90 protein-coding genes and 1 tRNA gene (2 of these 91 cut by a window edge) are annotated in these 115,343 nt (G+C 69.6%); 37 read left to right on the top strand and 54 right to left on the bottom strand.

The features are described from left to right. Nucleotides 1-862, top strand: the 3' portion of a protein-coding gene (locus tag N7L95_RS20880; protein WP_301257170.1) for an HlyD family type I secretion periplasmic adaptor subunit. The gene continues 527 nt to the left of window position 1, outside the view; the window shows 862 of its 1,389 coding nt (coding positions 528-1,389); its start codon lies beyond the left edge, outside the window; the stop codon is at nt 860-862. 19 nt (nt 863-881) lie between these two features. Here the strand turns inward: N7L95_RS20880 and N7L95_RS20875 are convergent, their stop codons facing one another. Next, on the bottom strand, nt 882-1,457 hold the full coding sequence (locus N7L95_RS20875) for a GAF domain-containing protein (RefSeq protein ID WP_301257169.1): 576 nt from the start codon (nt 1,455-1,457) through the stop codon (nt 882-884). A 304-nt stretch (nt 1,458-1,761) separates the two neighbouring features. Here N7L95_RS20875 and N7L95_RS20870 point away from each other — a divergent pair, with 304 nt between their 5' ends. From N7L95_RS20870 to N7L95_RS20860, 3 genes are read left to right on the top strand one after another with little or no spacing between them, the layout of a single operon-like run. Continuing rightward, entirely contained in the window at nt 1,762-2,004 is a 243-nt protein-coding gene (locus tag N7L95_RS20870) for a hypothetical protein (RefSeq protein WP_301257168.1), read from the top strand. A 16-nt stretch (nt 2,005-2,020) separates the two neighbouring features. Next, nucleotides 2,021-2,680 carry a response regulator gene (locus N7L95_RS20865; protein WP_301257167.1) on the top strand — a complete coding sequence of 220 codons (660 nt, stop codon included), beginning with the start codon at nt 2,021-2,023 and terminating at the stop codon, nt 2,678-2,680. A gap of 7 nt (nt 2,681-2,687) precedes the next feature. After that, complete coding sequence (locus N7L95_RS20860) at nt 2,688-4,046, top strand: sensor histidine kinase (RefSeq protein ID WP_301257166.1); 1,359 nt, start codon at nt 2,688-2,690, stop codon at nt 4,044-4,046. Between the two features lie 189 nt (nt 4,047-4,235). On the opposite strand, the gene N7L95_RS20855 is transcribed toward N7L95_RS20860, so the two are convergent. Continuing rightward, nucleotides 4,236-5,207: an NAD-dependent epimerase/dehydratase family protein gene (locus N7L95_RS20855; protein WP_301257165.1), complete on the bottom strand. Its 972-nt coding sequence runs from the start codon at nt 5,205-5,207 to the stop codon at nt 4,236-4,238. A 108-nt stretch (nt 5,208-5,315) separates the two neighbouring features. Here N7L95_RS20855 and N7L95_RS20850 point away from each other — a divergent pair, with 108 nt between their 5' ends. After that, the gene (locus N7L95_RS20850; protein ID WP_301257164.1) at nt 5,316-6,281 is read left to right on the top strand and encodes a LysR family transcriptional regulator; all 966 of its coding nucleotides are present in this window, start codon (nt 5,316-5,318) and stop codon (nt 6,279-6,281) included. A 73-nt stretch (nt 6,282-6,354) separates the two neighbouring features. Here N7L95_RS20850 and N7L95_RS20845 read toward each other — a convergent pair whose 3' ends face one another. The 6 genes from N7L95_RS20845 to N7L95_RS20820 form a co-directional block, all read right to left on the bottom strand. Next, nucleotides 6,355-8,337, bottom strand: a complete 1,983-nt coding sequence (locus N7L95_RS20845; protein WP_301257163.1) for a hypothetical protein — start codon at nt 8,335-8,337, stop codon at nt 6,355-6,357. Then, nucleotides 8,334-10,163, bottom strand: a complete 1,830-nt coding sequence (locus tag N7L95_RS20840) for an ATP-binding response regulator (RefSeq protein ID WP_301257162.1) — start codon at nt 10,161-10,163, stop codon at nt 8,334-8,336. The genes N7L95_RS20845 and N7L95_RS20840 overlap by 4 nt, the downstream gene beginning before the upstream one ends. Nucleotides 10,164-10,167: 4 nt before the next feature. Further along, nucleotides 10,168-11,706, bottom strand: coding sequence for a B12-binding domain-containing radical SAM protein (locus N7L95_RS20835; protein WP_301257161.1), 1,539 nt, complete (start codon nt 11,704-11,706; stop codon nt 10,168-10,170). Between the two features lie 31 nt (nt 11,707-11,737). Continuing rightward, entirely contained in the window at nt 11,738-12,475 is a 738-nt protein-coding gene (locus tag N7L95_RS20830; protein ID WP_301257160.1) for a response regulator, read from the bottom strand. A 128-nt stretch (nt 12,476-12,603) separates the two neighbouring features. Further along, nucleotides 12,604-13,059, bottom strand: a complete 456-nt coding sequence (locus tag N7L95_RS20825; protein ID WP_301257159.1) for a MaoC family dehydratase — start codon at nt 13,057-13,059, stop codon at nt 12,604-12,606. A 19-nt stretch (nt 13,060-13,078) separates the two neighbouring features. Next, on the bottom strand, nt 13,079-13,705 hold the full coding sequence (locus tag N7L95_RS20820; protein WP_301257158.1) for a nucleotide-binding protein: 627 nt from the start codon (nt 13,703-13,705) through the stop codon (nt 13,079-13,081). Between the two features lie 148 nt (nt 13,706-13,853). On the opposite strand from N7L95_RS20820, the gene kefF reads away from it, so the two are divergent. Together kefF and kefC are read left to right on the top strand one after the other, a co-directional pair. Further along, nucleotides 13,854-14,459 (top strand): glutathione-regulated potassium-efflux system oxidoreductase KefF, encoded by a 606-nt coding sequence (kefF, locus tag N7L95_RS20815; RefSeq protein ID WP_301257157.1) that lies wholly within the window; start codon nt 13,854-13,856, stop codon nt 14,457-14,459. Between the two features lie 143 nt (nt 14,460-14,602). Then, the gene (gene kefC / locus N7L95_RS20810) at nt 14,603-16,417 is read left to right on the top strand and encodes a glutathione-regulated potassium-efflux system protein KefC (protein ID WP_301257156.1); all 1,815 of its coding nucleotides are present in this window, start codon (nt 14,603-14,605) and stop codon (nt 16,415-16,417) included. Between the two features lie 15 nt (nt 16,418-16,432). On the opposite strand, the gene N7L95_RS20805 is transcribed toward kefC, so the two are convergent. Further along, on the bottom strand, nt 16,433-17,197 hold the full coding sequence (locus N7L95_RS20805) for a sulfite exporter TauE/SafE family protein (protein WP_435870034.1): 765 nt from the start codon (nt 17,195-17,197) through the stop codon (nt 16,433-16,435). A gap of 66 nt (nt 17,198-17,263) precedes the next feature. Between N7L95_RS20805 and N7L95_RS20800 the strand changes: the two genes are divergently transcribed. The 3 genes from N7L95_RS20800 to N7L95_RS20790 all read left to right on the top strand — a co-directional run bounded on the left by N7L95_RS20800 (nt 17,264) and on the right by N7L95_RS20790 (nt 19,289). Then, nucleotides 17,264-17,896, top strand: coding sequence for a trimeric intracellular cation channel family protein (locus tag N7L95_RS20800; RefSeq protein WP_301257155.1), 633 nt, complete (start codon nt 17,264-17,266; stop codon nt 17,894-17,896). A gap of 119 nt (nt 17,897-18,015) precedes the next feature. Further along, complete coding sequence (locus N7L95_RS20795) at nt 18,016-18,306, top strand: hypothetical protein (RefSeq protein WP_301257154.1); 291 nt, start codon at nt 18,016-18,018, stop codon at nt 18,304-18,306. A 551-nt stretch (nt 18,307-18,857) separates the two neighbouring features. After that, entirely contained in the window at nt 18,858-19,289 is a 432-nt protein-coding gene (locus N7L95_RS20790) for a DUF1841 family protein (RefSeq protein WP_301257153.1), read from the top strand. A 208-nt stretch (nt 19,290-19,497) separates the two neighbouring features. Here the strand turns inward: N7L95_RS20790 and N7L95_RS20785 are convergent, their stop codons facing one another. Next, nucleotides 19,498-20,166: a c-type cytochrome gene (locus N7L95_RS20785; RefSeq protein WP_301257152.1), complete on the bottom strand. Its 669-nt coding sequence runs from the start codon at nt 20,164-20,166 to the stop codon at nt 19,498-19,500. Nucleotides 20,167-20,267: 101 nt separating this feature from the next. Here N7L95_RS20785 and N7L95_RS20780 point away from each other — a divergent pair, with 101 nt between their 5' ends. Continuing rightward, entirely contained in the window at nt 20,268-21,110 is an 843-nt protein-coding gene (locus N7L95_RS20780) for an AAA family ATPase (protein WP_301257151.1), read from the top strand. Nucleotides 21,111-21,120: 10 nt separating this feature from the next. After that, nucleotides 21,121-21,717 carry a GNAT family N-acetyltransferase gene (locus tag N7L95_RS20775; RefSeq protein ID WP_301257150.1) on the top strand — a complete coding sequence of 199 codons (597 nt, stop codon included), beginning with the start codon at nt 21,121-21,123 and terminating at the stop codon, nt 21,715-21,717. A gap of 65 nt (nt 21,718-21,782) precedes the next feature. Here N7L95_RS20775 and N7L95_RS20770 read toward each other — a convergent pair whose 3' ends face one another. Then, nucleotides 21,783-22,286, bottom strand: a complete 504-nt coding sequence (locus tag N7L95_RS20770) for a hypothetical protein (RefSeq protein ID WP_301257149.1) — start codon at nt 22,284-22,286, stop codon at nt 21,783-21,785. Nucleotides 22,287-22,498: 212 nt separating this feature from the next. Here N7L95_RS20770 and N7L95_RS20765 point away from each other — a divergent pair, with 212 nt between their 5' ends. Genes N7L95_RS20765 through N7L95_RS20755 form a run of 3 tightly spaced genes read left to right on the top strand, consistent with a single transcriptional unit; the run spans nt 22,499 to nt 30,214 of the window. Further along, complete coding sequence (locus tag N7L95_RS20765; protein WP_301257148.1) at nt 22,499-23,683, top strand: vWA domain-containing protein; 1,185 nt, start codon at nt 22,499-22,501, stop codon at nt 23,681-23,683. A gap of 10 nt (nt 23,684-23,693) precedes the next feature. After that, nucleotides 23,694-25,592 carry an autotransporter assembly complex protein TamA gene (locus tag N7L95_RS20760; RefSeq protein WP_301257147.1) on the top strand — a complete coding sequence of 633 codons (1,899 nt, stop codon included), beginning with the start codon at nt 23,694-23,696 and terminating at the stop codon, nt 25,590-25,592. Beyond that, nucleotides 25,592-30,214, top strand: coding sequence for a translocation/assembly module TamB domain-containing protein (locus N7L95_RS20755; protein WP_301257146.1), 4,623 nt, complete (start codon nt 25,592-25,594; stop codon nt 30,212-30,214). Before N7L95_RS20760 ends, N7L95_RS20755 begins: the two co-directional genes overlap by 1 nt. A 271-nt stretch (nt 30,215-30,485) precedes the next feature. On the opposite strand, the gene N7L95_RS20750 is transcribed toward N7L95_RS20755, so the two are convergent. Continuing rightward, on the bottom strand, nt 30,486-31,118 hold the full coding sequence (locus N7L95_RS20750) for a GAD-like domain-containing protein (protein ID WP_301257145.1): 633 nt from the start codon (nt 31,116-31,118) through the stop codon (nt 30,486-30,488). Between the two features lie 9 nt (nt 31,119-31,127). Next, on the bottom strand, nt 31,128-32,549 hold the full coding sequence (locus tag N7L95_RS20745) for a DUF6861 domain-containing protein (protein WP_301257144.1): 1,422 nt from the start codon (nt 32,547-32,549) through the stop codon (nt 31,128-31,130). A 227-nt stretch (nt 32,550-32,776) separates the two neighbouring features. Here N7L95_RS20745 and N7L95_RS20740 point away from each other — a divergent pair. Next, nucleotides 32,777-32,851 (top strand) — tRNA-Arg (locus tag N7L95_RS20740). A 45-nt stretch (nt 32,852-32,896) separates the two neighbouring features. After that, nucleotides 32,897-34,075, top strand: a complete 1,179-nt coding sequence (locus tag N7L95_RS20735; protein ID WP_301257143.1) for a zinc-binding metallopeptidase family protein — start codon at nt 32,897-32,899, stop codon at nt 34,073-34,075. 96 nt (nt 34,076-34,171) lie between these two features. Here N7L95_RS20735 and N7L95_RS20730 read toward each other — a convergent pair whose 3' ends face one another. Together N7L95_RS20730 and N7L95_RS20725 are read right to left on the bottom strand one after the other, a co-directional pair. Then, a complete protein-coding gene (locus tag N7L95_RS20730) occupies nt 34,172-35,101 on the bottom strand; it encodes a glycine-rich domain-containing protein (RefSeq protein ID WP_301257142.1) in 930 nt (309 codons plus the stop codon). A 67-nt stretch (nt 35,102-35,168) separates the two neighbouring features. Further along, entirely contained in the window at nt 35,169-38,537 is a 3,369-nt protein-coding gene (locus N7L95_RS20725) for a bifunctional diguanylate cyclase/phosphodiesterase (protein WP_301257141.1), read from the bottom strand. Nucleotides 38,538-39,008: 471 nt separating this feature from the next. On the opposite strand from N7L95_RS20725, the gene N7L95_RS20720 reads away from it, so the two are divergent. Beyond that, entirely contained in the window at nt 39,009-39,506 is a 498-nt protein-coding gene (locus N7L95_RS20720; RefSeq protein ID WP_301257140.1) for a hypothetical protein, read from the top strand. 50 nt (nt 39,507-39,556) lie between these two features. Here the strand turns inward: N7L95_RS20720 and N7L95_RS20715 are convergent, their stop codons facing one another. Both N7L95_RS20715 and N7L95_RS20710 read right to left on the bottom strand, forming a co-directional pair. Beyond that, nucleotides 39,557-42,277, bottom strand: coding sequence for a bifunctional diguanylate cyclase/phosphodiesterase (locus N7L95_RS20715; protein WP_301257139.1), 2,721 nt, complete (start codon nt 42,275-42,277; stop codon nt 39,557-39,559). Nucleotides 42,278-42,384: 107 nt separating this feature from the next. Then, entirely contained in the window at nt 42,385-43,986 is a 1,602-nt protein-coding gene (locus N7L95_RS20710; RefSeq protein ID WP_301257138.1) for an ABC transporter permease, read from the bottom strand. Between the two features lie 127 nt (nt 43,987-44,113). Here N7L95_RS20710 and N7L95_RS20705 point away from each other — a divergent pair, with 127 nt between their 5' ends. The 6 genes from N7L95_RS20705 to N7L95_RS20680 all read left to right on the top strand — a co-directional run bounded on the left by N7L95_RS20705 (nt 44,114) and on the right by N7L95_RS20680 (nt 52,178). Continuing rightward, the gene (locus N7L95_RS20705; RefSeq protein WP_301257137.1) at nt 44,114-45,205 is read left to right on the top strand and encodes an ABC transporter ATP-binding protein; all 1,092 of its coding nucleotides are present in this window, start codon (nt 44,114-44,116) and stop codon (nt 45,203-45,205) included. A 140-nt stretch (nt 45,206-45,345) separates the two neighbouring features. Continuing rightward, complete coding sequence (locus tag N7L95_RS20700; protein WP_301257136.1) at nt 45,346-46,842, top strand: S41 family peptidase; 1,497 nt, start codon at nt 45,346-45,348, stop codon at nt 46,840-46,842. Nucleotides 46,843-47,307: 465 nt separating this feature from the next. After that, a complete protein-coding gene (locus tag N7L95_RS20695) occupies nt 47,308-48,066 on the top strand; it encodes a HesA/MoeB/ThiF family protein (protein WP_301257135.1) in 759 nt (252 codons plus the stop codon). Between the two features lie 135 nt (nt 48,067-48,201). Further along, nucleotides 48,202-49,104 carry an LOG family protein gene (locus N7L95_RS20690; RefSeq protein ID WP_301257134.1) on the top strand — a complete coding sequence of 301 codons (903 nt, stop codon included), beginning with the start codon at nt 48,202-48,204 and terminating at the stop codon, nt 49,102-49,104. A gap of 45 nt (nt 49,105-49,149) precedes the next feature. Beyond that, complete coding sequence (gene rocF, locus N7L95_RS20685) at nt 49,150-50,064, top strand: arginase (protein ID WP_301257133.1); 915 nt, start codon at nt 49,150-49,152, stop codon at nt 50,062-50,064. A 53-nt stretch (nt 50,065-50,117) separates the two neighbouring features. Continuing rightward, the gene (locus tag N7L95_RS20680) at nt 50,118-52,178 is read left to right on the top strand and encodes a TonB-dependent receptor family protein (protein ID WP_301257132.1); all 2,061 of its coding nucleotides are present in this window, start codon (nt 50,118-50,120) and stop codon (nt 52,176-52,178) included. 9 nt (nt 52,179-52,187) lie between these two features. Here the strand turns inward: N7L95_RS20680 and N7L95_RS20675 are convergent, their stop codons facing one another. Both N7L95_RS20675 and N7L95_RS20670 read right to left on the bottom strand, forming a co-directional pair. Beyond that, nucleotides 52,188-52,583: a YkvA family protein gene (locus tag N7L95_RS20675; RefSeq protein WP_301257131.1), complete on the bottom strand. Its 396-nt coding sequence runs from the start codon at nt 52,581-52,583 to the stop codon at nt 52,188-52,190. Then, the gene (locus tag N7L95_RS20670; RefSeq protein WP_301257130.1) at nt 52,580-55,045 is read right to left on the bottom strand and encodes a ligase-associated DNA damage response DEXH box helicase; all 2,466 of its coding nucleotides are present in this window, start codon (nt 55,043-55,045) and stop codon (nt 52,580-52,582) included. Before N7L95_RS20670 ends, N7L95_RS20675 begins: the two co-directional genes overlap by 4 nt. Before the next feature lie 413 nt (nt 55,046-55,458). On the opposite strand from N7L95_RS20670, the gene N7L95_RS20665 reads away from it, so the two are divergent. The 5 genes from N7L95_RS20665 (at nt 55,459) to N7L95_RS20645 (ending at nt 62,286) form a co-directional block, all read left to right on the top strand. Beyond that, the gene (locus tag N7L95_RS20665; protein ID WP_301257129.1) at nt 55,459-57,246 is read left to right on the top strand and encodes a DUF885 domain-containing protein; all 1,788 of its coding nucleotides are present in this window, start codon (nt 55,459-55,461) and stop codon (nt 57,244-57,246) included. 297 nt (nt 57,247-57,543) lie between these two features. Beyond that, nucleotides 57,544-60,288, top strand: coding sequence for a TonB-dependent receptor plug domain-containing protein (locus tag N7L95_RS20660; RefSeq protein ID WP_301257128.1), 2,745 nt, complete (start codon nt 57,544-57,546; stop codon nt 60,286-60,288). Nucleotides 60,289-60,424: 136 nt separating this feature from the next. Continuing rightward, a complete protein-coding gene (locus tag N7L95_RS20655) occupies nt 60,425-61,045 on the top strand; it encodes a MotA/TolQ/ExbB proton channel family protein (RefSeq protein WP_301257127.1) in 621 nt (206 codons plus the stop codon). A 15-nt stretch (nt 61,046-61,060) separates the two neighbouring features. Beyond that, the gene (locus N7L95_RS20650) at nt 61,061-61,474 is read left to right on the top strand and encodes an ExbD/TolR family protein (RefSeq protein ID WP_301257126.1); all 414 of its coding nucleotides are present in this window, start codon (nt 61,061-61,063) and stop codon (nt 61,472-61,474) included. Nucleotides 61,475-61,584: 110 nt separating this feature from the next. After that, nucleotides 61,585-62,286 (top strand): energy transducer TonB, encoded by a 702-nt coding sequence (locus tag N7L95_RS20645; protein WP_301257125.1) that lies wholly within the window; start codon nt 61,585-61,587, stop codon nt 62,284-62,286. Between the two features lie 49 nt (nt 62,287-62,335). Here N7L95_RS20645 and N7L95_RS20640 read toward each other — a convergent pair whose 3' ends face one another. Next, complete coding sequence (locus N7L95_RS20640) at nt 62,336-64,333, bottom strand: sensor domain-containing diguanylate cyclase (RefSeq protein WP_301257124.1); 1,998 nt, start codon at nt 64,331-64,333, stop codon at nt 62,336-62,338. A gap of 193 nt (nt 64,334-64,526) precedes the next feature. Next, nucleotides 64,527-65,357: a DUF429 domain-containing protein gene (locus N7L95_RS20635; protein WP_301257123.1), complete on the bottom strand. Its 831-nt coding sequence runs from the start codon at nt 65,355-65,357 to the stop codon at nt 64,527-64,529. A gap of 158 nt (nt 65,358-65,515) precedes the next feature. Here N7L95_RS20635 and N7L95_RS20630 point away from each other — a divergent pair, with 158 nt between their 5' ends. Further along, on the top strand, nt 65,516-66,715 hold the full coding sequence (locus tag N7L95_RS20630; protein WP_301257122.1) for a DUF748 domain-containing protein: 1,200 nt from the start codon (nt 65,516-65,518) through the stop codon (nt 66,713-66,715). A 10-nt stretch (nt 66,716-66,725) separates the two neighbouring features. Here N7L95_RS20630 and N7L95_RS20625 read toward each other — a convergent pair whose 3' ends face one another. The 3 genes from N7L95_RS20625 to folE form a co-directional block, all read right to left on the bottom strand. After that, on the bottom strand, nt 66,726-67,634 hold the full coding sequence (locus N7L95_RS20625) for a DMT family transporter (RefSeq protein WP_301257121.1): 909 nt from the start codon (nt 67,632-67,634) through the stop codon (nt 66,726-66,728). Between the two features lie 220 nt (nt 67,635-67,854). Then, complete coding sequence (locus tag N7L95_RS20620) at nt 67,855-68,271, bottom strand: BLUF domain-containing protein (protein ID WP_301257120.1); 417 nt, start codon at nt 68,269-68,271, stop codon at nt 67,855-67,857. Between the two features lie 16 nt (nt 68,272-68,287). Beyond that, the gene (gene folE / locus N7L95_RS20615; RefSeq protein WP_301257119.1) at nt 68,288-69,121 is read right to left on the bottom strand and encodes a GTP cyclohydrolase I; all 834 of its coding nucleotides are present in this window, start codon (nt 69,119-69,121) and stop codon (nt 68,288-68,290) included. A gap of 347 nt (nt 69,122-69,468) precedes the next feature. Between folE and N7L95_RS20610 the strand changes: the two genes are divergently transcribed. Continuing rightward, on the top strand, nt 69,469-71,337 hold the full coding sequence (locus N7L95_RS20610; protein WP_301257118.1) for a sensor domain-containing diguanylate cyclase: 1,869 nt from the start codon (nt 69,469-69,471) through the stop codon (nt 71,335-71,337). A gap of 45 nt (nt 71,338-71,382) precedes the next feature. Here the strand turns inward: N7L95_RS20610 and N7L95_RS20605 are convergent, their stop codons facing one another. From N7L95_RS20605 to N7L95_RS20545, 13 genes are all read right to left on the bottom strand, one after another. Then, nucleotides 71,383-73,071, bottom strand: coding sequence for an ATP-dependent DNA ligase (locus N7L95_RS20605; protein WP_301257117.1), 1,689 nt, complete (start codon nt 73,069-73,071; stop codon nt 71,383-71,385). 13 nt (nt 73,072-73,084) lie between these two features. After that, nucleotides 73,085-73,981: a metallophosphoesterase gene (locus N7L95_RS20600; RefSeq protein WP_301257116.1), complete on the bottom strand. Its 897-nt coding sequence runs from the start codon at nt 73,979-73,981 to the stop codon at nt 73,085-73,087. Between the two features lie 67 nt (nt 73,982-74,048). Continuing rightward, nucleotides 74,049-74,549 carry a hypothetical protein gene (locus tag N7L95_RS20595; RefSeq protein WP_301257115.1) on the bottom strand — a complete coding sequence of 167 codons (501 nt, stop codon included), beginning with the start codon at nt 74,547-74,549 and terminating at the stop codon, nt 74,049-74,051. Beyond that, nucleotides 74,546-75,643: a ligase-associated DNA damage response exonuclease gene (locus N7L95_RS20590; RefSeq protein ID WP_301257114.1), complete on the bottom strand. Its 1,098-nt coding sequence runs from the start codon at nt 75,641-75,643 to the stop codon at nt 74,546-74,548. Before N7L95_RS20590 ends, N7L95_RS20595 begins: the two co-directional genes overlap by 4 nt. A gap of 13 nt (nt 75,644-75,656) precedes the next feature. Then, a complete protein-coding gene (gene clsB / locus N7L95_RS20585) occupies nt 75,657-76,967 on the bottom strand; it encodes a cardiolipin synthase ClsB (RefSeq protein WP_301257113.1) in 1,311 nt (436 codons plus the stop codon). Between the two features lie 3 nt (nt 76,968-76,970). Further along, on the bottom strand, nt 76,971-77,789 hold the full coding sequence (locus N7L95_RS20580; RefSeq protein WP_301257112.1) for an endonuclease/exonuclease/phosphatase family protein: 819 nt from the start codon (nt 77,787-77,789) through the stop codon (nt 76,971-76,973). A gap of 9 nt (nt 77,790-77,798) precedes the next feature. Continuing rightward, complete coding sequence (nudB, locus tag N7L95_RS20575; RefSeq protein ID WP_301257111.1) at nt 77,799-78,293, bottom strand: dihydroneopterin triphosphate diphosphatase; 495 nt, start codon at nt 78,291-78,293, stop codon at nt 77,799-77,801. Nucleotides 78,294-78,567: 274 nt separating this feature from the next. Next, nucleotides 78,568-80,364 (bottom strand): aspartate--tRNA ligase, encoded by a 1,797-nt coding sequence (gene aspS, locus N7L95_RS20570; protein ID WP_301257110.1) that lies wholly within the window; start codon nt 80,362-80,364, stop codon nt 78,568-78,570. Between the two features lie 117 nt (nt 80,365-80,481). Further along, nucleotides 80,482-81,153, bottom strand: a complete 672-nt coding sequence (locus tag N7L95_RS20565) for a DUF502 domain-containing protein (RefSeq protein ID WP_301257109.1) — start codon at nt 81,151-81,153, stop codon at nt 80,482-80,484. 31 nt (nt 81,154-81,184) lie between these two features. Then, a complete protein-coding gene (locus N7L95_RS20560; protein WP_301257108.1) occupies nt 81,185-81,526 on the bottom strand; it encodes an FmdB family zinc ribbon protein in 342 nt (113 codons plus the stop codon). Between the two features lie 100 nt (nt 81,527-81,626). After that, a complete protein-coding gene (locus N7L95_RS20555; protein WP_301257107.1) occupies nt 81,627-83,081 on the bottom strand; it encodes a high affinity choline transporter 1 in 1,455 nt (484 codons plus the stop codon). 169 nt (nt 83,082-83,250) lie between these two features. Next, entirely contained in the window at nt 83,251-84,804 is a 1,554-nt protein-coding gene (gene ubiB / locus N7L95_RS20550) for a ubiquinone biosynthesis regulatory protein kinase UbiB (RefSeq protein WP_301257106.1), read from the bottom strand. Continuing rightward, nucleotides 84,801-85,355, bottom strand: a complete 555-nt coding sequence (locus N7L95_RS20545) for a hypothetical protein (RefSeq protein ID WP_301257105.1) — start codon at nt 85,353-85,355, stop codon at nt 84,801-84,803. Before N7L95_RS20545 ends, ubiB begins: the two co-directional genes overlap by 4 nt. 219 nt (nt 85,356-85,574) lie before the next feature. Here N7L95_RS20545 and N7L95_RS20540 point away from each other — a divergent pair, with 219 nt between their 5' ends. The 4 genes from N7L95_RS20540 to N7L95_RS20525 all read left to right on the top strand — a co-directional run bounded on the left by N7L95_RS20540 (nt 85,575) and on the right by N7L95_RS20525 (nt 90,864). After that, complete coding sequence (locus N7L95_RS20540; RefSeq protein WP_301257104.1) at nt 85,575-86,969, top strand: undecaprenyl-phosphate glucose phosphotransferase; 1,395 nt, start codon at nt 85,575-85,577, stop codon at nt 86,967-86,969. Nucleotides 86,970-87,059: 90 nt separating this feature from the next. Continuing rightward, on the top strand, nt 87,060-88,301 hold the full coding sequence (locus N7L95_RS20535; RefSeq protein ID WP_301257103.1) for a porin family protein: 1,242 nt from the start codon (nt 87,060-87,062) through the stop codon (nt 88,299-88,301). 22 nt (nt 88,302-88,323) lie between these two features. Continuing rightward, the gene (galE, locus tag N7L95_RS20530; RefSeq protein WP_301257102.1) at nt 88,324-89,355 is read left to right on the top strand and encodes a UDP-glucose 4-epimerase GalE; all 1,032 of its coding nucleotides are present in this window, start codon (nt 88,324-88,326) and stop codon (nt 89,353-89,355) included. Between the two features lie 51 nt (nt 89,356-89,406). After that, the gene (locus N7L95_RS20525) at nt 89,407-90,864 is read left to right on the top strand and encodes a mannose-1-phosphate guanylyltransferase/mannose-6-phosphate isomerase (protein ID WP_301257101.1); all 1,458 of its coding nucleotides are present in this window, start codon (nt 89,407-89,409) and stop codon (nt 90,862-90,864) included. 174 nt (nt 90,865-91,038) lie between these two features. Here N7L95_RS20525 and N7L95_RS20520 read toward each other — a convergent pair whose 3' ends face one another. From N7L95_RS20520 to N7L95_RS20505, 4 genes are all read right to left on the bottom strand, one after another. Beyond that, nucleotides 91,039-92,364 (bottom strand): UDP-glucose dehydrogenase family protein, encoded by a 1,326-nt coding sequence (locus N7L95_RS20520; RefSeq protein WP_301257100.1) that lies wholly within the window; start codon nt 92,362-92,364, stop codon nt 91,039-91,041. Between the two features lie 60 nt (nt 92,365-92,424). Continuing rightward, nucleotides 92,425-93,225: a WecB/TagA/CpsF family glycosyltransferase gene (locus tag N7L95_RS20515; protein WP_301257099.1), complete on the bottom strand. Its 801-nt coding sequence runs from the start codon at nt 93,223-93,225 to the stop codon at nt 92,425-92,427. Between the two features lie 63 nt (nt 93,226-93,288). Beyond that, entirely contained in the window at nt 93,289-94,455 is a 1,167-nt protein-coding gene (locus N7L95_RS20510; RefSeq protein WP_301257098.1) for a glycosyltransferase family 4 protein, read from the bottom strand. 130 nt (nt 94,456-94,585) lie between these two features. After that, nucleotides 94,586-95,767 (bottom strand): glycosyltransferase family 4 protein, encoded by a 1,182-nt coding sequence (locus N7L95_RS20505; protein WP_301257097.1) that lies wholly within the window; start codon nt 95,765-95,767, stop codon nt 94,586-94,588. A gap of 516 nt (nt 95,768-96,283) precedes the next feature. On the opposite strand from N7L95_RS20505, the gene N7L95_RS20500 reads away from it, so the two are divergent. Both N7L95_RS20500 and N7L95_RS20495 read left to right on the top strand, forming a co-directional pair. Further along, nucleotides 96,284-98,170, top strand: coding sequence for a glycosyl hydrolase (locus tag N7L95_RS20500; RefSeq protein WP_301257096.1), 1,887 nt, complete (start codon nt 96,284-96,286; stop codon nt 98,168-98,170). A gap of 618 nt (nt 98,171-98,788) precedes the next feature. Further along, the gene (locus tag N7L95_RS20495; protein ID WP_301257095.1) at nt 98,789-100,972 is read left to right on the top strand and encodes a glycosyl hydrolase; all 2,184 of its coding nucleotides are present in this window, start codon (nt 98,789-98,791) and stop codon (nt 100,970-100,972) included. A gap of 961 nt (nt 100,973-101,933) precedes the next feature. Here the strand turns inward: N7L95_RS20495 and N7L95_RS20490 are convergent. The 13 genes from N7L95_RS20490 to ubiE all read right to left on the bottom strand — a co-directional run. After that, the gene (locus N7L95_RS20490; protein WP_301257094.1) at nt 101,934-103,118 is read right to left on the bottom strand and encodes a hypothetical protein; all 1,185 of its coding nucleotides are present in this window, start codon (nt 103,116-103,118) and stop codon (nt 101,934-101,936) included. Beyond that, nucleotides 103,115-104,278 carry a glycosyltransferase gene (locus tag N7L95_RS20485; protein ID WP_301257093.1) on the bottom strand — a complete coding sequence of 388 codons (1,164 nt, stop codon included), beginning with the start codon at nt 104,276-104,278 and terminating at the stop codon, nt 103,115-103,117. Before N7L95_RS20485 ends, N7L95_RS20490 begins: the two co-directional genes overlap by 4 nt. Nucleotides 104,279-104,361: 83 nt before the next feature. Beyond that, nucleotides 104,362-105,867 (bottom strand): lipopolysaccharide biosynthesis protein, encoded by a 1,506-nt coding sequence (locus tag N7L95_RS20480; RefSeq protein ID WP_301257092.1) that lies wholly within the window; start codon nt 105,865-105,867, stop codon nt 104,362-104,364. Between the two features lie 45 nt (nt 105,868-105,912). After that, on the bottom strand, nt 105,913-106,887 hold the full coding sequence (locus N7L95_RS20475) for a GDP-L-fucose synthase family protein (RefSeq protein ID WP_301257091.1): 975 nt from the start codon (nt 106,885-106,887) through the stop codon (nt 105,913-105,915). A gap of 10 nt (nt 106,888-106,897) precedes the next feature. Beyond that, nucleotides 106,898-108,019: a GDP-mannose 4,6-dehydratase gene (gene gmd / locus N7L95_RS20470; RefSeq protein WP_301257090.1), complete on the bottom strand. Its 1,122-nt coding sequence runs from the start codon at nt 108,017-108,019 to the stop codon at nt 106,898-106,900. A 44-nt stretch (nt 108,020-108,063) separates the two neighbouring features. Further along, entirely contained in the window at nt 108,064-108,747 is a 684-nt protein-coding gene (epsI, locus tag N7L95_RS20465) for an exosortase-associated protein EpsI, B-type (protein WP_301257089.1), read from the bottom strand. Beyond that, nucleotides 108,744-109,619 (bottom strand): exosortase B, encoded by an 876-nt coding sequence (xrtB, locus tag N7L95_RS20460; RefSeq protein ID WP_301257088.1) that lies wholly within the window; start codon nt 109,617-109,619, stop codon nt 108,744-108,746. The genes epsI and xrtB overlap by 4 nt, the downstream gene beginning before the upstream one ends. Nucleotide 109,620: 1 nt before the next feature. Then, nucleotides 109,621-110,541, bottom strand: a complete 921-nt coding sequence (locus tag N7L95_RS20455; protein ID WP_301257087.1) for a polysaccharide biosynthesis tyrosine autokinase — start codon at nt 110,539-110,541, stop codon at nt 109,621-109,623. A gap of 3 nt (nt 110,542-110,544) precedes the next feature. Next, on the bottom strand, nt 110,545-111,966 hold the full coding sequence (gene epsF / locus N7L95_RS20450) for a chain length determinant protein EpsF (protein WP_301260202.1): 1,422 nt from the start codon (nt 111,964-111,966) through the stop codon (nt 110,545-110,547). A gap of 13 nt (nt 111,967-111,979) precedes the next feature. Beyond that, complete coding sequence (gene epsE, locus N7L95_RS20445) at nt 111,980-112,792, bottom strand: polysaccharide export protein EpsE (protein WP_301257086.1); 813 nt, start codon at nt 112,790-112,792, stop codon at nt 111,980-111,982. Continuing rightward, complete coding sequence (locus N7L95_RS20440; RefSeq protein WP_301257085.1) at nt 112,789-113,739, bottom strand: EpsD family peptidyl-prolyl cis-trans isomerase; 951 nt, start codon at nt 113,737-113,739, stop codon at nt 112,789-112,791. Before N7L95_RS20440 ends, epsE begins: the two co-directional genes overlap by 4 nt. 339 nt (nt 113,740-114,078) lie before the next feature. Further along, entirely contained in the window at nt 114,079-115,053 is a 975-nt protein-coding gene (locus N7L95_RS20435; protein WP_301257084.1) for a Tim44 domain-containing protein, read from the bottom strand. 52 nt (nt 115,054-115,105) lie between these two features. Continuing rightward, nucleotides 115,106-115,343, bottom strand: the final stretch of a protein-coding gene (gene ubiE, locus N7L95_RS20430; protein WP_301257083.1) for a bifunctional demethylmenaquinone methyltransferase/2-methoxy-6-polyprenyl-1,4-benzoquinol methylase UbiE. 494 nt of this gene lie beyond the right edge of the window; the window shows 238 of its 732 coding nt (coding positions 495-732); the start codon falls outside the window, past its right edge; its stop codon occupies nt 115,106-115,108.

Below are 115,343 nucleotides of genomic sequence, written 5' to 3'. Positions count from 1 at the left end.
TGCGCGGCGCGAGGCGCTGGATCACCAGCTGCAGTCGCTGCAGGCGCAGCAGGGCGACGCGCGGGCGCGCATCGCCGCACTGGAGGCCCAGCTCAAGGCCGCTGGCGAGGCCGCCCGGTTGGCGCGCGAGGAGCTGGCCATCAACCTGCCGCTGGCCGAGAGCGGCTTCATCCAGAAGACCCGGCTGATCGCCATGCAGCGCTACGTGGCCGACCTGGAAGGCCGCACCGAGGCCGCCCGCAGCGACCTGGCCGAGGCGCGCGGGCAGCTCGGGCGGCTTGGCCAGATGGCCGCCGAGCTGCGCGGCGCCTACCAGCAGCGCGCCGCCGACGAGCTGAAGGAGGCGGTGGCCCGCCAGCGCGAGCTCGACGACCGGCTGCGCCCGACGCAGGACCAGGTGGAGCGCCAGACCGTGCGCGCGCCGGTGGACGGCAGCGTGATGGCGCTGCGGGTGAGCGCGCCGGGCACCGCGGTGGGCCCGCGCGAGCCGCTGCTGGAGATCGTGCCGGCGCGCGAGCACCTGATCGTGGAGCTGCGCATCGAGCCGCACGACATCGAGCAGGTGCATGCCGGCGATGCCGCCGAGGTGCGGCTGTCGGCCTTCGACTTCCGCAGCACGCCGCTGCTGGCGGCCCGCGTGCTGGCGGTGGCGCCCGACGCGCAGCAGGACCCGCAGACCCGGCAGTCGTGGTACAGCGCCCAGGTGGAGGTGGCGGCCGAGGAACTGGCCCGCCATCCCCAGCTGCGCCTGCAGGCCGGCATGCCCGCCGAGGTCTTCATCACCACCCCGCCGCGCAGCCTGCTGCAGTACCTGGCCCAGCCGCTGGGCCTGTTCGCCCGCCGCGCGCTGCGCGAGCCGTGAGCGCGGCGGCTGTCGCGGCTCAGCGCTGCAGGGGCTGCAGCGTCCACTCGGCGGCGCCGGGCCGTTCGGGCTCGCGGGCCGCCAGCTCCAGCTTGCGCGCCACCAGCTGCGCACAATGGCGCAGCTGGGTCAGCTCGCGCTGCTGCAGGGCGGGATTGGGGCTGCTGCTGAAACAGCACAAGGTGCCGTAGACCGTGCCGTCCTTCAGCACGATGGGCGTGCTCAGGTGCGCGCCGATGCGCATCGGCGGCTGCGGCAGGCCGTCGACCGGTGGCAGGGCCGCCATGTCGGGGATGGCTTGCGGCAGCCGGCCTTCGACCACGAACTTGCAGAACGACTGCTCCAGCGGATCGGAGTCACCCACCTGGACCGGCGAAGCGGCCCGGCCGGCGTCGACGAAGCGAAACACCCGCCGGCCGTCGACAAACTGGGAGACGAACACCACGTCCATCGACAGACGCTCGCGCAGCAGGGACAGCACCTCGGCGACGGAGCCGTCGACCAGCGCATCGCTCGCGTCGGCCGTGGCCACGAGCAGGTCGGAGATGATCACCGACAGGTCATCGGACGAGAATTCGGAACGGTGCAGGGTCATGCCGGCCAGGTCCTCATCATTGCGAAGCCGGGGCGGCGGCCCGCAGGGCCGCAGCGTCAGGCGGTACCGCCGCGCGGCGCGGCGCGCCGTGGCGGCCCGGGCCGCTGTACAGCCACCCGGCTGACCCGGCAGGTTAGCAGCTTGCGCCCGCCCCTGCAGCCGGCGCGCGAGGCGCCCGCGCGCCGCCGGGCGGCCCGGCACGCAGGAATGGCGCTAATCTTCGCTTAAGCGAGCGGGCATAAGGTTGTCTCCAGGCCGGTCAGGGGACCGGCCACCTCACCGGAACGACGAAAGAGAGTTGCTCATGACCACCACCCTGCGCACCCTGCTGCTGGCCGCCGGCCTGGCCACCGCCGCCACCGTGTCGATGGCCGCACCTGCGGCTTCCAAGGCCCCGGCCGACGCCGCCAGCGCAACACCCACCACCAATGCCGACACCGCCTCCACCCCGGCGTCCGGCAAGCATGTGAAGAAGCACAGCGGCAAGACGCACAACAAGAAGGGCCACGCCCCTGCCGAAGCGGCCAAGGCGGCTTCGGGCTCCTGAGGCCCGTCCCGCGGCAATGCGCATCCTGCTGGTCGAGGACGACACGATGATCGGCCCGGCCGTGCGTGTCGGCCTGGCCCGCCGCGGCCTCACAGTCGATTGGGTGCGCGATGGCGCGGCCGGCCTGGCGGCCGCGCGCGCCGAGCCCTATGCCGCGATGCTGCTCGACCTGGGCCTGCCACGGCGCGACGGCATGGCGGTGCTGCGCGAGCTGCGTGCCGTCGGCCAGGCCTTGCCGGTCGTCATCGTCACCGCGCGCGATGCGGTCGAGGACCGCATCCAGGGCCTGGACGCCGGCGCCGACGACTATGTGCTCAAGCCTTTCGACGTCGACGAGCTGGCGGCCCGCCTGCGGGCCGTCATCCGCCGCCACGAGGGCCGGGCCGAGCCCCTGATGCAGGCCGGCGGCCTGTGCCTGAACCCCTCCACCCGCGAAGTGACGGTGGACGGCCGCCCACTGCAGCTGTCGGCCCGCGAATACGCGCTGCTGGAGCTGCTGTTGCGCCGCCCGGGCATGCCGCTGTCCCGCGCGCAGATCGAAGCGCGCCTGCTCGGCTGGGGCGAGGAGGTCTGCAGCAATGCGGTGGAGGTGCAGGTGCACAACCTGCGCCGCAAGGTCGGCGAAGGCCGCATCCAGAACATCCGGGGCGTCGGCTATTTCATTCCCAAGGACTGAACGCCGCATGCCGGCGCGCTCCATCGAACGCCAGCTGCGCTGGCGCCTGCTGTTCGGCAGCCTGGCGGTGAGCGGCGTGCTGTCGGTGACGGTCGCGCTGCTGGTGGCGCGCGAGGTCAGCGGCATGCTGGACTACCAGCTGGAACAGGTGGCCCGGGTGCTGGCCGACCGCGACTTCGGCCCGCCCAGCCAGGCGGCCGCGCCGCTGCCGGAAGACCCGGCCATGCACCTCGACGTGCAGGTGTGGAACCGGGACGGCCGGCTGCTGTACCGCTCCAGCCCGGCGCTGGACCTGCCGCTGGAAACGCCGCTGGGCTTCTCCGAGGCGCGCAGCGGCAGCGAGGACGACGCGGTGGAGCTGCGCCTCTTCACGCTTCGCACCGGCCGGCGCACCGTGCAGGTGGGCCACCCGCTGGAGCTCAGGCACGAGCTGGCAAGCGACGCCGGCATCAAGCTGCTGGGCCCCGCGCTGGCCGCCATGGCCGCCCTCTCGCTGCTGGTGGTGCTGACCGTGCGCCGTGCGCTGGCGCCCCTGCGGCGCTTGCGCCAGGAGCTGTCGCAGCGCGATGCGCAGGCGCTGTCGGCCATCGTGCTGCCGGACGCGCCGGCCGAGCTGCAGCTGCCGCTGCAAACCCTCAACGACCTGCTGTCCCGGCTGGAGGCCAGCTTTGCCGGCTACCGCCATTTCGCCGCAGACGCGGCCCATGAGCTGCGCACGCCGCTGGCGGCGGTGCGGCTGCAGGCCGACAACCTGGCCGGCGCCCGGACCGAGGCCGAGCGCCGACACGCGGCCGCCGAACTGCGTGGTGGCATCGACCGGGTGCAGCGCCTGGTGCAGCAGCTGCTGGAACTGGCCCGCCTGGAAGCCCGCCGTCCGGCGGCAGGGCGCACCCGGGTGGACCTGGCCGGACTGGCTCGCGACTGCCTGGTGGCCCGCGCGGTCGAGGCCTCCGCCCGCGCGATGGAGCTGTCGCTGGAAGCGGCCGGCCCGGCCGAGGTGCACGGCGATGCCGCCGCCTTGCGGATGCTGCTCGACAACCTGCTCGGCAACGCGATCAAGTACGGCCCGCCCGGCAGCCTGGTGGAGGTGGTGGTGCGGCAGGCCGACCACCGGGTGCAGCTGCTGGTGCGTGACCGTGGCCGCGGCATTCCGGCCGAGGCCCGCCAGCGCGTGCTGGAGCGCTTCTATCGTCATGAGCCGGGCGACCTGCCGGGCAGCGGCCTGGGGCTGGCCATCGTGGCCGAGGTGGCGCACAGCCATGCGGCCCGCCTGGCACTGCAGGACCGGGCCGACGGACCGGGGCTGCAGGTGGAGGTGCTGTTCCCCGCGGCAGCGGCGGCCGACCGGGGCGGCACGGCCGGCTGAAGGCCCACCGGCCCGAAGGCACTGACCAAACCGTCTCTGTCAATGAAGACCAGGCCCTGACTGGCATCGTCACTGCCAGGGACGCCGACAACGACGCCCTCGTCCGGACGGTGGTCACCCCTGCCTGCTGCGGCCCACCCCGCGAGCGGGCCGGGTGGCCCCGCGAGCGGCGGCGACATGGACCGTGCGTCAGGCCGGCGCCGTGCCGCGCTGGGGTACCTGCGCCCGCACGGAGGCGAGCGTCTGGCGCACGCCCTCGGCATACGGTGTCTTGGGCAGCGGCCCCAGCAACGCCTGCAGCGCGCGGTCGTCGAGGATCACCGGGTCGGTCACCAGGTAGTGCATCTCGACCATCTCGCGCAGGAAGGGGTTGAACAGCCCGGCCAACCGCAGCAGCGTCTTGCCCGCCACCTTCCGCTTCAGCGGCCGCCCCTGCTGCCGCTCGATCTCCTGCAGCAGCGCCAGCTGGCTGGTGGCGCCGGCCCCCGCCAGGTGCCACCAGCGGCCCCAGGCACCGGGCGCCGCTGCCAGGCGGGTCACCACCGGCCCCACGTCGGGCACGTAGACGAACTCGTGGGGCACCTCCAGCGGGCCGACGAGCCGGGCGGTGCCACCGTGCACCGCGGCCTGGAAGGCCGAGTGCAGGAAGCTCTTGTCCACGCCCGGCCCATAGAAGTCGGGCAGGCGCAGCACGCAGCTGCGGATGTCGCCCCGGGCATGAGCCGCAAGCACCCGCTCTTCCTGGGCCAGCCGCATGCGGCCCTTGAAGGTGTGCGGCTCGCGCGGGTGGTCCTCGCGCACCGGCCGGCTGCGCGGGCGGCCGTAGGGGTAGACGGTGCCGATCAGCAGGAACTGCTTCACGCAGGCCGCGACGGCGCCGTCCAGCGCCTGCTGCACCAGCCGTGGATGCAAGTCGAAGCGCCAGTAGTCCACCCCCACCATGTAGACGACGGTCTCCATGCCCTGGGCCGCCTGCCGCACCGATGCCGGGTCTTCCGGGTTCCAGGTGACGATCTCGGCTTGTGGATCGTCGCCGAAGGCGGCCTGCAGCGCCTCGCGCGAGCGGCCCACCACGCGGTAGGCGCGGCCTTCGGCACGCAGGGCGGCGGCAATGCTGCGGCCGATGGCGCCGGCGGCACCGAACAGGGCGATGGTGGACATGGCGGGCAGTCTCCTGGATGACAGTGAAGCGCTTGGACGATGTCGTCATCCTCGGGCCGGCTACTTCATTCGTCCAACGGATAGTTCATATATGACATCATCCGCCGCATGAATTTGCGGACCATCGACCTCAACCTTCTGGTGATCCTCGACGCGCTGCTGGAGGAGGCGCATGTGACGCGGGCCGCCCATCGGCTGGCGCTGTCGCAGCCGGCCACCAGCAGTGCCCTGGAGCGTTGCCGGCAGCTGTTCGACGATCCCCTGCTGCAGCGGCTCGGCGGCCGCATGCGGCTGACCGCCCGGGCCGAGGCACTGCGCGGGCCGCTGAAGGACGCGCTGGCCGGCCTGAAGGCCGCCCTCGAGGCGCCGGCCGGCCTGGCGCCGGTGTCGCGCAGCGTGCGCATTGCGATGGCCGACGTGCCGGCGGCGCTCGTGCTCGCCGGCCTGCACCGGCGGCTGCAGCGCGACATGCCCGGCCTGCAGCCGGTGCTGCTGCCCTGGATGGGCGCCGACGATGCCTTGCGCCGCTTGGGCCAGGGCCACGTCGACCTGGCGGTGTCCTCACTCCCGTCGCTGGGTGGCGAGTTCCGCCGGCTGGAGTTGTTGCGCGAGCGCTATGTGGTGGCCATGCGGCACGGCCATCCCGCGGCGCGCAGCTTCGACCTGGACCGCTGGCTGGCTCATCCGCATGTCCTCGTGTCCAGCCGTGGCGAGACCTTCGGCGCGCTGGACGACGCGCTGGTGCGCCATGGCCGCAGCCGCCGCGTCGGCATGGTGGTCGCGAGCTTCCTGGTGGTGCCGCCGCTGCTGGAAGGCAGCGACCTCATCGCGATGCTGCCGCGCCACTGCCTGCCCGCCCCGGCCGCCGCGACGCTCGCGGTGTTCGAGCCGCCAATCCCGGTGGAGGACTTCGGCGTGCATGCCGCCTGGCATGCACGCAGCGACGCCGATGCGGCGGTGCAGTGCGTGGTGCAGGCCCTGCGGGCGGAACTCGAGGCGCTGGTGCACGAGGAGGCGGACGCTGCGATGCCGCGGCCGGCCCCGCGCCGTACGGGCCGGCCCCGCAGGAACTGACACACCGCCGCCGCGGCGCGCACCCGCATGTGGCCAGCGTCGCCCGGTGCCGCTCAGCGCCGCGCGGCGTCGCTCAGGTCGGCCAGTCCAGCAGGGCGTGCAGCCGCTCGCGCATCTGCGCGACGGTGGGCTCGTGCTCGAAATACGCGGTGTGGAACACCGGCGAGGCGTCGATGGCCTCCGGCAGGCCACCCAGGGCCGAGTGCTTGGGCACGATGCCGTCGCCATCGGCCTCGAAGCCGGCCCAGTCCTCGATGACCCGGCGCCACAGGCGGTCCTGGCGCGGGCGGTCGTCCCCCGGACCCCATTCGGAACCCCAGGCCCACAGGCCTTCCGGCATGCCCTGGCCACGCGCCATGCGGGCCACGCCGGCCGGCTCGACGTCGCGGAAGCCGGGCGGGATGTCGTAGGCCAGTGCGCGCTCCAGCATCAGCAGGTCCACCATGCGCTGCTTGTCCAGCACGCCCGAGGCCGCCTCGCGGAACCAGCCGACCGCGCCAGCCACCCCGCTCCAGCGGCGGCCGATGCTGCGGAACACGCCGGTGCCCTGGTGCGGGCTGCCGGCTGTCATGCCATAGAAGCGCCATTGCGGCCAGCGCTGGCGCAGCCGCGGCAGTGCGAAGCGCGCCACGTTGCCGCCGCGCGAGTGCGCCAGCAGCACCACCGTCCCACGGGCCTGTGCGCCGATGACCTGGCGCTCCAGCAGGTCCACCAGCTGGTTGAGGTTGCGGTGGATGCGCACGAAGGTGTCGTGCTCGAAGCGCCAGACGCACAACTCGTTGAACAGGCTCATGCCGCGCCAGGGCCGGCCCACCGGCGGCACCTCCTCCAGCCACGCCTCGAAGCCGGCCCGCACCGAGCTCAGGCCGCCGTGCAGCAGCACCACATGGCGTTCGCCCTGGGCGCGCACGCTCGGCCGGTGGCACAGCGCCGGCATCGAGGCCGGTGCCAGCCAGGCGCCACGCCGCTCGATCTGGCGCAGCGCCTCGGCGGCCGGCTGCGGCCGGCCCAGGGCCTCGGCCCAGTACGCCTCGTCGTCCTGCAGCCGGCGCACGAAGGTCGGGTCGCGGTCGGCCACCGTGCGCTTCACGCCCATCCAGCGCAGGACCCGCTCGGCCTGCCGCTTGACCCAGCCCACCGTGTTGTCCTGCAGCTCCAGCGTCACCACCGGCACGGCCACCAGCAGCCCCACGCCGGGCCGCAGCGTGCGGCGGATCAGCGGTGCCTCGGCGGCGCGCGGCTCGAGCAGCCAGGCCACCTCGCCGCGGCGGATCGACAGCAGGTCTTCCGAGAAGCCGACGCCGTCACCGCGGAAGCTGCAGCACTGCCAGGGCAGCCGCTCGGACGTCGCCTCGGCGTCGGCATCGAGGTCGGCCTGTGCTTCCTCGGCCTCGCCCGGGTCGCGCGGCGTCAGGCCGCCCCAGTACAGCCGCGTTTCCACCTCCAGCTGCACCACCACGCGCCGGTGGCGCCAGGCAGGCGGAATGCGCTCCGACAGCTCGCGCACGAGATCGGCCGCCGTGTCGGCCAGGGGCACCCGCATGTTGAGCGGCGTGTCCTGCCGGCGCACGATCGGCGCCATCCACCACACCGCCGGCTGCCACACCCGCAGCCGGCGCAAGGCCGGGTCGTGGGCCAGGGTGCGGCAGTCGAATTCGTGGTCCCAGGTGTCACGGTGGTCGGTGTTGGGCAGGCCGTTGAGGTCCGCGCTGAGCCGGCTTTCCTGCTGCAGCAGGCTCTCGATGCCGGCCACGAAGGGCGCCAGCTCGGGCGAGTACCAGGCTTCGCGCAACGCCTCGAAGCGGGCCAGCACCTGGGCCGCGGTCAGGTGGCTCTCGATGGTGTCGATCAAGGGCTGGCGCCGCCGCTTGGGGAGGGGCGGCGGCGTCTCGCCACCGCCCTCGGCGGCCTGGAGCACCGCAGCCTGGGCCACCCGCGCGGCAGACGGAGGCACCGCTGCCATGCCGTTGCGGGCGTCGGGGGCGGCCAGTGCGGTGTCCTGCTCATCGTCGAGCAGCAGCTCCAGCCGCACAGCGGCAGCGCTCGACCGGCTCATTTGCTGCGCACGCCCAGCTTGAAGGCGATCATGGCGCGCAGCTTGTTCGGCACCACGGGCTTGATCAGCAGGTGGAAGTTGTGCTTGCCGGCCTCCGCCTCGAGGCCGGCAGTGCTGCTGCCGGTGACCATGATGGCCGGGAGGTCGGCACCGAAGTGCTCGCGCAACGCCAGCAGCGCGTCGATGCCGGTGCTGGTCTGGTCGATGCGGTAGTCCACGATCACCAGGTCCGGGTCCTGGCCCTGCTGGCGGGCCTGCTCGGCCCAGTGGCGGCATTCGCTGACCGAGTCGAACGCCGCGACGGTGGCGCCCCAGCCCTTGAGCAGCACCTCCAGGCCATCGCGCACGGCCGGCTCGTCCTCGACCACCACCACCAGCCGGCGGTCCAGCGTCAGGCCGAGCGGCGGCTTGCTGGCCGCCGACTCGGCCGCTCGCACCGCCTTGCCCAGCGGCACCTCGAGCGTGAAGACGGTGCCATGGCCCGGGCGTGAACGCAGCAGCAGCGGCGCGTTCATCAGGCTGGCCAGCCGGCGCACGATGGCCAGGCCCAGCCCCAGGCCCTTGCGCTGGTTGGCCGGCAGCGGCTGGTCGGGATGCACCTGGTAGAACTCCTCGAACACCCGTGCCTGCTCGGCCTCGCGGATGCCGATGCCGGAGTCCCACACCTGCAGCAGCAGGCGGTCGCCGCGCAGGCGGCAGGACACCAGCACGCCGCCATCCTCGGTGTAGCGGATGGCATTGGAGATCAGGTTGCGCAGGATGCGGTCGACCAGCACCGGGTCGGCATAGGCAAAGTGCTGCTCGCCGCGGAACTTGAGGTCCAGGCCTTTTTCGAAGGCGGTCGGCTCATAGTGCAGGCGCAGCCGGGCGAACAGGTCGCGCAGGCTGAAGTTCTGCGGACGCGACTCGACGGCGCCGGTGTCGATCTTGGTGATGTCGAGCAGCTCGCTGAACAGGCCTTCGAGCGCATCCACCGAGCTGTTGATGCTGTTGACCAGCTGGATCACTTCCTCGTCGCGGCTCTTGTTGCGCAAGGCTTCGGCGAACAGCCCCACCGCATGCAGCGGTTGGCGCAGGTCATGGCTGGCGGCGGCGAAGAACTGGGTCTTGGCGCGGTTGGCCACCTCGGCCGCCCGGCGCGCCTCGTCGGCCGCGGCCTTCTCCAGGCGCAGCTGTTCCAGCAGTTGCTCGGTGCGGGTCTTGAGCTCGATCACCCGGTCCATCGCCTGGCGGTAGTTGCGGCCCAGCACCGCCGTCATGCCCATCACCAGCAGCAACACGCCGCTGAGCTCCAGGCTGTAGAGGTTGGCTTCCTTCGCGATGGCCAGCACGGTGGGCACGAAACACAGCCCGATGAACACCATGAAGACGGTGCGCTGCTCGGCCAGCACCGGTACCGAGGCGACACAGAAGCTGTAGATCGTCAGGATCAGCCCGATCTGCTGGATGTTGCCGCCCGACCCATAGAGCAGCCAGGCGGCCGTGCCCCAGGTCGCGCCCGAGGCATAGACACCGACCACCCAGCGGCGCCGCCAGAGGCGGAAGTCGGTGTCCGGGCGGGTCTGGATGGCCGAGAAGCGCCGGGCGATCAGGAAGCGGTACAGCCATTGCGCGATGAAGCAGCCGGCCCACAGGGCCAGCGTGGTGCGCTCGGCGGTCTCGAGGTGGAGGATCACCACCACGATGGCGCCGATCAGGTTGCCGCCCAGGCTGGACGCCGAGTAGGCGTAGAGGTTGCGGACATGGTCAGGCCAGTCGCCGCCGCGGTCCACCGGCGGCGGCGCCAGGCTCTCCGCGGTCGCGGGCAGGGTCTTGGATGGAGTCATGGCATCAGACGGCGACCTTCATCGCATGCAGGTTGTCGGTGCGCACCCGCTGCTGCCGCGCAGGCAGCCAGGCATCGAGCACGCGCCCATCCTCGTCGGTGACGGGGGTGGGGCTGCAGATGTCCAGGCGCTGGGCCTCGGAGCTGAAATCATCGGCCGCGAACGGCACCCGCTCCGGCGGCAGAGGGTCGGTGCCGGCAGTGTAGGTGCGCCCCGGCGCGGGACGCACACCGGCGCTCAACATGTCGCCCACGTCGAGCGCGGCCGCCGTCCACGACCCGCGTCGCAGCAGGCGCGGCAGGTCGTCGGCCAGCTTGGCCAGGCGGTTCGACGGCGCATGCACCTGCCCCAGCGTGTCGCGGTAGGCGTCGATGAAGTCAGGCAGGCTGCTCTTTTGCGGCCGCAGCACCAGGGTGTAGGAGCTGAAGTCGTAGAGGTTGGCATGCGGCAGGAACAGCGGCCGCGGGTCCGACACCATGCGCTGGAACAGCGGCGTGCCGGGAAACGGCGTCTCGAAGGACAGGAAGCTCGGCACATGCAGCCCGCTGGCCTTCAGCCGCGCGGGCAAGGAGCGGATGTAGGCCGGGTCGTCGTGCACCGCGCTGACCATCAGGCCGGCAATCGGCAGGATGCCTTCGTCGCGCGTCTGCGCGATGGCCTGCTCGATCTTGCCGATGTTGTTCTGCGGCTTGCACATGTCGGCCAGCGCCGCCGGGTTGAAGGTCTCCAGGCCGACGAAGACCGAGCGGCAGCCGCAGTCGTACATCAGCTTGAGCAGCTCGCGGTTGGCGATCACGTTGAAGGTCAGGCAGGCGCCCCACAGCACGTCCAGCTTCTTCAAGGCGTGGCACAGCTCGCGGAACCACTTGAGGTTGCCCGCCAGGTTGTTGTCATAGAGCACCAGCATGCGCTGCTTCCAGCCGGTGATGCCGGCCAGGCGCAGCGCCTCGCGGCCGGCCACGATGTCGCGCACCACCGACGCCACCTGGCGCGGCCGGTGGCCCTGGCCGCGCTCGGTCAGCACACAGAAGTCGCAGGTGTAGGGGCAGCCACGGCTGGCCTCCACCGCGAGCGGAAAGAGCTGCTTGTGCGCCACCGGGCCGATCCGCGGCACCGGGGCGTCGTCGGGCGAGCCGTCCAGCGAACGGTACAGCGGCTGCAGCTGGCGTCGGCGGGCGTCGTTGACGATGCGCGGCACCGTGCGTTCCGGGTCACCCACCGCCACCGCGTCGAAGTAGGGCCGGCACAGCTGCGGATAGTCGCTCGCCATGCCGCCGCCCAGCACGGTCAGCGCGCCGCGGCGGCGGAAATAGTGAGAGATCTGGCGGGCGCGGTCGAAGTCGGCGTGCAGGCAGGACAGGAAGACCAGGTCGTAGGTCTTGCTCCAGTCCGGGTCTTCCCAGGTGTCGTTGATGATGTCGACATCACACCAGTCGGGCAGCAGCGCGGCGATCAGCGGGCCGATCTGCGGCTGCATCGCTCCCCGGTGATGCGCCCCGCGGCGGTGGTAATCGGTGAAGACGGCAATGATCGCGACGCGCATGGCCGGGCTCCCATCTCGATGAGGCGAGCGGTCAGTGCGGGGTGGGCGAACGCCAGGTGGAGAAGCTGCCGTATTGCTGCGTGATCTGGCTGACCGCCAGCACGGCCTGCGTCCGCGAGTTGACGCCCAGCGCGCGCAGCACCGCGGCCACATGGTCCTTGACAGTCTCGACCGAAAGGTTCAGCTCGCGGGCGATCAGCTTGTTGGGCTTGCCTTGCAGCAGCAGGGCCAGCACATCGGTCTGGCGCGGCGTCAGCCCGAGCGACGCGAGCGAGGGCTGGGTCTGGTAGTTGGCCTGGGCCGCCACGCCGCCGACCGAGGCCCGTGCCTGGCCCGGGACGCCGGGGGCGGCAGCCTCCAGGCCGCTGTCCATGCCCATGCTCATCGGCGGCACGTAGACGCTGCCGGCCATGACCAGGCGCAGCGCTTCACAGAGGGTGTCGTTGGAGGCGCGCTTCGGCACGAAGCCCATGGCGCCCATGTCGATGGCCCGGATCACGTCGCTGGTGCGGTCGGAGGCGGAGATCACGACCACCGGCAGCGCCGGGTAGGTCTGGCGCAGGTCGGCCAGCAGGTCGAAGCCGTTGGCATCGCCCAGCGCCAGGTCCAGCAGGACCAGGTCGTAGTCGCCCTGCTTCTGCGCCAGGGCCTCGCGCGCAGCGCGTGCGGTGGCGACGCCGGTGACCACGACATCGTCGCCGATGCCCTGGATCACGCTTTGCAGGGCGGACAGGATCAAAGGATGGTCATCGACCAGCAGCACTCGCATTTCTCGCCCCTTTACACCACAGGCCGTCAGTCCCGCCGTCGTGGTGGGACGGCCAAGATGCTAGCCGAGCACGCAGGGCCGACACACCCCTAATAAGGGGGAGGCGCGGCGCGCCACAATGCGTCCGTTTAGGGGTAGCGACGGGTGATGGACTCGGCCACGCAGACCGGCTTGGCGGAACCCTCGCGCTCCACGCTGACCTCGATCGTCAGCTGCGCGCCGCCGTTGTCGACGCCCTCGTAGCCCAGCAGGCGGAAGTGCGCCCTCAGCCGGCTGCCCACCGGCACCGGCGCCGGGAAGCGCACCTTGTTGAGGCCGTAGTTGACCCCCAGCCCGCTGCGGCGGATCTCGAAGCCGGTGGCGAAGAAGGCCGGCAGCAGGCTCAGTGTCAGGAAGCCATGCGCCACCGTGGTGCCAAAGGGGCCGCTGCGGGCCCGCTCGGGATCGACATGGATCCACTGGTGGTCGCCAGTGGCCTCGGCAAAACGGTCGATGCGCGACTGGTCGATGGTGATCCAGTCGCTGGTGCCGATCGACTGGCCGACCCGGGCCTCCAGGTCCTGCAGATGTTCAAAGATGGTCATGGCGTACGGCGGGGGTGTGCTAATGGGGGTCTTCTTCGAGCCAGCGGCAGATCGGCTGCCACTGCGCCAGGTCGCGCTCGACCCGGCTGGGCGCCACGTCCCATAGCGTGAGGCCGTGCGCGGCGAGCTGGATGTAGTGCTGGGTGTCGCGCAGCTGGCCCACCACCGGCTCGGCCAGCGTGGCGACATAGGCCTTCAGCTGGTCGGCCGCGATGGTGCCCTCGCGCACCCGCATGCCGACCAGGCCCACCTGCACGCGCGCGGAACGACGGTGGGCGCGAACCAGGGCCAGGAAGTCGGCCGTGGCATAGATGTCGAACAGGCTGGGCTGCAGCGGCACCAGGATGCGGTCGGCCAGCCGCATCACCGCCTCCAGCCGTTTGCCGTGCAGGCCGGCCGGCGTGTCGAGCACCACATGGGTGGTGCCCTTGGGTGGCTTGAGCCGGTCTTCGCGCTCGATGTCCCAGCCGGTGATGGCCGCCGCCTGCGGTGGACGCAAGGACAGCCAGGTGCGGGCCGACTGCTGCCGGTCCACGTCGCCCAGCATCACCCGATGGCCTTGCGCCGCCAGGTAGCCGGCCAGGTTGGTGGACAAGGTCGACTTGCCAACGCCCCCCTTGGGGTTGGCCACCACGATCACCGGCATCACGCCCTCCACGGCTGCTCGAGGCCACACGGGTCGTCCGGCCGGCCGCACGCGGCGGGCTGCCAGGACGGGTTCTAATGGTAGCGGCGGATCGCATCCCGCCAGCATCGACACAAACCGTTCCCGAGACCGTCACCTGCGCGACACCATGGCCTCCATCCAGATCCTCGCCGCCCATCCCCAGCTCCAGCATTCCCGGGTCACCCGTGCCCTGATGAACAGCGCGCACGCCCTGCCGCCCGGCCTGGTCGAGGTGCGCGACCTCTATGCGCTGTACCCTGACTACCTGATCGACATCGCCGCCGAACAGGCGGCATTGGAAGAGGCGCGGCTGGTGGTCTGGCTGCACCCGGTGCAGTGGTATGGCATGCCGGCGCTGATGAAGCTGTGGGTCGACGAGGTGCTGACCTACGACTGGGCCTATGGCGGCAGCGCCACCCGGCTGCGTGGCAAGGACCTGTGGCTGGTGGCCTCCACCGGCGGCCCGCAGGAGAGCTACCACCCGGGTGGCTACAACCGCTATTTCTTCGACGCCTTCCTGCCGCCTTACGAACAGACCGCGGCGCTGTGCGGCATGCGCTTCCTGCCGCCCCTGCTGCTGCACGGTGCCCACCGCGTGACGCCCGAGCAGCTGCAGGCCCATGTCACCGTGTTCACCGACCGCCTGCGCAGCCATCCCGACTGGCCGGAGCTGGACGAGCTGGAGCAATGCCCGCAGTGCCTGGTTCCCGCGTCGGCCCGGCCGGCGGCGTGAGGGCCGGCACCCGCCCGGCCGCCGTCCGGGCCGGCCGCACGGCGCGCGCTGCACTCCGTGCGTCCTGCCGCACCGGCCCGGCTGCCCGCCGCCTCTGACATCATTCGCCCCTGCCTCCCCAACCGCGCCTCGCCTTCCCCCCGATGGAACACACCTCCTGGCTGAGCAACTCGCTGATCTACCTGGCTGCGGCCGTCATCGCCGTGCCGCTGGCGCGTGCGCTGGGGCTGAGCGCCATCATCGGCTACCTGGCTGCTGGCATCGCCATCGGTCCCTGGGGCCTGAAGCTGGTCACCGACGCGCAGCAGATCCTGCACTTCGCCGAGTTCGGCGTGGTGCTGATGCTGTTCCTCATCGGCCTGGAGCTGGAGCCGCGCCGGCTGTGGGCCATGCGCCGGCCGATCTTCGGCTGGGGCAGCGCGCAGATGCTCGGCTGCACCGGCCTCCTCCTCGGCGCCGCGCTGCTGGCCGGCGTGCCGTGGAAGCTCGCGCTGGCCGCCTCGCTCGGGCTGGCGATGTCGTCCACCGCCATCGCGCTGGGCGCGCTGGACGAGCGCAACCTGATGTCGACCCGCTCCGGGCAGTCGGTGCTGTCCATCGCGCTGCTGCAGGACATTGCCGCCATTCCCATCCTGGCCCTGGTGCCGCTGCTGGGCAGCGGCGCGCTCTCGCATGCGGACGCGCCGGCCGGCTGGGGCGCGCTGAAGGCGGCCGGCATGGTGGCCGCCATCGTGCTGGGCGGGCGGCTGCTGTTGCGTCCGGCGTTGCGCTGGATCGCCAACAGCCGCACGCCGGAGGTCTTCACCGCCGCGGCGCTGCTGCTGGTGGTGGCGATTGCGGCGCTGATGCAGCTGGTGCAGCTGTCGATGGCGCTGGGCGCCTTCCTGGCCGGCGTGCTGCTCGCCGAAAACGAGTACCGCCGCCAGCTCGAGACCGATCTGGAGCCGTTCAAGGGCCTGCTGCTCGGGCTGTTCTTCATTGCGGTGGGCACCTCCATCGACTTCGGCGTGGTGATGCAGCAGCCGGTGCTGGTGGCGCTGCTGCTGGTGGGCTTCCTGGGGGCCAAGCTGCTGGTGATGTGGGGCATCGCACGCGCCATTCCGCTGCCACAGGGCGAGCGGCCGGTGTTCATCCTGCTGCTGGCGCAGGGTGGCGAATTCGGCTTCGTGGTGTTCCAGACGGCCAGCCAGGCGCAGCTGATGGATGCAGCGACCGCCTCGCTGCTGCTGGCGGCGGTGGCGCTGTCGATGCTGGTCACCCCGCTGCTGCTGGTCGCGGTGGACCGCTGGCTGCTGCCCCGGCTGGCCGCCGGCAAGGCGCCGCCGATGTCGGAGATCAACGAGCCGCAGGAAGCGCCGGTGATCATCGCCGGCTTCGGCCGCTACGGCCAGATCATTGGCCGCATGATGTACGCCAACGGCATCCCGGCCACCGTGCTGGAGCATGATGCCGAACAGGTGGAGACGGTGCGCCGCTTCGGCTGGCGAGTGTTCTACGGCGACGCCACCCGGCTCGACCTGCTGCGCATGGCGGGCGCCGCAAAAGCGCGGGTGCTGGTGCTGGCGATCGACGACATCGACCAGAGCCTGAAGGTGGCCGACCTGGCCCGCGAGCACTTCCCCCACCTCACCGTGGTGGCCCGCGCCCGCAACGTCACCCACTGGCACGAATTGCGCGAGCGCCAGGTGCAGCTGATCGAGCGCGAGACGCTCGACTCGGCCCTGATGAGCGGGCGCAGCGTGCTGGAAGCCATGGGCTGGCTGCCGCACCAGGCGCGCCAGCTGGCGATGCGCTTCCGGCGCCACACCGTGCAGCAGCTGGAGGAGCAGCGCCCGCACTACCGCGACCAGGCCAAGCTGGTCGCGCTGGCCAAGCTGGGCCGCCAGCAGCTGGAGGAGCTGTTCGCCCAGGAGCGGCAAGACCGTGAGCAGCGCCAGCGCGAAGGCTGGGGGCAGTAGCGGCCCGCCCCCGGCTCAGCGCAGGCTGTCCCAGAGCAGCTTCGCGCCGGTGAGGAACATGCCGAGGTAGATCCAGCGGTAGAACCATTCGGGCCGCACATGCCGCACCAGGCGCACGCCGGCCCACACACCCACCGGCGCGACCGGCAGCAGCACCAGCGCGGTGGCCATGTTGCGCAGGTCGATCAGGCCCAGCCAGGCATAGGCCGGCCACTTCGAGGCGTTGACGACCGCGAAGTAGACGGCCATGGTGGCCGAGAAGGTCACCGGCGGCAGCTTCAGCGGCAGCACGTAGGCGCTCACCGGCGGCCCGCCGGCATGCGCCACGAAGCTCGTGAAGCCGGAGGCCACGCTCAGCAGCCGGCCCAGCCAGTCGGGCGGCGGCGGTGCGTCGGCGCGCGGCGGAAAGAGCAGCCGTTGGGCCAGGAACAGCAAGGTCAGTGCGCCGACGATGCCCGCCACCGCCTGCGACGGCAGCACGCCGAACAGCAGCGTGCCGATCACCGTGCCGAGCAGGCCGGCGGGCAGCAGGCGGCGGATCAGCGCGCGGTCCCAGGCCTTGCGGTAGGCCAGCACGCCGAGCGCATCCATCACCGCCAGCAGCGGCAGCATCACGGCCGCCGCCTGGGGCACCGGCACGGCCAGGGCCATGATGGGCACCGCCAGCGAGCCGAAGCCGGCACCGAAACCGCTCTTGGACAGGCCCATCAGCAGCACCGCCGGCACCGCGGCGGCGTAGAAGGCTGGGTCGGTGATGAGGGCGGCGCTCCAGTCCATCATCGCTGGCGCACCTGGCTGGCCACTAAGATGTTCTGATGTGAATGAAAGGTCGGGAAGTCGAGGACCATGGAAGTGCTGCGCCTGGAAGGAATACGGCTGGTGATCGAGGTGGCGGCCACGCTCGCCTTTGCATTGTCGGGCCTGTTGGAGGCGGCGCGCCGGCGGCTCGACCCGGTCGGCGCCTGCGTGGTGGCCTTCCTGGCCGCCTTCGGCGGCGGCACCTTGCGCGACCTGCTGCTCGACCAGCGGCCCTTCTTCTGGGTGCGGCATCCCGAATACGTCTGGGCGGTGCTGGCGCTGGGCATCGTCGCGATGGCGGTGCTGCGCGCTCACCACCTGGCGTTGACCGAGCGCGCCATCCAGGTGCCCGATGCGCTCGGGCTCGGGCTCTTCGCCGCGGCCGGCGTCGACCTGGCGCTGGCGCTGGGCCATGTGCCGCTGATCGCGGTGCTGATGGGGGTGGTCACCGGGGTCTTCGGCGGTGTGCTGCGCGACATCGTCTGCAACGAGATCCCGACCGTCTTCAAGGACCACCGGCCCTATGCGGTGGTGGCCTTCGCCGGCGGCTGGCTGCACGTGGGCCTGCGGCAGTTGGGCCTGCCGGCCGAGCTGACCCTGGTGGCCACCGTCGTTGCCGTCGCCGGGGTGCGCGCAGTCGCAGTTGCGAGACAGTGGGAGCTACCTTCCTGGCGAGTGTAAGCACTCGCAAATAGTGCCTAGGCCAATGATCATGGGGCGTGGCTCGCTGGCTACCATGCCGGCGCTGTTCTGCTCCCTTGCCCAATCCCACATGCCGGCGAACGCCGGCCGGAGGCCCCATGACGGACAACGTACATCACCTGGAATGCTGGCACCTGAGGCAGCTGCGCAATGACCTGCAAGAGGTCCGCGACGAACTGCGCAGCCTGAAATACCGCCTCGTCTCTTTCGGCGACCAGACCATCGAGCTGCAGGCCGGCTTCCTGGTGTTGCACACCGATCTGGCCAGCCTGCGGAACGAGGTGGCGGGCACCCATACACGCATGGACATCATCGGGGACCGGCTGGAGCGGGTGGAACGCAGCCTCATGCCCGGGCCTTACGGGCGGCCGCCGCCGGGTGCCGCCTAGCGGGCCACCGAGCCAGGCCCGGCGCGCCGGTACCGTCGGCCACTGGCGGTGCCGGACGGGCGGGCGGCCCGGGGGGCCGTGTCCGGCAGGGGATGTTCACGACCCTGCGCCCGCGTGCCCGAGTCGCCACCAGGCGTCACACCCCACCCGCTTGCGCACCCACACCAGCACAGCGACACGCTGCCCCAGCCCCACCGACAGTCCGCCCGCAGCCGCCCAAGCGCCAGCCACCAGCGCCCTGCGCGATGCCTCAGCCCGGCGCGTTTTCCATGGCCGCTGTGGCCCTTGTCGGGCCGGGTCTGCGGCTGGCCCGGGCCAAGCCCCCGCCGCTCGGTGTCGCCTGGCCTGGGGTCCGGGCCGTCCGGCGCTCGGCCTGCACCTACTTGGCAGCCAACGCCCGGTGTCCCGACGCTCGGCGCGCCTTGCCCCAGCGTCAATTGCGCGTGCCGCCGAAACAGCCTGGCCGCGCAGCTGCCTTGCATGGGCCCTGCACATCGCAGCTCTGGCGGACCGGCTCGGCACGCACCCGGCGAAGGAGCGAAAATGCGGGCATGTTCGCTCCCTCCCAACATGAAGTCCGGCAGTTCTTCTGCGAGGCCTATCGCAAGCACCGCAGCGGCGAACCGCTGACGCCGCTGGAAGCCATCGCGTCCGACTGGATCGCCGAGCACCCCGAATACCATGCCGAGCTGAGCGACGTCGCCGCCGCGCAGGCCGCCAGCTACCAGGTCGAGGAGGGCCGCACCAACCCCTTCCTCCATCTGTCGATGCACCTGTCGATCAGCGAGCAGGTCGGTATCGACCAGCCGCGCGGCATCAAGCAGGCTTACGAGCTGCTGGCGCACCGGCTCGGCTCCGCCCACGAGGCCCACCACCAGGTGATGGAGTGCCTGGGCGAGATGATCTGGGCTTCGCAACGCAGCGGCCTGCCGCCTGACGGCGAAGCCTACATCGACTGCGTGCGCCGGCGCGCCACCCGCTGAGCCGGCCGCCCGCGGCCCGCCGCTTCGGCGCCTGGCCCAGCCAGAAACGGTCGCCGGCCCCTGTCGCAAGGCGGACACTGGCGGCCGCGCCCGCCCCTTAAAGTGCACGGTTGCGGCCGGACGATCGAGGACGCCGCCCGCCGTGGCCACAGCAGAAAAAAAGCCGCTGCATCGGCAGCGGCTTGTGGCTCGGCAGCGCAGCGGCGTTTCAGCGGAAACGGCTTTGCGGCACGACCTTGACGTCGCCCGGCATGGTGGCCAGGTAGTCGGACAGCGTGCGCAGTTCTTCGTTGGTGAACTGCTTGGCGATGCCGCCCATGATCGCGTTCGAACGGCCGATGTAGACGTTGTTCTCGACCTTGTACGACTTCAGTGCGACAAAGAGGTAGTCGGCATGCTGACCCGCCACCTTGGGATAGCTCGGATCGATCGGCTTGCGCAGGTCAGCGCCGTGGCAGGACACGCAATTGCCCTTCTTGAGCAGCGCATCGACCTCGGCGCTCGGTGCCTTGGCGGTGCCCTGGGCCGGACCGCCAGCTTCCTTGCCGAGCTGCTCGTAGTAGGCGGCCACGTCGGCCATGTCCTGCTCGGTCAGCGAATCGGCGATGCCCCGCATGGTGGGATGCTTGCGCTCGCCCTTCTTGTAGGCATTGAGCGAAGCGACGATGTAGCCGGCGCTCTGGCCGGCGATCATCGGCACCTTGTGCACTTCCGGGAAGCTGGACTGGTAGCCCGGGATGCTGTGGCAGCCGATGCACATGGCCACCTTCATGCCGCCGGCCTTGGCGTCGGGCGCCTTGGCCGTCTGCGCCGAAGCAGCGCCGGCGAAACCGGCCACAGCGGCCAGCACCATCATCGTGGAAAGCACTTTTTTCATGGGGGTTGCGCAGAGTTCGGGATTTCGAATCAACCCCGCATTATAGGCGGCCCCTCTTATACTGGCCGCGCCCCTCTAACCCGTTGATCCAACACATCTTCATGAAGTTTCAAGGTTCGGAGAACTACGTCGCCACGCACGACCTGATGCTGGCGGTCAACGCGGCCCTCACGCTCAAGCGGCCCCTGCTGGTCAAGGGCGAGCCGGGCACCGGCAAGACGATGCTGGCCGAGGAAGTGGCCGCCGCGCTCGGCATGCCGCTGTTGCAGTGGCACGTCAAGTCCACCACCAAGGCGCAGCAGGGACTCTACGAGTACGACGCGGTGAGCCGCCTGCGCGACAGCCAGCTGGGCGAGGAGCGGGTCAAGGACATCCACAACTACATCGTCAAGGGCGTGCTGTGGCAGGCCTTCGAGGCGGACCAGCCGGTGGCCCTGCTGATCGACGAGATCGACAAGGCCGACATCGAGTTCCCCAACGACCTGCTGCGCGAACTCGACCGCATGGAGTTCTACGTCTACGAGACGCGCCAGCTGGTGAAGGCGCGGCACCGGCCGCTGGTCTTCATCACCTCCAACAACGAGAAGGAACTGCCCGACGCCTTCCTGCGGCGCTGCTTCTTCCACTACATCCGCTTCCCCGATGCCGAGACCATGCAGCGCATCGTGCAGGTGCACTTCCCCGGCCTGAAGCAGGAACTGCTGGCCGCGGCACTGAAGAACTTCTATGACGTGCGCAACCTGCCCGGGCTGAAGAAGAAGCCGTCCACCAGCGAGCTGCTGGACTGGCTCAAGCTGCTAGTGGCCGAGGACATCCCGCTCGAAGCGCTGCAAAGCCGCGACGAGCAGGTGGCGGTGCCGCCGCTGGTCGGCGCACTGCTGAAGAACGAGCAGGACGTGACGCTGTTCGAGAAGCTGGTGTTCATGCAACGCCACAACCGCTGAGGAGCCCGGCATGAGTCTGCAACTCGAACCGGTGGTGCTCGAAGGCCGGCATGCCCGGCTGGAGCCGCTCGCCCGCGACCATGCCGCCGGCCTGGCCGAGGCGGTGCAGGACGGCGAGCTGTGGCGGCTCTGGTACACCGCCATCCCCCACCCGGAGAAGGTACCCGCCGAGATCGAGCGGCGCCTGGGCGAACAGGCGCAGGGCCGCATGCTGCCTTTCGCGGTGCGACAGGCCGGCAGCGGCCGGCTGGTGGGCATGACGACCTACCTGCACATCGAGCCGGCCCACCGCCGGCTGGAGATCGGCGCCACCTGGTACGCAGCCTCGGTCCAGCGCACCCCGCTGAACACCGAATGCAAGCGCCTGCTGCTCGGCCATGCCTTCGACACGCTGGGCTGCGTGGCGGTGGAGTTCCGCACCCATCACATGAACCACACCAGCCGCCGCGCCATCGAGCGGCTCGGCGCCAAGCTGGACGGCGTGCTGCGCAGCCACCAGACGCTGGCCGACGGCACGCTGCGCGATACCGCGGTGTACAGCATCATCGCCACCGAGTGGCCGACGGTGAAGCGGCACCTCGAGTGGCAGCTGGAGCGGCCCCACTAGGGGGCACCGCCGGCCGGGCAGCGCCGGGGGCCGCAGGCAGCCATGCCGGCGCCGCCCCTCCCCGCTCAGGCGTAGAACAGCTCCTTGGCCGAGCGCGCCTTGTAGGCCGTCTTCGCCAGTGCCCGCAGCAGCATCGCCACCGTGCCGGCCAGCGCCTCGTCCCAGGCGGCTTCGGCGCCGCTGGCGCCGACCACCAGCCCGTCCAGGCAGACGCTGCCCCACAGCGTGGTGTCGCCGCTGCGCAGCAGGTAGGGCTGCTCGGCCTGGATACGGCTGCTGTCGCGGCCGTGCTGCCAGCTGATGCGCGTCTTGGCGCGGGCGAAGGCGGCGTAGTCGGCATCCCAGTCCTCGCGCCGGCCGCCGAAAGAGGCTTCGTAGAGGATGGCCTCCTCGAAGCTCGAGTTCATCGGCGTGCGGGCCGGGTCCATGATGACGATGTGAAAGAAGCCGCCCTGGTTGATGCGGTCGTCGCGCGTGGAGGCTTCCAGGAGGGAGCGTGCGAGTTCGACGGCGTGCTGCGCCATCTCGCGGTCGATGAGGGCGCTGTCGCTGCTGCGGGAGGTGCTCATGGTCTCTCGGGTCGCCAGAAGGCGTGAAGTGGATTCGCGCAGCACACGGCAAGTGCCGTGCCCTGGTGAGTGCGCCCGGATGCAGCGGCCCGGCGCAGCGCCGGCGGCAGGGCTTGCCCGGTGCAACGGCAAGCTTTACGGCGCGGGGAGCCGCGTTGTTCACATCCACACACAGGCCAAGCCACAATAGTGGCAACATCGAGTCGTCCATCATGCTCATCGACTTCTTCTTCACCCTGCGCACCGCCCGGCTGCCCGTCTCGATCAAGGAGTACCTGACGCTGCTCGACGCCATCAAGAGCGGCGTGATCGACGACGAGGGCGGTCCCACCGTCGACAAGTTCTACTACCTGGCGCGCACCTCGCTGGTGAAGGACGAGGCCCACTTCGACAAGTTCGACCGCGCCTTCTCGGCGTACTTCAAGGGCGTGGAGTTGATGACCGACTTCGGCAAGGACATCCCGCTCGAATGGCTGCAAAAGCGTCTGGAGCTGGAGCTGTCCCCCGAAGAGAAGGCGCAGATCGAGAAGCTCGGCTGGGACGAGCTGATGAAGCGCCTGTCCGAGCTGTTCGAGCAGCAGAAGGAACGCCACGAGGGCGGCAGCCGCTTCATCGGCACCGGCGGCACCTCGCCGTTCGGCGCCTACGGCTACAACCCGCAGGGCATCCGCGTGGGCCAGGACCGCTCGCGCCACCGCAGCGCCATCAAGGTCTGGGACCAGCGGCAGTTCAAGGACTACGACGACAGCCTGGAGCTCGGCACCCGCAACATCAAGGTGGCCCTGCGGCGGCTGCGCCGCTTCGCCCGCGAGGGAGCGCACGAGGAACTGGACCTGGACGACACCATCCGCGCCACCGCCGCCAATGCCGGCTGGCTCGACCTGAAGATGGTGCCCGAGCGCCACAACAACGTGAAGGTGCTGCTGCTGATGGACGTCGGCGGCACGATGGACGAGCACGTGCACCGGGTCGAGGAGCTGTTCAGTGCGGCCAAGGCCGAGTTCAAGCACCTCGAGTTCTACTACTTCCACAACTGCGTCTACGACTACCTGTGGAAGAACAACCGCCGCCGCTACAGCGAGAAGTTCCCCACCTGGGACGTGATCCGCAAGTACAACAAGGACTACAAGCTGATCTTCGTCGGCGACGCGACGATGAGCCCCTACGAGATCCTCCAGCCCGGCGGCAGCGTCGAGTACAACAACGAAGAAGCGGGCGCCGAATGGCTGCAGCGCCTGACCCAGGCCTTCCCGAAGTTCGCCTGGATCAATCCCGAGCCCCAGGGCGTGTGGTCCTACCGTCAGTCGATCGCGGTGATCCAGCAGATCCTGAACCAGCGCATGTTCCCCCTGACCCTGCCGGGCCTGGAGGGAGCGATGCGCCTGCTGAGCAAGTAAGCCGCCCCGCATGCGATACCCAGCACGCCGGATCTGGCTGCCGCTCGCCTGTTGGCTCGCGCTGTTGTGCGCCGCCGCTTCGCGCCCGTTGCACGCCCAGCCGCTCGACGACGACGCCGACACCAGCGGCACGCCGGCGGCCGCCGCGCCCGCCTCCGCACCTGCGGCGGCAGAGGACAACGGCGGCCCGCGCCAGGGCACGGCCTACCAGCTGCGGGTGGAAGGCCCGCGCGAGCTGACCGGGCTGCTCTACCGCCATCTCGACCTCTCGCGCTTTCGCAGCGAGCGCGACATCACCGAGGTCGAGGTCGGCCGCCTGATGAGCGCCACCCCCGCGCAGGCGCGGGCGCTGCTCGAAACTGAAGGCTATTTCGCGGCCGACGTGAAGGTGGCACGCCGACCGGGCTCGGAGCCGGGGCAACCGTCGCTCATCACCGTCACGGTGGTGCCCGGGCCGCGCGCCACGGTGGACAAGCTCACGCTGGAAATCCAGGGCGCCTTCCAGGATGCGCTCGAAGCCGAGGATCCGCGCACCGTGCGCCGCGACCGCGGCCTGCGCAACCGCTGGCCGCTCAAGCCGGGCACCGTCTTCACCCAGGCCGCCTGGACGGCGGCCAAGAACAGCCTGATGACCAGCCTGCGCGGCGAAGGCTACCCGGCCGCCACCTATGCCGGCACGGTGGCCCAGGTCGACGCCGCGACGCACCGCGTGCGCATCTTCGTCGTGGCCGACAGCGGGCCGCTGTTTCGCATCGGCGAGATCAAGGTCGAAGGCATCGAGCGCACCACCGAGGAAGCGGTGCGCAACCTGGCCCCCTTCGAGATGGGGGAGGTCTTCACCGAGAAGATGCTGCTCGACTACCAGGAAAGCCTGCAGAAATCCGGCCTCTATGACGGCGTGGCGGTCGAGCTCGACCCCGACGTGACGCGGGCCGATCGCGCCCCGGTGGTGGCGCGGGTGCGCGAAAGCAAGCTCAAGTCGGCCACCGTCAGCGTCGGCTTCAGCAGCGACACCGGTCCGCGGGTGGGCCTGGACTTCACCCACCGCCGGCCGTTCGGGCAGGAATGGGTGGCTGGCGTCAAGCTGCTGCACGGCCGCGACGAGCGGGTGGCCAAGCTCGACCTGCTTTCCTACCCGAAGCCGCGTGGCTACCGCAACCTGATGTCGATCGGCACTGAATACCTGGCCGCCGGTGGCGCCACCACCGAGACCCGCCGGCTGCGCTATGGCCGCATGCAGGACACCGAGCGGGTCGATCGCCTCTACTACCTGGAATTCAACAGCACCGCCGTGGACACCGGCGAGAACCGCGGCACCGACCGCGCGCTCTGGGGCAACTACGAATGGACCCGGCGTGAGGTGAACAGCGTGCTCTTCCCGACCCGCGGCTGGATCCTCAGCGCCCATGCCGGCGGCGGCGTCTCGCACGACGCCGACAACGACCACGGCCCCTTCGGCCGCCTCTACCTGCGCGGCAGCTACTACCACCCGCTGGGCCAGCGCCGCGTGCTGCAGTTGCGCGGTGAGGCCGGCCAGGTCATGAAACGGGCCAGCCTGGGGGTGCCGGACACCCTGCTGTTCCGGGCCGGCGGCGACGACTCGGTGCGCGGCTATGGCTACCGTAGCCTGGGCCCGAAGCGGGAAGACACGGTGGTTGGCGGCCCGGTGCTGTTGACCGGTTCGGCCGAGCTGATGTGGCCGCTGTCGCAGCGGCTGCGCGACTGGTATGGCGCGGTCTTCGTCGACGCCGGCAACGCGGCGTCCGACTGGAAGGAGTGGAGCGCCGCCCGCGGCTACGGCTTCGGCGTGCGCTGGCGCAGCCCCATCGGCCCGCTGAAGGCCGACCTCGCCTACGGCGAGGCCACGCGCAAGGTGCGCCTGCATGTCAGTGTCGGAGCGACCTTCTGATGGCTGCCGATACTTCGCCCCGCCCGCCCGACGCGCCCGCAGCGACGCAGGCGCCGCCGCCGCGGCGCCACAGCCGCTCCCTGCGCCGGCTGGCGGTGGGCATCGTGCTGCTGGTGCTGTTGCTGCTGGCCACCGTGCTGGCCGCGGCCCGCTGGGTGGCCACCACCGAGTCGGGCACCCGCTGGGCGCTGGAGCAGCTGGGCCGCAGGCTGCCCGGCTTTGCCGCGCAGGAGCCACGCGGCGCCTTGCTGGGCGATTTCTCGGTGGCGCGGCTGAGCCTGCCGGCCGGCGGCAGCCGCATCGTGCTGACCCGGCTGCAGTGGCGCGGCCTGCGGCTGGAAGGGCTGCAGTTGAGCGCGCCTTATGCGCGGCTGGCCGGCGAGCAGCTGGACGCCGCGCGGCTGGAAGTGCGCCGTGCGGCCGAGCCGCCCGCGCCCCGCCCCCCCTCGCCCCCGCCAAAGGCGCTGCGCCTGCCGGTGGCGCTGCACCTGCAACGGCTGCAGATCGACCAGCTGGTGCTGGACGGCCTGCCTGAGCCCGTGACCGACCTGCGGGCCCAGGGCCTGCAACTGGGCACCGACCAGCAGATTGAAGAACTCGCCGCACGCTGGAACGGGCTGCAGGCCACCGGCCGGCTGCGCCTCGAAGGCGCGGCGCCGATGCGGCTGGAGGCGCGGCTCGACATCGCCAGCAGCGCGCCATCGCCGTCTGCAGCGGCCAGTGCGGCCGCTGCGCCTGCCTCTGCCCCTGCCGCAGCGTCGGCACCGGCCTCCCGCACACCCGCACCGACACCGAACGCCACCGAATCGCCACCGTCGTCCCCGGTCGCTGGCAAGCTGGTGCCCGAATGGGCGCGCGAAGTGAGCGTGCAGCTGGCGGCCCGTGGCCCGCTGGAGCGCTTCGCGGCAGACCTGCAGCTGCGCATGCAGGACCAGGCGCTGCGGGCGACAGCCCAGGTCACGCCTTTCCAGCCTTTGCCCCTGGACCGGCTCGACGCCAGCTTCGAGCACCTCGACCTGGCGCGCCTGCTGGCGCCGGTGATGGCCCGGGCGCCGGTCACTGCGCTGAGCGGCAAGGCCGTCGTGCAGCTCGACGGGGGCGCGGCCGGCACCCGCCCGCTGGCGATCAACCTCGAGCTGGCCAACGGGGTGCCCGGCCGCTGGGATGCCGGGCGCCTGCCGATCGCCCGCGCCCAGCTGCAGGCCCAGGGCCAAGGGCGGCAATGGACGCTCACCCGTGCCGAGCTGCAAGGCGCTGCCGAGTCCGGCGCGCCGGCCGGCCGCATCACTGCCCAGGGTGGCTGGCAGGACGGCCGCGCCGAGCTCAAGGCCCGGCTGGATGCCTTGATGCTCGACGCACTCGACGGACGGCTCGCCCCGATGCAGCTCAGCGGCCCGATCGAGCTGTCGCTGACGCTGCCCAAGGCCGCACCAGCGCAGGCGCAGGCAGCTGGCGCGGCCGCCATGGCGGCTCATCCGGCCGGCTCTGCGGCCACCGCCGTCCCGGTGGCACGCGCGCAGACCGCTGCCCCGGCGGCTGCCGCCTTCGAGTCGGCCCGCCTGCAGGCGGCGCTGACCGGGGCGTTGCACGGCCGCGCACGGGCCAGCGCGCCCCCTGCGATGGCAGCCGACGACGTGCAACTCCAGCTGCAGGCGCAGGCCACGCCGACGCGCTACCAGCTCGACACCCTGCAGGCCCGTGCCGGCCGGGCCCGGCTGCAAGCCAGCGGCGAGGCCGAGCGCCAGCGCGACAACGGCTGGGCCGTGAAGGCCGGCCTGGAACTGCAGGCCTTCAATCCCGCGCTGTGGCTGCCTGGATCGGCCGACTCCGCCTGGCGGCGCGCCCGCCATGAGCTGAACGGGCGCATGCGGCTGCAGGCCGGCCTGCCGGCCGCGCCCGCCGACACCGCGGCCTTGCTGCGCGAGCTGCAGGCCGAGCTGGACGCCGAGCTCAAGGACAGCGTGCTGGCCGGCCAGGCGCTGGTGCTGGACCTGCATGCGCAGGCCGACGGCAAGGGCCGCATCGAAGCGCGCAGCGAAGTCGAGGCCGGCGGCAATTCGGCCCGCCTGGAAGCCTTGCTGCGGGTGCCCGCCCCGGGCCGCGTGGCTGCGGCCGACGACCACCTCGACCTGCGCCTGGATGCGCCCACCCTGCAGCGACTCGCGCCCCTCGCCCAGGCACTCAACCTCGGCACCGTACAGGGCAGCGCCCGGTTGCAGGCGCAGGCCCGCGGGCCGCTGGGCGGCTGGGTGGCAAGTGCCACGGCGCCGCCCAAGGGGCCGGCGCGCAACGGCAACGGCAACGGCAACGGCAACGGCAACGGCAACGGCAACGGCAAAAACCACACGCCGGCGGCCCCTCCCGCAACGACCGCCCTGCCCGGCTTGCCGCCCATCAGCACCGAGGGCACCGTGCGTGTCGACGACCTGCAGTTCGGCAGCCTGGCGCTGCAACGCCTGCAGGGCCAGTGGAACGCCAGCACCGAGGCCGGGGCCGCGATCGACGCCCAGCTGAGCGCCGAGCAGCTGCGCCTGGCGAGCCTGCTGGTGCCCACCGCCCAGCTGAAGGCCGAGGGCCAGAGCGGGCAGCACCGGGTCATGCTGGATGCCGAGCTGCGGCCACCGGTGCGCGCCCAGGCGGTGGCGCAAGCCAACGTGGCGGCCTCGGGCGAGGCACCCCGCACGCCGGCGCCGCTGGTCTTCACCACCCGCATCGCCGGCGGCTTCACGCCGAATACCGGCATGCCCACCGGGTGGCGCGGACGCGTCGAGGAGATCGTCCTGCGGCCGACCGAATCGGCCACCGGCCCGCTGGCCGGGCCGGAGCGACTGCCGCTGCTGGTGGCGCGCGACGTCGGCATTGAATGGCAGCGCGGGCCCACCGCGCAGTGGGCGGTGCTGCAGCCGGGCCAGGCCGAGGTGCTGGGCGCCGTGCTGCGCTGGACCGAGGCACGCTGGCACGAAGGCGACGGCCGCCGAGAGCTGGCCTTGCAGGCCCAGGTCGATCCGGTCGCCATTGCGCCCCTGCTGCTGCGCGCGCAGCCCGACTTCGGCTGGGCGGGCGACCTGAAGGTGGGCGCCCGCATCTCGGTGCGCGCCGCACCGGAATTGGTGGCACAGGTCGAGATCGCGCGCACCGGCGGCGACCTGCAGATCAACGAATACGGCGTGGTGCAGGCGCTCGGCTTGAGCGAACTGCGGCTGCGCTTGGACGCTGCCCAGGGCACCTGGCATTTCACTGAGGCGGTGGCCGGCAGCAACCTGGGCCGGGTCTCCGGCGAGCAGACGGTGCGCACCGCTGCCACCGCCTGGTGGCCGGAGCCGCAAGCCGACATCGACGGCAACGTGGTGGTGCAGGTCGGGAACCTGTCCACCTGGGGAGCCTGGGTGCCGGCCGGCTGGCGGCTGGGGGGCCAGCTCAGCGGCCGGCTGGGCCTGGCGGGCCACTTCGGCTCGCCGGACCTGGTGGGCGAGTTGCGCGGGCAGCAGCTGACGGCCCGCAACACGCTGCAGGGCGTGGCCTTGCACGACGGGGTGGTGCACCTGACCTTCCAGGGCGACAGCGCCCGCATCGAGACCTTCCGCTTCGCGGCGGGCGAGGGCCATGCCGAATTGACCGGCGGCGCCCGCCTGGGCGAGCAGCCGCAGGCCGACCTGAGGCTGGTGGCCAGCCGCTTCGCGCTGCTGAGCCGGGTCGACCGGCGCGCCACCGTCAGCGGCGAGGCAAGCGTGCAATTCGATGCCGAACGCATGGCAGTGCAGGGCCGCTTCCGTGCCGACGAGGGCTCGGTGGACATCAGCCGGGCGGATGCGCCCGCGCTGTCCGAGGACGTGGTGGTGCGCCGCCCCGGGGATGCGCCAGGCGGCGAAGGCGACGAGACCGGCAACAACGCGGCCGCCGCCAAGCCGGCACCGGCGCGGGCCCTGAACCTCGACGTGGCCTTCAACCTGGGAGAGCGCTTCCGCCTGCGCGGCCGCGGCATCGAGACGCGGCTGGCCGGCGAACTTCGCTTCACCTCGCCGCGCGGCAAGCTGGCGGCGCATGGCGAGATCTCGGCCGAGGACGGCAAGTACGAGGCGTATGGGCAGGAGATGGTCATCGAGCGCGGCGTCTTCACCTTCGTCGGCGAGATCGGCAATCCGCGGCTGGACATCGTCGCCGTGCGGCCCAACCTCGATGTGCGGGTGGGCGTGACGGTGGGCGGCAATGCACTGTCGCCGCGGGTGCGCCTGTTCTCCGATCCGGCCCTGCCCCCCACCGAGACGCTGGCACTGCTGATCACCGGCAAGAGCTACGACAGCCTGGAAGGCAACCAGACCCTGCTGCTGCAACGCGCGGCGCTGGCCCTGCTGGCCGGCGAAGGCGGTGGCGACGACAGCATCATGAAGCGGCTGCCGCTGGACGAGTTGTCGGTGCGCCAGACCGAGGGCGCGGTGCCGGAGACCGTCGTGACGCTGGGCAAGCAGGTGTCCGAGCGGGTCTATGTGGGCTATGAGCGCGGGCTGAGCGCCGCCAACGGATCGTGGCAGCTGATCTACCGCATCGCACAGCGCTTCACGCTGCGGGCCCAGACCGGCGACGACTCGGCCGTGGACCTGGTGTGGCTGTTCAAGTGGAACTGAAGCCAGAGGCTGGCCGGGGCGATGCCCCGGCGGCCGCTGCCGCAGCAGCGCGCATCATGCCGGACCGCAGCAGCGCGTCTTCTGCCCCGTGAGGCAGGCCCGGGTCACCGCCGGCCGGGCACTGCCGCGTCGCGGCTCCTGACGATCGGCGGTCCGGGCCGGTGCCGGGGTCCGCGCAGCCGGGACGCCAAACCAAGGAGGCAGCGGACCCGACAGGCTTCGGGCGCCCGCTACCGAGCCTGGCCTGGGTGGCCCACCTCCCCCTACAGCCTCAGCCTTCGTCCGTGGTCAGCGTTTTCAGCTCGGCGAGTTGCGCCAGCATCACCAGGTGCTCGACCGCCTTGACCTTCTTCACATGCGCCGCATCGGCGGCCCCACCCAGGGCCAGGGCCGGAACAAAGCCATACATCTCGTCGGACCTCAGTCGTCCCCACCGCTCCTTCGCGGGCCGGAACAGGCGCTCTTTCTCACCCTGGATGTCCATGGACTTTGGCTGCAGGAACGCGAAGAACGATCGCAGGGCGAAGTCGGGGTCGGTGTCCGGCTCCTTGGCACCGTGCCGGTACAACGCGCAGGCATCGGGGGCGAGGATGGTGAGCGAGTTGCCGGTGCGCTCGCCCCAGAAGTAGAGGTGGCCGAACGCGCTGCGGGCGATCAGGTGATAGGCGTCGCGCTCCATGAAGGGCGTGTCGCCGATCCAGGCGTCCAGGGCCGGCTCGTACGCCTCGGGGTCGACGGTCCAGAAGAGGCCGTCGGCATAGCCGCACCAACCGTGTTCGTTCCAGTAGGCCAGCAACTGGTCTGGCAGCTTGCCGCGGAACGTCTCGATGCTCGATCGCGGAACGTGGCGACACTCGACGGGCGGGCCGAACTTCTCGAGGAAGTATGCGAAGTCTTCATCCATCGTTTCACCTCACGGGCATCGCTGTAGTTTGGCGTTCATTTTGACGGAGCCGCGATCGGCCTCCGGCACCGCATGGGCGGCCTGGTCCAGGGTGCCGACCCGGCTGCGCCATTGGGGCCCGATCTTGGAGTTGATCCGGCTGTCGCCCATGTCGGTCGGCGGGTCGCTGCCACCACCGCTGAAGTCCGGGTTGTGCAGGGCTGCCATGGTCTTCAGCTTCTCGGTCGCTGCGGCGATGGCCTGCTTCTCCGCGGCGGCCGGCGAGGCGCCCTCGCGGCGGTACTGCTGCCCCAGCTTTTGTATGAGGTCTTGCTCGTAGGCATCCCGCACCCGCTGCGCTGCCGCGGCATCGCGCTTGGTGAGCCCGTCCTGGAAGGCTTTGCGTGCCTCGAGGAACTCCTTGACCGTCAGGTCGTTCAGCCCGGCCTGCTGGCCGGCCAGCTGCCGGTCGAACTCGGCAATGCCGGTTTCCGAGAGCCGGTTTGCCTTGAAGCAGGGCACGTCCACCCGCTTCATGGGCCGCGGGCCCGACGGCTCTTCCCGGCCGCCCTTGCGCCCTGGCGGAGGAGGGGGTGGTGGTGAAGCACCGCCCGCGCCGCCGTCGCCTGCGCCGCCCGCCCGATGGCGAAGGTGCAGCCCGGGATGGCCCGCCAGCTGCTTCTCATTGGCCGCCAGCCAGTCGGCCACCTTGGGGCCCAGCCGCGGGCTCTCGCGCACTTCCTGCAGCAGCCGGGCCTTGTCGCCGCGGCCACGCGTCAGGTACTCCGACAGCGCCATCAGCACCGCCATGACCAGGATCACATGCCCCTGCGCGAACTGGCCTGCCGCGAAGCTGACGGCGTTGTCCTCGCCGACGAAGGCGTGGTCCCTCGACCTCATGCCGGAGCCGGGTGGCGGCCCCCAGCAGGCGCGGAAGCCGTCCTCATAGCACCGGAAGGCGTCGGGCAGCGACTCGCCGAGGTACTCGACCAGCGAGGCCAGCCCCAGGAGGCCCAGGATCCACACGCCGGCCTTCGCACCCAGCCCGGCACCGATGCCGGCACCGGGCACCGCGCCCACGCCACCGGCGAAGAAGCCGGCGACACCGCCCGCCACGCCGCCGACCACCACCGAGCCGCCGTAGTACAGCGCGACGTCCTTGCAAGACTCGATCAGGATGTCGAGGATCACCGACACTTCGAGGCCGGCCAGCCGGTGGACGATGATGCGGCGCGTCTCCTCGCCGGAGCGGTAGAGCGCGTCGGTGACGCGCTCTACCCGGCTCATCTGCCCTTCCATGAAGCGCGCTGCGCTGCTCATCTGGTCGCGCACGCTGCGGCCCCAGTCATCGAACGCGTAGCCACCGGCCGGGCCATGGCCCCTGCGGAGTTCGTCTTCCTTGTACCGCAGCTCACTCAAGACGCTGAAGCGGTCGAAGCCTTTGCCTGCCATCGCCTGGCTGCCTCCCACACGTAAGCGCCTCCCCGGCAAGGGAGGATGGCGCGCCGGCAGTATGGCCACAGCAGCCAGGGACGCTGTGACCGACTGTGAAGCGGCCGAAGGCCACCGCTGCCGGCGGAGGCGGCCCCGGAAGCGGGCCGCCAGCCCCCGCCCGGGGGCTGGCACGCTGCGGCCGCCGAGGGAAAGCAGGTATCATCCCGCTCGCAAAACCGGCCCCTCTCTCCGTAGTTCAATGGATAGAACGAGCGCCTCCTAAGCGCTAGATACAGGTTCGATTCCTGTCGGAGGGACCAGCCCTTGCTTGTCATGCGCCGACGCCGTGCCGCCAAGGTCCGCCGATGCCTGCCACCCCACCGCCTCCCCGCCTTTCGAGCCTGACCCGGCTGCGCCGCCAGCGCGAGCGCGCCGCCCGCCAGCGGGCCTACCGCTGCCGATGCGGCCGGCCGGTGTTCTTCAGCAACACCCTGTGCCTCGGCTGCCACACGCCACTCGGCTATGAGCCCGCACAGGGGCAGGTCCTGCCCTTGCAATCGCTGGCCGGCCAGCCCGGGCTGTGGGGGCTCGATGCCTCGCCGGGCGAGGCCGCACCGGCCCCGCGCCGCTATCGCCGCTGCGCCAACTTCGACACACCGGCGGGCTGCAACTGGCTGGTGCCGGTCGATGAGCCGGCGCCGCCCGGCCAGCCGCTGTGCGTCGCCTGCCGGCTCAACCGCACCATTCCCAACCTTGGCCTGGCGGGCAACGGCCTGCGCTGGGCGCGCATCGAGCAGGCCAAGCGGCGCCTGGTGTCCGCCCTGCTGGGCCTGGGGCTGCCGGTGCGCTCGCGCCTGGGGGAAGATGTGCAGCATGGCCTGGCTTTCGACTTCCTCGAAAGCCAACCGGGCGGGCCGGCCGTGATCACGGGCCATGCCGACGGCATCGTCACGCTCGACATCCGGGAGGCGGACGACGCCCATCGGGAACAGATGCGCGAGCAGCTGCACGAACCCTACCGGACCCTGCTGGGGCACCTGCGGCACGAGGTCGGTCACTACTACTGGGAGCGGCTGGTGGCGGGCACCGACTGGCATGAACCGTTCCGCAGCCTGTTCGGCGACGAGCGGCGCGACTACCCGGCCGCCCTGCGGCAGCACTACGAACAGGGTCCGCCAGCCGACTGGGCGCTGCGCCATGTCAGCGCCTACGCCAGCGCCCATCCGTGGGAAGACTGGGCCGAGACCTGGGCCCACTACCTGCACATGATGGACACCCTGGACACCTCGCTGAGCTTTGGGCTCGCCTCGGAGTCGCTGGAGGTCGAGTGGGAGCCCTTCTCTGCCGCAGCGCTCTACCGCAGCGACGAGGCGCAGGTCGAGGATTTCCTCTCCCTCATCAACGGCTGGGTCGAGCTCACCGGGGTACTCAACGAGTTGTCGCGCGCGATGGGCGAGCCGGACTTCTATCCCTTCGTGCTGGCGGCCGAGGCGGTGCGCAAGCTGCACTTCGTGCACCTGGTGGTGCATGCCAGCCGGCCTTGAGTCACCCGGCCGCCGAACGGCACGCAAAGAAAAAGGGCCGGCAAAGCCGGCCCCGCGATGCAACGACCGTTGTGGCCGGCGCTGATTCGTTCAGCGTCAATGAGCGCGCGGTTCCCGAATGCAGTAGGCCGCTGCCGCGGCGAGCACGGTCTTCGGGGCACGGATGCAATAGGCGGCGTCGGCCTTCTGCGGCTCGCGGATGCAATACGCAGCGTCGGCCTTCTGCGGCTCACGGATGCAATACGCAGCGTCGGCCTTCTGCGGCTCGCGGATGCAATACGCAGCGTCGGCCTTCTGCGGCTCACGGATGCAGTACGCAGCGTCGGCCTTCTGCGGCTCGCGGATGCAGTACGCAGCGTCGGCCTTCTGCGGCTCACGGATGCAGTACGCAGCGTCGGCCTTCTGCGGCTCACGGATGCAGTACGCGGCATCCGCCTTCTGCGGCTCGCGGATGCAGTACGCGGCATCGGCCTTCTGCGGCTCGCGGATGCAGTACGCGGCATCGGCCTTCTGCGGCTCGCGGATGCAGTACGCAGCGTCGGCCTTCTGCGGCTCGCGGATGCAGTACGCAGCGTCGGCCTTCTGCGGCTCGCGGATGCAGTACGCGGCCTCGCCCGACAAGGGCATCGCCTCGCCGAACTCGGCGGCGTACAGGTCATGCGTGTCGACAGCGGCGGTGTCCAGCGCGGTGCGGTCTTCGTCGCCGCGCATGCCGAAGTAGGGATAGTGGTGCAGGAACTCGCCGAAGATGCGCATGCAGTCGTCGGCGTACTTGCGGGTGTCGAGAATGTGGGCGTGCCAGAAGCGGTCGATGTCCTTGGTCGGCGCAATGGCCCGCTCGGGGTACTTGACCATCAGCACCAGGAAGCGCTTGTAGCCCACCGCCATGCGCTCGGCATGCTCGCGGCTCCAGCCCTCGCCTTCGTCGCAACAGGTCAGCTTGAACTTGATCGGCTCGAGGTCGAGCGCTTCAATTTCGGCGAGCACCTGCTCGAGGGGACGGCCAGCGGCGAATGCGTGTGTCATCAGTACTCCAGACAAAAGAGGGGCGGCATGCACGTCGGCCTGCCAGGACAAGTTGGAAATCGGGTGATCAGGCGGCCACGCTCGGGCCAATCAGATTGCGCAGGTCGCGGGCGAGGAAGGCGCCCATCTCGGCGGCGGAAATGGGCTTGCTCAGGTAGTAGCCCTGGATCAGGTCACAGCCGTTGCTGCGCAGAAAACCCACCTGCTCCACCGTCTCGACGCCTTCGGCCACCACCCGCATGCGCAGGCTCTGCGCCAGGCTCACGATGCCGGCCGTCAGGGCCGCAGCGTCGGTATCGCCCGGCAGGTCCTTGATGAAGGAGCGGTCGATCTTCAGCGTGCTCAGCGGGAAGCGTTGCAGGTAGGACAGCGAGGAATACCCAGTGCCGAAATCGTCGATCGCCAGCGACACGCCCATCTCCCGCACCTCTTGCAGCAGCGCCGCCGCCCGCACCGGGTTGTGCATGACGCCACTCTCGGTGATCTCCAGCTCCAGCAGCGAGGCGTCGAGGCCGGACTCCGCCAGGATCTGGGCCACTTCGCTGGGCAGCTGGGGGCTGTTGAGCTGGCGCGGCGACAGGTTCACGCTCACCTGCACCGGCGTGCCGGCATCGCGCCACACGCAGGCGTCGCGGCAGGCGGTTTCCAGCGCCCACTGGCCCAGGCCCTCGATCAGTCCGGTTTCCTCGGCCAGCGGAATGAACTGCGCCGGCGAGACCATGCCCAGCGTCGGATGGCGCCAGCGCATCAGCGCCTCGACCCCGGTCACGGTGCGGGTGTGCAGGTCCATCTTCGGCTGGTAGACCAGCGACAGCTCCTCGCGCTCCAGGGCGCGCCGCAGCGCGCTCTGCAGCTCCAGCTGCTCCTGGCCATCGGCATTCATCTGCGCCGAGTAGAAGTGGTAGGTGCTGCGGCCCTTGGACTTGGCGCGGTACATGGCGGTGTCGGCATTCATCAGCAGCGACTCCACGTCACGCCCGTCCTCGGGATACACGCTGATGCCGATGCTGGCGGTGGCTGGCAGCTCACGGCCATCCACCACGAAGGCCTCGCCGCAACGCTCCAGCAGCTTGGTCACCGGGGTGATGGCGTCGGTCGCGTCGTCCAGGTCCTCCAGCACCACCACGAACTCGTCGCCGCCGAAGCGGGCCACGGTGTCGGTCTCGCGCACCGTCTCGGTCAGCCGGCGGGCGCAGCAGCGCAGCACCGCGTCGCCAGCGCTGTGGCCCAGGCTGTCGTTGATGTACTTGAAGCGGTCCAGGTCCAGGAACAGCACCGCCAGGCGCTTGTTGTGGCGGGCCGCGCGCTTGATGGACTGCGACAGCCGCTCATGCAGCAGCGGCCGGTTGGCCAGCCCGGTCAGCGCGTCGTGCGCGGCGAGGTGGCGCAGGGCCTGCTCGGCCTCCTTGCGCTGCAGGTACTGCGCCAGCTGGCTGGCGATCGACTCGGCGAAGCTCATCACTTCGCGGTCCACCGGCAAGGGCGCGCGGCTGAAGAACTCGAGCACGGCGATCGTCTGGCGCGCCACCACCGGCACCGCCAGCGCCGTGCGCATGCCGCCACGGCGGGCGATCTGCTCGCGCTCGTGCGCGGCGAACGACACCGGCACGGCGCGCCAGGAAGCGCTGCCGCTGTCCCAGGCGGGCGCCATGCTGCTGCCTGCGACAGGGCCGCTCCAGGCGGTCATCTCGTGGGCGAAGTCGGCCAGTTCGGCCGGCTGCGCCGCATGCCAGCTCTGCAGGGCACGCAGGCGGCCGTCGCTCGACACGGTCCAGCACACCGCCATGTCCCAGCCCAGCAGCGGCGTCACGCCGCCCAGCACATAGCTGACGGCCGACTCCACTTCACCGTCGGCCGCCAGCTGGCGGGCGATGTCGTGGGCCAGCTGCAGGCGCAGCGCGGCCTTCTTGCGGGAGGTTTCGTCGCGCACCGTGCCGCGCAGGGTCAGCTTGCCGTTCTCGCTGCAGCGTTCGAAGTTGGCATGCACCCAGCGCTGCGTGCCGTCCGGCAACAGCAGCTGGTGCTCCACCTCGGCGGTGTCACCGCATTCGCTGGCCCGGTCGATGGCCTCGCGCACCTCGTCGCGCTGCTCCTGGGGCACCAGGGCCAGCAGCTGCGGCACACCGGGGGCCGGCGAGCCGGCCGTGAAGCCGTAGATGCGGCGCGCCTCGCGGGAGCATTCGATCTCTCCGCTCTGGTAGTCGAACACCCAGCTGCCCACCTTGGCCAGGCCCTGGGCCTCGGCCAGGCGCCGCTCGCTGGTGCGCAGGCTCTGGGTCATCTGCCGCGCCAGCGCCACCGCGCGGCGTTGCGATCCCATCACCGACACCAGCACGCCGGCCAGCAGCAGGCTGATGGTGATGCCACCGAACAGGATCACCGTCGGCAGCGCGCGGTCCTGTGCCGCGGCATCGTAGGCCGGCGGCGCCGACACCTCGACCATCCACACCCGCCCGCCGAGCACGAAGGACTGCACGCGGCGCAGCGTGCTCGTTGCACCGGCCGTCGCCGGCAGCTCCTTGCCGGTCAGGCCGGCCGGATGGTCGGTGTCGAACAGCAGCCGCTCGGCATCCAGCGGCATCTCGGGGGCCGACGCCAGGGCTTGGCCGGCCAGGTGGGGGCCGCCGTCGTACAGACGCAGCCGCAGCCCGCCGTGCGGCAGCTGCAGCCCGCCCAGCATGGCGGAAACGCGCACGCCGGCACCCACCGAGCCGAGATAGGCGGCGCGTCGCTGCGCCACGCTGTCCACCGGCATGCCCGAGCGATACACCGGCAGGCGCAGCGCCAGGCCGACGTGTGCATTCGGCCCGCGGCTCTGGATGGTGCGGCCGGAGGACGTCAGCATGCCGGAGTCGCGCATGCGCTCCAGCGCCGCCAAGGCGGCCGGCTGGGCGGCGATGTCGCGGCCCAGCACCTGCTCGTTGCCCTTGAGCGGTTCGACGAAGGCAAACGGCTGGTAGCCGGGGCGTTCACCCGGCGGCAGGATCAGCCCGGCACCCGGGGCACCGTCCTGGCGCAGCTGTGCCTCGAAGGCCTGGCGCTCGCCCGGCGCGACATAGGGCGCGTAGTTGAGCACCTGGAAACCGGGGAAGTGGTTGTTCAGTTCCAGCGAACGGGCATAGCGCGCGAAGCGTTCGCGGGTCACCTCGCCGGTGTCGAACAGGGCGCGCAGGCCCTGCAGCACCTCGACATACGCGGCGAAGCGCCGCTCGACCTGCACGGTGGCATTGCCGGCCTGGTTGTCGAAGCGCAGCTGCGATGCCAGCTGCGCATCCTCGCGGGCCGAACGGCTCAGCCCGATCGACAGTGCCACGCCGGCCAGCAGGACCAGAGCCGGCACGCCCAGCGACTGCAGCCCGGCCAGACGCGACGCGCGCGGCACGGCCGTGGCTGCGTAAGCGGCCGGGGTCGGGATCTCTTGCTCGGGGATGTTCACTGAACGACACCTGCTGAGCAGGCCGAGTGCGAGCGTTCGGCTCACTGTCCGAACCATCGGACGATGCCTGCGGGGACACGCCCCTGGAATGTCGGTAACTGTAAAAACCGCCGGCCTCGCGGTCTGTCAGGTTTTTTCCAACACACGTGTGAGGCGAGCGCGATGCCAGGCGTCAGCCCCGCCGCTCGGGCGCGTCGGCCGTGGCGGGCAGCGGCATTTCTTCACGGTCGAGCCGGCCCTGGCGCTCAGCTTGCGCCTTGAACGGCCGATGAAGCAGCCGTGCCACGCCCTGCCCCGCCCCGTCCCCTGCTGCCCGGGGAGGGCGCTCGCCGCCGCAGCGGCACGCTCGCCAGGACGCGATAGATGGCAATCCTGCGCAGTCCGACACACCGCGCGCGGCGCCGCCGCGTCACAAGAACGGCCGGCCCGGCTAGAGTCGGGCCTCTCTCCCTTTCTTGCCCGGTCGTCCTCGTGCAGCGCCTGCGTCGCCTATTCCTCTCCGATTCGGTGCGACCGGCCAGCAACGGCTGGATGCCGGTGGTGCTCACCCTCACGCCCGGCCGCGCCGGCCATGCCTTCATCGAGAAAGCCTGCCGCCGCTTCGAGCCGCAGGCCAGCGTGATGGCCTGCATCGGCACCGGCGACCTGCTGCTCAAGACCAGCGTCTACGCTCCCGACCTCGTGGTGGTGGACCCGCTGGCCTGCGGGCCGGAGCTGCCCGCCCTGCTCTGGCAGCTGCGCGATGCACGGCCGACGATGGCCATCCTGGCGCTGGCCTCCGATGCCGACATCGCCGCCCTGCAGCGCAACGAGCTGCCTGGCGTGGATGCAGCGCTCACACCCGCCGAGCTGGTGCACTGGCTGGCCGAAGGCCTGGCCCGGCTGCGCTGCCGGGTGCAGCTGGCTGCGCTGGCGCTCGGACCTTCCTTCGACACGACCCAGGCGGCGGAACTCGCGCCCCTGCCATGAGCCACCGCGGCTGACACAAGGCGGGTGGCAGCGTCGCGCCGCCGCGCGCTTCACTGCACCCCGGCCTGCGCCGGCTGCTGCCCGAGCAGCGCGTCGAACTGCGAAGCCGGCATCGGCTTGCCCAGCAGGTAGCCCTGCGCCTCGTTGCAGTGGTGGGCCTTCAGGAAGTCCAGCTGCAACTCGGTCTCCACCCCTTCGGCGACGATGCGCACCCCCAGGCTGTGCGCCATCGCGATGAGTGCGCGCACCAGCCGGCCGTCACTCTGCTCGTCACGCAGGCGGGCGACGAAGGAGCGGTCGATCTTGAACTTGTCCACCGGCAGCTCCTGGAGGTAGGACAGGCTGGAATAGCCGACGCCGAAGTCGTCGATCGCCACACCCACGCCCAGCGCCCGCAGGCGCTGCAGCATGAAGGCGGCACGCTGGGTGTCGCGGACCACCGCGCTTTCGGTGATTTCCAGCTCCAGCAGTTGCGCCGGCAGGCCGGTGGCCGCCAGGGCGTCGCTCACCTCCTGCACCGGGTCGCCGGCCTCCAGCTGGCGTGGCGACAGGTTGACCGCAATGCGCAACGGCCCGCCGCCCCGGTTCTGCCAGCCGAGTGCGGTCGCGCAGGCCTCGCGCAGCGCCCAGCGGCCGATGGGCACGATCAGGCCGGTTTCCTCGGCCAGCGGGATGAAGTCGTTCGGCGGCACCAGTCGCCCGCCGCGTTGCCAGCGCACCAGCGCCTCGGCGCCCACCAGCCGGCCGCTGCTGCAGTCGAACTGCGGCTGATAGTGCAGCACCAGTTCCTGGCGCTCCAGCACCCGGTGCAGGTCGGCTTCCAGCTGCAGGCGGGCGGTCGAGGCGTCGCTGCGGCCGGGCTGGAACTGCCGGAAGGTGTTGCGGCCGCTGGCCTTGGCGTCGTACATGGCGGTGTCGGCATGGCGCATCAGGCTGGCCAGGTCGGTACCGCCCGCCGGATAGGTGACGCCGCCGATGCTGGGGGTCACCCGCAGTTCCTGGTTGCCTGCCGTCAGCGGGGGCTCCAGCGCCTGCAGGATCTTGCGTGCCACACGCTCGCACTCGCCCTCGCCGGCCGGGTGCGGCAGCAGCACGACGAACTCGTCGCCGCCCATGCGCGCCACCGTGTCGGTGGCACGCACCGCGGCGCGCAGCCGCTGGGCCACCTCGCACAGCACCCGGTCGCCCACGTGGTGGCCCAGCGAGTCGTTGATGTTCTTGAAGCGGTCGAGGTCGATGAACAGCAGCGCCAGCTGCCCCTGCTCGCGCCGCGCCCGCACGATGGAAGCGCCCAGGCGGGCCTCCAGCAGCGCCCGGTTGGGCAGGCCGGTCAGCGCATCGTGGTGCGCCATGTGGCGCATCCGCTCCTCGATCTGGCGGCGCTCGGACACATCGCGCAGGATGCCCACATGCTGGTTCCCCTGGCCCAGCGCCATCTCGTTGAACACCACGTCGAGCGGGAAGCTGGAGCCGTCGCGCCGGCGGCCGGCCACCTCGCGCACCCCGGCCCCGGGCATCACCGAGAAGGGCCCGTCGATGAAGTCCGCCATCGGCCGGCCGAGGAACTGCGCCTCGTCCGTCCCGAACATGCGCTGCGCCGCCAGGTTGGCGCTGCGCACCCGGCCTTCGGCGTCGAGGGTGACGATGCCGTCCGGCGTGCTGTCGAACACCGCCCGCAGGCGCGAGGCGTTCTCCCAGGCCTCGCGCCCGAGCCGGCGCGCGATCTCGGTGGCGCGCTCGTAGCGCACGGCAAAACTCATGAGGGCCGCGAAGGAGGCCAGGCTGGCCAGCAGGCCGCCCATCAGCAGGGCCACCGGAGAGCCGGCGCGCCAGTACTCGCGATGCTGCCGCCCCAGGCTGACACGCCAGAGCCGGCCTCCGGCGGCGACCACCTGCCGGTACACATCGACCTCAGCCGGCTCGAAGCGGCCGGCGTCGGGGCGGCTGTCGGCCAGCAGCTCGGGCCGCATGGCGGGGCCGCCCTCGGGACCGATGTCTTCCAGGCGCAGCCGCAGGTCCGGCTGGGCCTGGTGCAGCACGTCGGCCATGATGTCGGTCGCCCGGAAGATGCCCGACACCTGGCCGATGTAGGCCTGCCGGCGCTGCGCCACATCGGCCAACGGGCTGCCACGACGGTAGACCGGCAGGCGCAGTGCGAAGCCCTTGGCGCCCTGCAGCAGCTGGACCGGCGCGGTGGCCTGGGGGCGCCCGCTGTCGCGGGCGCGCTCCACCACCGGCCGGTGGGCGCCGGCGCCCAGGGTGTCGAAGCCCATCGCCACCTCGTTGCCCTCGTAGGGCTCGCAATAGGCCACGCTGAGGTACTGCGGCCGATTGCCCGGCGGGTGGATGTGAAAGTCCGGATAGCCTTCCGGGCGCAGGCTGCGGTCCTGCCGCAGGCGTTGCTCGAAGGCGGCCCGGCCGGCATCGTCCATCAGCACCGAATACTGCACCGCCAGCACGCCGGGATGGCGCTGGCGCACCGCCATCGCCTGGAAATGCGCGTGAAAATCGGTCCGCGAGACCTCGGAGTGGGTGTGGAACAGGCTCTGGAAGCTGGTCAGCAGCTCGACGTACTGCCCCAGCCGCGCATCGATGCGCGCCGCGGCACGGCGGCCCTCCTGCTCCAGCAGTTCATCGGACTGCCGCTGCATCTCGCCGGCGGTGTGCAGCCAGCCGTAGCCGCTCAGCAAGGCCCCCACCGCGAGCACCAGCCAGGCCAACACCTTGTAGGTGTTGCCCCGCTTGGGCAGCGACTGCAGGAACGCCTCCATGCCTCTCCTTTCAATACCACCGGCGAGGCCGGACGCGGCTCATCCACCGGGCGCTGGCCCTTTATCGGCGCCGGCGTGCCGACATTGAGCCCGCGCCAGCAGCAGCCTCAACGGTCGCGCATCGCCCGTGACAGCAGCAGCACCGGCAGCAGGCCGACCAGCACGATCGCCAGCGACGGCAGCGCCGCCTCGCCCAGCCGCTCGTCCTTGGCCAACTGGTAGGCCACCACCGCGAGCGTGTCGCTGTTGAAGGGGCGCAGCACGTAAGTGGCCGGCAATTCCTTCATCACGTCGACAAACACCAGCAGGGCTGCCGCAAAAGCCGAGCGCCGCAGCAGCGGCAGGTGCACCGTGCGCAGCAGCCGCCAGCGGGAGCTGCCCAGCATGCGGGCCGATTCATCCAGTGTGGCAGGAATGCGCGCATAACCGGCCTCCACCGATTGCAGGGCGACGGCAGAAAAACGCACCAGGTAGGCGTACATCAAGCCGAACACCGTGCCGGTGACCAGGGCCGCCGCCCCGCTGGCCGGCCAGACCGACTGCAGCCAGCCGGCCGGCAGCAGGATGCCCACCGAGATCACCGCTCCCGGCACCGCATAGCCCAGCGAGGCCACGCGCGCGGCCAGGCGCAGCTCCGGCCGCGGCTTCAGGCGCAGCGCAAAGGCCAGCGCCAGCGCCAGCAGCGCTGCCAGCAAGGCGGCCAGGCCGGCCAGCTTGAAACTGCTCCAGGCCCAGACCGCAAAACGCGCCCACGGCACGCCGAACTCACCATGCTGCACCTCCAGCCACAGCAGCCGCAGCAGCACCAGCACCGGCAGCACAAAACCCAGCAGCACCGGCAAGGCGCACCAGGCACAGGCCAGCACGGCTTGCCGTCCGTTGAGCCGGACCGGCCGTGATTCCTGGCTCGACGAGCCGCCCGAGCGCGCCGTCGCGAAACGCAAGCGCTTCTGCGCCCGGTGCTCGAACCACAGCAGCAGCGCCACCACCGCCAGCAGCACGGTGGCCAGCTGCGCGGCGGCCACCCGGTCGTCCATCGACAGCCACGCCTTGTAGATGCCGGTGGTGAAGGTGGTGAGGCCGAAGTAGGAGCCCACTCCGTAGTCGGCCAGTGTCTCCATCAAGGCAAGAGCGACACCGGCGGCCAGTGCCGGCCGTGCCAGCGGCAGCGCCACCTGGCGCACCCGCCGGGCGGTGCCCGCGCCAAGCAGCCGGGCCGCCTCCATCAGGTGCACGCCGCGCTCGCTCAAGGCCGCACGGGTCAACAGGTAGGCATAGGGGTAGAGGCAGAAGATGAACATCGGCACCGCACCGCCCAGGCTGCGCACGTCGGGCAGCACCGCGCCCTGCGCCCCGGTCAGCTCGCGCAGCGCGCTCTGCAGCGGGCCGCTGTACTGGAGGAAATCGGTGTAGGCATATGCCATCACATAGGCCGGCATCGCCAGCGGCAGCAGCAGCGCCCAGCTGAAGAAGCGGCGGCCGGGGAAGTCGAACAAGCTGACCGCAGCAGCCGTCGTGCCGCCCACCACCGCCACGCCCGCCGCCACCCAGGCGCTCAGCACGAACGAGGTCCAGGCATAGCCCGGCAACACGGTCACCAACTGGTGCCAGAGCACTTCGTGGCTGCCGGAGTCGACGGCGCCCCAGGACGCCAGCACGCCGAGCACCGGCAGGGCGAGCAGCAAAGTCAGAACAGTGATCAGGCGCATGAGGCAGGGCAAGGCGGCCGGGCCCTGCCCCAGGGCAGGCACAGCCGCGTACTGTGAATGAGAACTGTAATCATTTGTTCTCGGGGCGGCATATCATAGGGTGCATTCCGGCCGTTTTCTCCGCTCCATGTTTCTTGAAATCGAACACGTCGTCATCCGCTACCCCGGCAGCCAGGCGACCCACCCCGCCGTCGACGATGTGTCCTTCACGCTGCAAGCCGGCGAGATTGGCGTGCTGATCGGCCCCTCGGGCTGCGGCAAGACCTCGCTGTTGCGGGCCATCGCCGGACTGGAGCGCATCCAGGGCGGCCGCGTCAGGATCGCCGGCCAGGCGCTCAGCGAGGTCGGCGGCGGCCGGCCGCTGCACCTGCCGCCCGAGCGCCGCCAGATCGGCATGGTGTTCCAGGACTACGCCCTGTTCCCGCACCTCACGGTGGCGCAGAACATTGCCTTCGGCATCCCGCACCTGGGGCGTGCGGCCCGCCAGCAACGGGTGGCCGAGATGCTCGATCTGGTCGGCCTGGGCCAGGTGGCGCAGCGCCTGCCGCACCAGCTGTCCGGCGGCCAGCAGCAGCGCATCGCCCTGGCGCGGGCGCTGGCGCCCCAGCCGCGCCTGCTGTTGCTGGACGAGCCGTTCTCCAATCTCGACGTCGACCTGCGCGAGCGGCTCGCGCAGGAGGTACGCGCCATCCTCAAGCAAGCCTCCACCACCGCGCTGCTGGTGACGCACGACCAGCTGGAGGCGTTTGCCGTCGGCGACCTGATTGGCGTGATGTACCAGGGCCGGTTGCAGCAGTGGGACGATGCCTACCAGCTCTACCACCGCCCAACCACCCGTTTCGTCGCCGACTTCATCGGCCATGGCGTCTTCACGCCGGCGCGCATCGTCGACTCGGCGCGCGGCCCGGTGGTGCGCACCCCGCTGGGCGACCTGATCGACCTGCAGGAATGCCCGCTGCCGAGCGCCTATCCCGCCGGCGAGTGCGACGTGCTGCTGCGCGCCGACGACATCGTGCACGACGACGAGAGCCCGGTGAAGGCCAGGATCGAACGCAAGGCCTTCCGCGGCTCCGAGTTCCTCTACACGCTGCGCCTGGCCAGCGGTGAGCAGGTGCTTGCACACGTGCCCTCTCACCATGACCACTCGCCGGGCGAGTGGATCGGCATCCGGCCGGAGGTCGACCATGTCGTGACATTTCCCCGGGGAATGCCGGCCTGAAGAAGCGGGCGCACGCCAACCGAGCGATCTGGCTGCAACTTTCCGGCCATTTCGACGCTCAGACCCGGTGGGCCCGGTCCTATACTGAAGCCCAATCCGAGCCCCCCTCCTGAGAACCCTTCATTGAGGATTGCGCGCACATGAGTGCCTCCCCGAATATCGCTTTGAGCAAGCATCGCGCGCCGGTCGGTGCCAAGCTGAAAATCGCCGGCTGGATCTCGCTGGGGGCGGTCGCAGGCGCGCTCGCCACGATGCAGCTACAGGCCACCGCTCGCAATACCTCGCTGGCACCGCTGCCGCTGGAAGAGCTGCAGCAGCTGGCCGCGGTGTTCGGCATGGTCAAGTCTGACTATGTCGAGCCGGTCGACGAGAAGAAGCTGATCACCGACGCGATCGGCGGCATGGTGTCCGGCCTCGACCCCCATTCGCAGTACTTCGACAAGAAGACCTTCAAGGAATTCCGCGAAGGCACGACCGGCCGCTTCGTCGGCGTCGGCATCGAGATCGGCATGGAAGACGGCCTGGTCAAGGTCGTCACGCCGATCGAAGGCTCGCCCGCCTTCCGCGCCGGCCTCAAGAGCGGCGACCTGATCACCAAGATCGACGACACGGCGGTCAAGGGCCTGTCGATCGACCAGGCCGTCAAGCGCATGCGCGGCGAGCCCAACACCAAGGTGCTGCTGACCATCTTCCGCAAGGCCGAGAGCCGCACCTTCCCGGTGAGCATCACCCGCGAGGAGATCCGGGTGCAGAGCGTGCGTGCGAAGATGATCGAGCCCGGCTATGCCTGGCTGCGCGTCAGCCAGTTCCAGGACCGCACGGTGGACGACTTCGTGCGCAAGCTCGAAGAACTCTACAAGCAGGACCCGGGCCTCAAGGGCATCGTGCTCGACCTGCGCAACGACCCGGGCGGCCTGCTCGAGGGCGCGGTGGCCATCGCCTCCACCTTCCTGCCCAAGGACGTTCCGGTGGTCTCGACCAACGGCCAGATCGCCGAGTCCAAGCAAATCTTCAAGGCCAACCCGAGCGACTATGTGCGCCGCGGCGGCGGTGACCCGCTCAAGCGGCTGCCCGAGGCGGTGAAGAACGTGCAGCTGGTGGTGCTGGTCAACGAAGGCTCGGCCTCGGCCAGCGAGATCGTGGCTGGCGCGCTGCAGGACCACAAGCGCGCCATCGTGATGGGCTCCCAGACCTTCGGCAAGGGCTCGGTGCAGACCGTGCGCCAGCTCACCGCCGACACCGCGCTGAAGCTCACCACCGCCCGCTACTACACGCCCAGCGGCCGCTCCATCCAGGCCAAGGGGATCGTGCCGGACGTGATGATCGACGAGACGGCGGAAGGCAACCTGTATTCGGCCCTGCGCATGCGCGAGGCCGACCTGCAGAAGCACCTGGTCAGCGGTACCGAGAAGGAAGAAAAGGACCCGGCCCGCGAAAAGGCGCGCGAGGAAGCCCTCAAGCGCCTGGAGGAAGAAACCGCCAAGGCCGCGAACAAGCCGCCCGCCAAGCCGCTGCCCGAGTTCGGCACCGAAGAAGACTTCCAGCTGCAGCAAGCCCTCAACCGCCTGAAAGGCAAGCCGGTGCTGGTGTCCAAGACCCAGACCGAACGCAAGCCCGAGGAAGCCAAGGCCAACTGAGCCCGCGGCGCCCGATGCTTCTTCAAACGCCCGCGCCTGCGGGCGTTTTCGTTGGTCGTCCCGCGTCTGCGGGCGTTTTGTGGGTCGTCCCACACCCGCGGGCGCCTTTTGTGTCCCCCCGTCCCCGCGGGCGCATCTGTTCGTCCCCCGGCCTTCGCAGGCGCCCTTTTCTCTCCGCGCCCGCCGGCGCTTTGGTCTGCGCCGCGCTCGCCCGCCGTTCTTGTCTTCTCGCCGCACCCGCCACGTGCTTGTTTCTCTCGCCCGCCTCGCCTGCGTTCTTGGGGCTCTCCGGCGTCCCCGCGGGCGCTCGCGCCTCGCTCTCCGCACCGGCCGCCGTGCTTGTTTTCGGCCCTGCCCGGGCAGGCGTCTGCTGGCCGGCGCCCGAGGGCCGATGCCCCTCGCTCACCGGCCCTCGGGCGCACGCTTTCCCGTGCCGCCCGGCGCGGCCTTGGGTATGCTCGCCCGATGAACGACGACCAGCTGCTGCGCTACAGCCGACACCTCCTGCTCAACGAACTCGGTGTGGAGGGACAGGACCGCCTGCTGGCCGGCCATGCCCTGGTGATCGGCGCCGGCGGCCTTGGATCGCCGGCCGCGCTCTACCTCGGCACCGCGGGTGTGGGCACCCTGACCGTGGTCGACGACGACACCGTCGACCTCACCAACCTGCAGCGCCAGATCATCCATGACATGAGCCGCATCGGCGAGCCCAAGGCGCAGTCGGCGGCGCGCAGTATCGCCGCCATCAACCCCGATGTGCGGGTGCGCCCCATCACCCGCCATGCCGACGCAGCGCTGCTGGCCGAGCGGGTGCGCGAGGCCGACGTGGTGCTCGACTGCAGCGACAACTTCGCCACCCGCCAAGCCGTGAACCGCGCCTGCGTCGAACAAGGCCGGCCGCTGGTCAGCGGGGCAGCCATCCGCTTCGACGGCCAGGTGACGGTCTACGACGTGAGGCAGCCGGACTCGCCCTGCTACGCCTGCCTGTTCCCGCCCGACCAGCAGTTCGACGAAGTGCGCTGCGCCACCATGGGGGTGTTCGCGCCGCTGGTGGGCATCGTCGGCGCGGTGCAGGCCGCCGAGGCGCTGAAGCTGCTGGCCGGCATCGGCAGCCCGATGCATGGCCGGCTGCACATGCTCGACGGCCTGGCAATGGCCTGGAACGAGATCCGCGTGCCGCGCAACCTGGCCTGCCCGGTGTGCAGCGGCCGGCCGGCGCCTTGACGCGCCACGGTCGCGTCGGCACGCACCTTGCCCGTCTGCGAGGCAGTAACGATTTGCAGAGCCAGCAGGGGCACGGCACGCCGGTCGGGTGGGTCAGCTAAGCTGGCGCACTGTGAATCACACTTGGTGTATTGCATGGAACAAAAGCGTCAGACAGCGCCCGCCCGCAACTTCCCCTCGGCACAGGAAGATGCCGCCGCCGCCACCGAGCTGCCCCGCTACGGCGGCCCCGAAAGCGCCTACCGCCTCGCCTTCAGCGACACCGATTTCCTGCTGCGCGAGGAGCTGCGCCCGGTCCGCATGCAGCTGGAGCTGCTGAAGCCGGAACTGGTGCAGCGTGAGCACGGCATCGAGGCCACCATCGTCATCTTCGGCAGCGCCCGCATTCCGCCGCGCGACGTCTCGCAGCAACTGCTGGAGGAAGCACGCCGCGGCGGTGACCCGGTGCTGATCCGGCATGCCGAGGCGCGCGTGGGCATGTCGCGCTACTACGAGGAGGCGCGCCGCTTCGCGACGCTGGCCACCGAGGCCTCGCGGCAGCTCGACCCGCCGCTGTACGTCGTCACCGGTGGCGGCCCCGGCGTGATGGAGGCCGGCAATCGTGGCGCCTTCGAAGCCGGCGGCAAGAGCATCGGGCTCAACATCGTGCTGCCGCACGAGCAGGAGCCCAACCCCTATGTGACGCCGGAGCTGTGCTTCCTGTTCCACTACTTCGGCCTGCGCAAGATGCACTTCCTGATGCGCTCGGTCGCGCTGGTGTGCTTCCCCGGTGGCTTCGGCACGATGGACGAGCTGTTCGAGGTGCTGACCCTGATGCAGACCGGCAAGTGCCGCCGCCGCCCGGTGCTGCTGTTCGGCCGAGAGTTCTGGACCCGCCTGATCAACTTCGACGTGCTGGTCGACACCGGCATGATCTCGCCCGACGACGTGGGGCTGTTCCAGTTCGTCGAGTCGGCCGACGAGGCCTGGGCGATCATCCGCAGCGCCTATGAACAGGACCACCCGCCGGCCGAGCGCGGCCATGCCGATGACGTCTGAGCCGCTTCCATTCCCTTTCCTTGCCCGATCCAGGAGCCACACACCATGCCCATTCCAGTCAGCCTGATCGGCGCGCCGACCGACGTCGGCGCCGGTGCCCGCGGCGTGTCCATGGGGCCCGAGGCCCTGCGGGTGGCGGGTCTGCAGACCATGCTGGAGTCGATGGAGTGCCCGGTCTTCGACCGCGGCAACCTCAACGGCCCGCCCAACCCGTGGCTGCCGGCCAGCGACGGCTACCGCCACCTGGCCGAGGTGGTGGCCTGGAACACGGCGGTGCATGCGGCAGTGCATGCCGAGCTCAAGCTCGGCCGCCTGCCCATCCTGCTGGGGGGTGACCACTGCCTGGGCATCGGCTCGATCAGCGCCGTGGCGCGCCACTGCCGCGAGCAGGGCAAGAAGCTGCGGGTGCTGTGGCTCGACGCGCATGCCGACTTCAACACCAGCCTGATCACGCCGAGCGGCAACATCCACGGTATGCCGGTGGCTTGCCTGTGCGGCCACGGCCCCGAGCCGCTGGTGCAGATCGGCGGGCATGTGCCGGCCATCACGCCGCAGTCGGTGCGCCAGATCGGCATCCGCAGCGTGGACGAAGGCGAGAAGCGCTTCGTCCATGAAATGGGGCTGGAGGTGTTCGACATGCGCTACATCGACGAGATGGGCATGCGCCACACCATGGAGCTGGCGCTGGCCATGATGGACAGCAACACCCACCTGCATGTGAGCTTCGATGTCGACTTCCTCGACCCCGACGTGGCGCCCGGTGTCGGCACCACCGTGCGGGGCGGCCCGACCTACCGCGAGGCCCAGCTCTGCATGGAGATGATCTATGACAGCGGCCGCCTCGGCTCGCTCGACGTGATGGAGCTGAATCCGGCGCTGGACGTGCGCAACCAGACCGCCGAGATCGCGGTGGACCTGATCGCCAGCCTGTTCGGCAAGTCCACCCTGATGCGCCGCTGACCGCCCGCGCCCACCGACCGATGCGCTGCTGCTTGCGCTGGCCGGCGGCCGCCGTGTGCGCGCTGCTGTGCGGGCGCCCGGTGCTGGCCGCGGACGCCGCCGCCGTCCAGCGGCTGGAGCCGGTGGTGGTGACCGGCTCGCGGGCGGAGACCCGCGTGTTCGATGCGCCTTACGCCATCGGCGTGATCGACGCCGAGGCGCTGCGCGCGGCCGGCCCGCGGGTGGACCTCTCCGAGGCCCTGGCGCGCGTGCCCGGCCTGGCGGCCTACAACCGCCACAACCATGCCCAGGACCTGCAGATCAGCTCGCGCGGCTTCGGCGCCCGCGCGGCCTTCGGCGTGCGCGGACTGCGGCTCTACACCGACGGCATTCCTGCCACGATGCCCGACGGCACCGGCCAGGCCACGCACTTCGACCTGCAGGGCGCCGAGCGCATCGAGGTGCTGCGCGGGCCCTTCTCGGCCCTCTATGGCGCCAGCTCCGGCGGCGTCATCGCGCTGGTGACGCGGCCGCCGCAGCGGCGCCAGGCGGTGCTGGGCCTGGACCTCGGCAGCCACGGCAGCCGGCAGGTGCATGCCCGCCTCGAGACGCCGCTGGCCAATGGCTGGAATGTGCGCGCCGGCCTCCTCGGCTGGCAAACCGACGGCCTGCGGCCGCACAGCGAGGCGCGCCGCACCCTGGCGCAGTGGCGGCTGGGCTGGCAGGGCGGGCGCGACACCCTCACCTGGCACGCCAGCGCGCTGGAACAGCCAGCCGACGACCCCCTGGGCCTGGACCGCAGCACCTACCAGCGCACGCCACAGGGCAGCCTGCCCGAAGCCACTCGCCATGACACCCGCAAGACGGTGCGCCAGCAGCAGCTCGGCCTGCACTGGGAGCGCCGCTACGACGGCACACCGCTGGAGCGCACCGAGCTGACGGCCTACCTCGGCCAGCGCCGGGTCGAGCAATGGCAGGCCATACCGCCACAGCCGCAACTGCGGCCGGGGCATGGCGGCGGCGTGGTGGGCCTGTCGCGCCGCTATCACGGGCTGGACCTGCGGGCGCACTGGCGCTGGCACGGCGTGCAGCTGGTCGCCGGCGTGGCCCGCGAGCGGCAGGGTGACACCCGGCGCGGCTGGCAGAACTTCACTGGCGGTGCCGACGCGCCCCAGCTCGGCATGCGCGGGCCGCTGCGGCGCGACGAAGCCAATGTGGCGGCCAGCACCGATGTCTATGCGCAGGGCCGCTGGCCCCTTGGCGCTGCGGTGGTCGGCACGCTGGGGCTGCGGCATGGCGAGCTGCGCCTGTCGTCCAGCGACCGCTACCTGGCCAACGGGGACGACTCCGGCGACCGCCGCTTTCGCTACACCCAGCCGGTGGCCGGCCTGCAATGGCTGGCCGCGCCTCGCCTGAGCCTGTATGCCAGCGCCGGTCGCGGCTTCGAGTCGCCGACGCTCAACGAGCTGGCCTACCGCAGCAACGGCGACGCCGGCTTCAACCAGACGCTGCGGCCGCAGCGCAGCCGCCAGCTGGAGCTCGGCGCCAAGTGGCGCAGCACGGACGCGGGCACGGCACTCGACGCGGCCGGGTTCCAGGCCGACACCGACGACGAGATTGGCGTACTCTCGAACAGCGGTGGCCGCTCGGTGTTCGGCAATGTCGGGCGCACCCGCCGCCGCGGGCTGGAGCTGGGCTGGCAGCAGCGCTGGTCGGCCCACTGGAAAACGCAGGCCGCCTTCACCGTGCTGGATGCCGCCTACCGAAGCCGGCCCGCGGCAGGCGCCGCCGGCGGCAGTCGCCGCATCGCCGGCACCACCCCACGCAGCGCCTTCATCGACCTGGCCTGGCAGCCCGCCGCCGGCCATGAACTGGCCATCGAATGGCGCGGCCAGGGCCGCATGCCGGTGGACGACGCCAACAGCGATTTCGCCGCCGGCCATGGGCTGTGGGCGCTGCGCGCGGCCTGCTCGCTGCAGGACAGCACCGGCCAGGGCCCGCAGCTGCAGCTTCGCCTGGACAACCTGGCCGACCGCCGGCACATCGGCAGCGTGATCGTCAATGAAGGCAACCGCCGCTACTTCGAACCCGGGGCGCCCAGGCGCTGGTGGCTCGGCCTCTCGTGGCGGCTCTGAGCCGGCGCCTCAGCCTCCGAAGCGCCCGGCCACCCACCACAGGAACAGGCCGAACAGCACCAGCCACAGCAGCACGATCAACCCGGCGCCCCACAGGATGCGAGGCAGCTTGCTGCGGGTGGCCTCGGCTTCGCGCAGGCGCGCTTCCCACAGGGGCCGCGGCGTCAGCTTCACCGCCAGCGCCACGCCCAGCGGCAGCAGCACCAGGTCGTCGAGCTGGCCCAGCACCGGGATGAAGTCGGGAATCAGGTCGATCGGGCTGACCGCATAGGCCAGCACGGCCACCGCCACGCACTTGGCCAGGCGCGGCGTCTCGGGATGCTGGAAGAGCTTCCACAGCGCGATCAGGTAGGTGGCCAGGCGCGCCTTGTCGGCAGTCCGCACCAGGCGCGTGAGCTTGCTCATGTCGGAACCTCGGGAACTTCGCTATCGGCGGCCGCCCGGTGCGCTTCCTTCAGCAGGCGCTCGAGCCGGTCGGCCAGCTTCTCGGTGCTCAGCTGCTCGCGGAAGCGCTCCACCATCAACGGCAGCGACAGCGGGCTGGGGTGCTCGAGCTGCACGTCTTCGATGCGCCGGGCCGCCATGGCAGTGAGGGTCTGGTTCAGGCGGCGGATGTCGAGCTCCTGGCTCAGCACTTCCTGGTCAGCCTGGCTCAGCAGCAGGTTGCCTGCATCGTACTTGCGAAACACCTCGAAGAACAGCGAGCTCGAGGCCTGCAGCTGCTTCATGCTCTTCGGCGCGCCCGGGTAGCCGGTGAAGATGAGCCCCGCCACCCGGGCGATTTCACGAAAGCGCCGCTGCGCCAGCTCCGAGGAGTTCAGGCTGGCGAGCACGTCCTCCAGCAAGGCCCCGGTGTCGAAGGCCGACTTGTCGAGCACCGCCTCGGCGTCGATCGGCAACGCGCTGAGCAACTCCAGCCCATAGTCATTGACCGAGAGGCTGAAGGTATTGGGCTGGTGGCGCGACAGCCGCCAGGCCAGCAGGCTGGCCAGGCCGATGTGCACATGCCGGCCAGCGAAGGGATAGAGATATAGGTGGTGGCCTTCGCGCGAGCGGTAGCGCTCCACCAGCAAGGTCTCGGGCGTCGGCAGGCGCGACAGCCGCTGCTGGGTTTGCAGCATGTCGCGGGCGGCCTGCAGCTCCGGGGCATCGAACTGTCCTTGCCGGGCCGCGCCGAGCAGCTCCTGCACCATGTCACCCATCTCGGTGGACAGCGGCATCTTGCTGCCGTTCCAGCGCGGCACTGCCCCACTCTTGCGCTCGGCCCGCTTCACATAGGCCACCAGGTCCTGCACCCGGATGAACTCCAGCAGGCGGCCACCGAAGAGGAAGCAGTCGCCCTTGCGCAGGCGGGCGATGAAGCTCTCTTCGATGCTGCCGATGCGGCCGCCGCTGAGGTACTTCACCTGCATCGTCGCGTCCGCCACGATGGTGCCGATGGACAGCTTGTGCCGCCGCGCAATGCCGCGGTCCGGCACACGCCAGATGCCGTCGACCTGCGCCACCCGGTGGTATTCCGGGTAGGCCGACAGGCTCTCGCCACCGCGCTCCACGAAGCGCAGCGCCCATTGCCATTCATGCGGGGCAAGGCCGGCGTAGGCGTAGGTGCTGCGCACCTCCTCGTACAGCGCCTCCGACTGGAAGCCGCCGCCCAGCGCCACCGTGACCAGGTGCTGCACCAATACGTCCAGCGGCTTGTCGGGCGAGGTGCGCTTCTCGATGCGGCCGAGCAGGGCCGCCCGCCGTGCGGCAGCCGCCTCCACCAGCTCCAGCGTGTGGGTCGGCACCAGCGTCACGCGACTCGGCCGTCCCGGCGCGTGGCCGCTGCGGCCGGCGCGCTGCAGCAGGCGCGCCACGCCCTTGGGCGAGCCGATCTGCAGCACCCGCTCCACCGGCGCGAAGTCCACCCCCAGGTCCAGCGAAGAGGTGGCCACGACGGCCTTCAGCCGCCCCTCCTTCAGCCCCAGCTCGACCCATTCGCGCACTTCCTTGTCCAGCGAACCGTGGTGCAGCGCCACCAGGCCGGCCCAGTCAGGGCGGGCCTCCAGCAACATCTGGTACCAGATCTCGGCCTGCGACCGGGTGTTGGTGAACACCAGCGTGCTGGCCGAGCGCTCGATCTCGTCGACCACCGGCTGCTGCATCTGCGCCCCTAGATGGCCTGCCCACGAGAAGCGGCCCGGCTCGTGGGGAATCAGCGTGTCGATCACCAGCGACTTGTCGATCCGCCCCCGCACCAGCACGCCCTGCTTCGAGGCGAGAAGCACCTCCATGGCCTGCTCCAGGTTACCCAAGGTTGCAGTGAGCCCCCAGGTGGACAAACCCGGATTCCAGCGCCGCAGCCGGGCGAGCGCCAGCTGCACTTGCACGCCGCGCTTGCTGGCGATCAGCTCATGCCATTCGTCCACCACCACGGTGTGCACCTGGGCCAGTTCCTCGCGCGCGTGCTCGCGCGCCAACATCAGGCTCAGCGACTCCGGGGTGGTCACCAGCGCGGTGGGCCAGCGCCGGTCCTGGCGGGCACGCTCGGCGCTCGGCGTGTCACCGGTGCGCAAGCCAACGCTCCACTGTGGAGCAATCTCGGGCAGCGGCCGCAGCAGCGCCCGCTCCGTATCGGCCGCCAGCGCCCGCATCGGTGTGATCCAGATGACCTGCAATGGCGGTTTTGCGCCAGCCGGCATCACCCTGGATCGGCCCCGCAGCAAGGCGCCCAGCCACACCGCATAGGTCTTCCCGGCCCCGGTGGTCGCATGCAGCAAGCCGCTGCGGCCAGCGGCCAGGGCTGTCCACACCTCACGCTGGAAGTCGAAGGGCTGCCAGCCCTGCGCCTGGAACCACTGCTCGGCGAGCCGGTGCTGAGAGTTCATCGTTCCATTATCGAAGTTGCGCAAGCCTCCGCTGCAACCCGGCACGAAACTTGAATTGCGTGCCGATACATGCACTCGTGTCCGGGTTTCCGGACGCACCACGGGAACCGGCTTGAACATCGATTTTCAGCGGCACGCGCCGTCCGCCTCCACGCCCCCGATCCGGCCTGCCCGGGCGCGGGGCGGTGCCCTGCCCCACACATCGTCGCCGGCCGGCCCTTCCCTGCACTCGTCGGCGTCCCGCCCGAGTCGCCCGCCTTCGCAGCCCCCCAGCCTCGTGTCACCCGCCCTTGCCGGCGGCACTTGATCCGAGGCAGCGCTTCATCCACATCCACTGCGCCGGGCCTCGCCGGCGCACCTCACCACGGAGAGCCCGTATGTCCCTTGTGCGCCGCTGTTGTCTTCTGCTTTGCATGGCTGCCATCGTCGGCGGCTGTGCCACCCGCCCAGCGCCCGGCAACAGCCCGGCGGTGCCGGCGCTGGAGCGCCTGATGCAGGAGCACTGGGAGTGGACGATGCAGATCGACCCCGAATGGGCCACCAGCGTGGGCGACCACCGCTATGACGACCGCCTGGCCGACCGCTCGCTGCCGGCGCTGCAGCGGCAGCTGGAGGGCACCCGCGACTACATCCGCCGGCTCAAGGCCGAGGTGCCCCGCGAGCAGCTCGACGATGCCCGCAAGGTGAGCTACGACGTCTTCCTGCACCACCTGGAAGACAGCGAGCAGTCGCTGGGCTTTCCGGCCACCGGCACCATGGTGCTCAGCAACAAGGCCGGCGTGCATCTGGAGTTCCCGCAACTGGTGCTGAACATGCCCTTCCGCACCGAGCAGGACTACCGCAACTACCTGGCCCGGCTGCGCGCGCTGCCCGCCGCCATCGAGCGCGACATCGGCGCCATGCGCCATGGCATGGGCATCGGCTGGGTGACCTTCCGCTCCTCGATGGAGAAGGTGCCGGCGCAGATCGACACCCTGGTCGCCGCGGATGCAGAGCACAGCCCGCTGTACCAGCCGTTCAAGGACCTGCCCAAAGAGCTCACGGCCGCACAGCGCGACGCGCTGGCCCGCGAGGCACGGCAGGTCATCGAGCAGCAGGTGCGGCCCGCCTTCGCCCGCCTGAAGGCCTTCGTGCAGCAGGACTACCTGCCGCGCAGCCCGGTGGAGGGCGGCATGTCGCACTACCCCGGCGGTCCCGAGTACTACCGCTTCATGGTGCGCTCGCAGACCACCACCGACATGGAGCCGCAGCAAATCCACGAGCTGGGCCTGTCCGAGGTGGCCCGGCTGCGCGGCGAGATGGAGAAGCTCATGCTCTCCACCGAGTTCAAGGGGACCTTCCCGCAATTCGTCGACTGGATGAACACGCAGCCGCGCTTCCTGCTGAACTCGCCCGAGGCGCTGCTGGCGCGCTACCGCGACATCGCCAAGCGGGTGGACGCCGAGCTGCCCAAGCTGTTTGCCGAGCTGCCGCGCATGCCCTATGGCATTCGCGCACAGCCTGAGCACGAAGGGCCGGAGTCGCCCGAGTACTACAGCCCCGGCACCGCGGACGGCTCGCGCGCCGGCTGGTTCAATGCCAACGTGATGGCCCTCGAGCGCCGCCCCACCTGGGAGATGGAGGCCCTGTTCCTGCACGAGGCGGTGCCCGGCCACCACCTGCAGAACGCCCGCGCGCTCGAACTCTCGCAGCTGCCCATGCTGCGCCGCGCCAACTGGTATGTGGCCTACGGCGAAGGCTGGGCGCTCTATGCCGAGACACTGGGCAGCTCGCTGGGCCTGTACACCGACCCCTATGCCCGCTTCGGCCAGCTGCGCATGGAGATCTACCGCGCCGCCCGCCTGGTGGTGGACACCGGCATCCATGCTTTCGGCTGGAGCCGCGCCAAGGCCATCTCCTGGATGACCGAGCGCACCGGCATGCGCGAGGAAGAAGTCGCCGCCGAGGTCGACCGCTATTTTGTCTGGCCGGGCCAGGCGTTGGGCTACAAGATCGGCCAGCTGCACATCGCCGGGCTGCGCAACCGCATGCAGCGCGAGCTGGGCGAGTGCTTCGACATCCGCCGCTTCCACAACGCGGTGCTTGACGAGGGCGCCTTGCCGTTGTCGGTGCTGGACCGCTGGATGGACCGCTGGCTGGCCGCCGAGCGCAGCTCCCGCGCCGGCTGCCCCAGGCCGCTGGCCACCGCCGCCGCCTCCTGAGCCGCAGGCCGTTCCGACATGCACGAGATCCAGCAGCCCCGCTGTAGTGCATGCACATCTGCTGCGTATGCACCAGACGCTGCACCGCATGCCCAGCCCGCATGCACGCGACTCGCGGCGCGCGCCGCCGGCCCGCATGCCGCCTGGATCCGTGGCTTTCGCATTTGGCGCGAGCGCATTGGCATCGCCCTTGCCTTGCGCCTCACCGGCCCGTTCCGCGGGCCATTCGGTAGCGGAAAAAAACAACCGCACCAGACCACAACCACCGGGCCACGAGCCCGTGTATCAGGAGAGCGTATGTTCAAGCGAAATCGGCTCGGCTCCGCGATCTGCGGCGCCATTGCCATGGGCGCCTTCGGTGTGGCGCCGCACGGCGCCGTCTGGGCGCAAACCGCCCCGGCCGCACCCGCGGCACAACCGGCGGCTGCTGCCACGCCCTCGGCTCCCGCTGCCCAGCTCGAGAGGGTCGAGATCACGGGCTCCGCGGTGCGGCGCATCCAGGGCGAGACGGCCCTGCCGGTGCAGGTCATCAAACGGGAGGAGATCGAGAAGACCGGGGCGACCTCGGTCAGCGAGCTGATCCAGGCGCTGCCGGCCATGCAGGGCTTCACCAATGACGGTGCGTCCGTCGGTGGCAGCGGCGCTGGCTTCAGCGGCGCCTCCATCCACGGCATCGGCGAGGACAAGACCCTGGTGCTGCTGAATGGCCGGCGCCTGGCGGGCTATGGCGGCCAGGACCTGAACGGCGAGAGCGCCGGCGTGGACCTCAACGTCATCCCGCTGGCCGCCATCGAGCGCATCGAGGTGCTCACCTACGGTGCCTCGGCCCTGTATGGCGCGGACGCGGTGGCCGGGGTGGTGAACTTCATCACCAAGAAGGACACCACCGAGGGCGTCGTGGCCCTGGGCGGCTCGGCCCCCAAGGACGGCGGCCGCGAGGCCCGCTTCAGCCTCTCCAAGGGCTTTGGCGACTACAGCAAGGACGGCTGGAACCTCCTGCTGTCCGGCAGCTATGACAAGCGCGACGAGCTCAAGTCGACCGACCGCGACTTCGCCAGCAGCGGCGTGGTGCCGTTCAAGCACAACGGCAGGCGCTACCGGCTGTTCAACGGCTCACCCGGCACCATCCCCGCCAACCTCATCTCCGGCGGCACCACCACGAACCCCTACCTGGACCGCACCGGCGCCTGCGCCACCCAGTCGGTGCAGGTCGATGGCACCTGCTACTACGACTACGTCAAGGACCTGGAGATCGTCCCGGAGCGTGAGCGCGCGGCCTTCTACGCCTCGGGGTCCAAGGCGCTGGGCACCGACAAGCGCCTGTACGCCGAAGTGCTGCTGGCGAACACCACCACCACCTCGCGCATCGCTCCGTCGCCCGGCTCCATCCGTGTGCAGCCCGGCGACTTCCCGGAAGCGCCGGCCGGCGGCATCGCCCGCTACCGCATGAAGGCGGTCGGCCAGCGCGTCGGCGAGGACCAGAGCAAGGCACGGCACTTCGTGATCGGCTCGGACGGCACGGTGGACCGCTTCGACTACGACGTGTCCTACACGCATTCGGTCAGCAAGTACGAGTCGATCATGAAGAGCGGCTACATGTCCCAGCGCGCTGCGGATGCGGCCCTCCAGCTCATCAACCCCTTCGTTCCGCTCAGCGAGGCGTCGCCGGCCGGGCTGCAGGCCCTGCGCGATGCACAGGTGCGCGGCCTCTACACCGGTGGCGAGAGCACGCTCGACTACCTGCAGGGCCGCCTGTCCACCGAGATCGGCAAGCTCGAAGGCGGCGGGCTGTCGCTGGCCGTCGGCGCCAACTACCTGCGCGACCGCATGGAGACGACCGCCAGCGACCTCGCGCAAGCGAAGAACGACGATGTCCGCTTCGGCGACTCCTCGGCCCTGGTGCCCTACGACGCGAAGCGCCATGCCTGGGGCACCTTCGCCGAGCTGCTAGCGCCGTTGACCAAGCAGCTGGAGCTGGGCGGCTCGGTGCGGTACGACCGCTATTCCGACATGGGCAACGCGACGACCGCGCAAGGCACGGTGCGCTGGCAGCCGGCGCGTGGCGTGCTGGTGCGTGCGTCGGTGGGAACCGGCTTCAAGGCCCCCACGGTGGCGCAGATCAACGCCACCCAGCAGCTGTTCGGCGTGACGGGCGGCAGCTACAGCTGCGACGACGCGCTCGCTGCCGTGGCGGCCCAGAAAGGCGCGCAGTGCCAACCCACCAAGCAGCAGTACGACGTGGTGGCGGCCGGCACGAAGGACCTGGAGCCTGAGAAGTCCAACCAGTGGACCCTGGGCATCCGCCTGGAGCCGACCTCGTCGATCAGCTTCGGCGCCGACCTGTGGAACGTGAAGGTCAAGAACCTCATCTCCTATGTCGACGAGTCGGTGGCCTTCTCCGACCCGCTCGCCTGGAGCAACAAGTTCACCGGCTACGTCGAGAAGGCGACCGGCATCAACTACCTGGCCTTCCGCAAGGACAACGACAACCTCGGCACCCGCCACGACCGCGGGATCGACCTGGACGCGCAAGGCATCGTTGGCACCCCGGCCGGCCGCCTGACGTCGCGCTTCATCGCCACTTACCTGCTGAAGAACGACTACCAGCTGCTCAAGGGCGGCAAGACCTACAGCAGCCTGGGCCGCTTCGGCGAGGACGGCAACGCGAAGGTGCGCTGGCAGGGCCGCTGGATCAACACCCTGCAGTCGGGCGACTTCTCCCACACCCTGACGCTCAACTTCCGCTCCGGCTATGTCGACCAGACCTACCTGGCGGATGACGGTGTGATCGAGGACCTGGACAACGGCAACGCCTATGTCGACATGAAGCGCAAGGTGAAGAGCTTCGTCACCTTCGACTGGCAGACCACCTGGAATATCGCCAAGCAATGGCGCCTCGTCGGCGGTATCCTGAACATTGCCGACAAGGAGCCGCCGCTGTCGATCAAGACTTCGGGCGGTGGTCACATGGTCGGCTATGACGACCGTTACTACGACGCTCGCGGACGCACCTTCTACCTCAACGCGTCCTACACGTTCTGAGTCCCCGCCGCGCCGGCCGGGGACCCGGACCCGCCGGCCGGCGCAGCCGCCCCGTTCTCGTTGACCGCGGGGCCACGAGCCCCGCATGCACTACAGGGCCTGCCAAGAGGCGGCCCGCTTTAGAAGGAGCAACACCATGATCCAAGACATCATCCAGTACTCGCGCGACTCCTGGGGCCTGCTGCCCCTGCTGGTCGTCATCTTCATCATCGGCCTGACGGTGATCATCGAGCGCTACTTCTTCTTCGCCAAGAGCATCCGCTCCGGCCTGAGCCTGGAATACGACCTGCGCCAGGTGGCCAAGGGCAATGTGGACGATGCCCGCAAGGTCGCCACCCACTACGACACCACCGTGCAGGGCGAGCTGGTGAAATCCGCGCTGCAGCACAAGGGCCAGCCAGAGGCGGTGTTCGAGCGCGACGTCGAGGAAACCATCATGTTCCAGCTGCCCAAGCTGGACCGCAACCTGTGGCTGCTCGACACCTGCGTCACGCTCGGCCCGCTGCTGGGCCTGCTGGGCACCATCGTCCACTTGGTGGAAGCCTTCGCGGTGCTGGCCCAGAGCAACGGGCAGAACGTCTCCTCGGTCACCGGCCCGATCGCGCACGCGCTGGTCGCGACTGCCGTCGGCCTGGTGGTGGCCATCGTCTGCGTGGTCTTCCTGAACTACTTCAACAAGCGCATCCGCCTGCTGATCAACCAGATGGACCTGATCAAGTCCATGCTGGTGACCCGCTTCGCGGTCATCGCCGCCTGAACCCGGGAGGCCGACATGGCACGCAACCACCGCTCCCACTACTTCGGCGGGGACGAGAAGCCGCGCATCGAGATCATCCCGATGATCGACGTGATGATGTTCCTGCTGGTCTTCTTCGTGCTCATCATGACCGAGATGATCCAGGGCGCCGGCATCAAGCTCGACCTGCCCCAGTCTTCAACCGCCCAGAACATGGAGACGGTGAAGATCACGGTCGGCGTCACGCAGGACGGCAAGCTGCTGCTCGAAGGCAAGTCCATCGAGGAGGGGATGCTGACCGCCAAGCTGCGTGAGATGCTGCAGACCAAGAAGGTCGACGTGGTCATCGCCGGCGAGAAGACCACCCGCTACCAGGACATCGTCAAGGTGATGGACCTGTGCCGCGAGACCGGCATCGTGGCGATCGGCCTGGCGACCCAGACGGGGTGAGGCATGAACCGCCCTCACACCATCCCTGCAGCCGGCCCGGCCTCGGCCGCCGCGCCGCCGCGCGCCGGCGTGCCGGCAGGCCCGGGACGTGACACCTTCGGAGGTCCGCCATGAGCAGTACCCACAAGATCCACGGCGCCCTGTGGGCGACCGAGGAGGAGGAGGACACCAAGCAGCTCCCGCTGCCGGTGGCCATCGGTGCGGCACTGGCCGCGACGGCGCTGATCGGCGTGGCGCTGGCCAACGTCGACCTGCACAAGGTCATGGCCGAGGCACAGCGCATCACCCGGGCCACCATCGTGCCCGAGGCACCGCCGCCGCCTCCCCCACCTCCGCCGCCTCCCCCTGAGCCGCCGCCCCCGCCGCAGCGCATCGTCAAGGAGGTGCCACGCCCCGCGCCCCCCGCACCACCGGCACCGGCACCACCGCCCGCGATCGCCGCGGTGGAGAACGCCGCGCCCGACGCACCGGCCATCGGCACCCTGGGCCACCAGGGCCCGGCCGAGGCGCCGGTGATGACGCCGCCGCCGGCGCCCCCGGCGCCGCCTGCCCCGCCCGCCGGCCCGCAGGACATCGGCCTGGCTTGCCCCAAGCAGGTGAAGCCCGAGATGCCCCGGCAGGCCGCGCGTGACGGTGTCAGCGGCGTCGTGAAGGCGCAGGTGCGCATCGAGCATGGCAAGGTGGTGGACGTGACCATCCTGTCGGCCACCCCGCCGCGGGTGTTCAACGGTGCCGTCATCGCCGCGCTCAAGCAGTACGAGTGCGTCAGCGACGGCACCGCGGTGCAGGAGTTCGCGTTCAAGATGGACTGACGCGACGGCCTCGCCGGCCTGCGGCCGGCCAGGCGGCGCCCGGCCGCGCTCAGGCGCAGCTGGGCGCCGCGGCCTCCGCGGGCAGGGCGGGTTCTGAGCAGCAGAAGGCGTTGCGCCCCTGCAGCTTGGCCTGGTACATCGCGGCATCGGCCTGCCGCATCCATTCGGCCGGGCTGTCCAGCGCCTCGGACACCAGCGCCCCGCCGATGCTGGGCGTGATGCGCACGCTGTGCACGCCCAGGCTCACCGGCCGGCCCAGCGCCCGCAGGATCTGATCGGCCACCCGGCGGCAATCGTCGGGGTCCTGCAGTGTCGCCAGCAGCACCACGAATTCGTCGCCGCCCAGCCGGGCCACCGTGTCACCGGCACGCACCGTGTCGCGCAGCCGCCGTGCGACCTCGCGCAGCACCGCATCGCCCATGTCGTGCCCCAGGCTGTCATTGACGGCCTTGAAGTGGTCCAGGTCGACAAACAGCAGCGCAGCCGCCCGCCCGTCGCGCCGGGCCCGTTCGAAGGCCTGCTGCAGGCGGTCCTGCAGCAGCATGCGGTTGGGCAGGCCGGTCAGGGCGTCGTGGTGGGCCAGGTGGCGGATCTGCTGCTCGACGCGGCGGCGCTGCGAGGCGTCACGCAGGATGGCCACCACCTGGCGCTCGCCGTCCAGGGCCATGTCGCTGAACGACACGTCCACCGTGATCGCCTGGGTTCCGCCGGGCAAGCCCAGCCGGGCCTCGTGCACGCCACCGACCAGGGCCGGCGTGTCCACCGGCAGGCCTTCGCCGTCCTGCAGGAACAGGCCGAGCGCCCGGCCCAGCACCTGGCCCTCGGTGGCACCGAGCAGGCGCAGGAAGGCCGGATTGACGCTGCTGACGACATGCCGGGCGTCGAGCGTGACGATGCCATCGGCGGTGCTGTCGATCACCGTCTTCAGCCGCAGGGCCGATTGCCGCGCCTCGCGCCCGAGTGCCTCCGCCAGCCGGGCCGCGCGCTGGTAGCGCGAGGCAAAGCCGGCGAGCACCGCGAAGGCGGCCAGGCTGGCCAGCGCCCCGCTGCCCAGGATGGCCAGCGGCAAGGGCAGCCAGCGGACATCGGCCGCCGGCCGCGCCAGCTGCACCGACCAGAGCCGCCCGTTGAGCGCCAGCACATGCTCCCGCACATCGGCCTCGGCCGGGTCGAAATCGGCACCCGGCGACACGTTGTCGTAGAGCAGCACCGGCCCGCCGGCGGCCTCGCCGTCGTCCTCGATGGCGCCGATGTCGGTGATGCGCACACGGTAGTGGCCCAGGGCCTGCGGCAGCACCTCGCGCATCAGGTTGCGGGCCTTGAACACGCCGGTGACCTGCCCGGCATGCAGTGCGCGCCGCCGCGTCTCGTCCTGCGGCCAGGCGGCCGCGCGGTAGACCGGCAGCCGCAGCGTCAGGCCCAGCTCGCCCTGCAGCAGGCGGCGCGGCCGTGACAGCTGCGCCTGGCCCTTGTCGCGCGCCCGCTCGGTGGCACGGCGGTCGGTGTCGGCCAGCCACAGGTCGGCACCGAACACCGCCTCGTTGCCGACCATGGGTTCGAGGTAGCTCACCGGCAGGTAGTCCGCGCGGCGGCCGGGCGGGAAGATGCGGTACTCGGGATAGCCGGCCGAGCGCAGGCTGCGGTCGGCCTGCACCCCGGCCTCGAAGGCGGCCCGCTCCTGCTCGGCAACGCGCGGTGCAAAGCTGACCGCCAGCACGCCCGGGAAGCGGGCATGCACGTCCATCGCGGCGAAATGCTCATGGAAGGCCCGTCGCGTGGCAAGGCCGTTGCCGCGGAACAGGGCCTGGAAGCTGGTCAGCAGGTCGACGTAGCGGCCGAGCCGCTCCTCGATCAGCCCGGCGCTGTGCGCCGCCAGCTCGTCGAGGGCGGTGTCCGAGGCCTGCTGCAGCTGCTCTGCCGAGCGCCACCAGCCGAAGCCGGTCGCCAGCAAGCCGAGCAGCAGCACCGCCCAGGCCAGTAACCGGTAGCCGATCCAGGCGGGCGGCAGCGGCCGGCCGGGCTGCCCTTGCGTTCCCTGCTGCTCCATGACTGTTTCGACCCTCCGTCCAGCACCATATCGGCCGGCTCGCCGGCGGCTTGAGCGCCGGCGAGCGCCGGCGTGAACAGTTGCCGCTGCCCTGCGGCTCGGTGGCCGCGCGCCGACCGTTCGTGGCCCTATGGCCGGCCGGCTGCGCACGGCAGCGCCAGCGGCGACAGGCCAGCCGCCGCGCCGGCCGGCCTCACGCGGTCAGGATCCAGCCTTCCAGCGGGTCCGCCTGCAGCGGCTTGCCCCAGTTGGGCCGCTCCGCGCCCCAGGCCGCCTGCACCATGCACAGCACGGCGTCGAGGCTGTCGCCCGAGGCGTCGGCCACCAGGGTGTCGCGCTGGGCATGGCTCAGCCTCAGGCGCAGGCCCAGGCGCGTGCGGCCCTGCTCCAGCGCGTCGAGCAGGTCCTTGCGGGCGATCAGCCGCTCGGGCGTCTGCCTGGCCCTGTCGTCGCTCTTGTAGCTGCGGCGTCCAATGAGCTCGCGTGCCAGCAGGCCGGGATACCCCTCCAGCGCGACCCGGGAAAGGTCGCCGTCCTGCAGGCCCGGCAGGTGCACGCCGGCAGTCTGCAACGCGGGCACGCCGGCATGCAGCATGAAAGCGACCGGCGGGTTCACCCACTTCATCGACGGCGAACAGCCGGCCGGCGCATCGCAGGCCCGGTGCGCGAACTTCGCGCCCACCGGCCGGGCCGCGCAAAAGGCCGCGAACGTGTCGCGGATGGCCTCCCGGCTCAGTGCGCAGTAGTGCCGCATCAAGGCCGGCCACTCGGTGGGCCAGCCCAGCTGCTCCACCAGCTCGCGTGGCAGGCCGAACGGGAAGTCGAACGCGCCCACCCAGGGCCCCGGCGCCGCCAGCCACGCCGCGAAGCCGGCTTCGTTGGTGAAGCAACGCAGCTCGCGCAGGCGCACCGCCCCGGACTGCCGCTCGCCGAGCGCCAGCGTGATGGGCTTGGCCCGGCTGGGCCGGCTGGTGAAATCGACGCCGGCCACCGTGGCCGGCGCGTCAGGCAGGAGGATGGACATCGGAAGGCAGCGCGGCGGGCCGCGGCGGTCAGGCGTAAGCTGCCATTGTCGGTCGACGCCCGGCCCTCTCGACCGGCGCCCCGGGCGCCTGCAGGCGCGCGGCATCCGGCCGCCGGCTCTTGCACAATCCTGCTCCCGCTTCGCACTTGCCTGTCGCCGTGAACACGATCTCCCCTGCACCCGATGCCCCCCCGCCCGGCCCCGCCGCGCCCGCCGGACGACGGCGCCGCCTGCTGCGCGTGGCGCTGGCCGTGCTGCTGGTGCTGGCGGTGCTGGGCGCGATCGGCTTTCGCGTCGCGGTGCAGCAGTTGAAGTCACAGGTCGAGTCCGCGCTCGGGCCGCGCAGCGAGGTCGGCAGCCTGGTCGTCGGCTGGTCCGGCGTGGAGGCGCTCGACGTGCGGGTGCGCGGCGAGCAGGCCGGCCCTGGCCGCTGGCCGGCCGAGGACGAGCTGCGTGCCCGGCGGGTGCTGGTCGTGCCCGAGCTGCGCAGCCTGTTGACCGCCGAAGTGCGCATCCGCCGCATCACGGTGGAAGACGGCTATGTCTCCATGCTGCGCACCCGTGACGGGCGACTGCGCGTGCTGCCGGCCCTGACCCGGCCGGAGCCTGCCGCCCGCAAGCCGGGCCCGGCGCGGCCGCGCAAGGTCTCGCTGCCCGCCTCCGCTGCCGAGGAGCCGGCCCCCGTCAGCAGCGGTGGCGGCCTGCCGGTGCACATTGGCGAGGTGGTGCTGAAGGACGCGGTGCTGGAGTTCTACGACGCCTCGGTGCGGCGGCAGCCGCTGAAGCTGCGGCTGGAAGGCCTGCAGGCGCAGGTCGGGCCGCTCGACCTGCCAGCACTGGACACCGCCACCCGGGTCCAGCTCGACGGGGTGCTCAAGGGCGTGCAGCGCGATGGGCGCGTCAAGATCGGTGGCGAACTCACGATGGCGACGAAGGATGCCAAGCTCAGCGCCGACTTCCGCGGTGTCGACCTGGTGGCGCTGCAGCCTTACCTGATCAAGGTGGCCGACGCCGGCGTGCGCCGCGGTGCGATGGACCTGCGCCTGGACGCCACGGTGCGCAAGCAGCACCTGCGGGCACCGGGCCAGCTCAGCCTGGTCGGGCTGGAGCTGCACAGCAGCGGCGCGCTGGCCACCTTTGCCGGCCTGCCACGCCAGGCGGTGCTGGCGGCCCTGACCAAGAAGGACCGGCTGGAGCTGAAGTTCACCCTCGAAGGCCGGCTCGACGATCCCAACTTCTCGATCAACGAGGACCTGGCCACCAAGGTCGCGGCCGGCCTCGCCGAGTCGCTCGGCGTCAGCCTGGGCGGCATGGTCGAAGGCATGGGCGACGTGATCAAGGGCATGTTCGGCCAGTAGCGGCCGGCCGTCAGCCCAGGGCCAGGGCCATCACGCCGACTGCGATGCAGGCCGCGCCGAGCAGGCGCAGCCAGCGGTCGCCCTCGCCGAGCAGGCGGCCGCCGATGAGGGCGGCGAACAGCATCGACACCTCGCGGGCCGGTGCCACATGGCTCAGCGGCGCCAGGCGCGTCGCATACAGCACCAGCACGTAGGCCATCGGGCTCAGCAGCGCCACCACCAGCGCATGGCGCCACTGCAGGCGCCAGGCTTCCCAGGTGTGGCCGCGGCGACGCAGCGCCTGCGGCAGCAGGAAGGGAATGCGCAGCAGGTTGCCGAAGTAGTCGATCAGGATGGGCGAGATCAGCAGGTGCTTGACCGCATAGCCGTCGATCACGGTGTAGCCCGCGATCAGGCAGCCGGTGGCCGCGCCGTAGAGCAGCCCCGCCTTCACGCGGGCCCGCTGGGCCGCGTCGCCCGACTGCCCCATCAGCGACTTCAGCAGCCCGGGCCCGCCGGCGATCAGGAAGACCCCCAGCGTGACGCCCAGCACCCCCGCCCCGCCGAGGCTCGACAGGTGCTCGCCCAGCACCAGCACCGCAAACACCGAGCTCAGCAGCGGCCCGGTGCCGCGCGCCACCGGGTAGACCACGGTGAGGTCAGAGGCCCGATACCCGCGCAGCAGGGTCACGAAATAGGCCAGGTGCACCACCCCGCTGGCCAGCACGAAGCCCCATTCGCGCCAGCCCCAGCCCGGCAACCCGGCCCGCCCCTCGGCCGGCCATGCCGCCCACAGCCCGACCGGCAGCCAGACCACCACGATCATGACGGCGGTCAACAGCACGAAGCGGTTGTCCCCGCCGGCCTTCTTGGCCACCAGATTCCACGCTGCATGCAGCAGCGCCGCAACGATCACGAGAGCAAAGGCAAGAGCAGACATTCGATGCCGCGCCAGCGAGCCGGCAGCGAATAGGTGGAAAACGAAACCGCAGGAACCGCACACGCCCCTTCAGGATGCCGCAGGCGAGCCAGGAACCGGGGCGCGGCGAAAGCGGGGAGCGAGCGGGCCCGGCTTGCCTTCGAGAAGCGCAGCCGAAGCCCGGTACGGCGAGCACCGCAGAAGCCAGGACGGCCCGCGCAGTCGCCGAGCACCGCGCTCCTCAGAGGATGGAGGCGGTGGCGATGAGATCGTCCAGCAAGGCCATCGAGGCCCGCCCCGACACCGCATACGGGTCCAGCACCGGCCGCTCGGAGTACTTGAGCAGGATCGACGGGTTGATCTTCGCCAGGTTGACCTGGCCCATGGTCCAGCCAGCGAAGCGCCGCTCGCTGATCTCCTCGTAGTGCAGCAGCGTCACGTCCTGGTGCCGCGGGTCGCAGACGATCTCGGCATACAGCCGGTTGACCGCCTCGCGCCCGCCCTCGAGCACCTGCATGAAGACGTCGCCGCCATAGCACAGGAGGCCGGTCAGCCCCAGGCCCGGATTGCGGCGGCGCGACTGCGCGAGGATGGCCTCCACGGCCTCGTGGTTGAGGGCCTGGGCGGCCCGGCTGGCATACAGCAAGCGGATCAGCATGGCGACAGCTCCTTCTTCACGACCTCTTGTTGGTGTTCAGCAGGGACAGAAACTCGCGGCGCAGGCTGGGGTCCTTCAGGAAGGAGCCGCGCATCACGCTGTTGATCATCTTTGAATCCATGTCCTTCACGCCGCGCCATTGCATGCAGAAATGGTCGGCCTCCATCACGATGGCCAGGCCGTCCGGCTGCATCTTCTCCTGCAGCAAGTCGGCCACCTGGGTCACCGCTTCCTCCTGGATCTGCGGGCGGCTCATGATCCATTCGGCCAGCCGGGCGTACTTGGACAGGCCGATCAGATTCGAATGCTCGTTCGGCATCACGCCGATCCACAGCCGGCCGAGGATCGGGCAGAAATGGTGCGAGCAGGCGCTGCGCACCGTCACCGGCCCGACGATCATCAGCTCGTTGAGCCGCTCGGCATTGGGGAACTCGGTGACCGGAGGGATCTTGGCGTAGCGGCCCTTGAACACCTCCTGCAGGTACATCTTCGCCACCCGGCGCGCGGTGTCCTGGGTGTTGTGGTCGCTCTCGGTGTCGATGACCAGGCTCTCCAGCACGCCGGCCATCTTCTGCTGCACTTCGTCGAGCAGCGCCTCCAGTTCACCGGGCTCGATGAAGTCGGCAATGTTGTCGTTGGCATGGAAACGCTGCTGCGCCGCCTTGATGCGCTCGCGGATGCGCACCGACACCGGCACGCCGTCCACCGTCTCGGCCGGGGCCGGCAACGGCCCGGCCGCCAGGGCGCCAGGCGAGGCGCCAGCGGCGACTGCCGCGGCTGCGTCCTCTGCTCGAAGGGAGCCGCCGGCGTCGGCAGCCAGGGTCGTGGAGACCGGGGGCGAAGCACTCATGATGAAAGGCAAGGAGACAAGACGACCATCGAAGGAAACTGCACGCGGGCCGTACCAGCGGACCGGCAGGGCGACGAACAAGGCATCGACCGCACAAGGCGGCGCGCGCCCGCCGGCCTGTGGGCCCGCGGCGCGCGATGGGCCGATGCTATCAGGGGCCGGCACGGCATGAGCGCAGGCGCCGATTGCCCTGCCGCCGCCACCGACCTCCGGGCGCTGCCCTTGCCCGAAACCGCGCCAGGCGCCACTATCGGGTTTCCTTGCAGCAGCACCGCCTCCCTCCCTTCGCCACCGCTCGGCAATCACGCGTCAAGTCCGCCAGGCTGCCCGTCGCGATACGCTGGCTGTTGTGGCTCGCCGCCGCCGTCCTGCTCGCGCTGGCAGCCACCGGCCGGGCGATGGCGGCGGACAGCGGGCCGCCCCTGGCCGGGCCGTTGCCGGCCGCCTCGGTACTCGGGCCGGCCCCGGGCTGGCCGCGCGACCTGTCGCCCCAGGTGGAGGTGCTCGAAGACCCGCACGGCCGGCTGCAACTGCCCGAGGTGCTGGCCTTGCCGCTGCAACAGTGGCGCGCGGGCGGCGCCACCCCGCTGAACCCGGGCTTCTCACGCTCGGTCTGGTGGCTGAGGGTGCGCCTGCAGCACCCGCTGCCCGCCGACACCCCGGCTCAGGCGGTGCTCGAGCTGGCGCAACCGCTGCACGACGACGTGCAGGTCTGGCTGGTGCATGCCGGCGCCCGCCAGCCGCTGCGGGCCTGGCACACCGGCGACCGCCAGCCCTTCGCCAGCCGCCCGGTGGCCCACCCGCACTGGCTGTTCCCGCTGCGGCTGGAGGCGGGCGAGATGGTCGAGGTCTACCTGCGCCTGGCCAGTGCCGACGGCCTGCACGAGGCGGCCCAGCTGCGCCTGTGGGAGCCACAGAGCCTGCTGGAATCGGCCGGCCGCGAACGCTTTGCCTACGGCCTCTACTACGGCGCGCTGCTGGCATTGCTGCTCTACAACCTCTTCCTCTACGCCTCCACCCGCACCGCGCTGCATGCCCACTATGCGGCCTACCTGGCGTCGTTTTTCGTCTGGAACTTCGCCTTCCGCGGCTTCGCCTTCCAGTACTGGTGGCCCGAGCACCCGACGCTGGCCAACCAGGTGGTACCCATCGCGGCCGGCTGCGGCTTCATTGCGCACGGCATTTTTGCCATCCACTACCTGCAGACGCGCCTGCTTGCACCGCGCCTGCACCGGGTACTGCTGGCGTTGCTGGCGCTCGATGTAGTGTGCCTGCTGCCCCCGCTGGCCGGCTTCTATGCCGCCAGCTACATGCTGCTGGTGCCGGTGGGCCTGTTCGGCGTGGCAGTGAGTGTCTGGACCGGCGCGGTGCTGTGGCGCCGCGGCTCGCGGCCAGCGCGCTACTACCTGCTGGCCTGGTTCGGGCTGGCGGTGGGCCTGGTGCTCTACATGCTGCGCATGCTGGGGGTGCTGCCGGCGAACGCCCTGACCGAGCATGGCCTGCAGGTGGGCTCGGCCCTCGAATTCGTGCTGCTGGCCTTCGGCCTGGCCGACCGCATGAACCAGCTGGAGGCCGAGAAACTGGGCGCCGAACGCGCCGCCCTGGAAGCCAAGACTGCGCTCAGCGAGCAGCTGGAGCACCAGGTGCGCGAACGCACCCAGGCCCTGGAGGCCGCCAACCAGCGGCTGGCCGAGATGGCCATCACCGACGAACTGACGGGCGCCTACAACCGCCGCCACTTCAACGAGGTGTTCGGCCCCGAGCTGCGCCGCAAGGCGCGCGGCAGCGAGGGCCTGGCCCTGGCCCTGCTCGACGTGGACCACTTCAAGGCCTACAACGACCGCTACGGCCACCCGCAGGGCGACCGCGCGCTGCAGGCCGTCAGCACGGCGGTACGGCGCCGGCTGCAGCGCGCCGGCGACCGCTTCTTCCGGCTCGGCGGCGAGGAGTTCGCCGTCATCTTCCTCGGCCGCGATGCGGCCGCCGCCCACGGCTTCGTGCTGTCGCTGTGTGCCGAGGTGGCCCGCCTGGCCCTGCCGCATGAGGGCTCGCCGCATGGCCGCGTGACGATCAGCGCCGGCCTGCTCTACCTGCCCCCCGGCAGTCCGCACCGCGATCCCCAGGCGGTCTTCGCCCGGGCCGACGCGCTGCTCTACGAAGCCAAGGAAGCCGGCCGCCACACGGTGAAGAGCGAGACCTTCGAGCCGGCCCCCTGAGCGGCCGTGCGCGCCGCGCATGCGGCGCAAGCGCTGCAACACCGTTCACAACGCCAGCAGCGCCTCCAGCGACTGCAGCGTGTCCGCCTCGTGCAGCGGCTTGTCGTCGCGGATGCGCAGCATGCGGGGAAAGCGCACCGCGATGCCGCTCTTGTGCCGGCCGCTGCGGTTGATGCCTTCGAAGCCGAGCTCGAACACCAGCGTCGGCTTCAGGCTGCGCACCGGGCCGAACTTCTCCAGCGTGGTGCGGCGGATCACCGCGTCGATGCGGCGGAACTCCTCGTCGGTCAGCCCCGAATAGGCCTTGGCGAACGGCACCAGCTGCAAGCCGCCCGCCTCCGGTGGCTCGCGCCGCTCGATGGCGTCCACCACCTGCTGCGCCTCGGCCGCATTGGCCGGCGGGCGGCTCCAGACGGCAAAGGTGTAGTCGGTGTAGAGGCTGGCGCGCCGGCCGTGCCCGCGCTGCGCGTAGATGAGCACCGCATCGACGCTCATCGGGTCGATCTTCCACTTCCACCAGGTGCCGTCGGCCTTGGTGCGGCCCACGCCATAGGCGGCCTGGCGGTGCTTGAGCATGAAGCCTTCCACACCGCGCTCGCGCGACTGCTCGCGCAGCGCCGCCAGCGCCGCCCAGTCGGCCGCCTCGACCAGCGGCGACAGCGGCAGGGACATCGCCTGCAGCAGCTCGCGGCGCTGCCATTGCGGCTGGCCGCGCACGTCCTGGCCCTGCCATTCGAGCACGTCGTAGGCGATGAAGCTGGCCGGCGCCTCGGCCAGCACCTTCTTGGTCAGCGTCTTGCGGCCGATGCGCTGCTGCAGCAGCGCGAACGGGGCCGGCCGCCCGTCCTTCCACACCACCACCTCACCGTCGAGCACGGTGCCGTCAGGCAGCTCGCAGGCCAGCGCCACCACTTCGGGAAACCGGTCGGTCACCAGCTCCTCGCCACGCGACCAGAGCCACACCTCGCCACGGCGCTTGACCAGCTGGCCGCGGATGCCGTCGTACTTCCATTCCACCAGCCAGTCCGACGGCCGGCCCAGGCGTTCCTCGAAGCGCGCCAGCGGCAGCTCCACCTGGTGCGCCAGGAAGAACGGGTAGGGCTGGCCGGCGTCGCCGCCGCCCGCCGCGTCCTCCTGCGACAGCAGCGCGGCATAGCGGGTGGCGTCCGGCCGGGCGCTGCCGTCGGCCACCATCGCGGTGAAGCCCATCATGCGCTGCGCCACCACCTTGGGGTCGAGGCCGGCATGCTCGGCCAGCGCGCGGGTCACCAGCAGCCGCGACACACCGACCCGGAAGCCGCCACCGATGAGCTTGGCCAGCAGGAAGCGGCCGGCCCAGTCCAGCTCCTGCCAGTAGCTGCGGATGCGCTCGGCCTGGACCTCGGGCGCCAGGCCGCGCAATGGCAGCAGGCGCTGCTCCACCCATTCGGCCAGCCCCACCCCGGTCAGCCCGGTGGCGGGCGGCAGCACATGGGCGATGGTTTCGGCCAAGTCGCCCACGGCCTGGTAGCTTTCCTCGAACAGCCAGTCGTCGATGCCGGCCACCTCGCAGGCAAGCGCACGCAGCTGGCGGGTGGGGATGAGTTGGCGCGGCCGGCCACCGGCCAGGAAGTACACCGCCCAGGCCGCATCCGCCGGGGCCGCCTCGCTGAAGTAGCGGCGCAGCGCCGCCACCTTGTCGAGCGTGCGGGTGCTGGCATCCAGCTCGGCATACAGGCGGGCGAAGGCTTCCATGGCGCTTGGGCGCTCAGCGCAGGTCCAGCACGTCGATGGCCGGCGGGTTGAGGAATCGCATCGGCAGCTTCACCTCGCCCAGGCCGCAGGTCACGAAGGTGGGCACCGGCGGGAAGGTGTAGAAGCCGCCGTCGAAGGGCTCATGGGTGGAGATCATGCGGCGGTACAGGCCCGGGATGCGCACCTGGCCGCAGTGGGTATGGCCGGCCAGCGCCAGCGTGGCGGCGCCCCGTGGCAGCTCCATCGCGGCGTCGGGGTTGTGCATCAGGGCCAGGCGCGGCTTGCCCGGCGGCAGCTGCGGCAGCAGGCGCGTGGCATCGTGGGCCGCGGCCCAGTCACGCACGCCGAACACCACGAACGGCCCCGCGTCGATCCAGCGGCGCTCCACCGGCTGCACACCATGCTGCAGCAGCGCCGCCCGCAGCGGCCGCGCCAGCGGCGGGCCCGGCATGCCCTCGTCGTGGTTGCCGGGCACCGAATACACCGGGTGGCGCAGTGCGGCCAGCGGCGCCAGCAGCTCCTCCACCGGACGATCGGGCTCGTAGGTGTGGTCGCCGGCGATCAGCACCGCATCCACCGGCAGCTCGTTGAGCCGCTCCACCACCCGCCGCAGGTAGCCTTCGCCCTTGAAGACGCCGAGATGGTAGTCGGCGATCAACGCCACCTTCAGGGGCACGCCCAGGTGCAGCCGGGTCTCGCGCACAGTGAGCCGCTGCGGCTCGATGAAGCGCGCGTCGATGAACAACAGCGCCAGCAGCGTCACCACCGCCGCCCTCACCCGCGGGCGCGGCTGGCGCCGCCACAGGGCCACCGCCAGTGCGCACAGCCCCAGGGCGAAGGGCAGGCTGCCCCAGTACAGCGCCAGGGCCAGGAACCAGCCAAAGGAAGCCGGCTCGTAGATCGGGAACATCCATCCTCTCCATCGTGTCGTCGTGGCTGCCGCGGCGGCACGCGCACGCGGCCGGCGGCGGCGGCCGTCATGCCGGATTGTCCCCGGGCGGCAGCAACCGCGCCTTGAGGGCCTCGAAGCCGGGGTCGCGGTCGCTGTAGGTCTGGCGGATCGCCTCGGCCTCCACCGCGCGGCAGCGCGCGATGAAGCCGTCCAGCTCCAGCCGGTGGTAGGCCGCCAGGTTGCGGTCGGTCTGCCGCACGATGGCGGCCACCAGCGCCCAGTCCACTTCCTCGCCCGCCAGCCAGAGCGAGGCCTGCGGCGGCAGGTGCGACACCAGCTCCAGCAGTGCCGCCTGGCTGTCCGGCGAAGCAATGGCAGCCACCGCCGGCCAGCGGGGCAGCAGCGGGCTGCCCTCCGCGGGCGGCTCCCACAAGGCCACCAGGAAGTGGGCCGGATAGGTCTCCACCTGCTGCTCGTGCTCGATGCGCCCGGCACTGAAGGCCGGGCGGATGGCGCCGATCCAGCAGCCGGCTGCATACCGGCTGGCCAGCCGGCGCGAGGCCTGGATGAAGGCCGAGCGGGTCATGGGGTGGCTCCTCCTGGTGAAGACTCGGGCTCGGCCGCGGTGGTGCCGGTGCCGGTGGCGTCTGCCGCGTCGGTGGCACCTGCGGCCGGCGGCGCCTCTTCCAGCACCTCGTCGCCGTATTCGGTGTGGAAGGCACCGGCTTGCAGGCCCTGGTCCTGCAGCCAGCGCACCATCACCGCTTCATAGCCGTGCGTCACGATGACACGCTCTGCCCCGGTGGCTGCGATGGCCTGCGCCAGGCCCGGCCAGTCGGCATGGTCGGACAGCACGAAGCCGCGGTCCACGCCGCGCCGGCGGCGGGCCCCGCGCAGGCGCATCCAGCCGCTGGCAAAGGCGTCGCTTGCGTCGGCGAAGCGGCGCGACCAGACGCTGCCGTGCACGCTGGGCGGCGCCAGCACCAGGGCCCGCTTGAAGTCGGCCTTGTCGCTCACCTCGCTGACCAAGCGGGTCGACGGCAGCGCCACGCCGGCCTCGCGGTACGCCCGGTTCAGCGGCTCCACCGCGCCATGCACGATGATGGGGCCGATGCCCGCGTCCACCCCGGCCAGCAGGCGCTGCGCCTTGCCGAAGCTGTAACCCATCAGCAAGCTGGGCCGGCCAGCCTCGGCATTGGCGCGCCACCAGTCGTTGATGGCGGCGAACACCTGCTGCTGCGGCTCCCAGCGGTAGATCGGCAGGCCGAAGGTCGATTCGGTGATGAAGCAGTCGCAGCGCACCGGCTCGAAGGCATCGCAGGTCGCGTCGGGCTCGACCTTGTAGTCGCCCGACACCACCCACACCCGCCCGCCGTGCGCCACCCTCACCTGCGCCGAGCCGAGCACATGGCCCGCCGGGTGCAGCGAGACCCGCACGCCACGGTGTTCCACCACTTCGCCATAGGGCAGCGCCTGCAGCGCGATGTCACCCAGCCGGGCCCGCAGCACGCCGGCCGAGGGCGCGGCCGCCAGGTAGTGCCCGTGGCCCACCCTCGCATGGTCGGCATGCGCATGCGTGATGACCGCCCGCGGCACCGGGCGCCAGGGGTCGATGTAGAAGTCGCCGGGCGGACAGTACAGGCCTTCGGGGCGCTCGACGATCAGGTCCGGCTCCGCCATGCCCGCCCTCGCCTCAGTAGCGACCGGTGGCGCCGGCCACCTTGAGGTAGACATGCGCGCCCCAGGCCACGAAGGCGCGGCGCACGCGGCTCCACCAGTTGGGCACGCCCAGCTCGGGCCGGGTGACCTGGTGGGACGCCGCGAAAGCGGCATCCAGCTCGCCGGCCAGCTCGTCCACGAAGGCGGGGTCGCGCACGATCACGTTGGCTTCCAGGTTCAGCAGCAGCGACAGCGGATCGATGTTGGAGCTGCCCACCGTGGCCCAGCTGTCGTCCACCAGCGCCACCTTGGCATGCAGGAAGGCCGGCATGTATTCATAGATCTGCACGCCGTGGGCCAGCAGCTCGTCGTACAGCACCCGCGCGGCCAGGCCGGCAATGCGGTAGTCCAGCTTGCCCTGCAGCAGCAGCCGCACCCGCACGCCCCGCTGCGCCGCCAGCCGCAAGGCGCGGCGGAAGGCGCGGCCGGGGTAGAAGTAGGGCGACACCAGGTCGATGCGCTCGCGCGCATGGCGAATGGCCTCGATGTAGGCCCGCTCGATGGTGCGGCGCTGACTCAGGTTGTCGCGCACCACGAAGGCCGCGCGCATGGGCGCCGGGTCGGCCACCGCGTGAGCATGGCGGGCCCAGCGGGTGCTTTGCAGGCGCCGCACCAGCCGGCGGGCGCGGGCCACGCGGTGCGGGCTGCGGGCCAGCTCGGCGAGTTCCTCGCGCCAGTCGCGGCCGAGGCGCGCACGGGTCCACATGGCGCGTGCCGTCTGCTCGATCGGCACCACCGTCGGGCCGCTCACCTCCACCGCGTAGTCCAGGCGCGGCGCCTCGCTCCAGCCGTGGCGCAGGTCGAACAGGTCGTCGATCACGTTGATGCCGCCGACATAGCCGGTGTGGCCGTCCACCACGCACAGCTTCTGGTGCAGCCGCCTCAGCTGCCCCGGCCGCAGCCAGCTCCACCAGCCCTTGATGGGCCGGAACACCATCACCTGCACCCCGGCCTCGCGCAGCTGCGGCAGCAGGCGCGGCAAGGTGGCATGGCTGCCGAAGCCGTCGATGATGGCGCGCACCCGCACACCGCGGCGCGCCGCCTGGCACAGGCAGTCGGCCACGCCGGCAGCCGTCGGGTCGTCATGGAAGATGTAGGTGGCAAACCACACTTCATGCCGCGCCCGGCCGATGGCTTCGCACATGGCCGGGAACAGCTCGCGGCCGCCGCGCAACAGGCGCACCTGGTTGCCGCCCAGGAAGTGGGCGCGGGTGTGCTCGTACCACGACAGCGGCCCCGGCGGCAGCACGCCACGGGCCGGCGAGCGCTGGGGCGGCGGCGCCATGCCTCAGCCCAGCTCCAGCTCGGCCACCAGCGGCAGGTGGTCCGACATGCGCGCCCAGCTGGTGCCGCGCGGCACGAAGGTGGAAACGCATTTCATGCCGCGCAGGTAGAAGCGGTCAAGCGAGAACACCGGCACCCGAGACGGGAAGGTCAGCGGCCGCTTGCCGTGCGGCGCCAGGCCGCGCACCAGGCCGCAGTCGAGCATCAGCCCGTCGAGCTTCTCGCCCCAGTCGTTGAAGTCGCCGGCCACCACCAGCGGCGCCTGCGGCGGCACATTGGCCGTGATGAAGGCGGCCAGCCGCTCGACCTGGCGCACCCGGCTGGAATGGATCAGGCCGAAGTGCGCCACGATGGCGTGCAGCTCCACCTGCTGCCAGTGCACCGGCACATGCAGCAGGCCGCGCTGCTCGAAGCGGTGGTCGGACACGTCGTGGTGCCCGATGTCGCCGATCGGCCAGCGCGACAGCAGCGCGTTGCCATGCTCGCCACCCCGGGTGTAGGCGTTGGTGCGGTAGGCCACCGCATAACCTTCGGGCGCCAGGAAGTCGGCCTGCGGCTGGCTGGGCCAGCCGAACGAGCTGCGCTGGAAGCGGCGCGCTTCCAGGTGGTGGTAGCTGCGCACCTCCTGCAGGAAGACCAGGTCCGCGTCCAGCGCCTCCACCCCGAGGCCGAGGTTGTGGATCTCCAGCCGGCGGTTCGGGCCCATGCCACGCACGCCCTTGTGGATGTTGTAGGTGGCCACCCGCAGCAGGCGGTCGTCGGCGGTGGCGCCGGTGGCATCGCCTGAAGGCAGCACGCTGGAGTTGAGCGGATTGGTGCCCATCGTCTCCCCTCACTGGCCGAGAAATCGCGGCAGCTGCAGCACTGCCTCGGCATTGGACGGCGAGAAGCAGCGGTCGGCCGCCTCGCGCCAGGGCAGCCACTCGTGCTGCAGGTGCTCGCGCGGAGCCAGGGTCACCGGAATGTCGCGCGGGACCAGCAGGCCAAACACCTGCTCGGTGTTGTGCGTCACCCCCGGCGCATAGCGGTGCCGCCAGACCGGGTAGATCTCGTAGACGTTGCGCAGGCCCCAGTCCTGCAGGTGGTGCAGCGGCACCTCGGCCGACTGTGGGCGTGGCGGCGTCGCGACCACCCGGATGCCGGTTTCCTCCTCGACCTCGCGGCGGGCGGTCAGCAGGGCGTCTTCGTCCGGCGCGTCCTTGGAACCTGTCACGCTCTGCCAGAAGCCGGGCCGGTCGGCCCGCTCCAGCAGCAGGACCTGCAGGTCGGCGGTGTGGATCACGACCAGCACCGATTCGGGAATCTTGAAGGGACGCGCAACAGACATGGAGACCTGGAGGAGGAGGCAGGCCGGTCGATTGTGTCCCATGCAGCGCCGCCGTGGCGTCAGCGCACGTCCGACGCGCCCGGCGCCGCGGCGCCCCACCGCTGGCGCGCACCGCCGGCAGCACCACCAACTCGGCACCGCCGGCCGGCCGCCGCCGCGGCGCAGGCAAAACCGGTCCTGCGGCAGGGGGAAACGCCCCTGTCCCGGGCAGCGGCGCCGGAAACAAAAAAGGGGCGGCCGCAGCCGCCCCTTCTGTCGTCCCGCAGGCGCCCACTCAGGCGGCGGCGCCGGGCTGCGTGTTGCGCAGGCGGATGTGCAGCTCGCGCAGCTGCTTCTCGTCGACCTGGCTTGGCGCATGCGTCAGCAGGCACTGCGCGCGCTGGGTCTTGGGGAAGGCGATCACGTCGCGGATCGATTCGGCCTTGGTCATCAGCGTCACCAGGCGGTCCAGGCCGAAGGCCAGGCCACCATGTGGCGGCGCGCCGTACTGCAGCGCGTCGAGCAGGAAGCCGAACTTGGCCTGCGCCTCCTCGGGCCCGATCTTCAGCGCGCTGAAGACCTTGCTCTGCACCTCGGCACGGTGGATACGCACCGAGCCACCGCCCAGTTCCCAGCCGTTGAGCACCATGTCGTAGGCCTTGGCGATGCACTGGTCGGGCGCCGTGTCCATCAGGTCCTCGTGGCCGTCCTTCGGCGCGGTGAAGGGATGGTGCACCGCGTTCCAGCGCTGCTCGTCCTCGTCGTACTCGAACATCGGGAAGTCCACCACCCACAGCGGCGCCCAGCGGTCCTCGAACAGCCCGCTCTTGCGGCCGAACTCGCTGTGGCCGATCTTCACGCGCAGCGCGCCCAGGGCGTCGTTGACGACCTTGGCCTTGTCGGCGCCGAAGAAGATCAGGTCGCCGGTCTTCGCACCGGTGCGCTCCAGCACCTGCTGCAGTGCGCGGTCGTGCAGGTTCTTCACGATCGGCGACTGCAGGCCCTCGCGGCCCTTGGCGATGTCGTTGACCTTGATCCAGGCCAGGCCCTTGGCACCGTAGATCTTGACGAACTCGGTGTAGGCGTCGATCTCGCCGCGGCTCATCTCGCCACCGCCCGGGATGCACAGCGCCGCCACCCGGCCGCCCTTCATCGTGGCGGGGGTCGAGAAGACCTTGAAGTCGACGTCGGCCATCACGTCGGTCAGCTCGGTGAACTCGAGCTTCACGCGCAGGTCCGGCTTGTCGGAGCCGTACAGGCGCATCGCGTCGGCATAGCTCATCACCGGGTATTCGCCCAGGTCCACGTCCAGCGCCGTCTTGAAGACGTGGCGGATCATGCCCTCGAAGGTGTCGCGAATCTCCTGTTCGGTGAGGAAGGAGGTCTCGATGTCGATCTGGGTGAACTCCGGCTGGCGATCGGCGCGCAGGTCCTCGTCACGGAAGCACTTGGTGATCTGGTAGTAGCGGTCGAAGCCCGCCACCATCAGCAGCTGCTTGAACAGCTGCGGCGACTGCGGCAGCGCGAAGAAGTGGCCGTCGTGCACACGGCTGGGCACCAGGTAGTCGCGCGCGCCCTCGGGCGTGCTCTTGGTCAGCATCGGCGTCTCGATGTCGACGAAGCCCTGCGCGTCGAGGAACTTGCGCACCTCCATCGCCACGCGATAGCGCAGCATGAGGTTCTTCTGCATGTAGGGCCGGCGCAGGTCCAGCACGCGGTGCGTCAGGCGCGTGGTTTCCGACAGGTTCTCGTCATCCAGCTGGAACGGCGGCGTCACGCTGGGGTTGAGCACCTCCAGCTCGTGGCACAGCACTTCCACCTTGCCGCTGGTGAGGTTGGCGTTCTCGGTGCCGGCCGGGCGCGGGCGCACCTTGCCCACCACCTTCACGCAGAACTCGTTGCGAACGCCCTCGGCCGTCTTGAAGGTCTCGGCACGGTCCGGGTCGCACACCACCTGCACGAGGCCCTCGCGGTCGCGCAGGTCGATGAAGATGACCCCGCCGTGGTCGCGGCGGCGGTGGGCCCAGCCCATCAGGGTCACGGTCTGGCCCATCAGCGCTTCGCTGACGAGACCGGCATATGTTGTTCTCATGGAATCACTCCAACAGATCGGGTTCGGGCTCGCTCGCAGCCAGGCTGCGCGGTGGCCCCTGAGGTGGCGCTGGCGGGCTGTGTCTCAAGCCCTGAGGGTCAAGCGGGAGCCGGCCGCTCAACCCGGCGGATTTCGCGGCAGCTCGACCAGCGGCTGCGCATCGCTGCCCAGGATGGCCGGCGGTGCGACGACACCCATCGAGATGGTGTACTTCAGCGCCTCGTCGACGCTCATCTTCAATTCGATCACGTCGGAGCGCGGCAGCATCAGGAAGAAGCCCGACGTGGGGTTGGGCGTGGTGGGCACGTACACGCTCAGGAACTGCCGCGGGTCGAGGTGCTCGGCCACCTCGCCGCCGGGCTGGCCGGTCACGAAGGCGATGGTCCAGCAGCCCGGGCGCGGGTACTGGATCAGCACCGCCTCGCGGAAGGCATTGCCGCTGCTGGAGAACAGCGTGTCCGACACCTGCTTCACGCTGGAGTAGATGCTCTTGACGATGGGGATCTTGGACAGGGCCCGTTCCCACTGCCTGAGCCACCACTGGCCGAAGATGTTGGCCACGAACACGCCGGTCAGCAGCATGCCGCCGGCCACCAGCACGAGGCCGAGGCCGGGCACTTCCTTCAGCCGCTCCAGCGGCGCCTGGGCGTCCTCGGGCGCAACCGCCTGCGAGGCCGACACCAGCGCGGCGAACACGCCGTCGAACAGGCCCACCACCCACAGCAGCACCCACAGGGTGATGGCCACCGGCAGCCAGACCAGCAGGCCGGTGATGAAGTATTTCTTCACTGAGTTTCCTGTCGCGGCGTTCGTGGCCGGCTCAATGGCAGGCGCACGAGGTGCCGCAGCCGCCGGAAGCGGTGCTGCTGCCCGAGGTGGACGAACTGCCACCGTCGGACGCAGGCGCTGCTGCCGGCGCCGGCGCGGACGCCGTGTCGCCGCCCGCCGCGGGCTTGGCCGCGCCGGCGGACGAGGCACCGCCCCCGCGGAAGTCGGTGACGTACCAGCCCGAGCCCTTCAGCTGGAAGCCGGCGGCGGTCACCTGTTTCTGGAACGTCGGTGCCTGGCACTGCGGGCACTGCGTCAGCAGAGGATCGGAAATCTTCTGGAGCACGTCCTGCGCATGGCCGCACGACTCACAGCGATACGCGTAGATCGGCATGGCTCTAACTCCTTGATGCGAAACCCGAAATTATATGTAAAGCGGCGGCAGGCCGGACCCGGCACGGCCGCCTTCCGTGCCCCGGCACGGGCATCGGCCCTCAGGCCGTCGGCTCGGCGCCGATCAGCCGGTGGTGCGATCCGTGGCGGTTGGTCAGCCACTGCGGTGCGAGCGAACCCACCACCATGCCGACCAGGCCCATCAGCACGCCCGCCAGCTGCGGCGGGAACTGCTCGCCGGCAGGCAACTGCCCCAGCACGATCCAGCTCGCGATGCCCAGCACGATGGACAGCATGGCCCCCTGAGTGGTGGCTCGCTTCCAGTACAGCCCGGCTGCCAGCGGCACGAAGGCGCCGACCAGCGTGACCTGGTAGGCCCCCGACACCATCTCGTAGATGGAGGTGCCCTGCGAAGTGATGGCATAGGCGCAGACCAGGCCGCTGAACACCAGCACCGACAGGCGCATCGTCAGCAGCTCCGCCTTGTCGCCACGGTGCGGCACGAACTGGCGCCAGATGTTCTCGACGAAGGTGACCGACGGCGCCAGCAGCGTCGCCGAGGCGGTCGACTTCAGCGCCGACAGCAGCGCCCCGAAGAAGAGCACCTGCATCACGAAGGGCATCTTGGTCAGCACCAGCGTGGGCAGGATCTTCTGCGGATCGTCGGCCAGCAGTCGCGCGGCCTCCTCCGGCATGATGATCAGCGCGCTGGTGACCAGGAAGATCGGCACGAAGGCGAACAGGATGTAGCACAAGCCGCCAATCACCGGGCCGCGGGTGGCGGCCTTCACGCTGTTGGCCGACATCACGCGCTGGAACACGTCCTGCTGCGGGATGGAGCCGAGCATCATCGTGATGGCGGCGGCGATGAAGGCCAGGATGTCCTGCATCGTCGGCTCGGGCCAGAAACGGAACATGTCCTTGCTCACCGCCAGGTCGATCACCTTGTCGGCGCCGCCTGCCATGTCGCCGGCGAACACCGCCAGCACCATCAGGCCGACCACCAGGATGATCATCTGGATGAAGTCCGTCACCGCGACCGACCACATGCCGCCGAACAGCGTGTATGCCAGGATGGAGACGGTGCCGATCACCATGCCCACCGGAATGCTGATGGCGCCGGCCGACAGCAGGTTGAACACCAGCCCGAGCGCCGTCACCTGCGCCGACACCCAGCCCAGGTAGCTGATGATGATGATCAGCGAGCAGATGATCTCGACGCCGCGGCCATAGCGCTCGCGGTAGTAGTCGCTGATGGTCAGCAGCGTCATGCGGTAGAGCTTCGCCGCGAAGAACAGGCCCACCAGGATCAGGCAGGTACCGGCGCCGAAGGGGTCCTCCACGATGCCGCCCAGCCCGGTCTCGACGAACTTGGCCGGGATGCCCAGCACCGTTTCGGAGCCGAACCAGGTCGCAAAGGTCGTCGTGATGATCATGAACAGCGGCAGGTGCCGCCCGGCGATCGCGAAATCCGCCGTGTTCTTCACACGCTTGGCAGCCCAGAGGCCGATGGCGATGGTGCCAAGCAGATAAGCAATGACAAGAGTGAGCAGCATGGCGGGGCCTCCGGCAGGCGCGAGCGCGGGTATTGGAATTCGACCGGGCGCGATTATCCCCATATCGCCCCCGGTGCCAAGAGGGACAAGCGCTGGCTTCCGCCAAATTCGCCCGCCCTCCCGGCGCCGCGCATGCGAGGGCCGCGCCGCCCGCCGTCGCGGTCGACGCCTAGCGCAGCGCCAGGAACTGCAGCCAGGGCGAGGTCACCAGACCCAGCAGGAAGGCGCCGCCGCCAATGGCGATGACCAGCAACAGACGGTTGGTGCGGCGCTGCTCCGCGATCAGCAGCTCCAGCTCGCGCCGCTCCAGCGACGGCTGCGCCGACAGCGACTGGTGCACCAGTCGCGGCAGCTCCGGCAACAGCTTGGCGTAGCGCGGCGCTTCGTTCTTCAGCCGCTCCCACAGGCCCCGCCAGCCGATCTGGTCGTTCATCCAGCGCTCCAGGAAGGGCTGGGCGGTGCTCCACAGGTCGAGGTCGGGATCGAGCTGGCGGCCCAGGCCCTCGATGTTCAGCAGCGTCTTCTGCAGCAGCACGAGCTGCGGCTGGATCTCGACGTTGAAGCGGCGCGAGGTCTGGAACAGCCGCAGCAGCACCTGGCCGAGCGAAATATCCTTCAACGGCCGGTCGAAGTGCGGCTCGCAGCAAGCCCGGATCGCGGCCTCCAGTTCGTCCACCCGGGTGCCCGGCGGCACCCAGCCGCTTTCGATGTGCAGCTCGGCCACCCGCTTGTAGTTGCGCCGGAAGAAGGCGATGAAGTTCTGCGCCAGGTAGTCCTTGTCGTACTCGGTCAGCGTGCCGATGATGCCGAAGTCGAGCGCGATGTAGCGCCCGAAGCTGGCCGGGTCCAGGCTCACCTGGATGTTGCCCGGGTGCATGTCGGCATGGAAGAAGCCGTCGCGGAACACCTGGGTGAAGAAGATGGTCACGCCATCGCGCGCCAGCTTCTTGATGTCCACCCCCGCCTCGCGCAGGCGCTGTACCTGGCTGATGGGCACGCCCTTCATGCGCTCCATCACGATCACCTGTTCGGTGCACAGGTCCCAGATCATCTCGGGCACCAGCACCAGGTTGAGGCCGTCCATGTTGCGCCGCAGCTGGGCCGCGTTGGCCGCCTCGCGCACCAGGTCGAGCTCGTCATGCAGGTACTTGTCGAACTCCGCCACCACCTCGCGCGGCTTCAGCCGCTTGCCGTCGGCCCACAGCCGCTCGACCCAGCCGGCCAGCGAGCGCAGCAGGTCCAGGTCTTCGTCGATGACACGCAGCATGCCCGGGCGCAACACCTTGACCGCGACCTCCCGGCCATCCTTGAGCACCGCGAAATGCACCTGCGCGATGGAGGCACTGGCCACCGGCGTCCGCTCGAAGCTGTCGAACACCGCGTCCAGCGGCCGGCCAAAGGCGCGCTCCACCATGGGCACCGCCAGCCCGGCTGGAAAGGGCGGCACGCGGTCCTGCAGGCTGGCCAGCTCGTCGGCGACGTCGGGAGGCAGCAGGTCGCGCCGTGTCGACAGCACCTGGCCAAACTTGACGAAGATCGGCCCGAGCCGCTCCAGCGCCAGGCGCAGCCGCACGCCGCGCGGCGCATCGAGCCGCCGGCCGACGGTGACCACCCGCGACAGCAGCCGGATCCACGGCTGGCGCATGCTGTTGAGCGCCATCTCGTCCACGCCGTAGCGCAGCACGGTCAGCGCGATGAACAGGAGCCGCAGCAGGCGTCTCATGAGGGCCGGCGGTCGCCCGGGGTACGCGCTTCGCCCTGGCCGCCCGGCACCAGCCGGGACAGGGCCGCCAGGCCCTGGCGGGCCACGCCGGAGACCGCCCGCACCACCTGCGCCACCTGGTGGGCCACCACCGGCCCGACGATGCGGGCCAGGTCGTCTTCATAGTCCCAGCGCAGGTGGTCCATCAGCCAGCCGATGTCGGTGGCGAGCTGCGAGTCGCCGCGGATGGCCACTGACGGCCGCTGGCCCGCCAGCACCGACTCCATCAATTGCCGGGGTTGCGACAGGTCCACCAGCAAATCGAGATCCGCTTCGGCGTCAAGTGTTGTTTCCCCGACCTCCAACAGGCCGGCTGGAGTGATACGAAACGCAAGAAGTTCCGGCCATTGAAACAGCTTCGGCGCGCCGGAAAGTCGCACCTGGAGCGTTCGGCCGGCATGGGGCGCAAGGCGCTGGGTGGCCAACGGCTCAGAGGCAAGAACGTGGTTCAGCGCGAGTGTCAGGCGGTCGACGACAGCGGGCAGCAGACGGCTTGAGAGGTGTTGCAGCATCCAACGATTGTAGGGACAGGGGCAGCGATGCTCGCCGCGAGACGGCGAAAATCTCACCCGGCTCTGCGAGAATCCCGTGTCGCTCTCGCCGGGGCCCGCCGCTGTCACTTGCGGTGGTCCGGACATTGCGAGGCGTTTGCGCGCAGCTCGGGAGGCTGCGCGTCCTTCAGGGCAGTACGTGGACTCCACGGGCTCGACACAGGGTGGACGGGCAGTTCCATGTTTGAAGACCGAACCTACACAAGAACCTTCTACAACGCGCCGCAATCCGTCACGTCCTTCGTGGCGGCATTCCTTGAGCCCGCGATCACGGTGGCCGTCTTCCTGGCCATCATGTGGTACTACAACGAGCCGGTGGACGGCGCAGCCATGACGCTGTGCCTGCTGGTCTTCGCACTGTCGTTCCCCGGCCGCAACCGCTTCAAGGACGCCAACCTGACGGCCATTGTCGACGTCGCCACGTCCTGGGTGAGCCTGCTGGCCATCCTGGCGCTGTGCGGCTATGCCACCCGCAGCCTCGACCAGTTCGAGCAGCAGGTGCTGCTGGCCTGGGCCGTGTTGACGCCGCTGGTGCAGTGGAGCGCGGTGGCCGCGGGCCGCGAGATCGTCAAGATGAACGCCCGCAAGCCGGAGGCGCGCCGCTCCGCCATCGTGGTCGGCGCCGGCCCGCTGGGAATGAAGGTGTCCAAGGCCCTCGAAGGCCATGAAGGCTTCGGCATCGACTTCATGGGCTTCTTCGATGACCGCACCGACGCCCGGGTGCACCCGGACGCCTCGGAGAAGCTCATCGGCCGGCTGTCCGAAGTGTCCGCCTACGTCACCCGGCACGGCGTGCGCGAGGTCTACATCACGCTGCCGCTGACCTCGCAGCCGCGCATCAAGGACCTGCTCGAATCGCTCCAGGAAACCACGGCCTCGCTGTTCTTCGTGCCCGACGTGTTCGGCATCAGCATCATCCAGGGCCGCCTGCAGGACGTGAACGGCGTGCCGGTGGTCGGCATCCTGGAGACGCCCTTCACCGGCACCAATGCGATGGTCAAGCGCATCAGCGACATCGTGCTGGCGCTGATCATCCTGGTGCTGATCTCGCCGATCCTGCTGGTCTGCGCGCTGGGCGTGAAGCTCAGCTCGCCAGGGCCGGTCATCTTCAAGCAGAAGCGCAACGGCCTCGACGGCGAGGAAATCACCGTCTACAAGTTCCGCTCGATGCGCACCATGGACAACGGCCCGGTCGTCAAGCAGGCCACCAAGGGCGACCCGCGCATCACCCGCTTCGGCGCCTTCATCCGCAAGACCTCGCTGGACGAGTTGCCGCAGTTCTTCAACGTGCTGCAGGGCCGCATGAGCATCGTCGGTCCGCGCCCGCACGCGGTGGCGCACAACGAGCAGTACCGCAAGATGATCAAGGCCTACATGGTGCGCCACAAGGTCAAGCCCGGCATCACGGGCTGGGCCCAGGTCAACGGCCATCGCGGCGAGACGGACACCATCGAGAAGATGGAAGCGCGCGTCGAGTACGACCTGGAGTACCTGCGCAACTGGTCGCTGGGGCTGGACCTGCTGATCATCGCGCGCACCGCGCGCCTGATGTTCTTCGACCGCCACGCCTACTGACCGACCGACGCCGTACTGCCCGGGCGGCACCTGGGGTTGTCGCCGTGCCCGCCCGCTCTCTCTCACCTCGCTTCGACACAGGAGATTTGCATGTCCCACCTGCCCGGCCGTCGTCTGCGTGCGATGCAGCTTCCCCTGGCTGCCGCCTGCGCACTCGTGGTCCACGGAGCCCCGGCCCTGGCCAACCCGTACTACCTGTATGCGACCCAGGAATTCGCGCATGACTCCAACCTGTTTCGGGAGCGGGACGGCCGTGAACGTAGCGACACCCGCTCCTCGACCGGCGTGACGGTGGGCGTGGACGAGATGATCGGCCGCCAGCGGCTCATCGGCAGCGCCCTGGTGCGCCGCAACCTCTATCGGGACCAGGACCAGCTCAACAACACCGAGTACGGCGTCAACCTGCGGGCCGACCTGGAGACCATCAACCGCCTCTCCGGTGGGCTGCGCTACAGCACCTCGCGCCGGCTGGCCAAGTTCGAGACCAGCACCGACACGGCCCGCAGCACCGAGCGCAACCTGCTGTCGCTGCAGGATTTCGGCGCCCGGGCGCAGCTGGGCATGGCGTCGCTGTGGGTGCTGGAAGGCGGCTACAGCTACCGCGACCAGGAATACTCGGCCAAGGCCTACGAATCGCTGGAGCAGAAGACGCACACCGTCAACGCCGGCGCGCGCTACCGGCCGAGCGACCTGATCAGCTTCGGCGTCGCGCTGCGCAACACGAAGGGCCGCATCCCCCACTACCGTCCCGGCGTCGAAGACGAGTACGACCGCAAGGACCTCGACTTCACCGTGCTGTGGAAGCCGAACGGCCTGAGCACGCTGGACCTGCGGCTGAGCCGCACCAAGACCGATCACGACGTGGCCAGCGCCCGTGACTTCACCGGCTTCACCGGCTCGCTGGCCTACGGCTACCAGCCCACCGGCAAGCTGCGCTTCAATGTCAACCTGGTGCGCGAAACGAACGACGAATCCAGCGCCTTCGAGATTCCCGGCCTGGAGAATTTCTCGATCCCGCTGGAAAACACCCGCCTGATCCACTCCCTGCGCCTGGGCACCAGCTACGACGCGACCGCCAAGATCCGCGTCAGCGCCGGCCTGCGCTACACCCGCCGCAACATCGAGCAGGGCACCCTGTTCGGCGGCACGCAAAAGGGCAGTGACCGCACCACCGGCGCCAACCTGGGCATCAACTACGCCTTCTCGCGCAACTGGCTGTTCGGTTGCAACCTGGGCTGGGAGAAGCGCAAGGTGGGTGACGAGGCGGACGGCATTTCCTTCCCCTTCAAGGCAGAAACGGCCAGCTGCCTGGCGCAGTTCATGCTGCAGTAATTTGTCCCCGGAGACCTTTGTCGTGCCCACCATCCTGCTCACCGGCGCCACCGGCTACATCGCTTCGCACACCTGGCTCGCGCTCCAGGACGCCGGCTTCGACGTCGTCGGTGTCGACGACTTCTCCAACAGCTCGCCGGTGGTCCTCGACCGCCTGCAGCGCCTCGGCGGCAAGGCGCCGGTGTTCCACCGGCTGGACGTCGGCGACGTCGCCGGCCTGCGCTCGGTGTTCGAGCAGCACCGCATCGACGCGGTGGTGCACTTCGCGGCCTTCAAGGCGGTCGGCGAATCGAGCCAGAAGCCGCTGGCCTACTACGGCAACAACCTCGGCGGGCTGATCAATGTCTGCAACACGATGGCCGCGCACGGCGTGAAACGCCTGGTGTTCAGCTCCTCGGCCACCGTCTACGGCAATCCCGAGCGGCTGCCGATCACCGAGGACTGCGCCCTCTCCACCACCAACCCCTACGGCGCCACCAAGCTGATGGGCGAGCAGATCCTGCGCGACCTCGGCGCCTCGGACGCCGCCTGGCAGATCGCCTGCCTGCGCTACTTCAACCCGGTGGGCGCCCATCCGAGCGGCGACATCGGCGAAGACCCACAAGGCATTCCGAACAACCTGATGCCCTATGTCGCCCAGGTGGCGGTCGGCCAGCGCCAGCGCCTGCAGGTCTTCGGCAACGACTACGACACGCCGGACGGCACCGGCGTGCGCGACTACATCCATGTGATGGACCTGGCCGAAGGCCATGTGGCCGCGCTGCGCTACCTGCTCGAGCAAGCGCGCTCACTGACCGTCAACCTCGGCACCGGCCAGGGCTACAGCGTGCTCGACGTCGTGCGCGCCTACGAACGCGCCAGCGGCCGGCCGGTGCCCTACGACATCGTCGCGCGCCGGCCCGGCGACATCGGCGCCTGCTACGCCGACCCGAGCCTGGCCGCGTCGCTGCTGGGCTGGCGAGCCCAGCGCGACCTGGATGCCATGTGCGCCGATTCCTGGCGCTGGCAGAGCAAGAACCCGCAGGGCTTCCGCACGGCAGCCCCCGGCGGCTGAGCCGTCCATCGCGGCATTCATCCGATCACCACACCCTCAGGGACACCCTTCATGAACCAGACCCTTCTTCCCGTCGTGATGGCCGGCGGTTCGGGCACCCGCCTGTGGCCCCTCAGCCGGGCGCTGTATCCCAAGCAATTCCTCGCCCTGTCTGGCGACGAGACGCTGTTCCAGCAGGCCGTGCGCCGGCTCACCAGCCTGGCCGATGCCGGCACCCAGGTGGCCGGCCCCTGCATCGTCGGCAACGAGGAACACCGCTTCCTGACGCTGGACCAGCTGCGCGAGATGAAGGTCTCGGCCTCGGCGGTGCTGCTCGAGCCCACCGGCCGCAACACCGCACCGGCCCTGACCCTCGCCGCGCTGTATGCGCGCGACGACCTGGAAGGCGCGCAAGACCCGATCCTGGTCGTGACGCCGGCTGACCAGACCGTCACCGACGCCGCCGCCTTCACTGCGGCGCTGCGCGAGGCGGTGCAAGCGGCCTCCGACGGCAGCATCGTCATCCTCGGCATCCGGCCCGACCGGCCCGAGACCGGCTTCGGCTATATCCGTACCCGCGGCGACGGCCAGGTGCAACCGGTGGCGGCCTTCGTCGAGAAACCCGATGCCGAGACCGCGCAGCGCTACATCACCGAAGGTTGCTACTACTGGAACAGCGGCATGTTCGTGCTGCGCGCCTCGGTGTGGCTGAAGGCGCTGGCACAGTTCCGTCCCGACATCGCCGAGGCGACCGATGCCGCCTGGGCCCAGCGCAAGGCCGACAACGGTTTCATCCGCCCCGGCAAGGCCGAATTCGCCGCCATCCCCAGCGAGTCGGTCGACTATGCGGTGATGGAACGCTGTCCGGCCGACCCCAAGTGCGGCTTCACCGTGAAGATGGTGCCGCTGGAAGCCGGGTGGTCCGACCTGGGCGCCTGGGAAGCGGTGTGGCAGGTCAGCGAGAAGGACGCCAACGGCAACGTCGCCCAGGGTGACGCCGTCATCGAGTCCAGCCGCAACACGCTGGTGCACGCCACCAGCCGGCTGGTCAGCGCGGTGGGCCTGGACAACGTGGTGGTCGTCGAGACGCCCGACGCGGTGCTGGTGGCCGACCGCAGCCGCAGCCAGGAAGTGAAGAAGATCGTCGCCAAGCTGGAGCAGCGCGAGCGCAGCGAAGGCACCCTGCACCGCCTGGTGCATCGCCCCTGGGGCTGGTACGACAGCATCGACGCCGGCCCGCGCTTCCAGGTCAAGCGCATCATGGTCAAGCCCAAGGCCACGCTGTCGCTGCAGATGCACCACCACCGGGCCGAGCACTGGATTGTCGTCTCCGGCACCGCCGAGGTGACCTGCGGCGAAAAGAAGATCCTGCTGACCGAGAACCAGAGCACCTACATCCCGCTGGGCGAGGTGCACCGCCTGGCCAACCCCGGCACCATCCCGCTGGAAATCATCGAGGTGCAGTCGGGCTCCTACCTGGGCGAGGACGACATCGTCCGCTTCCAGGACACCTACGGCCGCGTTTCCTGACGCAGCAGGCCGGGCAGCCGCCGCGGTTGCTGCTCGGCCCACCAATGACAAGGGGCACCCCACGGGTGCCCCTTTTTTGTCTGGCCGGAGCTCGCGAGCGGAGCCGCGCGCCCAACCCCTGGCCGCCAGCCGGTGCCACGGCTGCCGAAGCAGCTGCAGCCCGGCGGGCTCCCCTCAGGCGCGGCCGATGCCGTGGTACTCGATGCCCAGCGTTTTCATCAGTGCCGGCTCGTACAGATTGCGGCCGTCGAACACCAGCTTGTCGGTCAGCGCGGCGCGCAGCAGGTCGAAGTCCGGCGTACGGAATTCCTTCCACTCGGTGACGATGACCAGCGCGTCCGCGCCTTCCAGTGCAGCGGCACCGGAAGCGGCGAACTGCACGCCGCTCTCCTTGCCCTGCAGCGCGCGTTTCGCTTCATGGGTGGCCACCGGGTCGAAGGCCTGCACCTTGGCACCCCGGCGCACCAGCTCATCGATGATGACGAGGCTCGGCGCCTCGCGCATGTCGTCGGTGTTGGGCTTGAAGGCCAGGCCCCACAGGGCCAGCGTCTTGCCGGAAAGATCCTCGCCGTAGCGCTTGACGATCTTGTCGACCAGCACCAGCTTCTGGCGGTCGTTGACGTCCTCCACCGCTTGCAGCAGCTGCAGCGGCTGGCCGGCGTCGCTGGCGGTCTTGATCAGCGCCTTGACGTCCTTCGGGAAGCAGGAGCCGCCATAGCCGCAGCCGGCATAGAGGAAATGGAAGCCGATGCGCGGGTCGCTGCCAATGCCCTGGCGCACCAGCTCGATGTCGGCACCCAGCTTCTCCGCCACCAGCGCCAGCTCGTTCATGAAGCTGATGCGGGTCGCCAGCATGGCGTTGGCGGCGTACTTGGTGAACTCGGCGCTGCGGATGTCCATCACCATCATGCGATCGTGATTGCGCACGAAGGGAGCGTAGAGCGCCCGCATCAGCAGAATGGCGCGCTCGTCCTCGGCGCCCACCACGACCCGGTCCGGCCGCATGAAGTCGGCCACGGCCGCGCCTTCCTTCAGGAACTCGGGGTTGGAGGCCACCGCGAAGTCGAGCTTGAGGCCGCGCTTGTCCAGCTCTTCCTTGATCGCTGCCTGTACCTTGTCACCGGTGCCCACCGGCACCGTGCTCTTGTCGACCACCACCTTGAAGTCGGTCATCAGGCGGCCGATGTTGCGGGCGGCGGCGACCACGTACTTCAGGTCGGCCGAGCCATCCTCGTCCGGCGGCGTGCCCACGGCGATGAACTGGATGGTGCCGTGCGCCACCGCCTGCTCGACGTCGGTGGTGAACTCCAGCCGGCCGGCGGCGGCATTGCGCTTGACCATTTCCAGCAGGCCCGGCTCGTAGATCGGGATGCCGCCTTCCTTCAGCACGCGGATCTTCTCGGGATCCACATCCAGGCACAACACGTGGTTGCCCATCTCGGACAGGCAGGCGCCCGTCACCAAACCCACATAACCGGTACCGACGACCGTGACCTTCATGACTCAACCTCTTGTTGCTTGACTCGAACCGGCCCCGCCTGGGCGAAGCCGCATCCCTTTTTATCTGCCGCGAGCCGCGGCCCGGCCGGAAAACATCTCCGGCAGCATGCGCATCACGAAGATGCTGTTGGTGACCAGGTAGCGCTTCCACAGCCGGCGAGGCTCGCTCATCAGCCGATAGAACCATTCCAGCCCGGAGCGCTGCATCCACAACGGTGCCCGCTTGATGGTGCCGGCATGGTAGTCGAAGGCCGCCCCCACCCCGACCATCACCGCGTTCACGCGGCCACGGTGCGAGGCCATCCACTTCTCCTGCTTCGGGCAGCCGATGCCGACGAAGAGCACCGCGGTGCCGGCCGCATTGATCTGGTCGACATAGGCCTGGTCTTCCTGCGGCGTGAGCGGGCGAAACGGCGGCGACACCATGCCGCCCAGCTTGAGTGCCGGGAAGGCACGCGCGAGCGCCTGGCGCAGCTTCTCCAGCGTGGCTTCGGTGCCGCCGTAGAAGAAGACCACCTGCCCCAGGCGCTCGGCCTCGGCCAGGTACTTCCACATCAGGTCAGGGCCGTTGATGCGGTCCTGCCCGGTGAAACCGGCCCGCCGCAGCGCCCAGGCCACCGGCGCGCCGTCGGGGGTCGACATGTCGGCCTGGTCGACCACGCGGCGGAAGTCCGCGTCCTGCGTCGCGGTGACCACCGAATGCACATTGCAGATGCACACGTACTTCGATTCGCGCCGCCCGCCCCAACTCACCAGGCGGCCAACCGCCTGGTCCCAGGTCACCGCGTCGATGGGCGAGCCCAGCACGGAGCCCACGCGGCGTTGAGATACTGCCTCGTCTGTCATCTTGAGTGTGTCCACGCGAAAGTTAGCCTGTGAAGTAACAGCGGCCCCGGGCCAGGCGCCGCACCACCATCGCCGCCCTCATGGGCGGCCTGCCTGCGCGCTCCCGCGGCGCTTGGCCGGCGCGGCCAGGCAGCGGGCGATGCCGTCGCAGAAACGTTGTGCCATCTGCTCGATGGAGATCTCCGCCGCCTCACGCGCGCAGCCGGCCTGCAGCCGGGCCATCTCGGCGGGATCGCGCAGCAGGCGCACGATGGCGTGGGCATAGGCATCGACGTCGTTGGCGGTGATCAGTCCGTTGACACCATCGCGCAGGTAGGAGATCTCGGGCGAATGGGTCTTGCAGTCGGTCGTCAGCATCGGCAGGCCGGCCTGCAGGGCATCCACCACGTTCAGGCCGACCTTGCCAGGGTTGAGCATGATCGAGCCCATCTTCAGGATGGCCGCCTTCTCCAGCCCCTTGCGCAGGCCCAGCCAGTGCATCCAGCCGCCCGCCTCCGCCACCGCCTGGCGGATCATGTCGCGGCCCGGCCCTTCCCCGACCAGCACCAGCTGGAAGTCGGGCAGCTCGCGCCGCACCCGGCGGGCCGCTTCGATCAGGAAGTCGTGCCGCTTGTCGGGGATGAGCGAGGCCACCATCACGCCGACCGGCCCCGGGCCGATGCCATGCGCCTGGCGGGCCGCTGCGACCTGCTCGGCCGTCAGGCTGTCGAGCTGGCGTTGCAGCTCGGTGGTGTCGATGGCGTTGTTCAGCACCGTGATGCGCTCTTGGGGAAAGCCGGTTTCGGCCACCACCTCGGCGCTCAGCTCGGTGTAGGCGAACCACCAGTCCACCGTGCCGACGAAACGCCGCTTGAAGCGCTCGCTCATCGAATCGGGGTTGAGCGCCTGGAAGTTGCGGCCGTGGCCCCAGAACGCCCGCTTGATGGACGGGTGCAGCACCGGCAGCAGGTAGTTGAACAGCAGGTTGTTCTCCTGCGTGACCACCACCAGATCCGCGCCCTTGAGGGTGGCCGACGGGTCTTGCCAGCAGACGCGCTCGCCCAGCCAGTAGCGGCAAGGCACGTGCACGCCCCAGGGCAGCAGCCCGGCATCGTTGTTTTCGCGCTCGCCGGGCTTGGCGTCGCCATAGACCACCGTGAGGTCGATGCCCTGAGTGTCCAGCAGGGCGCGCATCTGCTCGAACAGCGGCAGGCGGTAATGCGTCATGCGCCGCTGCACCACCACCACGCGGGGGCGGCGGGTCATGCTGTGGGCTGGCTCCCGGCCGCCCGTGGCGCCGGGCAGCGGCGCGCTCGAGGTTCTGAGAAGGGCAGTGTGTTCAGGTTTCATGGAGACTGGCTTGGAAGCACGGATCGAGCGGGAAACGCCGCCTTCTTCAGGCCGCAGCCTGCACCGAAGCGCCCTGCACCGCCCGGCGCGCCTCGGCATAGATGTCCATCAGCTGCCGGTAGTTGCTGTCGGGCGTGTAGAGGCGTTCGTAGAGCGCGCGCGCCTGGCGGCCCATCTGCCGCATCTCGTCCGGGTGGCTGCGGGCCCAGGCCAGCTTGTCGGCCAGGTCGCGTGCCGAGCCGGCGTCGAACAGGAGGCCGGTCTCGCCTTCGATGACGATCTCCGCCAGCGCGCCCAGGCGGCTCGCGATCACCGGCAGCCCGCAGGCATAGGCCTCGACGATGGTGCGCGGGAAGTTCTCGTACCAGATGCTGGGCACCACCAGGTAGCTGGCCGCCTGCATCATCTGCAGGATCTCGGGCAGCGGCTTGAATCCGGCCATGCGCGGCCCGAAGGCGGCACGCACATCCGCCTCCAGCTCGCCGCCGCCGACCACCGTGACGTCGGGTTGTGTCGACAGGGCTTCCGCCTCGGTCAGCACCCGGATGCCCTTTTCCTTCGACAGGCGGCCGACGAACAGCCCGCCGCTGCGCCCTGTGTCTGCCGGCGTGGCCGGCAGGTCGACGAAGTTGGGCTTGAGCACGATGCGGTCGGCCGGCAGGCCGCCGGCCACGAACTTGTCGCGGCAGAAGCGGTTCAGGGCGATGTAGCGGGTCACCCGGTGCTGGTAGGTGCCCAGTGCCCGGTGTGTGACCAGCATGCCCGCCACCACCGCCGACTGCACCGCCGAATCGCGGTAGCAGCGGTGCACCGCCGCCCGCCACGGCACCCGGCCGACACAGTCCTCACAGACGCGGTCCTCGCGCAGGAACAAGGCCTGCGGACACATCAGGCGAAAGTTGTGCAGGGTCTGCACCACCGGGACGCCTTCGGCATCCGCCGCCCAGTACACCGCCGGGGACACCAGCGGCAGCGTGTTGTGCACATGCACGACGTCGATCTGCTGCTCGCGGATCAGGCGGCGCACGTCGGCATGACTGCGGGGCGACCACAGCGTGTCGCGCAACAGCGTCAGCTTGGAGCCGGCCCCGACTTCGTCGTTGTGGCGGCGGTATTCGACGACCTCGTGGCCGCGGCTGCGCAGCAACTCGATCTCGGATTCCACCACGCTGTCTTCACCGCCGCGCACCCGGTAGCCGTTGTGCACCACCAGGACCCGAGGGGCCACAGCGTTTCCTGCGAAAGTCGGGCTCATGCGAGCGCCCCCCGCGCAGACTGCTTCCCCGACTCCGCTGGCATGTCGCGTTTGATTTGCATGTTGTTTGCTGGTGGCCCTGAGGTACTGCTGAGACGAGCGATGCGAGACGATCCGGCCGGCTGTGGAGGACCGCGTTTCGGGGAAAACCCGTAGCATTACCCATGCCAGTGGCCGCGGTGTGTCAAACCGTTCCCTTTGCGCACCATCGCGGGCGCTGCAAACACCCGCCGCGTCCCTGGCGCGCCGGGCGGTGGCGGAATCCGACCCGCGCCATGGCCCCACTGCCGGTGCGCTCCGGGAACCGGTCGCGCATTGTCGCTGCTGTGGGGCCAGGCGCACCCCCCGGGACAGGGGTGGCCGGCCGCATGGTGGCGGCCGCGGGGTCCAGTCACATTTTTGAACGCAGTGTCATGGCGAGCCCGCATCATTCGGCGCTCTCCGAGCCGCAGGCGGCACTCCCATCCACTCTTGATCCAGGAGCTTCCCGTGTCCTTGCCATTCCCTGACTTCAGCCACCGGGGCAGCGCATCCCCTGCCGGGCCCGATTCGCCGCACCCGGGCGCCGACCGCCCGCTGCTGCGCCGCGCCGGCCTGCGCCTGCTGGCCGGCGTGCTCGGCCTGGCCGCCGCGCTGCCCAGTGCGCAGGCCGTGGTGGACCTGCCGGCCAGCTCGGCCGAGGCCGACCGCCCGGCGGCCCGTGCGCAAGCCAAGGCCATGGCGATGGACGCGCCCGCCGCCGCCCAGGCGCTCGCGCCCAAGGTGAACGCCTGGGGCAAGCGCGCGCCGAAGTATGAAATCGACACCGGCGCCAAGGCGGCAGCCACGGCCCGGGTGGCCGCCGAAGCAAGCGGCGGCTCGGCGGGTGCGATCCGCTTCCGGTTGGTCGACAAGGGCGACGGCGATGCCCATCTGATCTTCCCGTATCGATTCAAGGCCGGCACCACCTACCGCGCCACGCTGAAGATCCGCAGTGACCGCGAGGCCCAGGTGCAGGCCCTGCTCCGCCGCGACGAACCGCCCTGGGACCCGGTGGACCAGGAGAACCTGCGCGTCACGCCCCGCTGGCAGACGGTGTCGCTCGAAGGCACGGCCATGGCCAATGGCCCGGCCTCCTTGCGCATCGCGGCCCGCACGGTGGGTGCCGACCTGTGGATCGACCAGGCACGCATCGAGGAAGTGCAAGGCGGTGCGACCCTGGGGCCGCTGCCGAAAGACCCAATCCCGGCCTCGTTCTTCGGCGTGCACCTGATGCGCCTGGGCATCCACCACAACTGGCCGGCTTTCGAGCCGGCAGTGGTGCGTCTGTGGGACACCCGCACCACATGGAAAGACCTGCAGCCCGAGGAAGGCCGTTGGGATTTCTCCGGCCCCGGCTGGAAGCGGCTCGATCTCTATGTGCACCACACCCTGAAGCACAACCCGCAGGCGCGCCTGATCTACACGATGGGCCAATCGCCCCGCTGGGCGTCCACCCAGCCGGACTGGAAGAACGGCTACGGCCTTGGCCATGGCGCCCCCCCGAAGGACCTGGAGCTCTGGCGCGAGTACGTGCGCACCGTGGGCAAGCGCTATGCGGGCCGCATCCGCTACTGGGAGCTGTGGAACGAGGCCGACTTCGCCGACTTCTACAAGGGCAAGGTCGAAACCCTCGTCGAGATGGCCCGGATCGCCCGCGAAGAGCTCAAGGCGATCGATCCGCAGAACCAGATCCTCTCGCCCAGCCTGACGGTGCACCAGGGGGTGGCCTGGCTGGACCGTTTCCTGGCCTTGGGCGGTGGCCGCTCGGTGGACGTGATCGCCTTCCACTGGTACTACGACCGACATCCCGAGCAGATCGCCAGCTCGATCCAGAACGTGCGCCGCGTGATGCGCAAGCACAAGGTGGACGACAAGCCGCTGTGGAACACCGAAGGCTCGCTGGTGTGCAACCCCACTCACCAGGACTGCAAGGACTTCGAGCTGAGCGAGGCCGAGCAACGCGGCGTGAACCTGCGCGCCATGCTGACGATGTGGGCGGGCGGCGTGGAGAACTTCGACTACTACTACTGGGAAGGCCGCTTTGCGCCGGAGGCCCAGCTGAAGAGCGACTTCCGCACGCCGACCATGGCCGGCGAGGCCTTCCGCCGCTCAGTGGAGTGGTTGCGCGGCGCCCGTGTGGTCGATGCCTGGCGCACCGGCTCCGACATCTACATCTACAAGTTGCAGCGCGGCGACCGGCCCGTCGTGATTGCCTGGTCGCTGACGCCAGACGTGGAGGTGAGGCTGCCGGCGGAGTGGGGCGTGCGCCGGGTGTCGCGGCTCGACGGCGAAGTACAGCCGCTGGGTGAAGACCGGCAGCTGTCGCTCGGCCTGGAGCCGGTCATGCTGCAGTGAGGCGGCGCGCCCTCGCCTGCGTGCCGGCGGTCGCCGCTGGTGGCGGCCGACCGCGGCCGCAGCCAGCGCCACCGCCAGGCGGTACACTTATTCACATTAACAAATAATAAGTTTCAATCAGAGGGATCAATTTGCTTGCCTTGATGCCGTTCTCATCACCATCGCATTCGGTGAAAGACGCTCAGGCGCCAGTCTGACAACACCGTAGCGGGAAGAGCGAGGCCAACGTCCGCCCGGACGTCACACCGATCGCGTCGGTACCTCGCTCGCGCGCCCGCCTTCCCTGTCCAAACACGTCACTTTCGAGCCGCCCAAAGCGCGGCATGGACCTTGTTTGGTTTATCGGCAAATGCAACATATCCAGGACAGAGAATGAACTCGAGCGTCTATCGTTGGGCAGTATCTTTGACTGTTGTTCTACTGGCTGCATGCGGTGGTGGATCCGGTTCTCAGCAAGACGGGACGTCGGCTGACCACGCGTCCACCCAAGAAACCTTCGCTCCTACCGGCGACCTTGGCGGCGACCTCCAGGCGACGGAAACCGACCCCCCGGTGGTCGATGAGTCGTTACCGCAGCAGTTACAACCAGAGACGACCCCGACAGAACACGCAACGGCGGTGACAGGCTCTGGCACCCTTGTTACGACGTCGGGCTTCGAAGGCACCTACACCCGCACGGCCACCGGCTGGACCGTCAACGCCTGGGGCAAGGCCAAGTACGGTGTCGGTCGCGAGACCCGTGCCGGCTTCGTGCGCTCGGGCGACTCGTCGCAGCGCTTCACCCTGACGCAGCACACGGCGGGTGTCGATGACGCCCACCTGATTTATCCGCGCGCCTTCGGCAACGGCAAGACCTATCGCATCAGCCTGTATGTGCGCACTGACACCTCCGCCACGGTGGAAGTGATGCTGCGCCGTGATATCGCCCCGTGGAACGTCGCTGGCGTCAAGCAGGTGCCGGTCAACAGCGGCTGGACCAAGATCGAATTCGACAGCCGCTATCGCTGGAACGAGCCGGGCTCGGTGCGCGTCATCTCGAAGACGGTGGGTGCCAACATCTACGTTGACGACATGACGATCACCGAGGTCACGCCGAGTGACACCGCTGTCGGCGCTGCACTGGCGCTGCCGGTCGCTGGTGGTGCCTCCGTCACGGTGACGCCGGTGGCCACTTCCAATTTCGAGGGCACCTGGAAGGAAGCCGCCCCGGGCTGGAAGATGAACATCTGGGGCAACCCCGTGGGCCGCTACGAGGCCGCGCGTGAAACGCGCAGCGGCTATGTCTACGCCGGGGCCTCCTCGCAGCGCTTTCGCATGCTGTCGCCAGGCGGTGGCGGTGCGCACCTGACCTTCCCCTACGCCTTCAAGAAGGGCCGCGCCTACCGTGCCAGCGCCTATGTGCGCTCGGATGGCAATGCCTCGGTGGAACTGATGATCCGCCGCGACGCCCACCCCTGGGACGCGGCGGCCGCCAAGACGGTCCGCGTCGGCACGGGCTGGCAGAAGATCGAGATCCAGGGCACCTATGTCGGCGACGTGCTGGGCACCCTGCGGGTGAACTCCAAGACGGCCGGCGCCAACGTCTGGGTCGACAACGTCACCATTGCCGAGGTCGACTACAACGAGATGGCGCCGGTCAGCACCGCGGCTGCGCCCGACACGCTGTTCGGCGTGCACGTGAACAAGCTGGGCGAGCACTCCAACTGGCCGACCCTCGGCCAGGGCATCGTGCGGCTGTGGAACACCGGCACCAACTGGGCCGACCTGGAGCGCGCCAACAACGTGTGGGACTGGAGCGGTGGCCACGGCCTGCGCCTGGACATGTATGTCGACTTCGTGCGGCGCAATGGTGGGCAGATGCTGTACACGCTGGGCCAGACCCCGCAATGGGCATCGTCCAACCCCAGCTCGGTGGGCCAGTACGGCATGGGCGCCAACATGCCCCCGGCCAACATGGAAGACTGGCGCGACTATGTGCGCACCATCGCCCGCCGCTACGCCGGCAAGATCAAGTACTACGAGCTGTGGAACGAGCCGGACTTCTCGGGCACCTACAAGGGCACGATGGAGAAGATGGTGGAGATGGCCCGCATCGCCCACGAGGAGATCAAGGCCGCCGACTCGTCGGCCATGCTGGTGTCCCCCGGCCTGACGCTGGGCCAGGGCTACCCGTGGCTGGACCGCTTCCTGGAGCTCGGTGGCGGCCAGTGGGTGGACCACATCGGCTTCCACTTCTACTACAACAACAACCCGGAAGTGCTCGGCTCGCAGATCCAGAACGTGCGTGAAGTGATGCGCAACCACGGTGTGGAGAACAAGCCGCTGTGGAACACCGAAGGTGGCTTCATCTGCAACCCGGCCATCCAGAAGTGCTCGACCTGGGATTCCACCGCGACCGAGAAGACCAGCGTCAATGCGCGCGCCCTGATGATGATGTGGGGCAAGGGCATCAAGAACTTCAACTACTACTACTGGGAACGTCAGCGGGAATCGACCGGCTCGCGCATGGTCAACGCCGACTACAAGACCCCGACCGCGGCCGCGAATGCATATGCGGAAGCCATCCGGTGGGTGAAGGGCGCCCGGCTGCTCGACTCCTACCAGATCGACAACAAGGTCTATGTATTCCGCGCCAATCGCAATGGCGAAGACTACGTCATCGCCTGGTCGACCACGCCGAACACCGTGGTGTCGGTGCCCACCCAGTGGGGCGTCTCGAAGGTGCGCAACCTGCGCGGCGAAGAGACCGGCATCTCGGGCTCTACGGTGACCCTGGGTCTGGAACCGGTGGTCCTGAAGTAAGCCGGCCACCAGGTCGAGCCGCTGCACGCGGTTCCTGACCTACCGCCTGAAAAGGCCTGCAAGACGAAATGTCTGGCAGGCCTTTTCCTTTTGATGCTGCTGATATCCCCACCGCTCGACGGCGAGGCGGTCGCGGGTGAGCGCACCCACGATACCGGACCAGCGGGGACAGGACAGTCGATGCCGGAGTGGCCAGCGGCTAGCGGCCAACGACTGACGACTGACGACTGACGACTGGCGGCCAGCGGCCAGCGGCCAGCGGCCAGCGGCCAGCGGCCAGCGGCCAGCAGCCAGCAGCCAGCAGCCAGCAGCCAGCAGCCAGCAGCCAGCAGCCAGCAGCCAGTGGTCAGCGGCCAGTGGTCAGCGGCCAGTGGTCAGTGGTCAGTGACGAGCGACCAATGGCCACAAGCTAGTAGCTGGCGGCCAGCATCTAGTGCCTGGGACCAGCGACCTAGGACAAATGACGTGGCCTCCTGACGAGGCCGGCAGATCCCATAGCTTGGGCGCCCCGGTTCCACGCGGCGTGGCGACGTCCCATGCAGCGAGGCCCGAGCAATGCAGCTGCCCATGGCTTCTTGGTGGCAGGAACCCGCAGGAAGCACGAGGCCCTCATGCGGCCTGGATGGCCCTGTACGGCACGGCGGCGCCGGAAGGTCGAAGGACGGCGGGCCGCCTTCCGCGGCTCGGTGTTGTTGGCGAGCGCAATGTTTGGCCTGCGCCGCATCGGCGACGGCGACAGCGGACATGTCCGCCCAGCGTTCCTCGATCGGCTGGCTTGCAGGCACTTTGTCGGCCCAGGACCTGCATGAGGCTTGCAGGTGGGCGCCGGTGCGGATCGTGAGGTCTGGCCTCGAGTGACCGGAAGGACCGTCGCTGCACCAGACCGAGGGTCGACGGCTGCGCGACCGACACCACGTCCACGCCGAGAGGCGCCACCCCGTGACGGGGCAGCGCCTTCAGCTCACAACCGTCCCGGCTGTATCGGCGTTCGCATCGGCTGCCGTGTCGGCGCGGGCACCGGCCGCTGCTGCTGCTCACGCGAGTCGGCCTCGGCGTTCATCGCCATCATGCCGAGACAGAAGATGTAGTACGAGTAGATCAACGTGTTGTCGGTGATCAGCAGCACGTTGGCATAGGCCCAGAACAGACGCAGCGTCCAGGAGCGCGCGCGGAACGCCAGCCAGATGAAGCCGACGAAGGTCAGCCCCCCGTACTCCAGCACCATCTTCATCAGGTCGTTGTGGAGATTCAGCTTTCGCCCTGCGAAGAAGCCGACCGACAGGAAGTCGTAGACCGCGCCGGCACCGCTCCCAATGAAGACGTAGCGCTCCAGGTGCTCGGTCAGCTGCACGGCCGGTGCGTAGTAAAGCTCCTTGCGGCCCATGCCAGCCTGGTTGGCGCTCATGCCCATCACCTCGCCGATGAGCTGGTCCAGCCCCCCCTGTGCATAGGTCACGGCCACCGCCAGTGCCGCGATATTGAACAGCAAGACCGGGATCGGCCGCAGCAGCAGGTCGGTCAGGCGCCTGGGCATCAGCTGCAGCATCAAGCAGACCAGCACCCCCAGCAGGGCAATGCGCTTGAGGGTCAGCACCGTGAACAGGATGCCGACAGCCGCTTCCTTCCACCGCCGGGTGGCAATGGCCCACACGCTCAGCACGCCGAAGGCAAAGCACCAGGGCGACTCGAAGGACGACTTCGAGCCCACCAGGTCCAGCGTCAGTTCGCCACCGCCCACGCCGAGCAGGCGGGTCACCACCGTCGAGACGATCAAGCCGAAGGCCATCACCCAGAAGGCCTGCCACCAGGTGAAGCGGTAGCTGTAGCCAAGCAGGAAGGGCGAGATGCCAACGAGCATCAGGTAGATGTCCTGGTAGCCGTTGCGGCCCGACAGCGGCGCCAGCATGATGCCCACGCACACCAGCAGCCAATAGCTGAGCAGGTGCGGCGGCACGACGAACTTGCGCAGCGCCAGGCACAGGATCAGCGCACACAGCGGGATCAGGTAGGTGACATGGCGCAGCGGCGGCAAGGTCAACGAGATCCAGAAGCTCGCCATGCAGAACACGGCGAACAGCAGTTCCACCGTGATCAGCGGCGGCCGTAGCGTGTTGGCATCGACGTAGCGCGGATAGGCCGGCTTCATGTGTTGACCCTCAGGCCGCCGATGCCGCCGCCCCGGCCGCCCAGCCACTGCACCACGCTGTGCACGGTACGGCGCCACGCCAGGTGATCCACCGTCGCCATCACGTCTGCCGGAGGGAAGCGACTGGGCTGAGCCAGGAACTGGTCCAGCGCCTCGTTCACCGCCTCGACGCTCGGCTCACGAATGAACATGCCATTGCGAGGCTCCACCGTCTCGGCAAAACCACCGATCTGCGTCGCGATGACCGGCACACCGAGCGACAACGACAGCAGCAGCACGCCGCTCTGGTCGATATGACGGTAGGGCAGCATGGTGGCATCGGCTGCAGCGAAGGCCCGTGCAATGGTGGCCTCGTCGACAAATCCGTCGAACCACACGAGCCGGCCGGTCGCCTTCAGCGCTTCGAGGCGACGCCGGATCGCGTCGCCGTACTCGCCGGGGCCGATGCGGCCGGCCACGATGAGGGTCAGGTCGTCGCGCTGTTCGATGGCCGACAGCAGCAGGTCGGTTCCCTTGAACTCGGAGATGTAGCCGAACGAGAGCACCGCGACCCGCTGCGGATCGGTCCCCAGCGCAGCTTTCGCCTCGGCCTTGCTGAGTGGCAGGTGTTCCACCGAATCGTTGAGGCCGTGCTCCATCACGATCACGCGATCGGCCGATACGTCGAACTGCTGCACCAAGGCCTGGCGAGTCGCTTCGGTGTGCACGATGAGTCGGTGCGGGATGCGGTAGATGATCCAGTACACCAGCTTCATCATCGCGGTGTGCCGGTTGTGCGGCAGGATGTTGTGCACCGTGAGCGTCAGGCGGGCGCAAATCAGGCGCAGCAGAAAGCCTTCCAGCACGCCGACCAGCCACTCCGGGCCCAGCATGCCGATGATCATGACGGTCGAGCGGCGGCGCTGCCACACGGTGGCGAGCAGGCGCAGGTGGTACAGCGCCATGTCGCGCGCCTTGCGCCATACCGGCCGGCGCGAGTCCTGCGAGCCGCGGATGTTGAGCAAGGTCACCCCGGGATGCAGGCGCGACGCCAGCGTCGAGTCCGATCCGAGCAGGGTCACCGGCAAGCCGTTCTCGGCCAGGCCGTTGGCGAAGCCCTGTTCGTAGTGCGATTGGAAGCCGTGCGACACCAGCACGACCTCGTTGGTCGGCGTGCTCATGCTGCGGCCTTTCCAACACCGGCACAGCCTGCTGTCTTGCCCTTCACCTTGCGCATCATGTCTTCCGGAGGATCCTGTGGATGTCAGAGGCCAAGTACCCGCCCGGCCACGCGGCCCACGCCGCTGTGCTTCAGCCGCTCGCCGAGGGCCGCCCGCAGGTCAGGCGGCAGCAAGGCGCCACGCGACAAGGTGAGCACCGCCAGCACGGCCAGGCCGGCCAGGGCAAGGCGTGCCACCGTGACGACGATCGAGTCATGCACCCAGGCCGGCCAGGCGCTCGCCTGCCACACCAGCAAACCGGCACCCGCCAGCACCACGCCGCCCAGCATGGCGCGCGCCAGGCGACGCATTGGCAGCCTGATGCTGCGCGCCACCAGGGAGTAGTTCAACACGCAACGCAGCCCGTATGCGAGGGGCACGCCCCAGGCCGCCACGGCGAGCGGCTCGCCCAGCAACGACGCCAGGCCCAGACACAGCAGCAGCACCGAGGCGACCAGCAGCTGCGCCACCATTTCCTTGCTCACTGCCCCGGTGGCCCACAAGAAGGACCCCGCCACTGCGCTCAGTACGTGCAGCGGCATGGCCACCGCGAAGGCCCGGAAAATGGGCACCGCCTCGGTCCAGCGCGCACCGTAGAGCACCATGATGAGCGTGTCGGCCACCGAGTACAACAAGGCGAAGGCCGGCAACATGGCCAAGGCCAGCCCACCGGTGATGGAGCAGAAGGCCCGGCACAGCCGTTCCGGGTCGCCCTGTACACGCGAGGCGGTGGCCAGGGTGACCGACTGCACGGAATGGCTGAGCAGCGTGGCCGGTCCACGAGCCAGGTTCTGCGCCGCCGAGTAGGCGCCCAGGGACGACACGCCCCAGAGGCGACCGACCACCGCACGGTCCAGGTTGTCGATGCACCAGCCGGCCAACGTGCTGACCAGCACTTGCACACCGAACTTGCGCAGAGACGGGTCCATGCCAAACAGCGGCTTCAGCGGATGGCGGACGATGGAGTACGTCGCGATCAGGACCGCAACGCTCTGGCAGGCAAAGGCGACCACCAGGCTCCAGACGCCCCACCCCGCCATGGCCAGGCCGATGGCGATCAGGCCGTAGCAGACGACATAGGCCGCCAGCTGGATCAGCTGGAAGCGCTTCATGTCAAAACCTCGGCGCATCAGGCTGGCCGAGATGTTGCCCAGCGCCTGCAGCAGGATCAGCGGGCCACAGGCCATGAAGGGCCCCGACAGCGCCGGATCGCCGAACAAGCCGGCCAGCATGGGCGCGGCCAGCACGACGGCCAGCGCGATGACGCTGCCCTGCACGATGACGCCACCGAGGGCCTGCCGCACCGCGTCCTCGGTGAGGTCCTTCATCTGCACCAGGGCGGTGCCCATGCCGCTCTCGGCCAGGAACCAGCCAAAGCCCAATACCACCAGCACGACCGCGAACTGGCCATAGACCTGCGGGCCCAGCAAGCGGGCCAGCACGATCTGCACGCCGATCTGGGCCAGCGCGCGGCAGGCCGCGCCGGCATAGTTCCAGAGGACGGCGGCGAAGCTGCGTTGTGCGAGGTTGGAATTGTCAGCGGCGAGCACGTGCCTGACCCTGTAGACAGCGACGGGACATCGGCATCGCAGTGCTCAGACTGCCTTGAAGGCCTGGTAGGCGGCGACCAACCCTTCACGCAGCGAGGTGCGCGCGCTCCAGCCCAGCGCCTGCAGGCGCGACACATCCATCAGCTTGCGCGGCGTGCCGTCGGGCTTGGAGGTATCGAACACGATTTCGCCCTGGAAGCCGACCACCTCGCGGACCGTTTCGGCGAGTTCCTTGATCGTGACGTCCTCGCCCACACCGATGTTCACCAGCGGGGGATCGAAGACACCGGTCTTGGACTCGTCACTGCCCAGGAGCGTGTCATAACGCTCGGCCGGCAGGTTCATCAGGAACACGCAAGCGTCCGCCATGTCGTCGCTGAACAGGAACTCGCGCCGCGGCGTGCCGGTGCCCCAGACAGTGACGGTACCGGCCCCGCTCTGCTTCGCCTCGTGGAACTTGCGAATCAGCGCCGGAATGACGTGGCTGGTGTGCAGGTCGTAGTTGTCGCCGGTACCGTAGAGATTGGTCGGCATCACTGCCAGGTACTTGGTACCGTACTGGCGGTTGTAGCTCCAGCACATCTCCACGCCAGCAATCTTGGCCAGTGCATAGGCCCGGTTGGTCGGCTCCAGCGGGCCGGTCAACAGGCTGTCCTCACGCATCGGCTGCGGAGCGAGCTTGGGATAGATGCAGCTGGAGCCCAGGAACATCAGGCGCGCCACGCCGTGGCGGCGTGCCGCCTCGATGACGTTCAACTGAATCGCCAGGTTGTCGCGAATGAAGTCGGCGGGATAGGTGTCGTTCGCAACGATGCCGCCCACTTTGGCGGCCGCCAGGAAAACGTACTCCGGCCGCTCGCGCTCGAAGAAGGCCAGCGTGGCCTGCTGGTCGGTCAAGTCCAGCTCGGCATGCGTGCGCAGCAGCAGGTTGCGGTGACCGCGAGCCTGCAGGTTGCGCACCAGCGCCGAGCCCACCAGCCCGCGGTGGCCCGCCACGAAGATCTTTGCGTTGGCTTCCATGCCTGCCGCCTCACTCGTGGTAGTCGTAGGCCTGGAAACCGGCCATCTTCACCAGCGAGTCGCGGCGCGCGGCGGTGTAGTCGCTCTCGATCATCTCGCGCACCAGTTCCTCGAAGGTGGTGGTGGGGGTCCAGCCCAGCTTCTCCTTGGCTTTGGTCGGGTCGCCCAGCAGCGTTTCCACCTCGGTCGGACGGTAGTAGCGCGGATCGACGCGCACGATCACGTCGCCCACCTTGCACTTGGCGCGGTCACCCTCGACCTTGGTGACGATGCCGACTTCACGTTCGCCCTCGCCTTCGAACTTGACGGTGATGCCCAGCTCCTTGGCCGCACGCTCGACGAACTGGCGCACGCTGTACTGCACGCCGGTGGCGATCACGAAATCCTCGGCTTGCTGCTGCTGCAGCATCATCCATTGCATCTCGACATAGTCACGTGCGTGGCCCCAGTCGCGCAGGGCGCTCATGTTGCCGAGGTAGAGGCAGTCTTGCAGGCCGAGCGCCACGCGTGCGATGGCACGGGTGATCTTGCGGGTCACGAAGGTCTCGCCACGCACCGGGCTCTCGTGGTTGAACAGCACGCCGTTGCAGGCATACATGCCGTAGGCCTCGCGGTAGTTCACCGTGATCCAGTAGGCATACAGCTTGGCCACCGCATAGGGGCTGCGCGGATAGAAAGGCGTGGTTTCCTTCTGGGGGATTTCCTGCACCAGACCGTACAGCTCGGAGGTGGACGCCTGGTAGAAGCGCGTCTTCTTCTCCAGGCCCAGGATGCGGATGGCCTCCAGCAGGCGCAGTGCGCCGATGCCGTCGGCATTCGCGGTGTACTCGGGCTCTTCGAAGCTTACCGCCACATGGCTTTGTGCTGCCAGGTTGTAGATCTCGTCCGGCTGCACCTTCTGCACGATGCGCAGCAGGCTGGTGGAATCGGTCAGGTCCCCGTAGTGCAGGATGAAGTTGCGGTTGTCAACGTGCGGATCCTGGTACAGGTGGTCGATCCGGTCGGTGTTGAACAGCGAGGTGCGGCGCTTGATGCCGTGTACCTCGTAGCCCTTCTTCAGGAGGAACTCGGACAGGTAGGCGCCATCCTGGCCGGTAACCCCAGTGATGAGGGCAACTTTCTTTTGAGTCATCTTGCTATGGTCGTTGAGGGGTGAGAAAGCTCGGTCGCGCTGGCTCAGACGGGAGCCGCGCCGAAAACGCGAGATTGATGTTCTTTGCCGATGGCCGACTGGATGTCGCGCACGAAGGCGCTTTGCACCGAGTAGGCACGGTCGAGATCGGTATCGATGCTGGAAACACGCACCAGCATGCCGTCCGGCACGCGCCCACGCAGCCCGTAGCCGAGCTGCACCAGCTTTTGCTGCGTATTGGACTTGACGACCTGGCCACCCACCACCACCCAGTACATGAGCGGTTCATTGCGATTGCCCAGGCGGGTGGAGAGCTTCTGCACCGGCAGCGAGCGCTCGCCCAACTGCAGCTGGTCGCCATGCTGGGAAAGCACCTGGAAGCCCTGCGCTGGATAGCAAATCTCGGGACGGTGCACCTGCATGCCGTCGGACTGGTCGCCACCATAGGCGACCGACAGCATCACCCGGTCGCCACGGCTGTTGACGTACGTGCGGGCAAGCACCTGGCTGTAGATCTTGTCGAGCTGGGCCTGTACGTCCGGCGCCGGCAGGATCACGGGAATGCGGTCATCGATCCGCCAGTCGCCGAACTGTTTCGGGAACAGCGTTTCCAGGTTCACCCGGTTGCCGGTTTCCGCCATCTTGATGGTGGGCCGTGCCACCACCGCCATTGCAGCGGCCAGCAGCATCAGGCCGGCCACCAACCAGACACGGACTTGCATCTTCATGGGGTCGCCCTCTTCTTGCGGTCGAACAAGCCCAGCAGGCCGTCGAAGCAGAACAGCAAAGCCAGCGCGATCACGAACAGCACCATGCCCGCCGCGCCGTGGATGAAGCCCTGCCCGGCCTCGTCGCCCAGGTGGTACGTCACCAGCACCAGAATCATCACGCGCACTGAATTGGCGATGAAGGCGATCGGCAGGATGCTGGCGACGATCGCCAGGTTGCGCCAGGCACGCCCGTGCTTCATCAGGTAGACGTAAAGCAGGCCGAGCGCGGAAAGACTGAACATGCTGTTGAGACCCGAACAAGCATCAGCGACCAGCAGCTGGTATTGGCCGATGGTGAGCACGACGCCGCTGCGCGCGATGGGGTAACCCAGCTCGTAGAGGACGGTCTCGGCCACCACCGACACCGTGCGCTTCAGCGGGCCGGTGAGCGAATCGATGACGGCCGCCGGCAAGGGCACCATGAAGACAAGGAACAGCAGCGGGAAGGCCACCGTCCGCATGGCGCGCCAGCCGAACAGAATCGCCCCGCCGCCGGCCAGCAGCGGAATCTGCGAGCCAACCTCGAACAGGATGATCTGCTGGGAGCGCCCCAGCACGTACAGCAGCAAGCCAAAGATCAGCAAAACCCATGCCAACACCGAGCGCGTGCCGTCCTGCATGGCAGCGACAAACTCGTCTCGCTTCTGCCAGAAGATCCACAGCGACACCGCGAGGATCAGCGGGCCATGCCCCTGTTCCTCGCTCTTCCAGATGGTGCGCGACAAATCGATGAAGGTCGGAACGTAGAGCACCAGCAGCGCGGCGAGCAGTGGAATGGCCACTGCCAGCCAGGGCCGGGGTGCGGCGGTCACGGGCATGGTCGTCTGCATGTCAGTGCTCGTTCATGATCACGCCGGCGAGCTTGGCGGGGCTGCCGGTCAGGGTGGCCACCAGGTCCTGCAAGCGCGACACCTTGGACTTGCCCTGGCGCGCCACCACCAGCGCAGCGCCGCACTTCGCGGCGATGACGGTGGCGTCGGAGCCGTAGACGGCCGCCGGCGTGTCGACGATCACATGGTCGAACTTGTTCAACAGCTCCCGGATGAGCAGGCCGAAGGCCGGACGCTCCACCAGCTCGAGCGGATTGGGCGGCGTGATGCCCACCGGCAGCACGAACAGGCTGGGCAGGTTGGGCACATGCTTGATCACGTTCGTCTCAGCCCGGCCCGAGAGGATGCCGGACAGGCCGGACGAGGTGTCCAGCTCGAAGACCTCATGCTGGCGCGGGCCGCGCAGGTCGGCATCCACCAGCAGGGTGCGGCCACCCAGCTGCGAGAGCACCACCGCCAGGTTGGACGAGAAGAAGGTCTTGCCGTCGCCCGAGTCGGGACTCACCACCGCCAAGGCCCGGCGCGGCTCCTCGTTCGTGAAGAGCCGCATCATCAGCTGACTGCGGATGGCACGGAAGGCCTCGGCCTGGTGCGAGAAGGGCTGCGTCGCGGTGATCAGCTCCGAACCCAGTTCACGCCGCTGGTCGGGCGCATACGGGTAGTGGAACTGCTGCGACAGCGCGAACATGACGTCGTCGTCACTCGCCAGGCCCAGGGCGACGGCCGCCTCGCCGAAGCGAACGCCCTTCTCGCGCTGGAACTGCAGCACCTGGTCCACCTGGTCGGGGGACAGGTTCTTCTTGCGGCGAATGATGTCGCCGATCGGCCGGTCGTGCACCGCCGAAGACGGTTTGGAGTCCTCGACCGAATTGGGCACCGGATGCAGGTGCGGCGCCGCATTGGCGTCACGAAAGATCGCCATGTCTCAGGTTCCCTTCGGGCGAGGCAGTTGGCCGAGAACACGTCCCGGAATCATCGTGTTGCCACGCTGGCGGGACAGCAGGCCCCGCCGCAGCGGCTTGGGCACCACGCCGAGCACCGGCAGGCCCAGCAGTTGGACCACATCCTCGAAGGAGCGCATGCGGCGGTCGATCAGCTCGAGCAGGAAGGCGGTCGCGATGGCCAGCACCATGCCGACACCAACGGCGAGCACCATGATCAGCGGGATCTTGGGGAAGCTGGCCGAGGTCGGCTCGACAGCCTCGCTCAGCACCGATGCGTTGGTCTGGGTCGTGTGGCTTTCAAGGCTGGTCTGGTTGAGCCGGGCCAGCACCGCGTCATAGGCCCGCTGTGCGTTGGCAACGTCGTTCACCAGTACGGTGGCAGCGTCACGCTGCTCACGCATCTTGAGCAGCTTGGTGCGCTGGGCCTCGAGTGCTGCCCGGACTTCCGCTTCTCGCTGGCGGTTGATGTTGTTGTTGACCGACACGCCGCTGGTCACGCGGCGGGTTTCCGCCTCGATGCGGCTGCGCAGGGTGTTGATGCTCGCCTGTGCCTCGACCACCTGCGGGTGGTTGGCACCATAGCGAGAGTTCAACTCCTGCAGGCGCGCCTCCTGGCGGTTCAGGTCAGCCTTGAGGCCTGAAATCAGCGGGTTCAGCAGCACCTCGCTGATGTTGGCGGTCGTATTGGCCTGAGCTTCGCGGCTGCTGCTGTCCGAGGCCTGGGCCTGGATCTGCACCAGCTGCGAGGACAGCTCCTGCAGGCGCGCTGCCTCGACGTCCAGGCGCTCATCCGTCGCCACCAGCCCGTGTTCCTTCTGGTATTCGGACAGGCGGCTCTGGGCTTTCTCCAGCTGCTCGCGCAGGTGCTTGGCGCGGTCGTCGAAGAAGGAGGAGTACTGCTTGGCCGGCTCCACCCGCAGGTCGAGGTTGGTGTCGATGTAGGCCTTCACGAAAGCGTTCGTCATCATGGTCGAGAACTTCGGGTCCACGGACTCGTAGCTCACCGTCATGATGTTGGACTGGCCGGCCGGCTTGACTTCAAGGTTGCGCAGCAGCGCACCGGCGAGCCAGCCTTCGATCGTTCCGACGCCGCCAGTGGCCTCCCGCCATTGTTCACGGGTTGCGGGGTTCTCCGTCATGCGCAGGTTACGCACCACCCGCTGAGCCACCCGTTCGCTGCGCACGATCTCCATCTGCGTCAGGAGCATGTTGGGCGACCCGGGCAGGATCATGCCGGCGACCGGGTCGGGCGAGCCGACATTCACCACCACCGTAGAGGTCGCCTCGTACTGTTTCGGCAAGGCAAAGGAAACGCCAAGCGCGGTGCAGACGATGAGCAGGAACACGCCGAGGACGACTTTCCAGCGCGCCAGAAGAATGGAGAAGAACTGACCCACAGACATCACGTCACCCTTCTTAGAACAAGCTCTCGCGCACGTAGACGACGTCGCCGTCGCGCAGGATGTCTTCCATTGTCGGCTGGATCACCTGAACACGGCCGTCCGCGCCACGGCGGTGCACCCGCAGGCCCTTTTCAGTGCCGCGCTGGGTCAGGCCGCCGCCGGTGGCCAGCGCCTGCATCACGGACATGTTGCGTTCCAGGCGCAGCGCGCCCGGGCGTTGCACTTCGCCGTAGATGTAGACGGTGGGCATGCGATCGACATACACCACATCGCCATTCAGGATGACGATGTCGTCGCTGCTCTTGCCGGACACGAAGATCGAAGGCAGGTCAATTTCGCTGCGGAAGGGCTTGCCGCCGCGCATGCCGCTGACCACGATGGTGTCGGCACCGGTGCCCGCCACGCCGCCGGCCATGGCCAGCAGGTCGCTCAGCTTGGTGTTGGCCATTTCGAGCGGGTAACGACCCGGGCGGTTCACCTGGCCCAGCACCGAAGCCTGGTTGCCACGCACCTGCACCAGCAGGATGGAGACCTGCGGCTGCTTCACGTAGTTGCCGCTGCGCAGGCCGTCGGCAATGCGCTTCTCGGCCTGCACGACGGTGAGGCCGCCAATCTGCACCTGGCCCAGCAGCGGGTAGGTCACGGCACCGGTTTCCGACACCCGGGTCTCGATGCTGAGGTCCGGGCTCTGGAACACGTTGACGCGGATCACGTCACCGGCACCGATGACGTACTCACGGGTGTTGGCCGACTGCGCGAGCGCCCCCCCGGCCAGCAGAGTCAGGAACAGCGCAGCAAACCATTGACGAATAAGCACAAGCATCATTTGAGTCCAGACAAACCTTTGCTGATGGCAGCGGCGTCGTTGTCAGCCGCTGCGGCGGATCCGGCCGGGGCCGGGGCGGAGGCGGCGGCCACTTCCGGAGCGGCCGCACCCTTGGCTGGCGCACCTTCCGCGAACTTGCCGACGTACTGGATCTCAGCGGTCTGACGCAAGGACTTGATCTCGTCCTCGACCACCTTGCGCTTGCGGTCGTTGAGGATGAACTGCTCGATGGCCGGCCGGGCGCGCACTTCGTCCACCGGCACTTCTCGCGAAGCGACAAGGACGATGGCCTGCATGCCGGTCTCGGTGGGCACCATCATGGCCTGGCCATCTTTCATCTTGTGGAAGGCGTCGAGCATGCTCAGCGGCAGTTGCTCGGCGGCACGGGCCGCCTGGTTGACACCGAACTTGATGTTGTTGGCCTTCAGGTATTCGATGAATTCGCCGGTGGACTTGGCGTTCTTGAGCTGCTCCTGCAGCACCGGCAGCTGGCTCTTGTCGGCCTGGATCGCAATTTCCTGGAGGTTGTAGACACGCCGCTGGCTGAACAGCGCCGGCTTGGTGTCGTAGTAGGACTTGACCTCTTCCGGCGACGGTTTGGAGGCGCCTTCAGCCACCCGCTCCAGGTAGACGCGGGACAGGATTTCGCGACGGGCCGCGTCCATCGCCTGCACCACGCGGGGGTCGCGGTCGAGCTTCAGCTCCTCGGCCTTCTGCACCGCCAGCTGCTGCTCGATCAGGCGCTCCAGGATCGTCCGGCTCGCGGCTTCAGCCTGCTCGGGCTTCAGGCCAGGCTGGCGCTGCAGCATGTGATTGATCTGATGCACCGAGATCTCGGCCTTGTTGACCTTGGCCGCCACCTGGCTTGCCGGCTTGTCCTTGTCCTCGCCGCAGCCAGCAACGAGAAGCGAAACGATCACGGCGGATGCGACGGCGATGCTGCGCATGGCCGTAACTGCGACTGGACGACGCATGGTGCTCATCTTCGAAACTGCTCCCTGCCCTGTTGGGCAATGAATGCTTGTCAAGGTTTGCTTGACCAGGATTTCCACTATTGCGTGGACGATCAAACCCTGCAGTCAGTTCCCAGGACCGCAAAGCGAAGCCGAGTGTACCGGGGGCTCTTCTGTGCAAGGTAACCCCTGGTTAAGGGGCCTGGTGGAAACAAAAAGTCTCACAACTGTGAAAACACCCAGCTTAAGGGGGACGCAGTGCGGCGGCGCCACGACAGGCACGACGGCTGTGGCCGACCAGACTGCAGCGGCGCGCCGGCCGGCGCCTGCTAGCTATTGGAGTGCCTGGACGCCGGCCAGCAGCCAGCCCGAAGAGCCATCCTTCGGCTTAGTGAGGCACCACACTTCGCGAAACGGCGCAGCACCGGAAGTGATTTCTTCCCGGATCATTCCGGAGAACTCCACGTTGGCCAGGAAGGTGGCGCCGATGTCCTCGACCCCCAGCAGCTCGGCCTGAAGCGTGACCACATCGGTTCGATTCGGCTGGTCGCCGCGTTCTTGTAACTGAAGCCTGATGTGGACAAGCATTTCGTCCGTCATCAGGGCGCGCAGAGCACCGAGGTCCGCCCGGTCCCATGCTTCCTGCAACAGCACAAAGTTACTCTTTGCCGACTGCAAAAAACCGGTCGCATCGAAGCCGGCAGGCACTCCCCAGCGAAACTCGCCGGTGCGCGAGGCGATCTCGTCGATGCCGCCGGCACCGTAGTGCACGCTGGACTCCGGCGCCAGCGCGGCCGCTTCGTACTGGCTGCTGGCGAAGGACGAACGTGAAGGCCGCTGGCGCCCTGCGGCGGGGGCCGGAAAGGCAAAGCGGCCGCCGCCACCCGGCAGCCACCGGCGCAGCAACCGCCAGATCAGCCAGAACAGCGAAGCGAGCAACAACACCAGGACGCCGCCACTCATCCAGCCGCTCGCTTCGGGGCCCAGCCCGAGCCCGCCGAACAGGGCCGTGAGGCCCAGGCTGGCAGCCACGCTGCCAAGCAAGGCAGGACGCAAAGAGGCCGACTGGGGTGCAAGGTCGAAGGCTTCCGCAGGGGCTTCGGCCGCACCGGCCACCGGGGTGGAGGGGGAGCGGTCACCGCCGCCGCGCGCGCCGAACACCGCCGCCGGCCCTGCGGCGGTGGGACGGCCGGTGCGAGCCAGCGTGGCCACCGCCGCCTCGCCGAGCTGCTTCGCAGCGACAGGGACCGCGCCGCTCAGAAGCACGCCGGCAAGGCCCACCGCAAGCAATTTCGACAGCGTCTTCACGGCACCAGGCTCCTACTGCAAGGCCGGCCGCGGCCCCGGTCCCCAGCGGCCCTCAACACTTGATGCCCACGTGCAGTGCCACCACCCCTGCGCTGAGATTGTGAACATCGACATGACCGAAGCCGGCCGCCTTCATCATGGCCTTCAGCTCCTGCTGGCCCGGATGCATGCGGATGGACTCGGCCAGGTAGCGATAGCTATCGGCGTCGCCCGCGATCCACTGGCCGAGTCGCGGCAGCACATTGAACGAATACCAGTCGTAGGCCTTCTCGAGCGGCTGGGCCACCTTG

The organism is Eleftheria terrae, from assembly GCF_030419005.1.
In the GTDB taxonomy this organism is placed as follows: Bacteria; Pseudomonadota; Gammaproteobacteria; order Burkholderiales; family Burkholderiaceae_C; genus Caldimonas; species Caldimonas terrae.
This window is presented reverse-complemented; position numbering and strand designations above follow the sequence as displayed.

Coding starts and splice junctions, on each gene's coding strand:
- N7L95_RS20875 (WP_301257169.1), bottom strand. CDS start 1,457: ATGACCCTGCACCGTTCCGAATTCTCGTCCGATGACCTGTCGGTGATC.
- N7L95_RS20870 (WP_301257168.1), top strand. CDS start 1,762: ATGACCACCACCCTGCGCACCCTGCTGCTGGCCGCCGGCCTGGCCACC.
- N7L95_RS20865 (WP_301257167.1), top strand. CDS start 2,021: ATGCGCATCCTGCTGGTCGAGGACGACACGATGATCGGCCCGGCCGTG.
- N7L95_RS20860 (WP_301257166.1), top strand. CDS start 2,688: ATGCCGGCGCGCTCCATCGAACGCCAGCTGCGCTGGCGCCTGCTGTTC.
- N7L95_RS20855 (WP_301257165.1), bottom strand. CDS start 5,207: ATGTCCACCATCGCCCTGTTCGGTGCCGCCGGCGCCATCGGCCGCAGC.
- N7L95_RS20850 (WP_301257164.1), top strand. CDS start 5,316: ATGAATTTGCGGACCATCGACCTCAACCTTCTGGTGATCCTCGACGCG.
- N7L95_RS20845 (WP_301257163.1), bottom strand. CDS start 8,337: ATGAGCCGGTCGAGCGCTGCCGCTGTGCGGCTGGAGCTGCTGCTCGAC.
- N7L95_RS20840 (WP_301257162.1), bottom strand. CDS start 10,163: ATGACTCCATCCAAGACCCTGCCCGCGACCGCGGAGAGCCTGGCGCCG.
- N7L95_RS20835 (WP_301257161.1), bottom strand. CDS start 11,706: ATGCGCGTCGCGATCATTGCCGTCTTCACCGATTACCACCGCCGCGGG.
- N7L95_RS20830 (WP_301257160.1), bottom strand. CDS start 12,475: ATGCGAGTGCTGCTGGTCGATGACCATCCTTTGATCCTGTCCGCCCTG.
- N7L95_RS20825 (WP_301257159.1), bottom strand. CDS start 13,059: ATGACCATCTTTGAACATCTGCAGGACCTGGAGGCCCGGGTCGGCCAG.
- N7L95_RS20820 (WP_301257158.1), bottom strand. CDS start 13,705: ATGCCGGTGATCGTGGTGGCCAACCCCAAGGGGGGCGTTGGCAAGTCG.
- kefF (WP_301257157.1), top strand. CDS start 13,854: ATGGCCTCCATCCAGATCCTCGCCGCCCATCCCCAGCTCCAGCATTCC.
- kefC (WP_301257156.1), top strand. CDS start 14,603: ATGGAACACACCTCCTGGCTGAGCAACTCGCTGATCTACCTGGCTGCG.
- N7L95_RS20805 (WP_435870034.1), bottom strand. CDS start 17,197: ATGATGGACTGGAGCGCCGCCCTCATCACCGACCCAGCCTTCTACGCC.
- N7L95_RS20800 (WP_301257155.1), top strand. CDS start 17,264: ATGGAAGTGCTGCGCCTGGAAGGAATACGGCTGGTGATCGAGGTGGCG.
- N7L95_RS20795 (WP_301257154.1), top strand. CDS start 18,016: ATGACGGACAACGTACATCACCTGGAATGCTGGCACCTGAGGCAGCTG.
- N7L95_RS20790 (WP_301257153.1), top strand. CDS start 18,858: ATGTTCGCTCCCTCCCAACATGAAGTCCGGCAGTTCTTCTGCGAGGCC.
- N7L95_RS20785 (WP_301257152.1), bottom strand. CDS start 20,166: ATGAAAAAAGTGCTTTCCACGATGATGGTGCTGGCCGCTGTGGCCGGT.
- N7L95_RS20780 (WP_301257151.1), top strand. CDS start 20,268: ATGAAGTTTCAAGGTTCGGAGAACTACGTCGCCACGCACGACCTGATG.
- N7L95_RS20775 (WP_301257150.1), top strand. CDS start 21,121: ATGAGTCTGCAACTCGAACCGGTGGTGCTCGAAGGCCGGCATGCCCGG.
- N7L95_RS20770 (WP_301257149.1), bottom strand. CDS start 22,286: ATGAGCACCTCCCGCAGCAGCGACAGCGCCCTCATCGACCGCGAGATG.
- N7L95_RS20765 (WP_301257148.1), top strand. CDS start 22,499: ATGCTCATCGACTTCTTCTTCACCCTGCGCACCGCCCGGCTGCCCGTC.
- N7L95_RS20760 (WP_301257147.1), top strand. CDS start 23,694: ATGCGATACCCAGCACGCCGGATCTGGCTGCCGCTCGCCTGTTGGCTC.
- N7L95_RS20755 (WP_301257146.1), top strand. CDS start 25,592: ATGGCTGCCGATACTTCGCCCCGCCCGCCCGACGCGCCCGCAGCGACG.
- N7L95_RS20750 (WP_301257145.1), bottom strand. CDS start 31,118: ATGGATGAAGACTTCGCATACTTCCTCGAGAAGTTCGGCCCGCCCGTC.
- N7L95_RS20745 (WP_301257144.1), bottom strand. CDS start 32,549: ATGGCAGGCAAAGGCTTCGACCGCTTCAGCGTCTTGAGTGAGCTGCGG.
- N7L95_RS20735 (WP_301257143.1), top strand. CDS start 32,897: ATGCCTGCCACCCCACCGCCTCCCCGCCTTTCGAGCCTGACCCGGCTG.
- N7L95_RS20730 (WP_301257142.1), bottom strand. CDS start 35,101: ATGACACACGCATTCGCCGCTGGCCGTCCCCTCGAGCAGGTGCTCGCC.
- N7L95_RS20715 (WP_301257139.1), bottom strand. CDS start 42,277: ATGGAGGCGTTCCTGCAGTCGCTGCCCAAGCGGGGCAACACCTACAAG.
- N7L95_RS20710 (WP_301257138.1), bottom strand. CDS start 43,986: ATGCGCCTGATCACTGTTCTGACTTTGCTGCTCGCCCTGCCGGTGCTC.
- N7L95_RS20705 (WP_301257137.1), top strand. CDS start 44,114: ATGTTTCTTGAAATCGAACACGTCGTCATCCGCTACCCCGGCAGCCAG.
- N7L95_RS20700 (WP_301257136.1), top strand. CDS start 45,346: ATGAGTGCCTCCCCGAATATCGCTTTGAGCAAGCATCGCGCGCCGGTC.
- N7L95_RS20695 (WP_301257135.1), top strand. CDS start 47,308: ATGAACGACGACCAGCTGCTGCGCTACAGCCGACACCTCCTGCTCAAC.
- N7L95_RS20690 (WP_301257134.1), top strand. CDS start 48,202: ATGGAACAAAAGCGTCAGACAGCGCCCGCCCGCAACTTCCCCTCGGCA.
- rocF (WP_301257133.1), top strand. CDS start 49,150: ATGCCCATTCCAGTCAGCCTGATCGGCGCGCCGACCGACGTCGGCGCC.
- N7L95_RS20675 (WP_301257131.1), bottom strand. CDS start 52,583: ATGAGCAAGCTCACGCGCCTGGTGCGGACTGCCGACAAGGCGCGCCTG.
- N7L95_RS20670 (WP_301257130.1), bottom strand. CDS start 55,045: ATGAACTCTCAGCACCGGCTCGCCGAGCAGTGGTTCCAGGCGCAGGGC.
- N7L95_RS20665 (WP_301257129.1), top strand. CDS start 55,459: ATGGCTGCCATCGTCGGCGGCTGTGCCACCCGCCCAGCGCCCGGCAAC.
- N7L95_RS20660 (WP_301257128.1), top strand. CDS start 57,544: ATGTTCAAGCGAAATCGGCTCGGCTCCGCGATCTGCGGCGCCATTGCC.
- N7L95_RS20655 (WP_301257127.1), top strand. CDS start 60,425: ATGATCCAAGACATCATCCAGTACTCGCGCGACTCCTGGGGCCTGCTG.
- N7L95_RS20650 (WP_301257126.1), top strand. CDS start 61,061: ATGGCACGCAACCACCGCTCCCACTACTTCGGCGGGGACGAGAAGCCG.
- N7L95_RS20645 (WP_301257125.1), top strand. CDS start 61,585: ATGAGCAGTACCCACAAGATCCACGGCGCCCTGTGGGCGACCGAGGAG.
- N7L95_RS20640 (WP_301257124.1), bottom strand. CDS start 64,333: ATGGAGCAGCAGGGAACGCAAGGGCAGCCCGGCCGGCCGCTGCCGCCC.
- N7L95_RS20635 (WP_301257123.1), bottom strand. CDS start 65,357: ATGTCCATCCTCCTGCCTGACGCGCCGGCCACGGTGGCCGGCGTCGAT.
- N7L95_RS20625 (WP_301257121.1), bottom strand. CDS start 67,634: ATGTCTGCTCTTGCCTTTGCTCTCGTGATCGTTGCGGCGCTGCTGCAT.
- N7L95_RS20620 (WP_301257120.1), bottom strand. CDS start 68,271: ATGCTGATCCGCTTGCTGTATGCCAGCCGGGCCGCCCAGGCCCTCAAC.
- folE (WP_301257119.1), bottom strand. CDS start 69,121: ATGAGTGCTTCGCCCCCGGTCTCCACGACCCTGGCTGCCGACGCCGGC.
- N7L95_RS20605 (WP_301257117.1), bottom strand. CDS start 73,071: ATGGAAGCCTTCGCCCGCCTGTATGCCGAGCTGGATGCCAGCACCCGC.
- N7L95_RS20600 (WP_301257116.1), bottom strand. CDS start 73,981: ATGTTCCCGATCTACGAGCCGGCTTCCTTTGGCTGGTTCCTGGCCCTG.
- N7L95_RS20595 (WP_301257115.1), bottom strand. CDS start 74,549: ATGACCCGCTCGGCCTTCATCCAGGCCTCGCGCCGGCTGGCCAGCCGG.
- N7L95_RS20590 (WP_301257114.1), bottom strand. CDS start 75,643: ATGGCGGAGCCGGACCTGATCGTCGAGCGCCCCGAAGGCCTGTACTGT.
- clsB (WP_301257113.1), bottom strand. CDS start 76,967: ATGGCGCCGCCGCCCCAGCGCTCGCCGGCCCGTGGCGTGCTGCCGCCG.
- N7L95_RS20580 (WP_301257112.1), bottom strand. CDS start 77,789: ATGGGCACCAATCCGCTCAACTCCAGCGTGCTGCCTTCAGGCGATGCC.
- nudB (WP_301257111.1), bottom strand. CDS start 78,293: ATGTCTGTTGCGCGTCCCTTCAAGATTCCCGAATCGGTGCTGGTCGTG.
- aspS (WP_301257110.1), bottom strand. CDS start 80,364: ATGAGAACAACATATGCCGGTCTCGTCAGCGAAGCGCTGATGGGCCAG.
- N7L95_RS20560 (WP_301257108.1), bottom strand. CDS start 81,526: ATGCCGATCTACGCGTATCGCTGTGAGTCGTGCGGCCATGCGCAGGAC.
- N7L95_RS20555 (WP_301257107.1), bottom strand. CDS start 83,081: ATGCTGCTCACTCTTGTCATTGCTTATCTGCTTGGCACCATCGCCATC.
- ubiB (WP_301257106.1), bottom strand. CDS start 84,804: ATGAGACGCCTGCTGCGGCTCCTGTTCATCGCGCTGACCGTGCTGCGC.
- N7L95_RS20545 (WP_301257105.1), bottom strand. CDS start 85,355: ATGCTGCAACACCTCTCAAGCCGTCTGCTGCCCGCTGTCGTCGACCGC.
- N7L95_RS20540 (WP_301257104.1), top strand. CDS start 85,575: ATGTTTGAAGACCGAACCTACACAAGAACCTTCTACAACGCGCCGCAA.
- N7L95_RS20535 (WP_301257103.1), top strand. CDS start 87,060: ATGTCCCACCTGCCCGGCCGTCGTCTGCGTGCGATGCAGCTTCCCCTG.
- N7L95_RS20525 (WP_301257101.1), top strand. CDS start 89,407: ATGAACCAGACCCTTCTTCCCGTCGTGATGGCCGGCGGTTCGGGCACC.
- N7L95_RS20520 (WP_301257100.1), bottom strand. CDS start 92,364: ATGAAGGTCACGGTCGTCGGTACCGGTTATGTGGGTTTGGTGACGGGC.
- N7L95_RS20510 (WP_301257098.1), bottom strand. CDS start 94,455: ATGACCCGCCGCCCCCGCGTGGTGGTGGTGCAGCGGCGCATGACGCAT.
- N7L95_RS20490 (WP_301257094.1), bottom strand. CDS start 103,118: ATGAAGCCGGCCTATCCGCGCTACGTCGATGCCAACACGCTACGGCCG.
- N7L95_RS20485 (WP_301257093.1), bottom strand. CDS start 104,278: ATGAGCACGCCGACCAACGAGGTCGTGCTGGTGTCGCACGGCTTCCAA.
- N7L95_RS20475 (WP_301257091.1), bottom strand. CDS start 106,887: ATGGAAGCCAACGCAAAGATCTTCGTGGCGGGCCACCGCGGGCTGGTG.
- gmd (WP_301257090.1), bottom strand. CDS start 108,019: ATGACTCAAAAGAAAGTTGCCCTCATCACTGGGGTTACCGGCCAGGAT.
- epsI (WP_301257089.1), bottom strand. CDS start 108,747: ATGAAGATGCAAGTCCGTGTCTGGTTGGTGGCCGGCCTGATGCTGCTG.
- xrtB (WP_301257088.1), bottom strand. CDS start 109,619: ATGCAGACGACCATGCCCGTGACCGCCGCACCCCGGCCCTGGCTGGCA.
- N7L95_RS20455 (WP_301257087.1), bottom strand. CDS start 110,541: ATGGCGATCTTTCGTGACGCCAATGCGGCGCCGCACCTGCATCCGGTG.
- epsF (WP_301260202.1), bottom strand. CDS start 111,966: ATGTCTGTGGGTCAGTTCTTCTCCATTCTTCTGGCGCGCTGGAAAGTC.
- epsE (WP_301257086.1), bottom strand. CDS start 112,792: ATGATGCTTGTGCTTATTCGTCAATGGTTTGCTGCGCTGTTCCTGACT.
- N7L95_RS20440 (WP_301257085.1), bottom strand. CDS start 113,739: ATGCGCAGCATCGCCGTCGCATCCGCCGTGATCGTTTCGCTTCTCGTT.